This window comes from [Lactobacillus] timonensis (assembly GCF_900240275.1).
GTDB classification, from domain to species: domain Bacteria; phylum Bacillota; class Bacilli; order Lactobacillales; family Lactobacillaceae; genus Limosilactobacillus; species Limosilactobacillus timonensis.
This window is the reverse complement of the sequence record NZ_LT964761.1, coordinates 173,015-288,357: the sequence shown is the minus strand read 5'-3', so window position 1 is coordinate 288,357 and position 115,343 is coordinate 173,015. Positions and strand designations below refer to the sequence as shown.

The following is a 115,343-nucleotide window of genomic DNA, read 5'->3' as shown; positions in this document are numbered from 1 at the left end:
GTCTTCTTCGGTATTGAGTTATTACAGACTTTCACAGTTACAATAGCTCTTGTATCTTACCTTGTAATCGTATTTTTATTTAGCTCAACATTTAAAACTTATTTTTTAATCCAGTCACTTTGGATTATAGCTGCTGCATTTGATATTTCATGGTATTTTATGGGTCTTGAAGACTTTAAAAAGACCGTTTCAAGAAATGCAGTTGTCAAATTGACAACTATTGCGTTAACCTTTGTGATAATTAAAGGGCCTCAAGACCTTGGACGATATATTTTTTTACTGGGTTTTGCACAGCTAGCTGGTAATCTTACGTTGTGGCCTTATCTTCGCGGTTCTGTGAAGTGGGTACCAATGAAAGAATGGAAGCCCTTTAAACATTTATATCCTTCTATATTGTTATTTATTCCGACGATAACTATTCAGATATATGTGGTTGTGAATCGGTTGATGCTTGGTCGAATGTCAACCCAAACAGCACTAGGTCAATTTGATTATTCTGATAAGATTGTGAAGGTTGTATTAGCTGTGGTGACAGCTACTGGTACGGTCATGCTTCCACATATTGCCAATAAATTTGCTGCGGGCGATGTTAAAGGAATTAGAAATAGCTTATACAATATGTTCGATTTTGTATCTGCACTGGCAATCCCAATAATGTTCGGTTTAATGGCCGTTTCATTTAAGATGGCACCATGGTTCCTTGGCCACGAGTATGTTGCAACGGGAAAAATTATTTTTTTAGAATCACCTGCAATTCTATTTATTGCATGGAGTAATGTTGCTGGTAATCAATATTTAGTCCCAATCAACAGAGTGACAGAATATACAATTTCTGTGACCGTTGGGGCTGTTATTAATGTGATTGCCAATTTATTTTTGATTCACTTGTGGGGTGCTAATGGTGCTGCGGTTGCTACCGTTATTTCTGAGTTTGCGGTTACTGCCGTTCAACTGCATTGTATTAGAACGACCATTGCTCGTCGCCGACTGTTTGCTGATACATGGCGATATTTGTTAAGTGGGTTAATAATGTTTTTTGCTGTGTTCCGGTTGAACGAGATCATGAATATGAATTTTGTTAATCTTTGCCTTCAGGTTTTTGTTGGCATTATTGTGTACGGACTTGGCCTCCTTGTGTTTAGGGCGCCAATTGTCAAGATGGCTTTGGAACGGCTAGGTAAAGTCAAGGAATAATGTTACAAGAATTTTCAGAGAGGGATGACATTAGTGAAAAGATTATCCAATCGTGAAGTAAAAAACAAGATAATTGAAATAATGGTTCACTTTGACAATTTTTGCCGAAAACATAATTTGAAATTTTATTTGTGTGCTGGAACCTTGCTTGGTGCTGTTAGGCATAATGGCTTCATTCCATGGGATGATGATGTTGATGTGTGCATGTCGCGACCACAGTATGACAAGCTAATTGGATTAATTAAAAAGGATGATGTGTTTGATGATCATTATCGGATTATCACTTTTGAAAATAATACGTCACACTATCCTTATGTTAAAGTCCTTGATGTTAATACCGTCACTGATCAAAAATACACAAATGAAAAAGGAGAAAATTCGTTGTGGATTGATGTTTTTCCGTTTGATGGGGTGAGTGAGGATCTCGAGGAAAGAAAGCAATTGTTTGCAAAATCTGAGCGTGCTCGAAAGACAATTCTTTTAGCTACGGCTAAACCCTTTGCAGCAAATGGTGGGATCATCAAACATATAGTGAAGCCTTTTGCTGTTTCGGGTGCGAAGATTATCGGAATAGCTAGAGCAAATAAAAAAATAATCCAGATAAGTAAGTCCATCAATTATTATGATGCTAACTTGGTTGGCGACCCTACGTGGGGAGAATTTGATAAAGAGATAATGTCAAAAAGAGAGTTTGAAGTGAGCGTGCCGATTTCGTTTGAAGGTCGTAAATTTTGTACGATGTCATGCTGGCGACAGTATTTATCTTCAACCTATGGTAGTGACTTTATGAAATTGCCACCTAAGGAGAAACGCGTTTCTCATGACGTGATTGCGTGGGAAAAACAGCTTAACTAGTAAAAAATGTTTTTTTGTTACAAACTAATTACTATTTTTTTACGACCTTTTTAACTTTTTAGTTTAGATATTGAAGCATGCATTCAATATCTTTATAATTGAAAAGTAATTGGAAATGTGAAGTTTTGAAGCTTAACCTATGAAACATAATTAATAATTTAAACAAATATCGAAGATTTATAATTAAGGAGAAATTATTTTGTCTGTACCTGGTAATAAATCGACTAACTCGAAGCTAATTGGACGTTTATGGTTGTTCGCAGGCATTTTATCGTCCGGCTTTGTTTTTGGCGGGCATCATAAGGTGCATGCTGATGTTAATGCGAATAATAACGAAGCCGATACAAAAGTAACCTCGAATTCCGACGTTACTACCTCAGCTCAAGCTGCTCAAAATCTTCAGAATGCTAACAATGGAATCAATCTTAGTGTCAGTGACTCTAACAGTACCGCTGTTAATGATTCTAACAATGGTTTAAAGCCTACCAACTCTGAAGCTACAGATACTAACCATAATAACCAGCAAAATGAAACTCCCACTCAGAATTTGAGTGGTTGGCAAAAGAATGATAACTCGTGGCAGTATTACGATCAGAATACACATCAAGCTAAGACCGGATGGTATCAATCTGAAGCTGGTAATTGGTATTACTTTGATTCTTCCAGTAAGAATGCTCTTACTGGTGAGCAACATATTAATGGCCATTGGTATGACTTTGACCCCATCAATGCTTGGGCTAACAAAGGCTGGAATTTTGTTGGCGGTTCATGGTATTACTACGATACGGTCAATGCGTGGGCAGATACTGGTTGGAAAAAGGTTAATAATAAGTGGTATTATTTTGACCCCGCTACTTCAAAAGCTGTTACTGGTCTTCAAAAGATCAATGGTGCCTGGTATGACCTTGATGTCAACAATGCGTGGGCAAAGACTGGTTGGCAATTAGAGAACGGCTCATGGTATTACTTTGATGATACTAATGCTTGGGCATATACTGGCTGGCAAAAAATCAATAATAAGTGGTATTATTTTGATCCATCTACGGCTAAAGCCGCTACCGGCGTTCAGAAGATTAATGGTGCCTGGTATGACCTTGATGTCAATAACGCTTGGGCCAAGACAGGCTGGCAATTAGAGAATGGTTCATGGTATTACTTTGATGATGTTAATGCATGGGCTTATACTGGCTGGTTTAAATCTAAGGCTGGATATTGGCATTACTTTTCATCGTCAACTGGTATTGCCGCTACCGGGCTACAGAGTATTAATGGTGGTTGGTACTACTTTGATAAGGACAGCACCAGTGCTTGGCAAGGGTGGCGACTAATCAATGATTCATGGTATTGCTTTGATCCTCAGAATGCCTATGCGCTAACTGGTTGGCACAAACTTAACGGCAAGTGGTACTACTTTAGTTCTGATACTTCACAAGCAGCTAAGAATTTCCAAACAATTAATGGGCATGAATATTATTTTGATCCGGCTAATTCTTGGGCATTAACTGGTTGGAATTTTATTGATGGATCGTGGTATTACATGGATCCTAATCAGGCTTGGATTGAAAGTGGTTGGCAAAATATTGGTAATAAGACTTACTGTTTAGATCCACAGCAACATGGTAAGATGCTTACTGGCAAACAGTCAATTGGTGGTAGCACTTACTATTTTGACAAGGATGGTCATCAAATTAAGAGCACTTCTGTTACTTCTGACGGCAAGATTATTAATGTCGATAATGATGGTAAGTTGCATACCAATGTCACGGTCACTGACAGTAATGGTAATTCCACATTTGTTGGTGATGATGGGATTATCAATTTGATTTCGACTGGCCTGTTTACCATTAATGGCGAGACCTTTAATTATGATCCGTCAAGTAACAGTTTTACTCATGGATGGATTAAAAAGGGCGACTCTTGGTACTATTTCGATCCCCAGACTGGTACTGCTGTTACTGGCTGGAATAAAATTAATAAGCGTTGGTACTGGATGGACGAGAAAACCACCGCAGCACAAACTGATTGGAATAAGATTAATGGTGCCTGGTACTACATGGATCCAACAAATGCTTGGTGTGTTACTGGCTGGAATTACATTAATGGTGCTTGGTACTACATGGACCCAGTGGGTGCATGGTGTAACACAGGTTGGAATAAGATTAATGGTCAGTGGTACTACTTTGATCCAGCTAACGCATACATGTACACTGGTACTCACACAATTAATGGCAAACGGTATACTTTTAAGTCTAATGGTGTTTGGGAAGATGGCTGGGCTTGGCCGTTTCCCTCAGTTGGTCAAGGACACTTTATGGGTTCCCAATTATTTGGTGTTAACCCTGGTGGTGAATTCCGTTTGAATGGTTTTCATGACGGTTTGGACTTCGGTTCAATCGATCATCCAGGTAGTGCTGTTCATGCTGTTCATGGTGGTACGGTAAAGGCTGTCGGCTACGGACGTGGCATTGATTGGTATGTTTTGGTAGATACTGGAGAATACTTAGTTGTTTACCAAGAAGCATTTTCAAGTAAGAATAAAATTACTGTTCATGTTGGACAGGAAATCAATACTGGTGATATTATCGGCTATCGTGATACATCTCATCTTCACTTGGGGATTACCCGCAATCACAACTACAGCCAAGCTTTAGCAAGTTCTTTCATCAACAACGGGACTTGGCTAAACCCACTTACTATTATCCGAAATGGACTTCAATAATTTTGCAAACCAAAGAGAAATCGCGAATGATTTCTCTTTTTTATTGGCTCTTTGTCAATCGGTACTGATAGCTAATTTGGCTCTTTGTCAATCGGTACTGATAGCTAATTTTGACCAGTTCAAGCAACTAGTTTGCTTGGGCTGGTTTTTCTTGTGATTATGGGTGCCTGAACCATGATGTGCGAATTTTTTAATGCTATTAGTATGCGAATCCGGAACCGGAAAAAGTTGNGTACTGATAGCTAATTTTGACCAGTTCAAGCAACTAGTTTGCTTGGGCTGGTTTTTCTTGTGATTATGGGTGCCTGAACCATGATGTGCGAATTTTTTAATGCTATTAGTATGCGAATCCGGAACCGGAAAAAGTTGCGAAAACCATAAGCCGTCCGTTTGATTACTTTGATTTTGTTATTAGTACCCTCAATGGGACCATTAGTTAACTGGTATTGAAAGCTCCTGATGATTTCTTCCTGGTGTTGCCGTAAAGTCCGCTGGACTTTTTGTAATTGTTTAGGCAGATTAGTGAGTTTGCGTTGTAAGAGTGCCGTTAACTCTGCTGCTTGACCTTGATCCACTGCCTCTATCAAAGTTTGGTAGTAGTCATAAGCTATTTGCAATTCGGGTGACATGGACAAAAGCCGATCAATGACCTCACTATCAGACAACCAGGCGCCACGAAAGTTGCGCCGTGGATAGTGGTGAATATTATCTAAATGAGCGATTTTTTGTAAAAGTAACTTCCAGAAACGCTTTAAAACGCGATACTCGTGGGTGCCATGACCATAACGATTCATTACTTTAATCCGCACCGCTTGAAGTGCCCGATACGCCTGGGCAACGATATGAAAATGATCGGCAATAATTCGGGCATGAGGAAAGAGTTCCTTGATTAAGCTCCGGTAAGGTTGATAAAGGTCGACGACAATCAAACGGACAGCACATCGGGCCCGCCGGGTAAAGTGACGATAAAAGTATTGCTTTAAATAACGCGAGTTCCGGGATTTAATAATATCGATGGTGCGATGATTAGTCGGATTCATTAAGAGCATGCTCATCCCACTATCAGCGAATTGGCCTGACTTGAAGTCATCAAAAGCAATCGTTGCCGGCAGCCAATCTTTCTCAGGAACAAAGGTGTTTTCTAGCGTATCGATGGTTCTGGCAACGGTACTAGCAGACACGTAATAGTTATGGGCTAACTCTTTCTGTGAAATATTACGGTGAAGGTCTTTGATAATGAATTGCTTCACGTTATTAGCAATCCGACAGCCGCGGCTAATGCCTTTAATCGTGGCGATTTTCGTCACGGTTTGCGGACATTTAGTGGACGGCTTACAGATATACTGCTGTTTTTTAATCATGAGAATGGTCTTTACACCAGCGACCGACAGGGCGGTAATGACTACTGGGCGATGACGAAAACCATTCTTCAACATCGGGCGTCCACAAACAGGACAACGACATTCACCAGTCTTGACCAAATGAATGATTTTGGTTTGGTCATCAATAGTCTCAGCCCCTTCTTTATCCAGCTGAAGCCCTGGGTCTTGGATTCCGGTTAAAAAGTTGATATCATTAGTCATGAGGATTAATTTCCTTTCTGGAGGACAATCACCACGATTTAGGCTTTGGGGTGATTGTCCGTTTTTTTTATTGTCATCATAAACGAAAAACGGTACCGATGGAAAATTCCATCAGTACCGAATAGTGTAGAACCTTTTTATTTAAACCTGAAAGGAGCCAATTATGAATCACAAACATTTCGGAAATTTTAAGTATTATCTGTGGAGTTCTTTAGTTCTTGCTTCATTAAGTGGATCATTGGCACTTCATGTGCATACAGTTCAGGCAGATACTCAGGCGGCAGGCATAGATAACAGTATTGCGAATGTAGTTAATTACAACAACAGTGAGGATCAGGCGTCTCTTAAAATCCATAGTACAGGTAGCAGTACAACATCGCAGGTTTCTACTAATCAAAATGTGGTATCTTCTGGCCAAGCTTTCCAAAAGGCTGCCACCAATTCAAATTTGTACCGGGTGTCTTTGGCTGCTACTCAAACGGCACCAGACGGTACCCCTTATATTAGTGTAGGTGATTCACAATATCCTCGTGTAGATGCTATTGATGTTTCGTCTTATCAAGCATCTTTAACACCGGCCAACTATCAAACAATGAAAAACGATGGTGTTAAGACGGTTATTGTTAAAGCTACGGAAGGCGGTTCATATATTAACCCATATGCACAATCACAGGTAAGAAACGCTCAAGCGGCAGGACTTGGAGTAGCTGCATACCACTTTAATGAGTTTGCAAATTCAGCGCAGGCATGGGCTGAAGGAATTTATTTTGCTGATGAGCTTGATCGCCTTGGGCTCAGTAAATCTACTCCGGTGATTGCTGATATGGAATCGAGATACGTACAATATGGGAATGTCGCCAATGATTTGAAATCTTTTTGGGATGCACTTTCCAGCAGAGGGTTTAATAACCATATTGTTTATTGTTCTTTGTCATATGATAGTCAATATGGAGTAAGTGCCACAGTAGGTAAGAAAAAGACCTGGATTGCTCAATATTTATATTATCCATCACGCGTTAATCAAAATATTCGAAGTGACTATGGTGCATGGCAGTTTAATTCTCACGGCAAACTATATGGCTATAATGGTGATTTAGACTTGTCAATTGATTATGACAACATTTTTCAAAGTGATCAAGTTGAACAATATATGCAAAATGGCCACTGGTATATTAAGAAAAATGGTGTTATTCAAACTGGATGGCAACGACTTTATTCCAATGCGAATAATGGGATGAGGTGGTTCTACTACGGTAGTGATGGTGCCAGTGTAAGTGGAAAGCAGTATATTAATGGTAATTACTATTATTTTGACCCAGATTCATGGGCGATGGTGACTGGATGGCACTTAGAAAATAATAAATGGTATTATTATAATCCTGCTTCGACTAATGATAATGGCAAAATGATCCATGGTCAGGATGATTATATTGATGGCTCTTGGTATTACTTTAATGATGATGGTTCCATGTTAACTGGTTGGCACCAGGAAAATGGCAAATGGTACTACTATAACGAGGCCAACAATAATGGGAAGATGTTAACTGGACTTCAATACATCAATGGCTCTTGGTATGATTTTGATTCTACAGGTGCGATGTTGACTGGCTTGCAAATTGATGCTGTTAATCAAGAAATGCACTATTATGATCGCCAGGGACGTATGATTATTAATAGGCAAATTAACATTGATGGTAAAATTCTTCATGCTGACTCTAATGGTGTTCTCACTGTAATGGCTACTAATGACATCACTAATGGCACGGTTGATCTTAACGGTCAAGTTTACTTTATTAATCCTACTGGTAAGTATGCAACTGGTTGGCATAGGATTAATGGATATTGGTATTATTTCGATAAAAATAATGCACAAGCCAAGAAAGGATGGTTTAAGTCTGACGCCGGAAATTGGTACTATTTCCAAAGCAATGGTCAAGCAGCCACAGGGCTACAACATATTAACGGGGCCTGGTATTACTTTGACAAGAAAAATGCCTGGGCCAATACAGGTTGGCAGCTTATTAACAACGCTTGGTACTACTTTGACCCGACGGGTACATGGTCATATCAAGGTTGGGAAAAGATCAATGGTCGTTGGTACTATTTCCAAAGTAATGGTCAAGCAGCCACAGGGCTACAACATATTAACGGGGCCTGGTATTACTTTGACGAGAAAAATGCCTGGGCTAATACAGGGTGGCAGCTTATTAACAACGCTTGGTACTACTTTGATCCGTCAGGTGCATGGTCGTACGGAGGTTGGCAAAAGATTAATGGTAGTTGGTATTACTTTGATGAGAAAAACGCTTGGGCTAGCACTGGTTGGCAGTTTATTAATGATGCTTGGTACTATTTTGACCCAACAAATGCGTGGGCGCTTCGCAACTGGCAGTGGATTAACGGCCATTGGTATTACTTTACTCAAGATGGCCGAGCCGTGACGGGGCGACACTATATTAATGGCGCTTGGTATAACTTCGATACGGCCAATGCTTGGTTGCTTTAGTTATTTACTGAGAGTGTCAAGAATGTTGTGTAAAAAAGGAAACTTCGCCCGCGTGAATTGGCACTTCTAAAACATCGAATCAAGCGTGTCGTGACACTCCTTGAATCCCCGATGTGCTAGATTCTCAAATTTATCGTTGTACTCCATCACTTGCGTCATGATAAAGCGATCGAGGGCCCCTTCGTTTGGGAACTGCTCTTTACGTCGGACCATCTTCTTCAGGCTCTTATTGAACGACTCAATTAGGTTCGTCGAGTAGATGGTCTGACGGATCGCAGTTGGAAAACTGAAGAACGTGAATAGCTCCTCCATTTGGACTAGATTCTTGATTCGACGCTTATAACTGGACTCCCACTTAGCACTGAAAGCCGCCAATCGTTCTTTGGCGGCTTGTAGGTTCTCTGCTTGCCGAATAGCCTTAAAGTCGGTGATAATCTCCCTGCGATCGTTTTTGCGAACGTACCCTAAAAGGTTGCGCTCTGCGTGGACCCAGCACCGTTGAAACTTCGCCTGTGGGTAGTTAGCCTCAATCGCAGATTGAAGTCCAACTAAACCGTCGGCGATGAACAACTGAATATCTTTAATCCCCCGTGCGCGTAATCCCTGGAGTAGTTCAGACCAAGCGGCTCCGTTCTCGGTCGGTGCGATACTGTAGTCAAGAACTTCCTTACCGCCGTCACTTCGAATTCCGATCGCTACGTTAACGGCTTCTCGTTCAACGGTACCACGGCGTAACGGAATGTAAGTAGCATCGAGGAACACACAGACGTACTGTGAGTACTTGAATTTGCGCTCGTGGAACTCTTCAACCAGGTGTTCCGTCCGCTTAGTGATGTTTGAAACCGTGGTTGGTGAGTAGTAGTGGCCGTACATTCTCTCAACCATATCAGCGATTTCACGAGTTGTGACGCCCTTGGAGTACATCTTGATGACCATTTCCTCCAGTCCATCAGTCCGACGCACGTAAGGAGGGAAGAGGGCGTTTTGAAACTTGTTTAACCGGTCCCGTGGGATCGTCAGATTGATTTCACCGTACTCAGTGTCGATCGTGCGGGTGTACGTCCCGTTCCGGTAGTTCACGTCGTCTTTTGATCGGTCAATCCGAGTATGTGGTTCGTAGCCTAGCACCGCAGTCAGTTCATTTTGAAGGAACTGATTAGCGGCCACTTCGATTTGACGACGTAAGACTTCATTCAGGGTAATATCTTTGTCGGAAGATAGCGCTGCGATAATATCTTTGTTAAACTGGTTCATGGGGAAAGTCTCCGTATTCTGATTGGTTTTTAGCGATTTCAATCATACGGGGAAGGCTTTCCCTTTTTCAATACCCTCAAGGTATCAATTTACACAAAATATTTTACACTCCCTTCCCAGTGGGTCTTTAAAGTATAAATTGATTATCAATTATGTGGATAACGAACTGATATGAGAAAACTTGCAAGGATCAGTATGATGATGATGCTAATAGGAAGAGCACCAATAATCGCTACTGATTGGATATTATAAACCGAATTACCAGTGGCAATTAGCGCTAGTGGTAAGATGACGAAAGTAAACGCCCAGAAGGCACGGATTTTGCGATCTGGTTCCGTATTAACGTTAAGAAACTTATAGGAGTAAGAGGAAACTACCATTGTAATACTATCAAAAACAGTAGAATACAATCCCACCATTGCAACCACCAAAAGTAGGAGGGCAATATTTGGAAATGGCAAGGTTTCGAATATTTTAATAATAGATTGAGCGTATGAGGAATTAACTGATACTTGGTGTAATATGTGGATGTGGCCTTGACTTTGTTGTGCAAGACCATAGCCACTTAAAACTATAAAGGCAAGGTAAGTACCAGCTAAGCCCCAACTAAAACCTCCAAATACAACATTCCTAATGGTGCGTCCCTTACTAATTTTTCCAATAAAGAAGGGGGTTGCTGTACACCACACCATCCAATAGCACCAGTAGTAAACAGTCCAGTGCTGTACAAACTTATTACGAATTGCTGGATGAGTGACAGTAGACATTTGACTAAAATGTGTCAGCATTGTCATGAATGATTTAGCACCATGGTTTAAAATAAAACCTTGTTGTCCACCAAAAATGAAGAAGTACAAGATTAATCCAATGAAAAAGTAAGAGCAGGTAGTAGCGAGCTTACTAATACCGTTCATACCAAAAATAATAGTAGTAGTATAAGTAAACATAACTAGTAATAGCATTACGATTGATAGCCATTTACCGTCACTTAAGCCGAAAATATGGCTAACCGCCGCTGACAGTAATGGCATAGACATTGAGAAAGTCGTCGCTGTTCCAGCAATTAAAGCAATAATTGCCAATAGGTTAATTGTTTTGCCTACAAGTGTATTAGTATGGGAGCCTAATAAAGGCCGACAAGCGGTTGAAAATTTTTGTTGGTCTTCTTGGCGCACGTATAACATATAGCCAAAGGCAATAGCTAAGGTGATATAAAATCCCCATGCTAGCGGTCCCCAATGAAATAATGAATATGATAATGCCCATTTTCGGTAGCCACCCGGTGTTGATTGGATTAGTGGGTCGTTGGCATACATGGTCCATTCACATAGTGAATAAAAAATAACGTCGGCTGACATAGTCGATGTGAAAATCATTGTTCCCCATTTCAGGTTAGAATACTGTGGTCGCGAATTATTCCCTAGTCTAATTTTCCCCCATTTACTACAAGCAATTATTAGTGGTGCAACAAAACAGAGGATAGCAATCCAGAGAAAATAGCTAGTAAGGTGATGGTTAATCCAGGTGCGGCAAAGGCTGAGTACTTGTCGTGAATCTTTCGGCCAAGAGAAAAAAACAATTGAAATAATGGTGATAATGGAAATAGGTATAACCATCATTGGCCAATCAAGTTCTTGTTGTAGTTCTCTTTTTTTCATTCTTGGACCTTCTTTAAAAGAAGCGGGCGGTAATGTGCATCGATTTGAGCTAATTGAGTAATACTATCGATTTCTTGAATGGCGTTCGTCTTCATTGGCATGATTCCTAAAGAGTAGTGTGCGGGATAGGAGAACATTGCGACGTCATCCCAATAAATGTCATAGTGATGGTTTATTTCGTATTCTTTTTCTAGATCTGAGCGTAATTGTTGCCCGTCGCGATGATTCCATCGTGATACGCTGTACAAACGCCACCCTAGGTATCCACCATTGCGACGGCAATTAGTGACAATGTGTTCCTCATTCAATGTCAACATCCACTCGTTCGAATACCCTGGGGTCCAAACACAGTTATAACCAGAGCGTTCAAACTCGGGACGAAGAATAGAGTCATCGTTAATCACCTGGTCACCATCAAGAATGATGACGTTGTCTAAAAACTGGCGAGCGTGGTATAAAGATGAAATGTTATTATATCGTTGATAGTCGGGATTCTCAATAAGGTCTAAATTAGGGTATTTTGAGGTTAAGTACATGAACTTGTCTTTCATATAGCCTACAACAACATGAATTTCTTGAATTTGGTTACGGTGAAGTGAGTCAATTACCGATTCGATCATTGGTTGTCCGTGAACTGGAATGAGGGGCTTTGGTGTTTTGTAAGTTAGTGGACGCATCCGGGTACCAAAACCCGCAGCCATGATAATAGCGCGTTTAACTTGGTAAGTCATTATAATTCTTCCTTTTTAGTTAGTGCGTGGGACAGACGACTAAACTCTTTGGCGTAGCGATATTGATTAAGTGAGTATTCTCCAAAATCGATCCCAAGAGTTTGCTTATACTCACACCAGTTGCTCCAAAGAAGAGCTGCTGTGGCAACGTAGCAATAAATTTTAACATGAGTTTGCCGATCACACGGCCCATGAAAGTATTGCTCAATTAATTGATCAATTTGCTGCCGATTATAGCCAGCATAGATGGCAAACATTGCGATGTCGAGATGTGGATCCTGCATTCCAGCGTATTCCCAGTCAATCAATTTTAGAACTTCACGCTGGCCTTTTTTTACAAACAGAAAATTATCAGAATTGGCATCAATATGACATAATGTCCAGTCATGACGATGATTCTCAATGAAGCTTTTTAGACTGAATACGTTTTGTTTTGTTACTTCATAGTCACGATATGCAGATGGTTGACCATCACGTAATTGTTCGTACTTTTCGATTTCTTCATATAGATTAAAGGTATGGTTTACTTGTATATTTTTTTCGTGAAAATGACGTAGTAAATTCATGCAGCGTTGCACATCTTGTGAGTTGGTTGAATCGCACGTTCTTGAGTTTTCCAGGAATTTAGTTAACTTATAACCATTTTGTGGATTGATGTATAGTACTGGTTCAACAAAATTTAATCCTTTGATAACGTTATAAACATTAGCCTCTTCCGAACGATCGATTAAAACAGATGTTCCTGGCCCGGGAATTCGCATGATATATTTACCGCCAGCTGCTTCAAACATGAATGAACGGTTAGTCATCCCTTTTTTCAGCACTTTGATATTGTGAATGTCAGATGAATTAACGTCTAGAGTATGCTCAATAATACGGAATGCAAGATTATTGAGGTGATTGGTATTTGAATCTAGATCGCGAAGGTCTTCAAGGGTGTTCACTTCGGTAAAATCATTATTATGGATAAGTTTAGCCGGAATGATAAAATCGCGTTTCTTAACTAGTGCTTTTTCCCAAAAAGAGTTGTTATTTTCAGGTTGCTGTGACAAGGCAATTAAATTTTGGCTTATCTGACTTGCTTCTGGGTCAGTTAGATAAGCTAGACCCACAGGAACCATTCCCTGATGATCTGAAGATGCTTTTGTGATTTTGAGGTGTTTGGTAACGTTAAATTCCTGTTCTGGTTGGTGCTTTTCTGAAAACATGTACCAAGAATAAAGCTCGTTTCTTGAAAAGGGATTGTTTTTGAAGTGAATGTCACTTGGAATGATATAGGCATTTTTAAGTAAATTTGTTGTTAGTGCTAATGAAGATAGGTTGTTATGGGTAGCGTATTTAGCGTTAACAATTAAATGGACATGATATTGATCGACGAGGAATTCAAACCGCTCCTTTAAGAAGCCAACTACAATAGTGATGTTATGAATCCCTACGTCATGAAGTTGTTTAATTTGACGTTCAATTAAAGTTTCACCATGTACTTTGAGAAGAGCTTTGGGTTGTTCCATATTAATAGGTACCATACGCATCCCGTATCCAGCAGCCAAAATGATGGCGCGCTCCGGGCTTTTGCTGTAAATTAATTTTGATGCCTTAGAAGTAATGTTGCTGTTATTACCAAGGTAACCATTATTGATTAGATCATTCACAGTTTGATTAATTTTTCCGAGTGAAAAACCGCTTAAGGATGCTAATTGGCGTTGGGTAGCTTGGGGATGTTGAATAATTTCTTGGAGAACAAGCAAATGATTAGTGTTCATAAAATGCTCCTGGTCATTATTTTTGAACTGCGTTTGAATAAAAAAACTGCCTTAGCAGTTTTATATATTATGATTCACAGTGAGAATTTAGTCAACAATTCAATGTGAATTTACATTGTCAACAACACAGGTTAAAATTAATAGGATTATACTTAACGATTTGAATAAGGAGAATTAAAGTGGATAAAAAGCAATTAGCCAACGCTGTCAATCGGCGACGTACCTTTGCGATCATTTCACACCCTGATGCCGGAAAGACGACAATTACTGAACAGTTATTGCTATTTGGTGGAGTAGTACATGAGGCAGGAACTGTCAAAGCTCGAAAGACTGGAAATTTTGCTAAGTCTGATTGGATGGAAATTGAAAAAAAGCGGGGTATTTCCGTGACAAGTTCTGTGATGCAATTTGATTTTCAAGGGAAGAGGATCAACATTCTAGACACACCAGGTCACGAGGATTTTTCTGAAGATACCTACCGGACACTGATGGCAGTGGACTCTGCTGTAATGGTTATTGATGCTGCCAAGGGGATTGAACCACAAACAAAAAAACTTTTTCAAATTTGTAAAATGCGGGGAATTCCAATTTTTACTTTTATGAACAAACTTGACCGTGATGGCCGCGATCCGTTGGATCTCTGTAATGAGGTAGAAGAAGTTTTGGGAATTGAAACTTATCCGATAAATTGGCCAATTGGTTCAGGCCGACAGTTTATGGGGATTTATGATCGTTATAACAAACGTGTTGCTTTAACGCATCCCACTGATCCTGAGAATCCTTACATACCTCTTGACAATGATGGTCAAGTTAAGGGGGATAATCCGTTGGCTGGTAACGGCGAATGGGATGATGCCCTCGAAGAAATAGAGCTGGTTGAAGCGGCAGGAAATCCATTTGATAAACAAAAAATTGCTGTGGGTGATCAGACACCTGTTTTCTTTGGATCGGCTTTAACTAATTTTGGAGTACAAACCTTTTTAGAGACTTATTTACAATTTGCCCCTGCACCTCAGGACCATAAGACGGAGGATGGCAGTGATATTAAACCGCTTTATTCTGATTTCTCTGGATTTGTTTTTAAGATTCAGGCAAATATGAATCCTCGTCACCGTGATCGAATTGCTTTTGTGCGAATTTGTTCTGGTGAATTTAATAAAGGTATGGATGTTACTTTAGAACGTACTAAACAAAGTATTCGACTTTCTAATGTTACTGAATTTATGGCTGATACCCGGGAAAATGTTGAAAATGCGGTGGCTGGCGATATTATTGGTTTGTACGATACTGGTAATTTCCAAATTGGCGATTCTATTTATACGGGCAAAAAAGATATAAAGTTCGAAAAATTGCCACAATTCACTCCCGAATTATTTGTCAGGGTCAATGCGAAGAATGTTATGAAGCAAAAATCCTTCCATAAAGGAATTAATCAGCTAGTACAAGAAGGTGCAATTCAGTTATTCCAGGGATACAATTCAAACGACTACATCCTCGGTGCAGTTGGACAACTACAATTTGAAGTTTTCAAATTTCGAATGCAGAATGAATACCACTCTGAGGTGATTATGGAAAATTTGGGCCATAAGACAGCTCGGTGGGTTAATCCTGATGATTTAGATCCGAATATGGCCTCGTCTAGGAATATGTTGGTAAAAGACCGTGACGGTAGTCCAGTTTTCTTATTTGAAAATCAATTTGCTGAAAACTGGTTTAAGCAAAAGTATCCAGACGTACGTTTGATGTCTAAGCTGTGATTGGCAAGTGATTTTCTATAAGTTGGCGATAGCTAGAAATGTCTAGTTATTTATGACTATTCAGTTGATATTTTTTTATAGAATTAACATTACCAATCGTAATGGAGGAACAAACATGAAACATTCTAAACGAAAATGGCTTTATTATTGTACAGGAGCATTATTAATCAGTTTAGCTTTTTCAACTACTGTGCATGCGGATGTACAAGGAGCGCAACAAGATACTTCTAACAATCAACAAATTACTACCATGATGCCTACGGATAATGTTAATCCTGCTATTCAAGACAATAAGCAAGCAAACAATACGGAAAATGGTTTCGTTTCCACTGACCAAGGCACTAAATATTATCAAAATGGCACAGCGGTGACAGGATGGCATTCATTAGATAACAAATGGTATTATTTTAATCCTACAACCCAATATTCAGCGACCGGTTGGTTGAATAATAATAATCGTTGGTATTACTTTAATAATGCTGAATCTGGTGCAAGCACGGGGCAACAAACCATTGGTGATCATTCATATTGGTTTGATGAACAGAATGCTTGGGCCAACACAGGATGGAATTACCTTGGCAATTCTTGGTATTACTTAGATCCAATTAATGGTCAAATGAAGACTGGTTTGCAAACCATTGACAAACAACTTTATTACTTGCAAGAAACGAGCCCAAATCAAGGAGCAATGCAAACTGGCTGGAAAAATATTAACAATCAGTGGTATTACTTTGCTAACTGGGGTGGTGCTCAATCTGGATGGCAATCAGCCAATGGATCTTGGTATTACTTATCGCCAGATACTAAGCAGATGCAAACTGGTTGGTTAACTTACAAGGGTTATCGTTACTACTTGAACCCTAACGGTAATGCTCAGACCGGTTGGGGCAACATTGATGGTCATTGGTACTATTTTGCTAACTGGGGCGGTGCCCAGTCGGGTTGGCAGCAGATTAACGGTGTCTGGTATTATTTAGATCCACAAACTCAGCAAATGCAGAACGGTATAACTCACGTCGATGGTCAAAGCTATTTCATGAATGGGTCTGGTTAAATGCAAACCGGTTGGATTAATGACAATGGCGACTAGTATTTAGCTAATCCATCTGGTGCATTGCAATCAGGTTGGCAATTGCAAAGTAACCAGTGGTTTTACTTTGACCCGCAGACTTATGTTCTACAAAGTGGATTGCAGGAAATTAACGGGCAGCGATACTATTTAAATCCCAATCATGATGGCACATATGGGAAGATGAAGACAGGCTGGTTGTGTATTGATGGTTACTGGTATTACTTCCAGCCAGAAACAGGTGTCGCTGTTCGTGGTTGGCAGACCATAAATAATAAAAAGTATTATTTTGATCCAGTATCGAATCGGATGGCAGAAGGTCATACTGTTATTAGTGGACATAATTACTATTTCAAACCTTATGATGGGGAAATGTATACTGGTATTTTAGTGAATAATAATGGTCAATTGATGTACTTTTCTCCTGAAACCGGGATTCGACAAACCACTTTACAAACAGGTCAACATACTTATCAGTTTGATCCTGCCACTGGTTTTTTAAATACCGTTGGTATGTCATCCGGTTGGTATCCATTTGGTGATCAAGCCGTTAAGTATGACGCTGCTACACGACGATTTGTAATAATGAATCCCAATACATGGATGAAGGATAATGATAAATGGTATTACGTCCAGCAAGACGGCTTTATTCATCAGGGTTGGTACCAAATCGGTGGATCATGGTATTTCTTTGGTGATGACTTTAGCTTGCTTACTGGTTGGTACCAAAGTCATCCTGCTAATAACTGGTACTATCTAACGGAATATGGAGCCAAGACCGGCTGGCAAAAAATTAATGGTAACTGGTATTATTTTGATCCAACAAATGCCTGGGCTGATAAAGGTTGGCAGTTTATTAATGGTGTGTGGTATTATTTTGACACTACTAACTGTTGGTTAGATTATCAGCAAACTTTAACATATAACTGGAACGTAATTATTGGCCAATATAATAAAAATATTGGTATTGCTATTCAACAACTTAATGGTAACGAATACGCGACAACCAACAATTGGAACAAACGTTGGATTATGGCAAGTACCATCAAGGTTGGCGTCTTGGCTGAACTACTTCACAACACTGGTGGCCATCTCAATGCTGATCAGCAATCATTAGCAACAAGGATGATTCGGTACAGCGATAATGATGCCACGACGACTATTCTGAATCGTTATCTTGGCGGTATGTATAATATGAATAAGTTGTATCAAGCACTAGGAATGAGCAATACTTATACCGGATACCGTTATTGGGGATATTCGACAACGACTCCAAGTGACCAGTTAAAACTTTTACGTGAGATTTATTTAGCTCCCCAAACTAACTATCTGAATGATGAATCTCGTAATTACATCAAATCGTTAATGGGAAGTGTTTCTTCGGCACAGAATTGGGGTATTTCGGCTGGAAGTTCACAGTTCTATGTTAAAAACGGTTGGAATACAACTGGTTATTATTGGAATATTGGAAGTATTGGTTATATTCCAGGTGACAGCCCTTATACTATTGCTGTTTACGTAGATGATAATGTTGCTATGTGGGATGGTGTTCAAATCGTTGAACGGCTTGCACGTGTTACTCGGCAGATTATGGGCTAATGATTAAATTCATACATTGAATAATATTAAGATGTTTTTCGCCAATCGTTACGGATAGCTAAATCTGATCAGTTCAAGCAGCTAGTCTTGCTTGGACTGATTGTTGTTTCAGTAACTGTAAAAAGCATTAACGTTAAAAAATATCTTCTTAATCTTTCAAAAATTATAATTTAATAGTATTAATTTGTTTATTTGTATGAAGACTATTGTTCTGAATTATAATGCACCTGCTGATTTTATTGCTATCGACAGCAACAATAATCATTGATATATTTAATTGTATGTTTTTGAAATTGTATTAGTAATAACGTTACTAATAGTATTAAGTAAAATCGATATATTTAACTGAGGAATAATTATGATAAAAAGAAAATTTAGTCGTGTTTTTTTTAATTTATTACTATTATTGATGATTGCTTGTGTGGCTACATATCCAGCCTTTATTGGGCATAACCTTTTTTTGACATATGATGGTAACGTTTTTTTAGGCCGTATTGAACAGATTTATCAATCATTTGTGCATTTTAAGTTGCCAACTCCAATTAGTTATATTGGATTGGACCACAATTTAGGTGCTATGAGTGCTATGTATCCTTGGATGACAAGCACAATCTTTGTTATGCCAATGCTTTTCTTAAAAAATAAAATGCTCGCCATGGTAACGGGTTTTGTTATTTTGAACTTTCTCACTGCATTTAATTTTTATTTGTTAAGCAGGCACTTGACTAATAAAAAAGTTTATCAATATTTGGGAGTAACTATATATGTTTTTAACGGATACCATATTGAAGACCTATATGTTAGAAATGCGATGGGGGAATCGCTAGCTTACGCTTTTATCCCGCTAGTAGTTTTAGGTTGTTTAATGATTTGGGATGTGCATTCTCGCCAAAAAGGTTTATATGTTTTGCCGTTAGGAATAATTGGCGTACTTAACAGTCACATACTATCGTTTGTATTAGTGGTTGGGTGCTTGGCTTTTGCTGAAGTGGTGCGTCTAATTTTGGGAAAAATGTGTTGGAAGGAAGTTATTGTTTTTCTTTGTTCTGCACTCTTATCCATACTAGGATCAATTTATTTCTTGTTTCAATTTTTAAAGATCCAACTATTTAATCGTTATCTGTTTATACCCGCTTCACAGTTGAACTATGTCTCACCCTGGACTGCTTTCCAGGAAATGATTAATAATCATATGCGAGTACTTTATAGTACATGGCATATTGGAATAGTAGCTTTTTGCTTGCTGGGGTTGCTTTTAATTATGAGTATGAATGCCAAAAGGTTATACGCATGGGGATGGCTTAGTTGGATTGCATTAGTTGGATTGCTATTTTCTTTTGGGTTTATTCCTTATCCACATATTTTTGATATATTAATTGTTCAAAAATTTCAATTTACTGGACGGATCTATGTTTTAGTGGTTTTATGTATTTCAGTATCTATAGTAATGTATTGTCAGCATGTTGGAACGAATAAGTGGTTAACCAGTATTCTAATCATTTTGTCGATTAGTATAGGTTGGTCATCTATATTGAATTATAAGAACAATCCGGTGATTCTTAACCATGCTGAAAGCGTTTATGAGCTGACTAATGCAAAATATAACTGGAATTATAATCATGGCGCATCATGGTGTCAAGATTATACGAATGATTATCCTTCAAAGGGAAAAAAGCCGCAAAAGGTAAGTTGGCAAACAAGTACATACAATAGTGCTACTTACAATATTCATATCAGGCATAAAGGTGAATATCTTTTGCCAATGTCGTATTTCAAAAACCAGCAGTACAAACTTATTTTGAATGGCGAGCGGGTTAACTATGGTGTTCGTCATGGTCATTTCTTACTACATTTCAATCAACACCATAATGTATTGCGCATTTCATCTGATACACATTTAATTAACTATGTAATGTTTACGATTTCTGTCATTACTGTCATTGCTTTGTTGTATATCGTTTTGCAAAATGGCATGAGTGTTCATAGATATTATGTTTGATTTTTTTCGACATCTGGCACGAGTCTTTTTTCGTAAAGCTAATGAGGTTCTTTATCAATCGGTGCTGGCAACTAAATTTGATCAGTTCAAGCAGCTAGACGGCTTGGGCTGATTTTTTGCTGTTGTAACGGTGTCGCTTAATTAATGGTTAATAGTGGTATAATTTGAGTTAACTGTTGAAGGAGGGGACAAAATGAAAAGTCAACGGTTTAAATGGTTGTCGATATGTACGGGAGTACTGATGATGGCTTCCCTTGGTTATACGACAACCGTTAGAGCTGATTCTAATGGTCTGACGAATAACAGCCAGAACGATGTTAGTCAGCTTTATCAAAAACAATCAACGGACAGCCAGATGGTCACACTGAATAATGGGCAGGATAATGATCAATCTGACACAACTGTTTCGGACAAACAGCAATCGACATCATCTAATGTTCAAACGAATGACGGCTTAGTAACTACAAATGGTAGCACTAAATATTATCAAGATGGCCAAGCACAAAGTGGTTGGCAAAAGGTTGACAATAAATGGTAGTATTTGGATCCATCAACGCAAGATTCTCATACCGGTTGGTTGTCATACAACAATAATTGGTATTACTTTGCTGATGGTCAATCTGGAGCCAGTGAAGGATTTCAAACTATTAATCAGCGTAACTACTNCGTCCCGGTATACTGCTTCATCGCCGGCCGTGCTATCCACGGTGCCGATGACCCACGCCAGGCCGCTCAGTCATTCAAGGACGAAATCAACCGGATTTGGGGCTAATTAGATCCAATTCGACAATCTCTCTTACAGCAATGGTTGACGAGGTGTTTAGCCCTCGCTGACCATTGCTTTTTTCATGCACAGGAAAGGACGTATTTATGACAACAAACGCATTGGGAATTTACGAAAAGGCCCTGCCGCAGGACCTGTCGTGGCAAGAAAAGTTCCAGCTGGTCCACGACCTCGGGTTTAACTTCCTGGAATTTTCGATCGATGAAAGTGATGAACGCTTGGCGCGGCTGGACTGGACGGCAGAAGAACGGGAGAGTTTCCGCCAGGCCATGTGGGCGACTCACAGCCGGATTAACACAATGATGCTCTCGGGTCACCGCCGCTACCCGTTGGGTTCTAAGGATCCGCAGATCCGTCAAAAGTCGCTGGAAATGATGCAAAAAGCGATTGACTTGGCCGTGGACCTTGGAATCCATAATATCCAAATGGCTGGCTACGACGTCTTTTATGAGACGAAGTCGGACCTGTCCCGGGAACTATACGTGGAAAACCTGGCCAAGTGTGTCCACATGGCTGCCGAAAAGATGGTTATGTTGTCAATCGAAACGATGGACGACCCCTTCATTAACTCGATGACTAAGATTGCCCACTACAAGACCCAGATTCATAGCCCATGGCTTCAGGCTTACCCAGACCTGGGGAACCTGTCGGCCTGGCCGGATAACGATGTGCCAGCCCAGCTGGAAAAGTTCACTGGTAACATCGCCGCCATTCACTTGAAGGATACCAAGGCTGTCACGCCAACCTTTAAGGGGCAGTTCAAGAACGTTCCGTTCGGTGAGGGCTGTGTTGACTTTGACGGCCTGCTCAAGGAGTTAGTCCGGCTGAACTACAACGGTAGTTACACGATTGAAATGTGGGCTGGCGCCAACGGAGACGCGGATCCAACTCGCGAAGTAAAGGCGGCCAAAGCCTATTTTGACGATATCTTTGCCCGCGTCGGCATTCACCAGGAACCAATCGAAAAGTAAGGAGAAGAGAACGATGTTAGAAGAACTGAAAAAAGAAGTATACGATGCCAATATGCAGTTGCCAAAACTCGGCCTGGTAACCTTTACCTGGGGGAATGTCTCCGGGATTGATCGCGAAAAAGGGCTTTACGTAATCAAGCCGTCCGGGGTCCCGTACGACGAACTGACGCCTGACGACATGGTGGTCGTTAACCTGCAGGGGGAAGTGGTGGAAGGCGACCTCAACCCGTCATCTGACACGCCAACCCACACTTACTTGTACAACCACTTCCCCAAGATCGGCGGGATCGTCCACACCCACTCACCGTGGGCGGTGTCCTTTGCCGCTGCCCGGATGGACATCCCGGCTTTGAACACGACGCATGCCGACACCTTCTACACCGACGTACCAGCCGCCGACGCGTTGACCAAGGAAGAAATCGAGGAAGACTACGAAGGCAACACCGGGAAGGTCATCATTCGGTCGTTTAAGGAACGCCATCTGGACTACGAAGCCACTCCGGCAGCATTAGTGATGCAACACGGCCCATTCACCTGGGGTCCGACGCCAGCCAAGGCGGTGTACAACGCGAAGGTGCTGGAAGTCGTCGCTGAAGAAGACTACCACTCCATGATGCTTAACCGCTCTAACATTCACCTGCCACAGTACCTGCTTGATAAGCACTACTACCGCAAGCACGGGAAGAACGCTTACTACGGGCAGAACAACGCCCACAGCAAGGACCACGCTAAGCGGGAAAACTAAATAACATATTCACGATATCAGAGACTGGGTTTTCCAGTCTTTTTTCATTTATATGAATAACTAAACATTACCAAAATATCAGTAAAAAAGAAGAAGCCATGAGTGGAAGACAATTGCACTTTGGGTATACCAATTTACAAAAGTGACGAAACTAATGAATAGTCACCTTTATGAAGTATGAAAGCAAGCGCTTACATAATATACTGAAAATGTATTAGGGGAGTGATACCAATGTCAAGGAGCGACGTCGGTGATGACAAAATAATCAAACAAATGGTTATCTACATCGCAACACACAAAACGGTTCATTATCCAGAATTAATGAAGTTCTTGAATATATCTCGTCGAGCCACCGTTCGGTATCTAGATGAGATTGAGAGATTATTAGAAGATAAGAAGATTAGGTTAGTTAGAAAACGTAATGTTGGTATTTACTTTGAAGGAGATTTGGATGCACTTTTCGCAAAAATAGATGGTGATAACGCCATTATGCCAAATCAGGTTAGCAGAGAGAATATGCTGCTTCTTGAACTATTGATGAATGACAAACCGGTAACTTTACAGTACCTAGCCGAAAAATTCTTTATTAGTCGGAGTACTTTGGACCGGGACATCATCACCATTAAAGAAGAGTTACTGGACACTCGACTTGCTTTTGTTGGCGATCGACGTGGCATCCAAATTAGTGGTAAGGAGGCAGACAAGCGCAATTTTGCCAGCAAGATTATTTCCAAGTATTGGAAAGAGGAAATCAAAGGTAAATCGCGAGTTATTTCGATTCCCCCCGAGTTGCGGCAAATTGTTAACAAACAAACTATTGAAGATATTCAGAGCGTGCTTAAAGACTTTCACCAGAAAACGAAAATTTCATTTACGGAATTTCAGTATCAATCGATCTTGATTCATATTGCAATTATGGTTGATCGCATTCGTCAAAATAAGATTCTTGTTACTACTACCCAAAAACATCGTATCCAGGAATCAACAAAAATTCTTTGTCGGCTATTACAAGATAAGTTTCAGATAGATATACCAGCATCTGAGAAAAACTATCTAAACATTCATATCCTGGCGGCACAAAAAGGAATGATTTCTAAAGATACGTTTTCCAAGAATTCCAAAAGTGAAACGAGTGAATTGTTTGATTTTCTGAAATTAAACCTAATTGAGTACGACGACAAACTATTGGAAGAATTAGCTCTGCACTTAGGCCCAGCAATTCATCGCTCGAAGATGCATTTGGGTATATATAACCCATATACGGAACAAATAAAAAAACTATATCCGGTGGCATTTAGTAGAGCAGCTGAGCTGGGAGAACAGCTATTTCAGCATTACCATGTGACCTTTAATGATCATGAGCTCGCATACGTAGCATTGCATTTTCAAGCCTACATTGAGCGGAGCCAAAATAATAGTGAGAATAAACGTCCTCGTATTGTCGTTGTTTGTAGTACTGGTGTGGGCACGGCAAGTATTTTGACACAACGGATTAGAAGTATGTTTGGCCAACGAATTAAGATCAGCAGGGTGATTTCAGTTAATGAATTGTTCAAATCAGCTGTTGATGAAGACATCATTGTTTCAACGATTCCAATAAAGTATCCCGGAAAAAACGTGATTCAAATGAGTCCTATTAGCAGTAAGAACGACCTTAGTTTACTAAAAAAGGAAGTGAACTCTTTCCAGCAGAAAAAGTCACGAAAAATGTTCCTTCAACTGATATCTCCACAAACAAGTTTTGCTGGTATTAACGAAACAATGGATGGTGTTATTGAGCTTCTTGGTAAGAACTTGGTCCACTTGCAAAAAGCAGTTCCTGGAGTAGTTCAATCTATTAAGAAGCGTGAAAAAATATCGTCAACTGCCTTGAGTGGCTTATCCATTGCTATACCACACCCGCAACCAAAGTATATTAAGCACTCGTCAATTTCTATTTATTCGTCACCCAGGTCAATTCGCTGGGGTAAATCGGCGGTTAACTTAGTCTTCCTGTTTGCATACAGCGAAGCAGATATCAAACAATTACCGTTCGACGAAATTTACCATGAATTTAACTTAATTATTTCATCGTCAACTACCAAAGATGAGATCATTAACGCCTCTTCAGGTGAAGAAGTCGTTAATGCGATTCAAAAGTTATTCGCATAATAAGGAGAGAATAAAGATGAAGGTTTATATGATCGGTTTAGGCAAAATGGGTTTTAATCTTGCGGAAAATATGACTGACAATGGTCATACCGTTATCGGTTATGACGTCAGTGATGCTGCACGGCAAAAGGCTCAGGAAGCAGGATTACAGTTAATTGATAATCTTGAGGATTTAGAAAAGGATAATTCACAAAAAACCATTTGGGTGATGCTGCCTGCTGGCAAGATTACCAATAGTGTTCTTAAACAATTAGAAGGTATTGCCGACAAGGGCGATGTAGTTATTGATGGTGGTAACTCTGATTATCACGACTCACTTGATCGTGCCAAGGAATTTAGTGAATTAGGCATTCACTTTATGGATATTGGTACTTCTGGTGGTACTTACGGTGCACGTCATGGTGCTAGCTTTATGGTCGGTGGCGACAAGGAAGGCTATGTTGTGATATGCGACATGCTGGAATCAATTGCTGCTCAAGATGGTTTAATTTACTGCGGCAAGTCAGGATCTGGGCACTACTTGAAGGTTATTCACAATGCCATTCTCCATTCTGAAATGGAAGTACTTGGTGAAGGGTTTGAACTTCTACACGCTAGTCCATTTGACTACAATCTGAAGGATGTCGCTTATAACTGGAATAAGTCAGCAGTTATTCGCGGTTGGTTGATGGAGCTGATGTACCAAGCATTTAGCAAGAATATTGCTTTATCAGATGTTGAAACTTCAATTCACTCTAGTTCGGCAGCCATTGACGCTATTAAGTCAGCCTGTGACTTGAACGTTCCGGTACCAATGTTTGATATCACATTGACTATGCGTCAACGGACTCAAGGGCAAGATACGTTCACTGCCCGGGTTATCAATTCACTTCGTAAGGAGGTCGGCGGTTATCGCCCAAAGAATGCCTAAATTTTTATACTGGTACCAACAAAAACAGCAAAAAAGAATGACGGTTTATCAGTGGAACCCAATAGTTAGTTATTTACGACTGCTGTTCATTATTGCTGGAGTGGTTCTCTGTGTGGAAAACCAAATTATTGCGGCGATCATTGACTTCTTACTTTTTGCTGCATTGTACTTCACCTATATTAAGGTTAACCATGACCTGATTCTCAAGATGAGTAATAAAAATAACTTAGTACGGGTAACGGGTCATAAGTACTCGTTTACCAACCCAATGACAATTTATGTAAGAAAGTAGGTGAGTGGTGGTAATGGATATTGAGAATGTAACTGACATTATTGATCAAAACATCATCCTTGATTCAACGGCTTCTACTAAAAAAGAAGCTTTACAGACAATGTGTATGATGTTGGAAACAAATGGGTATGTTAGTGATCGGCAACAGTTTTATCAGGACGTTCTTGCTCGGGAAAAAATTGGCCCGACCGGGATGGAAAATGGTATCGCAATTCCGCACGGGGAGTCGTCAGCAGCCAAACATGCGACGATTGCTGTGTTGAAAACGAAGAACCCGCTTGAGTGGGAAAGTTTAGACCACAAACCGATTCACCTTATCTTTTTGATGGTGGTTCCAACGGAAAACCGTGATGTTGAACACTTAAAGATGTTGTCGCACTTATCTGCGGCTTTGACACATAAGGATATACAGCAGAAACTCTTAGATGAAAATGATCCGCAAAAATTTAAGAGGATTCTTGCTGAAGCTGGGGGTATTTAAAATGAAATTTGTTGGAGTAACTTCTTGTACTGTTGGGATTGCACATACTTATATGGCGAGAGAAAAGCTTGTTTCTGCTGCCAAGGAGTTAGGGATGGAAGGACATGTTGAAACTCAGGGTAGTGCTGGGACAGAAAATACGTTGACCGATGATCAAATCAAGAATGCCGATGCAGTAATTATCGCTTCAGACGTTGCCATCGCCGGTCAGGAACGTTTTGCCGGTAAACCAGTAATTAACGTTGGGACTGACTTGGCTATTCAGAAGCCGAAGAGTCTACTGAAGACGGTGGAAAAGAAGCTGCAAGCCGCTAATAAGCTGTAATTTGGTTATTTGCAATTATAGGGAAGTGAAATTATGTATCGAGATATTTTTCGGATCAAAAATCTGAAAAAGCACTTTCTCAGTGGTCTTTCCTTCATGATTCCAGTCATTATTATGTCTGGGTTCTGTACGGCGATCGGCCGAATCATTGGTCATACCACTGTGAAGGGAACTATTGGGTACTACTTGTTAAATGCCGGTAATGGTGGTTTTTCGATTATGATTGCCATTTTGGCTGCCGGGATTGGTTATTCTATCGCAGGTAAGGCTGCAATTGCACCCGGAATTATGGGTGGTTGGTTGTCTGTTCAAGTCAATGCATCATTCCTTGGTGGTATTTTTGCCGGTTTGTTGGCAGGGATTGTCACTCTGTGGTTGGTTCATTTGCCACTACCAAAGACTGTTAAGTCTATCGTTCCACTGGTTATTGTTCCATTGGTTGGTGGGATCCTGGAAGTATTAATGATTGAGTATATTGTGGGCCCGCCTCTGGCAGCTATTACGGCGTCCGCTGTGAAGTTCTTCATGGGGATGAACCACGCTTCGAAGTTCTTACTCGGTTTCATGCTTGGGGGTATGACCGGGTTCGATATGGGTGGTCCAGTTAATAAGATCTCCTTTGCCATTGTTACTGCATTCGCGACATCAGGTGTTTGGGGACCTGCAGCAGGGAAAAACGTTGCTGCTATGTGTCCACCACTCGGTGTAGCGCTCTCCGTTCTGGTATTTGGTCGAAATAAGTACGATGAAGCGGATCGGCAAAATGCATGGGCTGCTATTGTCATGTCGATGTGTCAGGTTACTGAAGGGACGTTGCCTTTCGCCTTTAAGGATCCCTTGCGGGTGGTTCCGTGTGTAGTTTTAGGCTCCGGGACAGCCGATGGATTAATGCTTTCCTGGGGCGTAACCGTTCCATTGCTGTCTGGTGGTATCTTCACGATTCCGGTTGCTAATAAGCCGTTATTGTACTTAGGAGGGTTGTTAATTGGGGCGCTAATCACTGCGATTACGTTGTCAATTATTAAGCCAAAACTTAAGAAGAACGCTAACCAGGAAGAAGAAGTAAATGACGACCTGGATATCAATATTGATATGTAAAAGGTAAACAATTATCAGGGTCTGTCATTTTGGCAGGCCCTTGATTGTAGAAAAGGAAGAAAGATGGCTATTAAGTTAATAGCAATTGATATTGACGGAACACTTATTAACTCAGATGAAGAATTAACAATTCGTGTTGCCAAGACAGTAAAAGAAGCTAGTTCACGTGGCATTAAAGTGGTGCTAACCACTGGCCGGCCGTACTCGGGAATTGAGTTTTTGGAAGAGCAGCTGGGATTGGACCATTCCGATGAACAATATGCTATTTGCTATGCTGGTGGTCTGATTATGACTACTAATGAAACGGTTATTTCGACAACAGAAATCCCATATGAAGATTACTTAAAGTTGGAATTTTTAAGTCGGTTTTATCACTTGGATTCACAAGTTGAAAGTCTAGACAAGATATACACAACACATTCACTTATCATTCCAGAAGTCGTTCAAATTGCACACCGGGTTCATCAACCAATTTACTACCAACCAGTAGATGCGATGAAAGACGTTCCAGTGATGAAATATAGTTTGATTGGTTCACACCAAACATTGCAAAAAATGATGATTAACTTAAATGGTGGTGGGCTTTCAAGCTTCTTTGCTGATGGTCTTTACTATACTTTCACTGGTGAACGCTTTGTTGAAGTAAGTCGAGCAGGAATCTCTAAAGGTTTTGGCTTAGCTACTCTTAGTCAGCAACTAGGCATTTCTAGTGATGAAATGATGTGTATTGGCGACCAGGGGAACGATAAAACCATGATGCAATACGTTAAGTATAGTGTTGCAATGGGCAATGCTAGTAATGAAATTAAGGCGGTGGCAAAGTATCAAACCGCTGACAATGATCATGACGGTGTTGCTAAGGCAATTGAGAGATTTGTATTAAATAAGTAAGTTCGAAAAGAAAGATGGAGGATTGACAATGGCACAGCATGCTAAAAAGGAAGCCACAGACAAAGTTCAGGCCGCCCAAAAGATGGTGGATGAATTAATGGACAAGAGTGAAGTGGCGTTACAAAAGCTTCATAGTTACGACCAAAAGCAGATTGACAAGATTTGTCAGGCATTAGCGTTAGCTGGTGAAGAACACCACATGGATCTGGCAATGGAAGCTGTTGAAGAGACAGGTCGTGGTGTTGCCGAAGATAAGGCAATTAAAAACATTTATGCAAGTGAGTATATTTGGAATAATATTCGTCACGATAAGACGGTCGGAGTCATTAAAGATGATGATGAAAACCAAACGGTCACAATGGCAGAACCACTTGGCATTATTGCCGGGATTGTTCCGGTAACGAACCCGACCGCGACGGTGATTTTTAAATCGATTATCGCCTTGAAGACTCGCAATACGATTGTTTTCTCGATGCACCCCCAGGCACAAAAAGTTTCTGCTCACACAGCTGCCATTCTAGAGGAAGCTGCTGAAAAAGCTGGTGCTCCGAAGAACGTTATCCAATGGATTCCAAAAGTTTCCCTAGAAGCGACAACTGCACTGATGAAACATGAAAAGACTGCTACGATTCTTGCGACTGGCGGTCCAGGAATGGTAAAGGCTGCTTACAGTTCAGGTAATCCGGCGTTAGGTGTTGGCCCTGGCAATGGTCCTGCTTATATTGAAAAGACGGCAAATATTCCACGATCTATTTACGATATTGTTTTATCTAAGACCTTTGATAATGGGCTGATCTGTGCGTCAGAAAATTCGATTGTCGTTGATGACCAAATCTATGACCAAGTCAAGGCTGAGCTGAAGAAATGGAACTGCTATTTCCTGAGTCCATCTGAGATTAAGACCTTCACCAAGGGTTTTATTGATCCTAAACGGGGAACCGTAGCAGGTCCAATTGCCGGTAAATCAGCTAGTGAGATTGCTACACTATGTGGTCTGAAAGGTGTTGCTGCTAATACTAAAGTCATTATTGCTGAAATTGATGGTGTTGGTCCTAAGTACCCATTGTCAGCGGAAAAGCTATCGCCAGTATTGACAATGTACCGTGCACATTCACATGAAGAAGCCTTTAAGATCTGTGACGACTTACTTCATTATGGTGGTGAGGGACACACTGCAGCTATTCATACGTCTAATCAAGAACTGATTCGTAAGTATGGTGATGAGATGCCAGCCTCCCGGATTATTGCTAATTCACCATCAAGTCTTGGTGGAATTGGAAATATCTACAACAACATGACGCCATCATTAACCTTGGGGACTGGTTCTTATGGTAAGAACTCCGTTTCACACAACATTAGTGACTGGGACTTATTGAACTACAAGGTTATTGCACAACGGCGAGAAAATCGTCAGTGGGTAAAGATTCCCCCAAAAGTATACTTTCAGCGGAACTCGCTGAAAGAGCTGCAAGATTTACCAAATATTAACCGTGTGTTCATTGTGACAGATGAGGATATGGTGAAGTTTGGCTATGCTCAACGGGTTCTAGACCAGCTACACTTACGGCGTAACGAAGTGAAATTCCAGCTGTTTGACCAAGTACAGCGTGAGCCAACAACAGATATTGTTGATGAGGGTGTCAAACAGATGCGTGAGTTTAAGCCAGATACCATCATCGCACTCGGTGGTGGATCACCAATGGACGCGGCCAAGGGGATGTGGATGTTTTATGAACACCCAGATACAACTTGGGATGGTGTCAAGCAGAAGTACCTAGATATTCGGAAGCGTGCTTATAAGATTGCCCGACCGACAAAGGTACAGTACATCGGAATTCCTACTACTTCAGGGACCGGTTCTGAGACAACCTGTTTTGCAGTGATTGCCGATTCAAAGACTCACGTCAAGTATCCATTAGCCGATTATGCATTGACGCCAACTGTTGCCATTGTTGATTCGCAGTTTGTCGAAACGATTCCAGCAAAGACCACTGCTTACACTGGGCTCGATGTGTTATGTCATGCCCTTGAATCATATGTTTCGGTGATGGCTACGGAATATACGCGGGGATGGTCGATTACTGCGGCTAAGGGTGTTGTTGATAACTTAGTGGCATCTGTGCATGGCGACCGTGAAGCACGCCGACAAATGCATAACTACGCAACAATTGCGGGGATGGCATTTGGCCAGGCATTCCTTGGAATTAACCACTCCGTTGCTCACAAAATCGGTGGGGCTTTTAACTTGCCACACGGCTTGTGTATTGCAATTGCCATGTCGCATATTATTCGCTTCAATGCTCAGTTGCCAGAGAAACTAGCTATGTGGCCGCACTACACTACTTATCGGGCAAAGCATGATTACGCAACGATTGCCAAGTTCATGGGACTCCATGGCAATAATGACGATGAACTAGTTGAAGCACTAGTTCAACGGATTATCAAGTTAGCTCACGATTGTGGTGTGACATTGAGCTTGAAGGCCAATGGGGTCGATAAGGATGATTTTGATCGCCAAGTAGATGAATTGGCTGTTTTGGCCTACGAAGACCAATGTACAACTACCAACCCCGTTGAGCCGCTGGTTAGTCAGTTAAAGACCATTCTTCAAGATTGCTACACTGGCAAAAATGTAAAAAAGTAAATAAGTATCCGCACTAAAAATCCGGATGATAAGTTTTCCTAAGTTTAAGGAGTAAACAAGTCTATCTAAATATCATTAAACAAACAAGCCTGTATCATTTCGCATACAGGCTTGTTTTATTTAATACAGGAGTGTATTATCGAGTTGTGGAAGTTGAAGCGATTTCAACAAATGATATTTACAGGGGGTATTTCAATTGGCTAGACCAGTAATTATTAGTACTGATCCCGGAATTGACGATGCAGTTGCTATTTCAATTTTACTTTTTAGTAAAAAGGTAGACGTGAAATTAATCGCAGCTGCCGCTGGAAATGTGGGGATAGATCAGACCTTAATTAATGTTTTGAAGTTGGAACAGTTCTTAGGTCAAAGTATCCCAGTTGTGAAGGGTGTCAGTCGAGCAATTATTAAAGAACCAGTCCATGCGTACAATGTTCATGGAAAGAGTGGGCTGGATGGCTATGAATTTCCAGAACCAGATCATTCACTGGTAATTAACCAAACTGCTCCAGAAGCAATTCATGAAGTTGTTTCTCATTCTAACGAAAAGGTAACGCTGGTGGGGATTGCACCATTGACGGATTATGCGATGTTTATCCGTCTTTATCCTGAAGACCTTCAAAATGTGGAAGAGTTGGTAATGATGGGTGGCTGTATTGGTCGAGGTAATTACGGTGTTCTGTCTGAATTTAATATCGCTGGTGATCCAGAAGCAGCAAAAATTGTTTTTGAAAGTGGCTTAAAAATCCGGGTAGCTCCGCTGGAGTTAGGGATGCAAGCACGAATTAAGCCTAATATTAGTAAGAAGATCAAGACATATGGCCGCGTTGGGGACATGTTTTATAGTTTGTTTTCCAAATATCGTGGCGGGAGTTTCAAGACTGGGTTAAAAATTTATGACGCCTTAGCAGCCGGCATTTTATTAAATCCAGACATGTTCACGTTTGAAAAGACTCATGTTGAGATTGTTAACCAGGAAGGCTTTACATACGGAGCTTCTTTAATGGACTTTAAAAACCGACTTCACTTATCTGAGAATGCTTTGATTGGTAAGTCAGTTGATGTTGATCAATTTGTTAAGTGGTTTGTGGAGGCTATTAAGCAAGCCTGTTAGAAAGGATTAGATATCATGAGTCAAGTAATTGCTATTATTCTTACGATAGCTTCAGTAGCGATATTGTGTTACATGCTCTCCAAGAAACTAGATATCAAGATTATTTTATTTGCGCTAGGCTTAGTTTTACTATACTGTGGTGTCTTCATGGGTAATAAAATTAAGGTCTTACAACCAGTGGATGCCCTATTTTGAAACCTATCCAGGTTATGGTTGACCAGTTTACTACGACATTAGCGGGTCCGGGTTTTGTTATTCTGTTGCTAGCTGGATATAGTGCCTATATGAGTTATATTGGTGCCAATGATGTAACGGTTAGTGGCCTTACTTCATCTATGAAGAACATTAAGTCAGTTTATATCTTAGTTCCAGTTGTCTTTTTAATGGGCAATATTTTGTCTCTAGTTGTTCCGAGTGCTTCAAACTTAGCTATTATCTTATTAGCGACGCTTTATCCAGTTCTTCGCTCGACAGGGATGAGTCGACTGACCTCGGCGGCTTTAATTGCGACTTCGGCTACTATTGTCCCGACTCCATTGGGATCCGATAATGTTGCTATCGCTGCGGCGTTACACATGTCAACTACAGAATATGTTTTTAAGTATCATGCGATTATATCAATTCCCACTCTTTTGCTGATGGCAGTAATTCAATATTTTTGGCAGAAACATGAAGATAAGATCAATCAGCACGAATTAAGCTATGAAGAAGAATTGCAACAATATGGCCTCAAAGAAGCAAATGATGAAACAAATACTATTAGTGGGAGCAAAGGTTTACGCTTTATTTATGGGATTCTTCCATTATTACCGATTATTATCTTGATTATTGACTTCATTGTCGGGATTAGTCATGGTAAGCCGGCAACAATGAGTGTGCAAGCTGTTACTATTATTAGTTGGATTATTGCAATTTTTGTTGAATTGTTCCATAAGCACCAAGCTAAACAGACATTAAAAGATACGAACATTTTCATCAAAGGAATGGGTAGTGCGATGGGGATTGTTGTCCTGCTGGTTGCTGCTCAAACTTTTGTTCAAGGTCTGAATGCAATTGGAATTATGCGTATGATTCAGACCACTATGATGCATATTAAAGGTGCAGGGATCTTACTGCCGTTGATTATGGTTATTTTTACTGTCATTATTGTTCTGTTAAGTGGTAGTGGGGTTGCATTGACGTTTGCGTTAATTCCGTTGATTGTGCCATTAGCAAAGTCTGCTGGTATTGCACCACAACAATTATCCGTCCCAATTCAATTGGCTGGTAACCTCTTACGTGCTGTATCACCAGTTGCAGCGGTTGTTCTGATTGTTTCTGGGTCAACTCATTTGGAACCCGTTCAGATAATAAAGCGGACTTCAGTTCCAATGATTGGTGGTTTAATCATTATGTTGATTTTATCTTTCTGGTTGCTCTAAAATAAAGTAATAATCATAACAGAAAGATCGGTGGCATCGATGTCTATTGCTCCAAAATATGTTCAAATCTATAATCAAATCTTAAATAGAATTGAACACGCTGAGTACAGTCATAAAATTCCGTCGGAAAAGCAATTAGCTCAAGATTTCAACTGCAGTCGGGTAACTATTCGTTCTGCTTTGGCGTTACTCAAGGAAGACCAAGTTATCTATAGCATTAAAGGTGAAGGAAACTTTATTAAGCATGCGAATTCGCTTGATTCTACCGGGGTAGAAGTTAATTGTTCACTTTTTCAAAGTAGTTGTAACGTATCTATTGATGACATGGTGTTTGAAATAAGTCATAGTAAGGCAACTGCATACTCACAGAAACTTTTTGATAATACTGATGACTACAGATCATTTAATATTTGGTTTGAGTCGAATCATCAAATTGTTGGTAATGAATTTTCGATGGTAACGATGTCAGCTATAAATCATAACGTAGATATCCATGACCAAAAGGAAGTCAAGAGGTTTATTAACCACGACATTTATAAGCAGGCGGCCCATATTCAAATTAATATGCAGCAATCGCAGAGAAAGGCTAATACTTTTCATCAAGAATTTTTCACTGATAATGAACCCATGATTATGATTGAAGAAAACTTGAATGACAAGAATGGTCAGACATTCGCACAAAATAAATATTATTTACCTCTTAAGTTTCTGAATGTTAGACTTAACAAGTATTGGACAAAGTAGATATATAATAGGTAAACTGGTAGCACTGATGGAATCACATTAGTGCTGCTTTTTATGTGGAAGAGTAGATAAGAATCCATACAAAAATCCGGATGTGGAACCATGATAGTAAAAAAGTGAGGAAATCAGATGCTGTATCCATATGCAACCTTTCTGGGCCATTTAATTATTACTTTTTCTCAAGTTCTGAAGGATTCTAATCAGAAAGGTGGGGAAAAGGTATTCGTTCATTTGGAACAGCCAGATGATGAGATGGTATTCAAAGAGGCGAGGTACTATCTTCCCGATCATAAACTGATATACAACGAGGGCTTTTTACCCGATGAACAAAAGAGAAACGAAAAAATATTAAAGAACAATGCAGAGCTGATTATGAAATGTGCCAAAAAGGGCGGGTCAAATTTTAAGCCCTAAGTAGTCAGTACACATGAGCATGTCATATAATCAGAATTAATGATATGAAATTAGGATCGTTTATCGTGAAAAAATCCCATTGGTTAATTACATATAATATTTGGATTGCTTTTCTAGCAGTGGTTTCAATTATCCTGTTGGTGCTGGACTATGCGCATCAAATAAATATTGCCATGGCTCCTTATAGTATTTTAGACAATGTCATATTAGCTTTGTTGGCAGTAGATTATTTTGGCCGTTTCTTTCTAGCAAAGGACAAAAAAACATTCTTCAAGGCCAACATTTTTGATTTACTAGCAATTATTCCAGTTAATAATCTGTTTTACTTTTTCCGGCTTGCCCGTATTGGCAGGGTCTTTAGACTCCTCAAGTTATTAAGAATTTTCCGGCTGGTTGGTCTTACTGGCAAGCTGAATAAGTTCCTTAAAACCAACGGGCTGATCTATTATCTCTACATCAGTCTGACAGTTATTCTGATTGCTTCTTCACTTTATTGTATTTCAGAAAAAGTCACTTTCAGCACTGCCTTGTGGTGGTCGATTACTACAGCGACTACGGTTGGCTATGGGGATGTTTCACCGACGACGAGGTTAGGAAAAGTTGCGGCCTTACTCCTAATGTTATTGGGGATTGGATTTATCGGCATGCTGACTAGCAGCTTAACGGGTTTCTTTAATACGTCAGCTGATGAAGACCTTCAACAAGAAATCGCTGATTTGAAACGACAAAATCAACAACTAGAAGATCATTTGGCTAGGATTGAGCAGTATGTCAAACATGGAAAGTAATCCCATAAAACTAACGATTGTGGATCCAATAAAAAAGCAGCGCCAACGAAAATTACTCGTTAGTGCTGCTTTTTCTTTAACTGATATTACAGGAATGATTTATATGGTAGTTCAATTGGGTGAGTGTAACGGTCTTCAAAACCACGTTGATGATAGTACTTCATCTTTTCCCTATCATCTGGGTAGGTGAAGTGACCACCTGGCAACCATGAGAATGGATAGAATTTGTAACCAAAGCGTTCACGACGGTAACGCCATAACATCTCAATTTCTTCAGGATCACCAAGCATGTTTGTCCAAACGTCCCAGTGCATGGGGATGACTACTTTAGCATTAAGATCCTCCGCAGTTCGTAACACATCAATAGATGTCATTTTGTCCTGAATACCAACTGGGTTATCACCATATGCACAAATAGCAACATCGACGTCAAAGTCTTGACCATGCTTAGCGAAGTAAGCGGAGTAGTGTGAATCGGCGGCATCATAAACTGTACCAGTATCAGTCTTCATAACGTAGTTGACAGCTCGTTTGTCCATGTCATCAGGAAATTCGTCCATTGGCGGCTGGACATTCTTATTTGGATCACTGATGAGAGCAGACCGATCAAAAGAATCTGTAACGTCAATTTCGACATCTTTAATTTGAATAGAATCTCCCGGTTTAACTACTTTGCACCGTTCTGCCGGAACTCCCCATGCAATCCACTGATCGACGACGTATTGTGGACCAATAAAGGGAATTGGTTCTTTGACTCCCTTTAATAGTGCTGCCGCAACATTTTCGTCAATGTGATCGTGGTGGAAGTGGGTGCAAAGGTATGCGTCGAGGTAGTGGATCTTAAATGGATCAATGACCATTGGTTGGGCACGTAAATTTGGTTGGATAGTTCGTCCACCAGTTAAACGTGACCATTGGTGACGTGGTGACATATCTGGCTTGTCATGAGTCTGCTTGCCAGTCCCACACCAGAGATCCATAACGATATTAGTTTGGTGGTCTGTTTTCAGCCAAAGTCCCATGTTAACTAACCACCAGAGACGGAATTTCCCTTGGGGGATGGTAGAGCGATCAATTTCTTCGTTTAACCAGGTTCCCCATTCTGGAAACACTTCATCTTTCCAGGTTTGTTCTGTAATGTCTTGGACTTTTTTATCTGACATAACTCAAACCTCCTGATTATTGTCCTTGAATTTCCTTAATTTTGGGAACCAGGTGCTTTTCGATATCAGCCTTATCCACAAAGTTAGTTAAAACAATGGTCTTTGGTTTGATGTCCTCTGGCAGATTATCAAACAGCTCACGAGTCGTCACGTAGATCTCGGCCGTTTTGCCACTGACAGAACCAAGGTCAACAGTATCAACGTCGACGTCATCAAATCCGTTGTCACTAACAATACTGTCAATGTTCATCTTACCGATAACACTTGAACCAACACCTAAACCACAAATTGCAACAATTTTCATGATAAATCTTTCTTTCTTCGAAAAAACAAATTACAGCAATGCTAAGATACCAAGACGAATCCACTTCAACAGGTACATCAATGGCATCCAGACAAGGGCATAGTCAATGTTTGACCACGTTAATCCACTTCCGTAGCAGACACCTGTCAATGGGTAGAAGAGAATGACGGCTGCTGATGAAATCATCCCGGTAATAAATCCGGCAGCAACGGCACCACGCCAGCCACCTGCTTTGTTACCGAAGATTCCCATGACGTTACCGTCAAAATACATAATGATTGGTGATGGGAAAACAATAACAGGTGAGTGGAAAATGATGGTTAGGAATGTAACGAGAATGCAACCAACTGTGGATCCAAGGAATCCGAACATCCCACCCATTGGTGAGTAAGGGAAGATTGTTGGGGCATCCAGAGCTGGAATAGCGCCAGGCAGGAACTTATCAGAAATCCCTTTAAAGGCTGGCACAATGGAGCCGATGAACATCCGAACACCCTGAAGCAGGATGACGATCCCGGCAGTGAATTGGAACCCTTCGAGAATTAACCATAGAATCCAATTAGTCGCATCAGCGCCGCCGCCGATTAGGTTTTCAATTCCTGAGCGGCCAACTGCTAAACCAATACCAATAAAAATGATTGGCATCAAGAAGAATAGCATGATGGTGTTATCACGGAACATCGTGGCCCATTTTGGCAACTTCAAGTGGTCCGCATCTTGTGATGGATCTTTACTACCAAAGACTTTCCCGATTCCAGTTGCGAGCAATGAACCAACTTGGTCCATAAAGCCTAGTGTTGAGACGTCGTGCATCCAATCGTGGGATAGCTTTCTTGGGATAGCTGGTGAATAAGTGTAATAAATTGCGTTGAGGATAGTAGCGATGATAATCGTCCAGAATCCATTTGTATGTAAAACGGTTGGAATGGTAACGTTCATAAATGCGGCATGGTACAGCGCCAAGTGGGCCGTTAAGTATGTGTTCTTAAAAATTTCTTTATGAGTTAAACGAACCAGAACTAAGTGAAGTAAAAATGCCAGCAAGAACGTAATAACGGTGTTTTTGGCAATAGTATTAAACTTAGCAACAACGCCAAAGACAGCATCGTTAGTTGGTAAAACACCACGGACGTGTAACGTAGTATTTAACTTGTTGACGACGGGAGAAAGAGCATTAATTAATACTCCTGCACCAGCAGTCAAAACTGTTAAACCAATGATAGTTTTAACGGTTCCGTCAATAACTTGTGGAAACTTCTTTCTTTGAAGGAGTAACCCAATTAGAGCAACCAAACCGAGAAAGATAGTTTCATTACTTAAAACCTGGTAGACAATGAAGTTCAGTGCTTTCATGAACATGAGTTATTTCACTTCCCCTTATTGATTGCATCTGCAATTTGTTCAGCTTCATTCTGTGATGCAGAACGTAACCATTGCAGATTCTTTTTATTGTTCAAGAAGGTAACAATCTTTTTCATTAATCCCAAATGATCATGGTCATTAATTGAAGCTAAAATGATCACTAAATCGACGGGATCGTTATCTTTATTACCAAACTTGACCGGTTGGTCTAAAGTTGCTATGGCAATGCTCGATTGCTTAACAGCAGCAGATGGACGAGCATGGCCAAGTGCTAACCCTGGTGCAATAACAATATATGGTCCTAATTTTTTAACCGATTCAATCATATTGGTGATGTAATCGGTTGTGATTTTATCTGCGTCTAATAGTGGTTGAGCAGCAACTGTTAAAGCTTCCTGCCAATTATTGGCGTGAACATTCATCTGAATATCAGATGGAGCGATATTCTTAACCCCCATATGTATACCTCCCGTAAATGATTTACATAAAATTTAGTTTGGCCTGATTAAATTTTACATCATCACTATACAATTAAGCGGTTCCATTTTCAAGTGTTTTTTACGTTAATTTCGTTTTTATATGTAAATGAATTACTTTCGAAGCAAACAAATATGCTATAGTAAGATGTAAATCATTTTCATGATTATGAAAATAATATAAACACAAGGAGTAAGTGTTATGTACGCGTCCGTGATCGCCAGAATTAAAACAATGTATGAAAATTTCGGATCTAGTTCGAAAAAACTGGCTGATTTTATCTTACAAAATGGTGTAAACTGTTCTGCAATGACAATTCAAGAGTTTTCAAAGGCTGCAGGAGTGTCTACTGCGACATTATCACGCTTTGCTAGTCAGCTAGGTTATCAAAATTTTTCCCAATTCCGATGGGATCTGGCTAATAATTCAGGCCGGACTCCCTTGCAAAAAGAGCGGCAGATCAGTAAAGATGATAGTCCCAAAATGATTGCCCAGAAACTACTGAGCTCTAACTTGGAAACTCTTAATGAAACCTTTGCTTTAATGACTAATGAGCAACTCAATGAAGCCAAGAAATTGTTAAAGAATTGTCGACGTCTGAGCTTTTTTGGTTTAGGGAGTTCCAATATTGTTGCGCAAGAGTGTTATCACATGTTTTTGCGGACACCAAAAGAAGTCACATATGCCAGTGATTATCACATCAACATCATGAAGGCTTCTCGGATGACTAAAGACGACTTGGCTATTTTAATTTCACACACGGGTAATGATAATGACATTTTGTATATTGCAAAGATTCTCCAGCAGAATCATGTTCCGATGATCACCATTACCAGCTTTGCTAACTCGCCCCTTGATGCTTTCGGGACTGTGGGCTTTTATTCGATTTCAGCGGATAAGCGTTACCGAACTGAAGCATTGCTATCGGTTACGTCACAAATTGCGATTGCCGATACACTATATATGATGACAACGCAAAGTTTTGAAGACGAGATAAATGAGATTAGTCAAAGGATGGACAACAACTTATTGGCAAAACACCAGGGACAATAGCTGAATAGATAGTTATTATTGGGCTTTGTCATAAAACAATAAGGCCGTCAGCGTTTTCTTTCAGAACGTTGGCGGTCTTAATTGTGTTGAATTATATGTTAGTGTTAGTTGGCTAGTATCAATCGGCAGTGAGCTATTAAATGAATTTAAGCTAGTATAATTTTTGTTTAGCTAATAATCTTGTGATTGAGTTCCATTGTTTTGAATAAGTAGCTTTCATCTTCAGGATAGTTTTTTAAGTGTTCATCTATCCTCACACTTATCCAAGCACGCAAATTATTAAATGGGTCTTCATAAACACAAAAGGCAGGCGTTTTCGCGCCTGCCTAGTCGGTCTTCAGCTGACCATTTCACTTGATTGTTTTTATTGTTACAGGTAATGGTGGGGATGTCAACAAACTACATAACTTATGTATTTAATGGAAGTGTCAAGATGCTATATAGTTCAAAGCGTGTCTTTGATTGGGAAAAATTTACGTTTTAAAGTAATAACCTCCATTCCGCAAACACAGAATGAAGGTTATTCCCCGTAATAGGTCCCGTAGGGCATCTATTGCTCTCGTATAATCAAATTCTACTACTGTTTTGGATTTAATGCTAACGTCTGAGGGGTGCAAAAGAATAAATTACTTTTAGGGTTTTATGTTTGTCATACTATACACCTTGTTGCTATTTGCAAAAAACAGCGATTTTTTGCAAATAGAAAAGATCTTGCGATTTAGAATCTATTAGCACCAACTGTATATTCGAGAATACAAATTATATCTACTCTTTTGAACTCTGGTTCGTTTGCCATAATAGATGGTCCTATAGACATTAATTGTTTTAATCTAAAGCATCGTACCAGCTGTGTTACACAAGGTATAGTAGTAATTCTGTGCCGGAAACTCGTTAAACATTGGAAATTCGTATAAATCCATAATGTACAGCTCCTTAATCATTTGTAAAAATGCTAATTGCTGTTCAATGGATTAAATACTTTTTTCTCGTAATAGGCATCTATCGCTCTTCAATGTCTTCATTTTACTATTGTTAGCTGTAATGTTACCTACTTGATTAATCTGCGTAATCGAATAGTGTGAATGTAATGAGCTGAAAACTTATGCAGTTGCGCAGTGAGAACATTGTTTGTATACTTTTATGTAAGCGCTAACAAATGGCTGCTTGCAAAATTAACGCTGTCACCCTCATTATTATGAGGAATACTGTTTAGATATTAGCTTTTTTGCGACTAGCTAATTCGATAACCATCACTAAAATGTATTAAGTTTGCTAAAATTAACTAGCGTCTAATATAATCTATATTAATAAGGACAACAAATTTTGTTGTAGATAAATGCTGCTTATAATTTTAATTAGTTGATATTTCAACTAAAAATAAACAATAACAATAATAAATATCAGCAATTAGCTTCTAAGCGTTTTTTATCCAGAATGAACGAAAGTAATTAGTAGAGAAACATGATAAGGAGTTAAGTTAAGTGACAATCTTTTCTCGAAAAGTAGAAGACCTGTGGGCTAAGAAAGATGTTCGTGATGGTCAGGAACTATGGTTACCATTAGTCACCCACTTGACCGATACGATGAATGTGATTAATTGGTTGTATCAACATTGGCTTAATAAAGCACAGCGACAGTTGATTCGTCAAGATTTATCGGAAGATGATGTTGAACGGTTAGTCAAATTTGTCGGCTTTTTTCACGATTTTGGCAAAGCCACACCTGCGTTTCAGACCAAAAAATCGTATCTTCATGATGATGACCTGGATAATAACATCATGGAACGCTTGCTAAGGGATGGTTTTACCGGCTTGCAAGACTTTGATGTTGCATCTCCGGATCGTCATAAATCACCCCATGCAATGGCTGGAGAAGCCTTGCTGGAACAACAAGGATTGAGCGCTACTGTCGGTGCAATTATTGGTGGGCACCATGGTAAACCGTGTCACGAATTGTTTTCATATGAGGAGCAAGCAAGTTACTTCAGTAACTATTATCAAGTAGATAAAAATGGTGATGTACAAATCATAAACCAATGGAATGATGTTTATAATGAACTTATTGCTATGGGATTCTCCTTAATTAATAATGATTCTGCCAAGTGGAACGATCTTAGGGATGTTCCATCGATTAATCAACAACAGGCTATCATTCTAGAAGGTTTGTTGATTATGTCTGATTGGCTAGCTTCAAGTGAGTATTGGAATGATGATGAAACTCAACCACTTTTTCCGCTTATTTCAATTGAGCACAACTTCACTGATATTGATGAAAAACGACGTTTTCATTCTGCGTTGTTAATTTGGTTAAAGGAAGATGAGTGGACACCGCAACCAGTCTCAGATGTAAAAAAACTTTTTGAAAAACGTTGGAGATTTTTGCCGCATACTGTCCAGAAACGGATGGTAGGTGCAATGAATGATATTCATAATCCTGGGATGATTATTATCGAAAGTGGTTGTGGTACTGGCAAGACGGAAATTGCCTTGGCTGCAACAGAGGTAATAGCTGAGAAAACTGACCATAATGGTTTTTTTATGGGACTTCCTACACAGGCAACTACCAAGGCAATGTATAAGCGGGTAGCCGATTGGTTGAACTCAATTGCTGACGAGCAAAAGGTTAAACTAGGGCTTAACGTTATGTATAGCAATGCTGAGCAAAAGATGCCGCGCGCAGAGAATGTTGAAGAGCGTAGTGCGGTCGTAGTGAACAGTTGGTTTTCGGGAAAGAAAGCAATTTTAACAGAGTTTACTGTTGCTACAATTGACCACTTACTTATGATGAGTCTTAAACAGAAGCACCTTTTCTTACGTCACCTGGCAATGAGTGGCAAGGTAGTTGTAATTGATGAAGTACATTCTTACGATGTTTATATGTCTTCATATTTGAGCAGGACGTTGGAATGGTTAGGAATATACAAGGTTCCGGTAATTGCGCTATCAGCCACGCTACCTGCAGAAAAACGGGCGGAGTTGCTTGGTAGTTATATAATTGGTCGTTACGGAATATATCCAGAAGAGATGGATGAGTCTGATGCTGCATATCCATTAATGACGTATACAGATGGACCAGCAATTCATCGATTAAGTGATTTTCCGAAACAAAGTTCACAAAGGTTTCAAGTTATTAGACTTGGTGATGATGACCAGCTAGTAGTTCGAGTTAAAAAGACAATTGCTGGTGGAGGAATTGCTGGGATCATTGTTAATACTGTTCGCCGTGCCCAACAAATCTCAAAAGAATTTGATGGTATACCAGTTTTACTGCTTCATTCAGAGTTTCTGACTTCAGATAGGGCAGAGCGTGAAGATAAGCTGATCAAGATGATTGGTAAAGGCGGCAAACGCCCTAAACAACTGATTGTGGTTGGCACCCAAGTGTTGAGTCAGTCGTTGGACATAGATTTTGATGTGCTTTTTACTGATATTGCACCGGTTGATCTATTGATCCAAAGGATTGGTCGCCTTCATCGTCACAAGATTCCGCGGCCAGCTAATCTAATGGCACCCCAGGTCTATCTTATGGGGGCATCCCATTTTGCTGATTATGGTGGAGCTAATGAAGCTATTTACGAAAAATACTACTTAATGAAGACTGATTATTTTTTGGGACAACAACTGGTAATTCCGGATGATGTATCTCCCCTAGTCCAAAGAGTTTATAGCGAGAATACGGACGCGGAAGTTAAAGGATTGAGTGCCGCAAAACGGTTGTTGAAGAGTCATATGGAACAAGAGGAAGTTAAGGCCCAACGTTACCAGATTGAAGAACCTATGCCTAACGATTCATTACATGGGTGGTTGGACAATGATCGTGATGGAGCTGATACAAATGAAGCAATAGCTCAGGCGTCAGTTCGAGATATTAAAGAAACAGTAGAAGTTATTCTCGTTCAGCAAACTGATGAAGGAGCTTTCATGTTAAACAAGAACGAGAGAATAAGAATTGATGATCTTCAAGATGAAAGAGTAGCCAAGAAGGTAAGCGAAGAAACTATTCGATTACCATACAAGTTAACCCCCAATATTGCTAAAGCTATTGATGAATTAGAGAAAAGAACAGCAAAAAAATTTCCTTATTGGCAAGATAGCGTGTGGCTCCATGATGCAATTGCGTTACCATTGGATGAACAAAAGTCTACTAGGTGGACAGTGGGATCTAATAACTACACTATTCATTATTCACACGATTTAGGCTTAACTTATGAAGAGGAGGAGTGTCATGACTAATAAGACTTTTAACTTGATTACTCAACCGTGGATCCAGGTAATAGATCGACATGGATACCAACAGACTGTGTCGTTAAAAGACCTGTTTGAACATGCTCAAGAGTATCGTCAATTAGCTGGCGATATGCGTTCTCAAGATTTGACTATTCTTCGTTTTTTAATCGCAATTTTAACAACAGTTTATTCGCGCTTTGACGCAAAAGGTCAATCTTATCCTTGGATTAAAATTGATTTAAAAACGATGCAGCTGGCGGGGAAGCCAAATAAAAAGTTAGTCCTTTCAATGTATAAACGAAATAAGGTTACTTTGCTGCACACCTGGTCGTCACTTTATCAACAAGGACACTTTTCATCGATCGTGGTGGACTATCTCAAGCACTATCGTAATCGCTTTGACTTACTGGACGATCGGTATCCGTTCTACCAATTCTCGAAGGGTAATTATGATGCTTTAAAATTAATCCTAAGAGGCAAGAAAGTTGGTCATGATAAGGGAAAGCTGGCAATTAAACAAATAAATAGAACTATTTCAGAAAGTAATAATAGCCGTTTTGTTTTTTCGCCACGGACAGAGCTCAATAAGAATAAACTGGATCTGGCATCACTAACTCGTTGGTTAATTATGTATCAGAATTTTACAGGTGTAACTGATAAAATCAAGCTTAAAAAAGCAAGTACTCTTCCAGTTTCTGGGGGATGGCTTTATAGTGTACGTCCAGTTTTCATTGAAGGAAGAAATCTATTTGAAACTCTGATGCTTAACCTAGATCTGAATGTATCCAATACGCTTAGCTTGATCCAACGACCAGTATGGGAATGGGCCCCGCAGGAATACGTTGATCAGCGGGCAGCTCGAATCATGCCCGATAATTTAGCTGAGCTATATACTCTCTGGTCTCGAATTCTTCATATTGAATGGGATGGTGATCAGCCAACAATTTTCACGGCAGGATTACCAAAAGCTGACAGTGAAGGTTCTTTTATTGAACCGATGACGACGTGGAAATATGACAAAAAGGACAAAGTATGGAAACCAGCTACCTTTTGGATTGGTTCGCTGAGTCGAACAATGTGGCGAAACTTTGGCGAGTACGTTTCAACACATAAGGACGACGAACATGAACCAGGCATAGTGAACTGGTTACAATTGTTGAAAAATCAGGGATTGATTGCTAACGATTTTCCAATTCGATTGACAACTGTTGGACTAATTAAGGATGGTAATGCCAATTCACAAATGCCTGCAGTAGAAGTATATGACCAGATGGAATTAAATGTAGATGTGCTCTTTGATAAAGATCCGGAAGCTCGGTCATTCTGGCCAATGCGGATTGAGGGGATAATTAAAGAATCGAACAGGGTTGGTAATTATTACCAACAGTTGGTTAAAAGTGCTGGTGAGCTGCGAGGATTAGATAATCCGAATGATTATGCTAAGAAGTTAGCTGATCAATTCTATGAAAGTTTGAACGAGCCGTTTTATCGTTGGTTAGCAAGTTTAACTAGCCAGGACGACCGGGATCAGAAGTGTGATGAGTGGCGAAATACTCTCCGACGCTTGGCCCATGAGGCCGGCCGACGATTACTTGATCAGGCTTCTCCGCAGGAATTTCGTGGCAAAGCGTTTGATAATAAGCTAGAAACAATTTTTAGTTACTATAATCGCTATACGGTTCAGTTATCCTCGGTGCTAGGAAAGAAGAACGAGAGTGGGGTAGCAAATGAGCAATGAAGTTAAAAACAAAACAACTAATATTATTAACAAGCTATGGAATTATGGTAAGCCTAACAAGGCGGCCTTAGCGGGGTTGCGGAGTTCACAGTCAATCAATAGTCGCCAGGCGGTAGTAGTTTGGCCATTGCTATTGGAAGAAATGGATCGCCATGATTTAAGCAATGATGGGAAACCAAATCCAGAAGAAATTGCAATTTTTACCGCTTTGCGCTGTTTTGCTATTTACCAGCGAGGGATAGACAATCGTTTATTGGTCTCTTCATCATATGACAGTGAGCTCATGAATGTCCTGTCTCATTTACGGCAGGATGAACAACTTCAGTCAGCACTTGACCGGCGGATTCAGACGGTCCTTATTACTAGCAACATTGATTCTGTAATCAATTCACTAACCCGCTTAGTATCCATTTTGAAGGCAAAAGGAAATGGAACACCAGTTGACTTTGCAAAACTGGCTCAGGATTTATATGATTTCCAGTTCCGATACGGCACCATGAGCGGTGCCCGACGAATTGCCTTACGCTGGGGACGACAATATTATTGGAATAACACAAAGCATAATGAATCAAAGGAGAAATAACTATGTTTTTAGATATTAATGTCTTACAATCAGTTCCTTCATCAAATATTAACCGGGATGACACTGGGGCACCGAAGACCGCTATTTATGGTGGGGTGTTGCGTTCACGTGTTTCATCTCAAGCTTGGAAACGAGCTGTCCGGAAGGCATTTGCCCATGATAACGAACAGTATGAGAATGAGATGGGAAATGATTGGTTAGCTGGTATTCGGACAAAGGATATTCCAATTATGCTTGCTCAAGAAATTGTCAAGCAAGACGATTCTTTGTCAATTGACCAAGCACAAAAAATCGCTGATAAATTACTTAAGAATATTTTCGGTGCCAAGGGAATTACAAAAGAACATCGAACTAAGACGCTCTTTATGATCAGTCGGGGGGAATTAGAAAAACTTGCCCAATTTGCCATAAGTGATGAGAATAACGAAAAAAATAAAAAGCTAATTCAGTCAGCCATTAAGGATATACTCGGACAAGACAACTCGTTGGACATGGCGCTGTTTGGCCGGATGGTCGCCGACGATCCGTCGCTGAACGTCGATGCTGCTTGCCAGGTAGCTCACGCAATTTCGACCCACGAAGTCACTCCCGAATTTGACTACTACACAGCAGTTGATGATGAGCAGGCAGACGATACGGCGGGAGCAGCAATGCTGGGTACGATTGATTACAACTCGTCAACACTTTTCCGTTACGCTAATGTGAATGTTGAAGACTTGGTTCACAACCTGGGGTCAGCTGATGCGGCCATTGAGGGGATCAAATTGTTCATCAAGGACTTCATGATGTCTATGCCAACGGGGAAGCAAAATACTTTTGCTAACAAGACAGTCCCACAGTACGTAATGGTCACTCTCCGTGACGATACACCGGTAAACCTCGTTTCTGCCTTTGAAAAACCGGTCATCTCTAACGATGGTTATCTACAAGCATCAATTTGTCGTTTAGAAGAAGAATACTCCAAGACATTAAAGTTTGTTGACCAGCCATTGGCAACGTTTGTTGTTACAACTGGAAAAGCGAAAATTGGTGAACAACAAGATAATCGTCACGACCTGGTGGACAAGGTAGCCGTCGTTATTCAAAAGAGGGTCGAAAATGAAAACACTAACGCTTAAACTGACAGCACCGCTGCAGTCATATGGTAATGAAGCGACGTTTGATCGGCGTACCAGCTATCACTGTCCGTCCAAAAGCGCCGTTCTGGGGATGATCGCTGCAGCGTTAGGTTATCGTCGCGATGATCCACGAATTCCAGAGCTAAACCAGCTGGCTTTTGCTGTACGGGTCGACCAACCAGGACAACCACTCACCGATTTTCAAATTGTTGAGTACCAGAAGAGTAAGACGAAGTTTGCACGGAAACTAACTTACCGTGACTATTTACAGGATGCAGTTTTCATGGTTGCCCTTGGGGGAGACGATGATGAAATTGACCGGATTGAATGGGCGTTGCACCATCCGAAGTTTCAACTTTATCTTGGTCGCCGCGCTAATCCGCCGGCAGGTGTACTGAATACGCAATTATTTGATCAGCAAACGCCAGTTGAAGTGTTAAAACGTTTGAGCTGGCAGGCGTCCCAATGGTACCAGCGTCAGCACCGATGGGAAAACGAATATTCAGTGGAATTATTTGCAGACGCAACACTATTGCCTAACAAACCAAATACGCTGGTTAAAGACGCAATTGGTAGTTTTAGCCAAGAACACCGTTTTAGTAAGTATCGGGCAGTGGTTAAAGTTCGCGTTGAATTAACAAATCCAAAGTATGTCGAGGCGAAGGATACTGGCCATAATATCTACGACTTTCTTGGAAAGGAGGACTGACATTGTATTTATCAAGAGTAGAAATTGATACGCACAACCGGCAAAAAATGAAGAGTTTAAGCCATTTGGGCGCTTATCATAACTGGGTTGAGCAGAGTTTTCCTCAGGAAATCAACCAGGGGCAACGGTTACGACACCTTTGGCGGATTGACTTTCTGGGTGACAAAGAGTACCTACTGTTACTGAGTAATGATAAGCCCGACCTGAATCAGCTAGCAAAATATGGCGTTACTGGTACAGCTGGCACTAAGAGCTATGATCATTTTCTTCAGCAGTTAGCTGTGGGGATGGTGATGCAGTTTCGACTGACGGCCAACCCTAGTTATCGGGATAAAGAAAGTGGCCGGATTTACCCTCATGTGACAGTGGCCCAACAAAAGCAATGGCTGGCAGAACGCGCGGAACGATGTGGTTTTCAGTTTGTCACTAATAGAGATGGCGAACCATATTTTGATTTAACAAGCCGTGAATGGCCCCTGCTTTACCATGGCAAGCGGAAGATTAAACTCAGCAGAGCTAGCTTCGAAGGTGCTCTTAAAATCACCGATCTAGATAAGTTCAAAAAAGCATTAACGGAAGGTATCGGACGAGAAAAGGCCTACGGGATGGGGTTGTTAACGGTCATCCCAGAACGGAGATAAACATGACTAAAAAAAGCGGTGCGAAGAAGCCAGAAATTAATGAGCTTGCACGCAGCCGCGATCGAATTAGTTTTTTGTATTTGGAACATGCTCGTTTGAATCGACAAGATAGTGCCATTAAAGTGGTAACGAATGAGGGGATTGTTTGTGTCCCTTCAGCACTAATTAGTGTCTTGATGCTGGGGCCGGGAATTGATGTGACCCACCGGGCCATGGAGCTGATGGGTGACTCTGGAATGGCGGTAGTCTGGGTTGGTGAACATGGTGTGCGGCAGTATGCGCATGGTCGCGCCCTGAACCATTCTTCTAAATTTTTGGTTCAACAGGCTAAGCTGGTCTCTAACCGCCGTTCACGAATTCATGTTGCCCGCAAGATGTACCAGCTACGTTTTCCAACTGAAGATGTTTCAAAACTAACGATGCAACAATTACGAGGAAAAGAGGGTGCTCGGGTTCGCCGTGTTTATTTAACACAATCCAAGCGAACAGGGGTGCCGTGGGATCATCGCCAGTACAAACCTGATGACTTTAATTCTTCCTCGACGATTAACAAAGCATTAACGGTTGCTCACCAGGCGCTTTATGGGTTGAGCTACAGTGTGATTGCTGCTCTTGGGGCGTCACCTGGTCTGGGATTTGTTCACACGGGGCATGACCTCTCCTTTGTCTACGACTTTGCAGATCTCTATAAAGCTGATTATTCTATTCCGCTGGCTTTTGATATGACGGCCGAGTACGGGGATGATTATATCGCTGGACGGACTCGTCGAGGGATGCGTGATGAGTTTAAGAAGGGTAAATTAATCGTCCAAATGGTGCATGATCTGAAATACCTATTGGATGTTCAAGATGTACCGGAAGCGCAAACCCTGTTTCTCTGGGACGATCGGGAAGGTTTGCAAAAGTTTGGTGTTCAGTATCATGATTTTGAAGAAGTGAACTAACATGATAGTAATCACGTTGACTAAGGTGCCACGCTCGTTACGTGGTGACCTTACGAAGTGGTGTCAAGAACTTCAGACTGGTGTTTATGTTGGAAATGTTAATGCCAAGGTTCGTGATGCGCTGTGGCAGCGGGTGAAGGATAACATTGGTCGTGGGGAGGCGACAATGGTATATAACACCAATAACGAATTGGGCTATCAATTTCGGACCACCAGGTCGGATAAGAAGGTTATTGACTATGACGGCATTCCGCTGTTGATGACATTGACGGAAGCACCAATAAAACGAAAACTAGGATTTAGTAAGGCTTATAAGAGGCACCAGGCGGCAGTGTATGGCCGACGCCAAAGGAATCGCCAACAAAAAAACTACCAACAAACAAAGGAGTTCGTGGTAGTTGATGTTGAAACCACAGGGTTGGACTTCGAAAAAGACGAAATCATTTCAATTTGTGCTGTGAAAAATGTTGGCGGTCACCAGGAGGAATTCTATCGGTTAATCCGGATTAAGCAGTCAATACCAGATAAGATTAGCCAGTTAACAGGGATTAGTAATGAATTATTAGCCGAACATGGTGAATCATTGAAGAGTGTTTTGGCGGCTTTAAAGGACTTTATCGGGTCGCTAGCGGTGATTAGCTATAATGCCAGCTTTGATCGGCACTTCTTGCAACAAGCTTGTGATGAGGTTGAGTGTTTGCGGTTGGATAATGACTTTATCGACTTGATGAGGGCTGTTAAACAGCATGACCTCTTTTTGGATAACTACCAATTACCGACGGTTTTACAAAAATATAAGATAGAAAATAAGCGGCCGCACAACGCATTGGCGGACGCTCGAGCCGAGTATCAGTTGGCGATCAAACTCATTAAAATAGGGGCTCTGTCGTTTTGAAAACCGCGCCAGCTTAGGGATCTTTTAGTGTATTCTCCACAGGTGTGGAGGTGATCCCCAACGTCTGGCCCTTGATTTACGTTCAAGAATGTATTCTCCACAGGTGTGGAGGTGATCCCACTTAAATCCTGTTGCAACATCGAACCGGACCAGTATTCTCCACAGGTGTGGAGGTGATCCTGGCCAAGTTACGTATCGTTTTCCAGAGCAGATGGTATTCTCCACAGGTGTGGAGGTGATCCCATTCCATTTGGCTACTTAAAGGATAAGGATACGTATTCTCCACAGGTGTGGAGGTGATCCTAGCCTTGTCCTGTGGGCTGGCCACCGGCTCAAGTATTCTCCACAGGTGTGGAGGTGATCCCTGCGGGTACTGGTCATCACCGAGCTTCAGGTGGTATTCTCCACAGGTGTGGAGGTGATCCTTGCGTGCACTTCGTTGTCCGGGTGGTCAATGGGTATTCTCCACAGGTGTGGAGGTGATCCTAAACGACTGGCGCTCGGGTATACTACTTGAGTGTATTCTCCACAGGTGTGGAGGTGATCCTTGTGATCACAACGTCAGTATCATGGCAGGTATGTATTCTCCACAGGTGTGGAGGTGATCCCATTAAATAGTACGCTGAGCCGTTTGGTACACGGTATTCTCCACAGGTGTGGAGGTGATCCTTGACCAAGTCATTGACCTCATGAATAAATTGGGTATTCTCCACAGGTGTGGAGGTGATCCCGGATTTACCGACTAACTAACAGTACGGCGTTTGTATTCTCCACAGGTGTGGAGGTGATCCTGTTGACATCGTTCAGATGGCCGTTCAATTGAAGTATTCTCCACAGGTGTGGAGGTGATCCTATCACATAGTCCCATCAAGGTATTACGGACACGTATTCTCCACAGGTGTGGAGGTGATCCTGTGACTACGATCGATCCCTAGCGTCGATACATGTATTCTCCACAGGTGTGGAGGTGATCCCGGCTTCGGTGTCGGCAACGCTGGTGAAACCCCGTATTCTCCACAGGTGTGGAGGTGATCCTGGTGTCAACGCTGGACAAACGCCAGCGCAAGTGTATTCTCCACAGGTGTGGAGGTGATCCTGGTCGACTTGATCAGAAATATGTTAGTGACAAGTATTCTCCACAGGTGTGGAGGTGATCCCCATTGATGACACAACACCTGGTGATAGCCTGCGTATTCTCCACAGGTGTGGAGGTGATCCTACGACTAGTGGTGCCTGGATTATCTATGCTGAGTATTCTCCACAGGTGTGGAGGTGATCCCGGTGGCTGGATCGTTATAGGTATGAAAGATGTGTATTCTCCACAGGTGTGGAGGTGATCCCTATGTATAGATAAAAAATCAAGAAAGGAGTGAGTATTCTCCACAGGTGTGGAGGTGATCCTAGCCTTAAGGTCTTCTTTAGTAGCATAGTCAGGTATTCTCCACAGGTGTGGAGGTGATCCTATGTTTGTATTCGTGAAAGGTTGGTTCAGGCTGTATTCTCCACAGGTGTGGAGGTGATCCTCAGCTCCCTGATAATCGTCCGGGCTGCCTTCTGTATTCTCCACAGGTGTGGAGGTGATCCCAGCTGCAGAAGATGGGTCAACTGACTAAGCGGGTATTCTCCACAGGTGTGGAGGTGATCCTGCTATGATCTGTCCTCATTTCGATTCCGTCCTGTATTCTCCACAGGTGTGGAGGTGATCCCGATAATTGAAACTGGTAGGAATTAATGTAATCGTATTCTCCACAGGTGTGGAGGTGATCCTCAAGACGTGGCCACTCGGGAATATGTCGCTAAGTATTCTCCACAGGTGTGGAGGTGATCCCTTTTTCACGATCATAGTCACGATGCAGCAATGGTATTCTCCACAGGTGTGGAGGTGATCCTTTCAGACAATTGTCCAGCGACTGGCTACCAGTAGTATTCTCCACAGGTGTGGAGGTGATCCTGTCCCAAAGGGCACAACATTTGAAACTGCTGTGTATTCTCCACAGGTGTGGAGGTGATCCCGGCTTTAGGAGTGCGGCAGACACTTTCGTGATGTATTCTCCACAGGTGTGGAGGTGATCCTAAATATGTTTGCCGACTCTTTTAGTTGCTACAGTATTCTCCACAGGTGTGGAGGTGATCCCAACTCGCTGGCTGAAAAAATCTTTGATCGTGAGTATTCTCCACAGGTGTGGAGGTGATCCCTATTCCTGTTGTACAAATCCTTGATTATTAAGGTATTCTCCACAGGTGTGGAGGTGATCCTGCCTTGACCCCTTGCAGTTGGACTGCCAGTGAGTATTCTCCACAGGTGTGGAGGTGATCCCTTGCTTTCCGCCAAACACGTTGTTTAAAACGAGTATTCTCCACAGGTGTGGAGGTGATCCTCTGGCCCGCAGGTAGCGATGAACCTGATGTTAGTATTCTCCACAGGTGTGGAGGTGATCCTGTGACGGTGCGGTACCATATTGGCGTCCGTACGTATTCTCCACAGGTGTGGAGGTGATCCTAGTTGTTCCGACATTCTGCACAGTGTCTACCAGTATTCTCCACAGGTGTGGAGGTGATCCTGGCTTCACGCTCTTCATCAGAAACGTCTGGGTGTATTCTCCACAGGTGTGGAGGTGATCCTTCCTATGCCAAGCAGTATCCAATGTGAGAGGAGGTATTCTCCACAGGTGTGGAGGTGATCCCGACTAAGCGAGTTGGCAAACATATTTATTATCGTATTCTCCACAGGTGTGGAGGTGATCCTTTAAAGACGGCCCACGGTGCTCCTAGCTGGGAGTATTCTCCACAGGTGTGGAGGTGATCCCTAATGAAAAGTCTGATGAAGAAAAGGCTAATGACAAATTAGTTACTAACGAAAAGTCTGATGAGTATTCCCCATGTAGATGGGGGTGATCCTATTTATGGCCACAAAGAACATAACTGCTACGGGTATTCCCCATGTAGATGGGGGGTGATCCTACCGGCTATTGTTGACGTACGTTGACGAAAACGTATTCCCCATGTAGATGGATGCGATCCGCTTACACAACTAACTATTATTTTTGCGACGGACAGGTAGAGATGATCATAACTCATCCTGCATATGCAAAAAGCCGGTCTAACTGATCGGCTTAAGCAATATTCATTTAAAGATAGACAATACAGCTCCGAGTATTATGGCTAATAATTTAATAACGAGGGCAAATAGGACAACGACTAATATGGCGACCAATAAATGAAAAACGTTCATAACTTCATAGATTACAAAGGTTGCCATGCTTAAAAACAACAGGGTACATACTGGGAAAAAACACTTGCTTTTGTAAAACATTTGCCATTTTAATTTCATTATAAATTGCCTCTCTTCGTTATTATTATAGTGGATCTGTATTGCTGACAGCCTTATTAAAGGCATATAGTTATACTATGTGGAACAATTTTTGGTAGTAATTAATTCAAAGGATTAATGGCGTAACGACAATCAAAGCCCACCGGAGATATCCAGCGGGCTCTTATTGATGATCATTTCAAGGTTTATTTGTGTCGGACATCTACCGATTTTCGCTGTTCCTTGGTGAGAGCAACTAAAATAATACCGATAATGATGACGGTAATGGTAAAGCTAACCCCATAGTGAAACCCAGCAACAAATTGGACTGGCGAGCTTCCGGTGACGGAACGTTGGCCCATTCCTAACAGGCTCGTTGCAATGGCGGTACAAATAGCACCAAAGATTTGCGGGACGGTGTTTAAAATGGTTGAACCATCCCCCGAATCAGTTGGTGCCAGTGAATTAAGTGCGCCACTTTGAACCGGGGACATCGCTAACGGACCACCAATCATTAAGATAACGTTAGCTGCAATAACATATGCAATTGATGAATGAACCGTTGTGAAGAAAAGCATCACGGCCCCGACTAATGCAATGATAAATCTGCAGATAGCAGGCTTCTTAAAACCGGCATAATCGTATATCCTTCCGGCAATTGCTGAGGTGATAGCGTTAATAACCCCTCCGGGCAGCATGACGATACCGGTCAAGGCTACCGGAAGCATTAAGCTATTTTGGATATACATTGGCAACAGGTACATTGCGGAAAGCATCATTCCAAAGTCCAGCATGACGATTACAACACAAATTGCGAAGTTTTTATTTTTTAAGGTTTGTAATTTAAGAATAGGGACTGGCAATTTGACCTGCCGAACAGTGTATGCAGCCAGAATAATGATACCGATAATCAAAAAGGTCAGGACTTGCCATGATAACCAGCCAAACGTGCTGGCAAAGCTGACACCAACAACGAGACAGGAACAGCCAATCACCGATTCCATAATTGACAGTTTATCTACTCGGGGGCGAGTTACCTTTTCAACGTTCACTAAGAACTTCAGGGTGCAGAAAAGGGCAATCGCCAAGAATGGAATAAATAACCAAAAGATCCAATTCCAAGACAGCTTTCCGAGGATAAAGCCAGTCAAAGTGGGACCAATGGCGGGGGCAAACATAATTACCAACCCGTTAACCCCGATCGCGGTCCCAATCTTTTGTGGTGGGAAGACTTGCATCGTGACGGCAAACATTAGTGGAAGAATCAGTCCCGTCCCGATCCCTTGAATCATCCGCCTGGTTAGTAGAAGTGGAAAATTGGGTGCGAGAGCGGAAATGGCAGCACCGACCATAAAGTCAATGAGTGCAAAACTGATGATTTGCCGCGTGGTGAACCATTTGGAGATAATGCTTGATAACGGCAAAATAATACCAATGACCAGCATATATCCGGTAACAAGCCATTGGACTGTTGCAGTAGTAGTGGCAAAACTTTTGACCAGCGTTGGTAGGGCAATGTTAAGTGAAGTTTCACTAAACATCCCCACGAATGCCCCTAACAGCATTCCGGAAATGACAAAGTAGGGGGTGTTTGATTTTCTGATCCATGAACTAAATAACCTCTTTTCCATATAAATGAAGACACAAAAAGGGAGTACCTATCTGGTTAGCGATAGGTACCCCCTGCTCCCCGTGTTAATATTGAACGAATCAATACTAGACGACTTTTTAAATATCTTAATTGTGTGCGAAAAGTATTTTTCAATATTTTAGCCCATAATGCTAGTTTTATTATTTGATATTCAATGAGTGATTATCAAAGTAACGAGAGTATGTTTTCTCCGATTAGATCATATGACCTAAAAATCATCTTGAAATAATAATTTCTCGTTGTGGACTAACCGCAACTGTCACAATGAAATCCTTACCAAGGATGTGCCCTCCAGGTCGAAACTTTTGGTGCACGAATCTTTTGTTATAATAGTCAACGTTTGTTTTTTAGATGCTGGTCGACAGATGACCGGCGGACAAGGCGGCCGTGGAGACATGGCCGACCTAAAAGATAAGGGAGATAGATGTATGACAAACCAAAAGATTCATTTTCGCACGCCAGTGGGGTATTTTAAGTGGCTGTTTAACCAGTTGAAGGGGTGGCCCATCCAGAATTACATGCTCTGGTTCTTTGCCTTTGGCTTCCAGCTAGCTTTACTAATTGAAAACAAGATCACGACCGTAACGGCGATCACCTTCATCGGGACGTTGCTGGGGACACTTTGTGTGTTGGCAATTAACGCTACGAAAGCCATTAACGGCTGGCTCGGTTTGATTTCGGCGGCTTGTTTCATCTATGCGGGCTGGTCAGCCAAGAACTACTTATCAATTTTTGAACAGCTGGCCTACATCGCGACGCTTGACCTGCCAGTGATTTTGGCGGTCAACTCCTGGAATGATGATACCAAGAACCACCTTCGCAAGTTTGGTGGTAAGGAATGGCTGGTGGCGATCGTTGGGACGCTGCTGGTTTACGTTGTTTCTGGCTACCTGATTGGTCATTTAACAAACGACCCGCGGCCATGGATTGACGCGATTAGTTTCTCCATCAGTTTAACGGCTGGTGTGATGTGCTTCATGCGCTACAACAACCAGTTTTACTGGTGGCTGGCTTCCGGGATCTTCCAGCTGATCCTTTGGGGTGTTACCTACGCCCAGGGAGATGCCACGTTGGCGATGGCGGTTAACAGCCTGATTTACGTGGCTAACGACATTCTGGCCTTCACTGTTTCACCGTGGTTTAACCGCGGGCGTCGTCATGATGGTTTGCAAGAAATTTAAGTTATTTGGTCCAAGCGCGAGCGGCTTGGACCATTTTTTATGGTGATATGCCTTATCGAGAGGACACATTGATTATGAACACGAGCGCGGATCCAGTGCTCGTGTTTTTGTTTTCATTTCTTTTGTGGGCACATTTTGAAAATGATAAACAACCACCGAATGAAAGCGTTCGCATCAAAGAGTTAGTCAAATAATATCGATACACCAAACCAACATCATTGAAAATTGGTATATATAGTCCATGAAAATGGTTTGCGAAATTATATTATCATATTTAGATTAAGTAAAATGTGATAAAACTTTTTACTGACTATTAAAACAATACATAATATATTTGTTTAATAATAACAACAATTTGCTCATTGACGGTTACCGCTAAATGGTCTTAAACTTAATGTATACCAATGAAAACGATTTCGACATTTTCACAAGGTGTGAGAGGAGAAATATTTATGGATAGACAACAAGCAAATGTTCTCTGGTTTGACGAGCTTCACCGCAAGGATGTGAACCTCGTTGGGGGTAAGTCGTCGTCACTGGGTGAGATGACTTCCTCAATGGACGTTCCGGTACCTTATGGCTTTGCGACAACTGCCCGGGCTTATCGTGAATTTATGGACAAGAGCGGGGTGAAGGATCAGGTTGAAGCACTGCTCGCCGGGATCAAGGATTATGAAGATTCCGATGAACTGCACACTACCTGCGCCAAGATTCGCCAGACAATTGTCGATGCTGAAATGCCAGACGACATCGAACGCGACATCAAGATGGCCTATGCCCAACTAGCAGATAAGATGGGGCAGAAGGACCCCTTTGTAGCTATTCGTTCTAGTGCTACTGCCGAAGACTTGCCAGATGCATCATTTGCTGGTCAGCAGGAATCATACTTGAATATTCGTGGCGCCGACGACGTGGTTAACCGCGTTCAGGAATGCTATGCCTCTTTATTTACCGACCGGGCAACCTACTACCGTCACAAGCAGAACTTCCCGACTGATAAGGTGGCGCTGTCAGCTGCCATTCAAATGATGGTCTTTTCCAAGGCTTCCGGGATCATGTTCTCGGTTAACGTTGCCAACGGAAATGATAAGCAGATCGTTCTCGATACAATCTATGGTTTAGGTGAGTACATTGTTTTAGGCAAAGTCACGCCTGACCACTTTGTGATTGATAAGAAGACCCTCCAGATCGTTGACCGCAACATTGTTAACAAGCCAATTATGTTGGAGCGGCAACCAGATGGCGGGACGGTCGAAAAACCAGTCCCGGCAGATCTGGCTGACAAGCAAGTCTTGACCGACGACCAGGTTAGGGAACTGGCCGGCTACGCTAAGAAGATCGAACAACACTATGGTTGCTACATGGACATGGAATTTGCTCTGGATAAGAATACTAACAAGTTATGGATCGTTCAGGCTCGTCCAGAAACGGTCTGGTCACGGAAAAACAAGCAGAACAAATCGGAAGAAGGGGCAGAAGCATTGGGTAACGCAACAAAAGTAGAAGTAATGGTTCGTGGGTTGCCGGCTAGTCCAGGTTTTGGTGCCGGGAAGGTTCACGTCATTGCCAGCCCGAAGGATATTGACGAATTTAAGAAGGGCGAAGTACTGGTAACTGTCCAGACGTCACCAGACTGGGTTCCAGCAATGAAGAAGGCGGCCGCTATCATCACCAATAACGGGGGGATGACCTGTCACGCCGCCATCGTTTCCCGGGAAATGCAGATCCCATGTATTGTCGGCACCAAGAGTAAGGGCAAGGCAGCCATGGATATCTTCAAGACCGGCGATGAAGTAACGGTTGACGCCAAGAACGGGGTTGTTTACAAGGGCAACGTTGAGTCGATTGTTAAACCAATTAAGCAGGCTACTGCGGCTGATGGTGCGGTGGTTGCCGCCGAGCAGTTTGCTCCAACTGGCACGAAGGTATTGATGAACCTTGGTGACCCTGAATTAGCTGACAAGTACGCTAGTTTGCCGGCTGACGGGATCGGACTGATGCGGGAAGAATTCTTGTGGACCACTTATATTCACGAACACCCGCTTTACCTGATCGAAACTGGGCACCCCGAAAAGGTGGTTAACGAGCTGGCTGACGGGATTAGTACTGTTTGCCGGGCGATGAGTCCGCGGCCGGTTGTCCTGCGTTTCTCTGACTTTAAGTCGAGTGAATATCGTAACCTTAAGGGCGGGGACAAGTATGAACCACACGAACCATCAGACCTATTAGGCTGGCGTGGCGCTTCCCGTTACTACGACCCGAAGTACATCGAAGCCTTTAAGCTGGAATTAAAGGCGGTTAAGAAGGTTCGGAACGAATTTGGTTTGAAGAACCTGAACGTTATGATTCCATTCGTACGGCGGGGCAGCGAAGCACAACGGATTACCGAGATCATGCACGAAGAAGGGCTGTACCGCAGTGATGACTTTTAGGTTATGATGATGGCGGAAATTCCGTCGGATATTATTTGCGCCGACAAGTTCAACCAGTTCGTTGACGGTTACTCCATCGGGAGCAATGACTTGGCAATGCTGATCCTCGGTTGTGACCGGAACAACGACACGGTTGCTTCACTGTTTGATGAACGGGACCTGGCAGTCAAACGTGCTATCCGTCACTTAATCAAGGCGGCACATAAGGATGGCCGGACGGTTTCCATTTGTGGGCAGGCACCGTCGACTCACCCAGAATTTGCCCAGTTCTTAATTCAAAGCGGGATCGATGCCATCTCCGTTAACCCTGACATGGTTAAACAAACGAAGCGGAACGTTGCGCACTTTGAACAACGGATCCTTTTGGACAAGGCAACTGGCCGTGGCCTGAAGGATACTGAAGACTACAGCTGGTAATACCCTGAATAGTTAAAGAAAGCTCTGATTAGCAATTTTGCTAGTCAGAGCTTTTCTTATTTCAAGATGTTTAGTTGATGAAGCCAGTCCAATAGTAACGGCAACCAGAGTGCCATGTGTGAATCCTTCCGCTGACGGTTAACGACGGCAGTGTAGGTGTTAGCAAGTGCCATGCCGTGACCACCCGTAGAAAATTGGTGTAATTCAAAAGGAACGTGCTGATTGTCGAGAGCCTGAACATACGGCAAAATATGTTCCGTAAAGGGAGTGAGCGGATCCTTATTAGACCCCCAAATAAAGGTCGGCGGGGTTGCAGAGCTGACAAGTTGACTAACATCTTCAGTCGTGACGCCCATATGTTGGTCTAGAGCAGTAGTAATCACCGGGTAACCGAGAATAGCAAAGCGGGCGTGGGTTGTTGGCAAATTGCTGTAAGCCGCCGCTAATTGTCCACCCGCAGAAAAACCAATGATCCCTAATTTATCAACGGCGAGGTCTAATTCTGGAGCGTGCTGAACAAGATAGTCAAAGGCCTGCCTTACAGCCTGTTTAGCGTCTTGGTAGTTTTTATGTTCCACCACTGGGTAACGAACAACAAATGTTTGCATGGCATGACTGGCAAAGGTAATGGCGACCCGCTCTGAATCACGTTCGCTAACACGGTTATAACTACCACCTGGGAGAATCACTAAGCCAGGCAGTGGCCGGTCGCTGTTACTGTGGTAAATATCTAATGATGAGAACGGTTGATGGAGTGGGACGTTAGTAATTTCCATTAAAGCTGACCTCTTTTCTTTTTTATTATTGTTACTTTTTCCCGGTCAATAAACAAGGGATCTGAATAATTTTTGTTTGGCACTTGTTTCCGTGGATAAATTTGTCACCTTTAAATGTGATTTTTTTAGAGAAACGAGCTAGTGATTATTTTTGAAAGTGAAGTAACTAATTATCGACAGCTAATACTTGTGTTTGAGAAACCGATTGCAATATATTACCATGGTAAGTGAGAGGTATTATTTTAAGCTTATTATTAGAAAAGAGGGGCTATTGTGAAAGTTAAACATTTTCTCCGACGGGTCGCAGCTGCCTTGCTGATGACCCTATTACTTGCCCTGATACCTGCGCCAGTGGCTGCTAGTCAGCAGTCGATCAGTCGACAACAACGGGATGAGATTGCCCAGGAACTGAAAGGCCGGAGTGCCAATGCGACCGTCCTTATCGGTGACTCAGCTAATCACCCGACGGTGATCAGCAACCATGTGGACACTAAAGATGGGAAGGCCAAGCCAATCAGTGTCCACCGGCTTTTTCCGATTGCTTCCTTAGAAAAAGGGATTACCGGGGTGGCCCTCCAGCAGCAATTTAATAAGGGAGCCTTGTTACCAAAGACGAAGTTATCCAAGTTCCTTCCCCAGGTTGATAATAGTGACCGTATTACCGTTTTCCACTTACTGACGCACACTAGTGGGTTGGCGGATGCGCATAACATTGCTCCCGCCCCGATTAAGACCACTGCCGGCAACGTCCGTTTTACGGAACACAATTACCGGGTCGTTAACCGTGATCCTGGTGTTTGGTTTTATGCAAACGTGAACTATGGTTTGATCGCGATCATGATTAGCAAGGTCACTCACCAGAGCTATCACCAGTACGTGGAAGACCATATTATTAAGGCCAACCACATTAGCGGGATGAAGTTTTTCGAACAGTTAAAGAGCAACAAGGATGTAACGCCGGTCCTGGTCAAGGAAAACTTTATCCTCGACCCCCACGAAAGCAATAGCTGGCGGTATTTACAACGGGAAATGTCAGCCGAGTATGGTGCGGGGCAGATCATGACGACGCCGATGGGCTATTGGCAGTTTATTCACCGTGCCATCTTGAACCGGCCGAGCATCCGCAACCAGTACCGTAAGGCGACGCACGAGGTTAAGACAGAGCCAGCTTACTATAACGGCTTTTACCTGAAACCTGACGAACTGCACGCCAATGGCTTCACTGATGGCTATACGTGTACGGTTTATACCAACTTGGCCAACCGCCACACCTTTGTCGTCTTTAGTAATAACATCAGCTTGCAGAAGTGTCGGGACCTGGCTGCCAATATTAACCGGATTTACAACCGCTAATGAGGAATTACCTGTTCAGCAAAAACTGAGCAGGTGTTTTTCTTTTTCTCATCTTGGTTTCTCTCAACCTTTTTGGTACATTTAAGGGGTGTCTTTTAAGGAGGAAGAGAGAATGTCGATTATTAAAACGAAGAGCTTTTGGCTGGCCACCTGTATGACGCTGGCTTGTTCAGTGGCGGGGGTCTTATTGGCTAAACTACCGTACGTTAACCTGATTGGCGCCTTAGTGCTGGCCCTATTGCTCGGGATTGCCATGCAGGTGTTTCCGCAACAGCTTCGCCAAACCGCGCAGCCGGGGATGGCATTTATTTCCAACAAGTTTTTGCGGTTAGGGATTATCCTGCTAGGGTTCCGGTTGAACCTTGTAACGCTTGCCAGGGCGGGGGTCAAGACTATCCTCGTCGCGATGGTTGGTGTTGCCGGGACGATCTGCCTGACTTACTGGTTAAGTAAGAAGTTTGGTGCCGAGGACGAATTAGCGACCTTGACTGCTTGTGGTTGCGGGATTTGCGGAGCCGCTGCGGTCATGGGGGTCTCACCACAAATCGAGACAAATGATGAAGAACGCAAGCGGGAAAACGAAGTCCTGGCGGTCGCTGTGGTCTGCGTGATGGGAACCGTCTTTACTTTGCTGGAAATTGGCTTGAAGCCTTTACTAGGTTTGTCGGCACCGCAGTTTGGGATCGTGGCCGGTGGCTCCTTGCATGAAATTGCTCACGCGGTAGCGGCCGGTGGTGCCTTTGGCGAAAGTAGCCTGGATAATGCGTTGATTATGAAGTTATCACGGGTTCTGTTGTTGGCCCCGGTGGCGTTGATTATTGGCTACTGGTACCAGCGCAAGTTTGTGCAAAAAAGCATCGCTCAACACCAATCAGCACCGAAAAAACTGCCGATTCCATGGTTTTTGGCTGGTTTCATCTTGACGAGCGTCTTGGGAACTTTCCTCCCATTATCTTCAGTCGTCTTAGACAGCTGCGTCCAAGCTGCCTACATCTTTTTGGGGATGGCGATGGCGGCGCTCGGTATTTCCGTGAACTTCCGTGTTATTTTCCAACGCGGTGGAGCAGTTTTCGGGGCAGCAACGATTAGTTCCGCCTGCTTGTTAACCTACATGGTTATTATGGCGAAGTGGCTCTTCTAAGTTGGTAAGCTGAATGATTTACATCATAGCCTGTTAATGGGTTGCCAGATGGTAATCTGTTAACAGTTTTTTTCATGAAGTAAATAGCAAAAAAGAACCAAGCAATTTAAGCCAGATTCTTTACCACTAATATGATTTGCTAAAGGGTAATAAAAACTCAGCTCCTAGCAGTAACGCTAGTGCTGATTAGCTAATTTCCCATGGATCAGGAATTATATGTTTATTCATTAAATATTGGCGAAGATGAAGATAACGATGAAACACTGGAGAAAGACAGAAGGGATTATGTTCCTCTGGTGTAATAACTTGTACAGTGAGCTCGATTGAGGGTAATTCATGTTGCAAAAGTTGAATGTCCCAGTACACGTAGAAAGTTGCTCGCTCACTATAGCTGCTAATCAAGGCTGTATCATGCAGTAGAGCTTGGATGTCAGTTAACAATTGCCGTGCCTTGATAAGTCAGCTAAAGCATGATCCTGCATTATCCGCTCGGCCAAAGCAGTTAGCCGTTTACTCTGGTACCAAATAATCTTGGCTGTGACCTTTTTAAACTGATCCTGAGTAAATAGTTCCATAAATACCATCCTTTCATGGTAAATAAATTTGGATACTAAAAAGGATTGGGTCACTGAAGATCCAATCCTTCTTATTCCATCAACTCATTAAATGCCCGTGGGCATTTGAAGTGCCTCATAATTGTTAGACAAAATGATCTAACGATTGTGAGGTACTTTTTTGACTAAATATTCACCAATATTGAAAGCTGAGATTGTCCAAAAATATCTCGATGGTCAATCTTCCGTAGAATTAAGTCGCCACTACAATATCCCTGCTTCGCAAATTAGGAAGTGGGTTCAAGGATTTAAATTATCTGGAGTTAGTGCCTTTAAACCACGACGGACTAAACGCTCCTTTACCGCTGAATTCAAATTGGCCGTGATAGACTATTATCATACTCATGAAATGTCGATGATTGAGGTTGCGGCTAAGTTTGGCGTGAATGCGTGTCAGATCTCCACCTGGCGCAAGACTTTTGGCCAGGAGGGGTTGGCTGGTCTCCAACATCGACGGCAAAAGATGGGCGCTAAATCAACTAAAAAACAGCTACGTCATCTTCAGGATCAAAGTGAACTTGAGCGACTCCGTGAGGAGGTTAGTCAACTCAAGAAAGAGAACCATGATCTCAAACTGGAGCGAGACGTCACAAAAAAATCCATCGCCCTGTTCGGTCGCTTAAAGCCCGTCAAAAAACGGAAATAATCGATCAGATCAGGGCTGATCAAAGGGCAATCCCCAAGCGAGACCGTTATTCCATTAATGAGCTTCTGCAGGTGTTGAACCTTCCGCGTGCTACTTACCGTAAACGAATTGCTAATCACCAGTATAAGGACGAATACGTTAAGCAATTGATCCAAAAACTTGCCGATCAAGGAAAGGTTCGTGATCAATTTACCTATGGTTACCGGCGCATAAGCGCCCTGTTGGAAGCTGAAGGGATTCACCTCGCTGATGCGACCATCATTAAGCTGATGAAGGAGTTGAAAGTCCAGGTTAACTTATATAACCGGCGCCACAATAGCAGTTATTCTTCGTATGCTGGTACCGTTGGCAAGGTTGCCCCAAATTGTCTCGACCAAAGTTTTAACGCGGAAGAACCGTACCAGGTCCTCCAACTGACGTGACTCAAGTTCGCTTAGTAGACCAACACTGGGCCTATATTTCCGCAATTACCGATGAAGCGACCAAAGAGACCCTGGCTTTCCAGATGAGCTGTCATCCGGACCGGGAGTTGATTACCGCCACGCTCGACGAACTATTAACCAAACTACCGGCTCATGCAAAGCCCATCATTCACTCTGACCAAGGCTGGCATTATCAGCTCCTTTACTACGTCCAAAAGCTCAAGGATCACCAGTTTGTCCAAAGCATGTCCCGCCAAGGAAACTGCTTGGATAACGCCCCGATTGAGAGCCTCTTTCATATTTACAAGACAAAATTATTGCATGGCTATCCACCATGCCACTCATTGCAAGAACTAAAGACCCTCTCTCAAGATTACCTTCACTTCTATAACTACCACCGAATCTCATTAAAAACAAAAGGCATGAGCCCGGTTGAATACCGGACGCATACCTTATCAGCCTAAATATCTGAATTTTGTCTAACTTTTTTATTGCACTTCAGGGTATTTAACCACCTTAACGGGAGCGTTAAGATCTTACTTGGCAAAGACTGCAGTTTGGTTATCATTTTGGGCTTTGGTGACGAGATAGCCATTCTTAGCACCACAGTTGTAACCAATAAAGTGACTCTTGTAAATGTCAAAGGAAGCAGGTTCCTTTAAGGTCATAGTGTATTTAATCTGCTCATTGGTAAACATATCTTTCGTCAACTTGTAGCAAACCTTGTCCGTAAAGATCCTGGATGCAACTTGAGCATATTCAGCACTAGCTTTATCCTCCGGGGCACTTCCATCGTCATTGTAATTTTCCTGTGCTTTGACGATCTTTTCAGCAGCCTGGCCAAGTTGACGCATAATAGCTGGATCGTGACCTGCCAAGTCAATAAAGTTATACTTTAGCTGATATTCGTCGAAATTTTGGGTGTATTGGACAGTTGCCTTTTGACTGACAATATCATTACCAGAATCATCGGTCTTTGATTTAACCTTGACCTTCATTGGCTTTGGCGCTGCGTAACTGGTGTTGTCAATACGCCGATATAGTGCCTTATAGAACCGATCCAGAATGACGTTGTTTTCGCTTGCTTTATCAGTAGACATTGGGATAGCCTTGGGCGTCTGATCAGCAATTTGAGTACCCTTTGGTAACTTAGTACTACCATCGATACTGGTGAGTAACTTACCATCGTTATTAAAGGCCACCATGTAAGGGTTATCATCGTCATCATAATCCCCTGTATCAAGCACTGTACCTACCAGCTTTTGTTGACTGTCGTTATTGGCCGATGCTAAGAATTTGAAATCAGGTAGGGATGTCACTGATAATCCAGCAAAGTCGTTATTAAAACCAGTATAGTCATCTGCGGGATATTGATGATCAACTTTTCCCTTATGGTTTAACTTTGCTTCCTTTAATGAAGCATCAAAATATTTTCGATCCTGTTGCTTAGCATAGGCGATTGCCTGATGATCGCTCATCTTCGAAAGCTTCCCCAGGTTTGTATCGTCATCATAGGTGCGGTAAGTACGAGCTTTGCCGTTTTTTAACACAATGATGTAATAAACATCTGATTTTTTCGCTTTACCAGTTGACATGAACCAGACATGGGTTCCTGATCCCTTGGCCTGTTTGACAAACGAAACGTTCTTCGCCGCGGCGATAGTGCCACCATTTTGACGAACGTGACCGAAAATCAGTAGGACTACAATGACGGCAACGATGCCGATAATCCATTTCCATTTAGCTGATAAATTCTTTAAATCCACCTGCTAACTCCTCCTATTGATATAATTTAGAATAATAAATAATTGCGTCTTTTATAGTATCGGCAGATTGTAAAATTTAAGTTGAACATTTAAGTGGACAGAAAAACCCATCAAGGTCTTTAATGGTGTTACCACACAATCCATTAGAAAGAAGGGCCTTGATGAGCACCACTATTTTATCATTCCAGAACCGTGTNTCGGCAGATTGTAAAATTTAAGTTGAACATTTAAGTGGACAGAAAAACCCATCAAGGTCTTTAATGGTGTTACCACACAATCCATTAGAAAGAAGGGCCTTGATGAGCACCACTATTTTATCATTCCAGAACCGTGTTGTCATTGAAACGCTTCATAATGAAGGACGTTCCTTGCGATACATCGCTAACTACTTAGGCTTTAGTAAGACCACCATCTTTAACGAACTTCACCGGCTAAATAGTGGGTATCAAGCTGAACTAGCGCAAACTGACTTTGAACGCAAGGTTAGTCAACGGGGGCGGAAGTCTTCGCTTACTAAAAGCCTTAAGCACTTGATTGAGGAAAAGATTCAAGTCCAGAAGTGGTCCCCTGAACAAGTTGCCCATGTAGTTGGTATTGCCTACAAGACGGTCTATAACTGGATTGATCAAGGATGGCTTGATGTACAGTTACCCGATTTGCCTGATCATGGAATTCGTCGTCATCGTGCTAAAGAAAAGCGTGGTACGTTCAGTCACGGCCGCTCCATTGAGGAGCGTCCTCATAAAGTCGAAACTCGCCCAGAATTCGGCCACTTTGAAGCTGATACCGTACTTTCTGGCAAACGTAAAGGTCAAGCTGTGGCGACTTTTGTGGAGCGTAAGAGTCGCCTGACAATTGTTAAACGGCTCCATGGTCGCGACAGTCAGTCCATGACTCAAGCCGTACTTGAACTAGCTAGTCAACTTCAAGACAAGCTCAAGACGCTTACCGTGGATCATGGGAAAGAGTTCGCTAACTATCAGGCAATTGAACAGCTAACGGGTACTCAGGTTTACTTTGCCCATGCCTATTCACCGCACGAACGCGGTAGTAATGAGAACCGTAATCGAGTTTTGCGACGGTTTATTCCCAAGGGACAAGCCATTGAAGAGCTGAGCGATCGCCAGCTGGTTCAAATCAATTGGTATCTGAATTCCCGACCACTTAAATGTCTTAACTGGCACACACCAATCGAGATCTTCTTGCTTAATCTACGTCACTAAATTCGTTCAAGTTATTTCTTGCAATCTGCCGTATCACAAATTCATACTGAAAAAAGCAATGGTTGGTGGAACAAGGTAAAAAAATTGCCGAGCTAAGGATAGTAGTTTTTGTTTCTCGACAGCAACATAACGAACAGTATTGCCTATTAATTGAGAAAATTTTGAGAAAGAAAATATTTAGTAATCAGTTCTGTATAATTCGATTTGTAAAAAAATCCTCCATAGCGTTCCGTTAAACGACTATGAAGGATATTTAAAAATAATGAATGGAGATGAGGGGAGTCGAACCCCTGTCCGAATATCTCGCCATCTCGACCTCTACGTTCATAGGTCAACTACTTAAAATTCATCAGCCAAAACGCCGCTAACCAAGGCAACCATGACTAACTAGCTTGATGATCTCTTCTAACAGCTTCAAGCGTGAGCGATTAGCGTAAGTCCACTACTTATAAAACCCGTGACCGCATCATGGACGAACCCGGACGGATCTACGCGTGCTACTTGTTAGGCAGCAACAGCGTAAGAGTAATTATTGTTGTTTGCAGTTATAATTAGAAAACTGAGCGTTTTAACAAGCGCCACCTTCAAACGCAGTCGGGACTCGAACAATACCCGTCGAATCCATAAACATCCCCATAACTACGCTTCCAGAATAACAGTTTTTTTCATTGTGAACAACTAAAATGCTTATTGCCTTCAGTAAACAAATCATCTATACCATTTTTGCAGAACAAGTGCGTATAATAGTTAATAGGAAAACTAACATTTAAGGAGTGCCGTTGAAATGAAAGTCTTAATGATTGAAGATAATCGATCAGTTTGTGAAATGATGTCAATGTTCTTTAAAAAAGAAAAATGGCACGTCGACTTCGCCTATGACGGACAGGAAGCACTGAATATGTTCAAGGCCAACCCCAATGGCTGGGACATTATCACTCTCGACCTTAATTTACCAAAAGTAGATGGCATGCAGGTGGCAGCCAAGATTCGAGAGCAATCACCAACGGTTCCGTTGATTATCCTAACGGCGCGCGACAGCGAAAGCGATCAGGTGCTCGGCCTCGAAATTGGGGCGGACGAATACGTCACCAAGCCGTTTTCACCGTTAACACTGGTGGCGCGGATGAAGGCCTTGCACCGGCGAGCTCAAATGGGCGCACCAACGACGACCAATAATTCGACTTCGACCTTCGACATCACAACGGACCACTTTAAGATGAATACCAAAACCCGTGAGGTCTACTTAGATGGCCAGCCAATTAGTGATCTGACCCCCAAGGAATTCGACCTGCTGAAGACCCTGGCTTCGAAGCCACGGCAGGTATTTACCCGCGCCCAGTTACTCCAGTTGGTCTGGGATTATGAATACCTGGGTGACGAGCGGACGGTGGATGCTCACATTAAAAAGCTGCGGCAAAAGATTGAAGTGGCGGGACCCCAGGTTATTCAGACTGTTTGGGGTGTCGGCTACAAGTTTGATGATTCCGGGGTCAGCAGCAAATGAAACTGATCTACCAGCAAATGCTGAGTTTCTTCCTGGTGATTTGCACGTTGATGGTTATTTTAACTGCTACTTACATTCAAGTGACCAACACGAGCCTTTATCACCAGGCCTGGGACCAGCTGACAACTGATTCTGACACTTTGATGATGGACGCGGTTCAATACGACTTCAACGATCAGGAACTGAACGGCTTAAAAATGCAGACGTTGAATGCCAATGCCCAGTTATTGTCCCGACAAAACGTTCACTTTGCGATCTACACTCCCCAGAAGAAGGTCACCTTTTCTTCCAACGGCTTTCGACCGTCATTAACCAAGGACGACTGGGCAACTGTGAAAAGCGGGAAGACCATCCATAAGCGACTTGATGCGGCGCCATTCCGCCATGATAACATCAGCCGCGAAATGACGGAAGTTATTCGCCCTTACATTTACCAGCATAAATTAGTGGCGGTCGTGGCAACGGGGACCTTTGTTTCAACGATCAACCAGAATCGCCAGCAGATCCTGGTCAACATGCTCAAATGTATTGCCTTGGCCGCAGCGGTGACGTTGGTAATGTCATATATCCTGTCCAAACAGATGACTAAGCGGATTAAAAAAATGCAGAAGGCGGCTACTCAAATTGCCCGCGGCAACTATGATGTCCACCTGCAGACGCCGAGTTCAGATGAACTAGACGACCTGGGGCGGGACTTTAATAAGATGGCTGATTCGCTGCAAGCTTCGCAGGAAGAAATTGCCCGTCAACAGGAGCGACAACAAAAGTTTATGGCTGACGCGGCTCACGAAATGCGGACACCGTTAACAACCATTAACGGGCTATTGGAGGGACTGGCCTACGACGCGATCCCGGAAGAGGATAAAAAGCACAGTATCCAGCTGATGCAGGCCGATACTCAGCGGCTGATCCGGCTAGTTAATAACACGCTGGATTCTGAGAAGTTACGGAAAAACCAGTTGACCCTCCGGCGGACGATCTTTAACGGTACCGAGGAGTTAAACAACCTGGCTGACCAGCTCAAGGATAAGGCGGCTGCTAGCGGTGACGTCATCAAGGTGGACGCACCCAAGCTAGTCCGTGTTTACGCCGACTACGACCGCTTTGTCCAGATCATGTTTAACATTATCCAAAACGCCATTCAGTTTACTGACCAGGGAACGGTGACCCTCGCTGCTAGTCGTGAGCCTCACGGGGCAAAGTTTAGCGTGACGGATACCGGGATCGGCATGACTAAGGAGCAGGTTGCAAACATTTGGGACCGTTTCTATAAGGCTGACCGTTCGCGGATGAACACCCAGTATGGCGAGTCCGGAATTGGTTTATCAATTGTCAAGCAATTGGTGGACCTCCACGGTGGCAAGATTACGGTTGATAGTAAGCATGGTGACGGTTCTAAATTTACCGTCTATTTCCCTGACCGGGAGTATGCGCCCGCAAATAATGCAGGGGATAAACAAGATTAAAATAACTTTAAAGAAACCGCTCAAGGCTTGTGCTCGGCAAGTCATGGGCGGTTTTTCGTGGGCTATTTTTGGGGCGAAGGCTTGCTTTTTAGCCAAGAATTGTTATACTTTAACTGTAGTCAAGAATGGTTCTAAGAAAGGATGGAATAGTATGAATTACATTAACCACGAAATTGATGACTTTACGCTGCCAGCTTACCAGGATGGCGAGATTAAAGAAATCAGCAAAAAGGACTTGCTGGGTCATTGGAGTATTATCTTCTTCTACCCAGAAGACTTCACTTTCGTTTGTCCAACCGAACTAGAGGCACTGCAAGACAATTATGCTCAATTTAAGCAGGAAGACGCCGAAATTTATTCTTGCTCAGAAGATACTGAATACGTTCACCAGGCATGGGCAGAAGCATCAGAAAAGATTGCGAAGATCAAGTACCCAATGCTGGCTGACCGGGCAGGCAAGCTGGCTCGCCAGTTTGATGTTTTGGATGAACCATCAGGTGATACTTTCCGGGCTGTCTTTATCATTGATCCTGACGGCAAGGTTCAATCTTACACGATTAACAACATGAGTGTTGGCCGCAGCGCGGACGAAATTCTGCGGACACTACAGGCTGCAAAGTTTGTTCGTGAACATGGTGACCAAGTGTGCCCAGCTAACTGGAAGCCGGGTGAAGAAACAATTAAGCCAAGCCTCGACCTTGTCGGCAAGCTTTAATCGCGGGTGATCGTGATGAGCGATAAACATATTTACGACCTCGTGGTGATTGGTGCTGGTCCAGCTGGGTTGACGGCCGGGCTGTACGCCGGTCGGGCCACGATGGATACGCTGATTCTTGAGGGCGAGAACGTCGGCGGACAAGTAACAACCACTTCGATCGTTGCTAATTATCCGGCAGTGGCGGACGTTGACGGTACCCAGCTGATGAACCAGTGGCAGGAACAGGTGGCGGCATTGGGCGTGAAAATTGCCCATGACCAGGCAACCCAGTTTGATTTCACTGGAGACGTCAAGAAAGTTACTAGCCAGTCGGGAAAGGAATACTACGGCCGGGCAGTGATTATCGCTACGGGAGCTTCTCCGCGAAAAGTCGGCTTTGCCGGAGAAGACGAATTCCGGGGACGGGGCGTTGCCTACTGTTCGACTTGTGATGGTGAGCTCTTTGCTGGCCTGCAAGTCTTCGTTGTCGGTGGGGGTTATGCCGCTGCCGAAGAAGCAGACTACCTGACTCGTTTTGCCAAGCACGTCACGGTTCTGGTACGAGCTGACAAGTTTCACTGTCCACCGCTAGTTGCGGCTAAGGCGTTGAATAACCCGAAAGTCTCAGTGCAATACCATACTGAGGTCAAGGCCGTTGACGGGGATGACTATCTGACAACCGCCACCCTCGTTAATAACCAGACTGGCGAGCAGACGGTGTACCACGTCGATGATGGCGACCGGACTTTTGGCATTTTCGTTTATGCCGGTACTAAGCCGGCGACTAGGCCGTTTGCCGGTGTCCTGGACATGGATGATCGTGGTTACCTGAAGACAGATGCTGATGGAGCCACGAATGTTGCCGGGGTCTACGCTGCTGGTGACGTGATCGTCAAGGATCTGCGGCAAATTGTTACCGCGGCAGCTGACGGGGCGACGGCAGCGACAGCGGCCGAAAAGTACATCACAGCCCAAAAACAACGGTTGGGTATCCCCATTCACCGTGAAGTAAAGAAGTCAGCTCAACCAGTCGGGCAGACTTCACAGGTGTCAGCCGACCAACAACCAGCTAAGCAGCATAGTGGCAAGTGGCTGACGGCAGACATTGTCGCCCAGTTGAAAGCGGTCTTTAGTCGCCTGACCAAGCCGGTTACCTTGCAACTGCTGGAAAACCATACCCAGCACAGCCAGGAATTAGACGGTTTCGTGAATGAAGTCGCGCAATACAGCGACCTGTTAACGGTAGAACGTCACGAAATTACAAGTGATGATGTGCTGCTACCACAGCTGCGCTTGTTTGTTGACGGGGAAGATACTGGCCTCCATTACGCCGGGATCCCGAGTGGCCACGAAATGAGTTCGCTAGTGCTGGGAATTTACAACGTTGGTGGTCCTGGTCAGGACGTTCCAGCTGAATTGCGGGAGCGAATTGCCAAACTACCACATGTCGAGATTAAGATTGGCGTTTCACTGACCTGTCACTTCTGTCCGGATGTTGTGGCGGCTTGTCAGCGGATGGCCTCACTCAATCCTCATGTTTCGGCCACGATGATCGACCTCGGCGAGTTCCCGGAACTGCGGGAGCAACGAAAGATAATGAGCGTTCCGGCAACGATCATGAATGACGGTCCGGTGATCTTTGGTAGTCAGACCATGGAACAACTGGTCACTGCTGCTGAACAAGCTGGACAAAATTAATCTGCTTTAAAGCAAGCGGACGCTATGTTAGCGCCCGCTTTTGCTTTGCCCTGGTGGTGGCTGACTATTGCATATCGATAACGTTTACATTATTATTGAGGAGAATGTTTTTTAGACAATTAACGGAAAGGATCCGGTAAAGATGGGTAAGGTTTCGTTTGATAGCAGTGCACTGAAGAAGTTTGTGCACGATAATGAGTTGGGTGAGATGCAGGCAATGGTCACTGCCGCTGACAGTGAGTTACGCAATGGAACGGGAGCAGGCGCTGACTTCCGTGACTGGCTGCACCTGCCGACCCAGTATGATAAGGAAGAGTTTGCACGGATTAAGAAGGCAGCCAAGAAAATCCAGTCAGACTCTGATGTCCTGGTTGTCATCGGGATTGGTGGTTCCTACCTGGGTGCCAAGATGGCGGTGGACTTCCTGCACAACACTTTCTATGAAGCACAATCAGCTGAGGACCGCAAGTACCCGCTGGTTGTTTTTGCAGGGAACTCTCTGAGTTCGACTTACGTCCACGACCTGATTCAGCTGATTGGGGATAAGGACTTCTCAATTAACATTGTTTCCAAGTCGGGGACTACTACTGAACCATCCATTGCTTTCCGTATCTTCAAGCAGCTGTTAATTAAGAAGTACGGCGAAGCGGAGGCAAATAAGCGGATCTATGCCACCACTGACAAGGCCCGGGGAGCACTGAAGACCGAAGCGGATGCCCATGGTTACGAGAGCTTTGTAATTCCTGATGGTGTTGGCGGCCGCTACTCCGTTCTCTGCCCAGTTGGCCTCCTGCCAATCGCCGCTTCTGGTGCCGACATTGACCAACTCATGGCTGGTGCGGCTGATGCCGAACGCGAACTGTTTTCTGACGATTTAAGCAAGAACCCGGCCTACCAATACGCCGCTTACCGCAATATCTTGTACCGGAAGGGCTACACTACCGAACTGCTAGAAAACTACGAACCAAACATGCGGATGTTAGCCGAATGGTGGAAGCAGTTGGCTGGTGAATCCGAAGGTAAGGATCAGAAGGGAATTTACCCATCCAGCGCCAACTTTACGACTGACCTGCACTCACTGGGGCAGTACATTCAAGAAGGACGGCGGAACCTGATGGAAACCGTTGTTAAACTGGATTCGCCAAACTTTGACGTTGACATCCCGAGTGCCGAAGACAACCTCGATGGGTTGAAGTACCTGGAAGGCAAGACGATGGATTTTGCCAACACCAAGGCCTACCAGGCAGTCGTTGCTGCCCACAACGACGGTGGGGTGCCGGTCATGACGGTTCACATCCCAGATGAAACCGCACATACCCTCGGTTATTTGATTTACTTCTTTGAAGTGGCCATTGCCGTTTCTGGCTACCTGGATGGTATTAACCCGTTCAACCAGCCAGGGGTGGAAGCTTACAAGGTCAACATGTTTGGCCTGCTGGGCAAGCCTGGTTACGAAGAAATCGGTGACAAGTTGCGCAAGTCCATGGCGGACAACCAATAATAAGGCAACAATGACCAAAAGGGGCCGTGGTTTACTGCCACGTCCCTTTTCTATGTAATGGAGGAAAATTAATCATGCATGGTTTTATTGGTGAACTGGTGGGGACGTTTATCCTCATTGTAATTGGCTGTGGTGTTGGAGCGGGGCTCAATTTGAAGAAGACCTTTAGTAGCGGACAAAAAGATTGGTTTTACATTTCCTTTGCCTGGGGTGTTGCGGTAACGATGGGGGTCTACGTAGCTGGCTCACTAGGCTCGCAAGGTCACCTGAACCCGGCGGTGACGATTGCCTTTGCGGTTGCTGGTACCTTTCCCCACGCTCAAGTGGGGCCTTACCTGGCCGGGCAATTTCTGGGAGCCTTTCTCGGTGCAGTGGTAGTGATTATCCAATTTTGGTCGCACTTTAAGGCCACCACGAGACCGGAAAATAACAACGTCAGCATTTTTGCAACGATGCCGGGAATTAACTACGGGCTGTTTAACTTCATTAGTGAATTAATTGCAACCTTTGTTTTCATCCTGGTATTAGTCAACCTCGGTAATTTCACGACCGGACTAAAGCCGGTCGTGGTGGGCCTGGTGATCTTTGCAATTGGTGCTGGGCTGGGGACCACCACTGGTTTTGCGTTGAATCCGGCGCGGGACTGGGGACCACGGTTGGCCTACACGTTAATTCCGGTTCCTAACAAGTCGGGTGCTGGCTGGTGGTACAGCTGGGTACCAATGTTTGGTCCCATCTGCGGTGGTTTATTAGCAGTAGGTTTACAAGCGATGGTGAAATAAATGGCAAATCAGCTAAAAGCAGAACAATTAAGAAAACAACGTGATAAAATAACCAAACAGATTGCTATCTGGTTAGTCTTAACGATCGTTATGGGAATCCTCACGTGTTTCCACCTCTTACCGTTTATTAAGTGGGTAACGATTTTTTGTGCGATCTATACGATGGTAATGATCGGCACCTGGTTAGGATTAACCCGAGCAATTAAGAAGAACCTCAATCACTGAGGACGGAAGGAATGGTGAGTGTGACGCAGCGACAACGCCGGCAGCGGCGCTTTTGGACATTGATCGGGATTATCTCCTGTACTTTTTGGGGGATTTCCGGGCTTTGTGCTAAGGGATTATTTAACATTAGCCCGAAGATAACACCAATGTGGGTTTCGCAGGTACGAATGGTTACCGCTGGCATTATTTTAATCATTATGGCGGCGCTGACTCACAAGGATCCACTCCGTGTTTGGCGGACCAAGCGTGATGCCATTACCATTACCGCCTATGGGGTCTTAGGATTATTGCCGGTTCAATATTGCTACTTTCGGGTAGTGCAGGAGGGGAACGCCTCAATTGCGACCATCCTCCAGTTTATCGGTCCGTTCTTTATCGTTGCTTACGTTGCACTTTTCCGTCATCAAAGACCACGGCGGATTGAAATGATTGCGGCGGTCGTCGCTTTTGCTGGGGTGTTCATCCTGGCGACTCACGGCCGTTTTAACCACCTGGCATTAACGCCGGGCATCCTCTTTTGGGGGCTGTGTTCGGCGGTCGGGGTAGCGACTAATACGTTAATTCCACAGCGAATGGTTCGTGGTGGTTTCTCCTCGCTGATTATTACCGGGTGGGGGTTATTGATGTCAGGAGTGGCGTTGCTGTTAGTTCATCCTACCCAGCCGTCATTACCGCGGAATCCGATGATCTGGTGGCTGATGGCAGCGGTAATTGTCGTTGGGACGCTGATTCCCTTTCAGCTCTTTACCAATGCCCTGCGTTACATTCCACCTTCGACTGCTGGTTTTCTGGATGCCTTTGAACCACTATCAGCAACAATCGGGTCGGTACTGATTTTTAACCTTCATTTGACTGGTGCGGATTGGTTAGGTTCAGTAATGATTATCATTGCCGTTTTAGCGTTAAGCTACCAGCCGAAAGAAAAACGCGTTTCACATAATTAAAAAAGCAAACCTCACTGCTAGTCGAACATCAGTTCGTGTTTGATGATATAATGGCGGTGAGGGGGTTTTTATGAAGCATCACAGTGATCCAGCGGCAGCAGCACAATTGATTATCCAACGAATCTATGACCACTTTGACCATCATTTTAATGTCCAGTACCAGATACTGGTTGTTAATGACGTCTTTAATCAGCAATATAACTGGTTTTTAGAATGGCAGCGTCCCGGCCACCGGGCGCGATCGGTGCCGCTCCATAGTTTGCCTGCCACCTCGTCGTTGTTTTTCCAAGTAGTTAACTTAGTTAAACAAGGCGTGGGGATGACCATCACATACCGCGGTTTTGACAGGAAGCAATTGCCTAAATGTTGAGATTTTTCTAACATGTTTTGAACGACAATTGACTAATGTGGGTGACTCTGCTAGATTAGGAAGAGTTGATTTGATTATCATTGAGCATATTAGCTAAGAAAATAACTACAGAGGGTTTGAAAAATGGCTAAACATGAAACGCGGGAAGAATACCGCGAACGTCTCCAACGAGACATTGATGAAAGCGTAGCCAGAAAACAACACCGTCACGACCGGCAAATGAGCGGCAAATCGCAGCTTAACCCACACCGGCCTGGCAAGTGGCTGAAGCGCTTTGTTTTGGTGCTGATCTTGCTGTTAATCTGTGCAGGTGGCTATGAGTACCACAAGATTCATAGCACTGCTCAGGGAGTATTTAAGCAGGGTAGCGGAAAGGTTGATCCGAAACTCAAGGCCGGCAAGCCAGTTTCTGTCTTGCTGATGGGGACCGACGTTGGAGCCTTGAACCGGGGCAATAAGGGTGGTAACACCGATACTCTGGAGTTGATGACGGTCAACCCGAAGAAGCAGACCATTACCATGACTAGTATTCCGCGTGATACCCTTGTCCGGGTCAATACTGACGATGGACCTGACTACGTAAAGATTAACGCGGCTTATTCGATTGGTGGACCAAAACAAACCTGCAAGCAGGTGTCAGAATTGCTAAACGTGCCGATTGACTACTATGCGGTTATTAACATGGGTGTGCTGAAAAAGGTCGTCAATGCAGTTGGCGGTGTTGAGGTTGATAACCCATTCGCCTTTGATTATGAAGGACACCACTTCCCAAAAGGCAAGCAGCACTTAAACGGCGAGTATGCTCTGAAGTATTCGCGGATGCGGTATGATGACCCCAATAACGATTACGGCCGGCAAAAGCGGCAACAGCAAGTGATGATTAGCGTCATTCACGAGCTGAAGTCTTCGGGATCCGTTGGTGCGGTCAACAAGATCCTCGATGCCGTCAAGGATGGAGTCAAGACTAACGTACCAATTGATAACGTGGCAACGCTCTACGCTAATTATCATTTAGCGATGAACCACGTCAAGACTTACCACTTTCACGGCAGGGATGCCACGATTGATGGTGTATCATTCCAGATTGCTTCGCCCAAGGAAATTAACCGTGTCTCCAAGCTGATTCGCCACGCGCTTGGCCTGAAGTTTAAGAAGGTTCACAACTATGAAACCTGGATGTGGAACCTGCAGACGACCTACGATGGGGTTACCAACGTTAACTTTGAACTACCCCATGGCGCCGAGTACAACGTGGCTGGCAGCGGTGGTTCAAGCAAAAAGACATCAAGCCACCATTCTAGTTCATCATTCACCGACTCATCAACTTACTTGGGTGGGTCAACAAGTGATGGTTCGCCAACTAGCGGTAGTGCCGGGACAACTAGCAGCGGGCTGAGTCATTCGTCAACGACTACTACCCAGGCGCCAACAACTTCTCCGGAAGGGCCGACGACGGCGGGTAGTGCGGAATAAAAATAGTAAAGTCTCCAGCGATCCGAACAGCGGACGTCGGAGACTTTTTCATTTGGCAGTGGTCGTTGGTTTGGTGTTGACAAGCCAGGTCAGGATCAAGTAGGATAAGTGTTGATATTAAAAGATAGTGCGCAGGATAAAGCGGCTTATTAAACAGAGAGACGGTTAGGTGCTGAAAGACCGTTCATGAGCTGGTAAATCACACCTGCAAATTGACCAAGTGTGCAAGCACTCGGTCCGGAGCGAATCCGTTATCACCGGGGTTGAAAAACCTACTGAGGCGGCTGCCGCGAGGCTGTCGTGAACAGGGGTGGCACAGAGATTAATCATCTCCCTCTCGTCATATGACGGAGGGAGTTTTTTCTTTTGAAAGGGGTATTATCGATGTCAAAAACTAATAAGTTCCAACGACCAAAGGGCACTGCAGATATCCTGCCGGGTGAAATTGAAACCTGGCAGAAAATTGAGGAAACGGCGCGCGACGTTTTCCGGGTGTACGGGTATGAAGGTATCCGCACACCGATGTTTGAGAACCTGGAATTATTTGACCGCAGCGCGGGTGAAACGTCGGATATTGTTGAGAAGCAGATGTACGACTTTGACGATAAGGGTGGTCGTCACATCGCTTTGCGGCCAGAAGGAACCGCCGGAGTTGCCCGGGCCTACGTGGAAAACCGCCTCTATGGTCCAGAATACACAAAACCGTATAAGGTTTACTACATGGGACCAATGTTCCGTTACGAGCGTCCGCAATCTGGTCGGCAACGGCAATTTACCCAGATTGGTTGCGAAGCACTCAACAATGAATCACCGCAAGTTGACGTTGAAACAATCGCAATGGCGATGGAATTCTTCAAACGCCTAGGAGTAGCGGATAAGCTTAAGGTCACCCTCAATTGTTTAGGGGACAAGGAAACCCGCGATGCCTACCGGACACAACTAATTGACTACCTGAAGCCGTTTTACGACCAGTTGTCGGATGATTCTAAGCGTCGTTTGTACCGTAACCCGCTACGGGTTCTTGATAGCAAGGACGCCACTGACAAGAAGATTGTCGCCAACGCACCTTCAATTCTGGACTGTCTCAGTGACTACTCGCAAAAGTACTTTGACACCGTTAAGCAACAACTGGATGCTTTGGGCATTAAGTATGAAATTGACCCCGATATGGTTCGGGGACTGGACTACTACAATCAGACGATCTTTGAAATTATGTCTGATTCACCAGTCTTTGGCGGTGACTGGGTGACTGTCTGCGGTGGTGGTCGCTATAACGGGCTAATTGCCCAGGTTGGCGGTCCCGACAACGGGGGAATCGGTTTTGGGATTGGTGTGGAACGTCTTTTACTGTTGCTTCAAGAAGAGAACCCTGACTTTGCACCACAACCCGGTTTGGACCTCTTCTTCACTGCTCCTGATGAAGATGGCAGCAACTACGCCTTTAAGCTGATGATTAGGCTGCGCAGTAAGGATGTGGCCGTCGATAAGGACTACGAAGGCCGTAAGTTGGGAACGCAAATTAAGGAAGCGGCCCGCCGCAATGCTAAGTACTTCACCGTTATCGGCGATCGGGAAATTGAATCCGGTCAGCTGACATTGAAGCACACTCAGACTGGGGAACAGGTAGAGGTAGCAGTTGACGACCTCTTAGCAAACCCGCAAAATTACTTAAAATAAGGATCAGAAAAAGGGTCACGCGCTTAAACGGGTGACCCTTAATCTTTTGAAAGAGAGTTATTCGTTGGACTTATTGACAGCATCGATAACGGCATGGCGGAAGCCATCCTTTTCCAGCGCGGCGACACCACGGATAGTCGTTCCACCAGGGGAGGTAACCTGGTCACGGAGGAGAGCAGGGGCTTCCTTGGTCGCTGTGGCCAGGGCACCAGAACCCTTGACCATGCTGGCAACCAGTTCGTAGGCAGTTTGCCGGCCCATTCCGTGGAGGACGGCGGCGTCACTCATCGCGTCCATGAAGACGTCGACAAAGGCTGGTCCACAACCGCCAATAACACCAACGATGCCCAGTTGATTTTCCGGCACCTCAATGATGTCACCGAGTGGGGAGAGTACGTCCTTAATTGTCTGTTGCTGAGCGGTGCTGGCTTGGTCGGGCATGGCCAGGCCAATGGCACCGGCGTTGACAGCCACCGGAGTGTTAGGAATCATGGTGGCAATGGTCTGCGTGGTCAACACTTTACGGAGGTCAGCTTGACTCACACCAGCTGCCGCTGAGATAATTATCGTTGCTGGCGAGAGGTTGGCTAGTGTGCGAGCCACGTCGACGGTTACTGGGGCTGGCGTGGTCAAAATAACCACGTCTGGGTGAGTAGCGACTACTTGCTTTGTCTGGTGGACGAGTTGTACTCCCAACCTGTCTGTTAGTTGGCTGACGCGCTGATTCTCAGGGTTCATTGTTACCAGGTCAAACTTGCCGTAACGGCAGTAGCCTTTGAGGATGGCACCACCCATGGCACCAACGCCGATAATTGCAATTTTCATGTGTAAATTCCTTTCGTCTTATAGTAAGTCAATGTACATGGCGTTAACGTAACCGCGGTGGGAAACGTGATACCACTTGACACCGTTATCGTCATCTAATTCGGCACTGATAGTGAAGGATACACCATCAGCGGCATGGTCGACAACCTTGCCGTACGGAGCGTCATAGATGGGCAACGAACCTCCAGTGACGTAGTTGACGGTTCCTGTTGCATTAATCTTGTTTTCTGCCAGTGTTGTTGTTGCTGGTTCTGGATGCAAGTTAAGCTCTGGAAATGGTTGATCGACGAGTTCCAGTTGAGAGTCATCAAATTTGGCCCACTGGTCTGCGGCAACTTCGTACCATACCTGGTGGTCAAAGGTGGTGACGCGCTGAAACGATTTGATGATAATACCCGGCGCGATAGGTTGGCCGACTGGCATTCCACCAACCATGTCATACACGGGCGTTGATTCCTTGATCTGCAAAAAGATGTCAACGTCTTCAACTGTTTCCCAGTTTTCATGGCGGTACATCAACTTAATCGTGTGGAGTTTCATGTCGAAAGACCCGCGCAGCTCTCCTTCATTCTTGATGAAACGGTAGCCAGGAATCTCCAGCTTATCAACATTGTAGTCATCATCGATAAATCCCTGCAGCAACTGTGGCACGCGAAGATTTTCGTGTGAGTCGATGTCCATGTAGTAGACCCAAATGGGGGTCCCAGTTTTAAACGAGCGATTCATAATTTTTCACTCCAATTATTTCAAAGTTTAACACCTTAATTATACCGCTTTGCTACTGCTTTAGCGCCAGCTTTCAACAAGCATTAGACAAACTTAAAGGGCCCAGCATAATCTGCTAGGCCCTTCGTTGTTTTAGGCAAAATTACTTGTTATCATCAGCTGGTTCATTCTCATCTTGTTCCCCATGATCACTAATAGCAACTGGAGAAGCCGCTACCGTAATGTTGCCATCGTCGTCAAGGTGGGCAACTAATTCGTGGACGCCGGCGTGGTCTAAGACGTAGTCAGCGATGCGGTCTTCAATTTGTTCCTGAATCGTTCGACGTAGCGGGCGAGCACCCATCTGCGGATTGTAACCCAGGTCAACCAGCTTATCCTTCACGTCATCATCAACGGAAATGTGTAATTGACGATCCTTCAGCATTTCGTTAACGTCTGAGAGAATCAGGTTGACGATCTGCTTGAGTTCCGGCTTGGTCAAGTGGTTGAATTCAACAATATCATCGAAACGATTCAGGAATTCAGGCTTGAAGTAGTTAGTCAGCTTGGTGATCAAGCTAGAACGGCTACTGTTACCTGGTCCGAAACCAATGGCCCCGGCTTCGGAATCACCCGTCCCGGCGTTAGAAGTCATGATGATGATGGTGTCCTTGAAGGAAACGGTCCGGCCTTGTGAGTCGGTGAGCCGCCCGTCATCAAGGATTTGCAAGAACATGTGCATGACATCCGGATGCGCCTTTTCCACTTCGTCAAGGAGGATCAGGGAGTACGGGTGACGACGAACTTGTTCGGTTAACTGACCAGGTTCATCGTAACCGATGTACCCGGGAGCAGCACCGATCAGCTTGGAAGTCGATTCTTTTTCCATGTATTCACTCATGTCAAAGCGGATCATTGCATCGGTTGATCCGAAGAGTAACTTGGCCAGTTGCTTAGCCGTTTCCGTTTTCCCGACACCCGTTGGGCCAACAAAGAGGAAGGAACCAATCGGCCGACCAGACTTGTTGAGCCCGATCCGGTTCCGCCGGATGGCCCGGGCAATCTTGTCGACAGCCTGATCTTGACCGATAACCCGTTCTTCGAGTGTCTTGTCAAGGTCGCGCAGCTGGTTTTGTTCCTGCTTTTCCAGGTCGCCAACGGGAATGCCGGTCTTATCTTCAACAATTGCCTGCATATCTTCTTTCGTGACCGTTGCGGCGTCTTCAGTCTGGTTTTCTTCGGCTGCCTTTTTAGCCTTGGTTAACTGGGTCACTTGGTCGCGGTAGTAAGCCGCCTTTTCGTAGTCCTGACTTTCCACTGCTTGTTGCTTATGCGCTTCAGCAGTGTGAATGTCATTTTCGATGACGTTCGGGTCGGACGTCTTCAGCGTCAAGTTCTTCCGTGAACCCGCTTCATCCAGTAGGTCAATGGCCTTGTCTGGCAAGAAACGATCCTGAATGTAGCGGTCGGACAACTTAGCTGCCGCTTGGATGGCGTCGTCAGTGTACTTAACGTGGTGGAAGTCTTGGTAGCGATCCTTAATACCATTTAAGATCTTGATGGTTTCGTCAACACTTGGTTCGTCGACTTGGACTGGTTGGAACCGGCGGGCGAGGGCGGCATCCTTTTCGATCTTGCGGTATTCATTCAGCGTCGTTGCACCAATCAGCTGAAAATCACCGCGGGCCAGTGCTGGCTTCAAAACGTTGCCGGCATCCATACCACCTTCGGCATTTCCGGCACCCATGATTTCATGGATTTCGTCAATGAAGAGAATGATGTTCTTATTCTTTTGAACTTCCTTCATCAATTGTTGCATCCGCTGTTCAAACTGACCACGAATACCGGTCCCCTGAACCAGGGAGACAACATCTAAGCGGATGATTTGCTTGTTACGTAACTTGTCTGGCACTTGACCCGAGACGATTGACTCCGCCAGTCCTTCGACGACCGCTGTCTTGCCGACACCAGCTTCACCGATCAGTACGGGGTTGTTTTTAGTCCGGCGGTTAAGAATTTCAACGACCCGCTTAATTTCCGTGTCACGGCCAATCACTGGGTCAATCTTACCTTGCTTGGCCATGTTAGTGAGGTTGATTCCGTATTGTCCGAGCAAGCCCTTGCCATTGCGACGGCCATTGCCACCACGACCACGGTTGTTGCCGTTGCCGCCGTTGAAGTTGGCTTGGCCACCATTAGCGTTTTGCCCGGCCATGTTGTTCATGGCGTTCATAAAGTCTTCCATGTTTCCAAAGCCGAATGGGTTATCCATATTATTACCCCCGTTTCCGTTCATCATGTTAGTCATATTAGTTTGCATGTTTTGTAATTTTTGGTAGCAACTTTGGCAAAGGTTAACCTGCATTCGTTGACCGTTGTATTCCATCTGAAGGTGGATAGTTGCTGGATTTTCATGACAGATTTGACAAATCATTCAGTACGAGACCTCCTCGTATAAGGCTGGTCAAATGGTTAAAATAGTTTGACCTTTCTTGACTAATAACTTAATTATACTTACTTTTTCCCAGAAGACAAGGGATTATACCTAAATTTTAGCACTCTTGATAATTGATTGCTAAACGCTGCCTTTCAGCTGGCCCCAGTGAGGGAATCGGTTATAATAAAAACAAATCAAATAGTGGGGTGACAACTTCGATGAGTGAAAATTTTCAACAGCAACTGGACGACCTTATTAATAAGAAGATCGATGAGTTTACGGTGACGCCAGAAACATTTCAAGACTTTCAGTCGGTTTTTCATGATTACGAGTACCGGACACAGGTTGTTGGTAAAGCTGAACGTGGTGGAACCATCAAATATCGTTTGAAGGAAAGTTAATAAACAGCTTGCAAGCGGTTGCTATTTGTCTTGTAATTAGGGTTCGTCCTTGATACAATATTGACATGAGAGATGCCGAAGATTGGCTCGGCTACTTTTAAAATAACAAGGAGAATGATATTCATGGAAAAACGCGAATACACTGTTGTTGCTGAAACTGGGATCCATGCTCGTCCAGCAACTATTCTGGTTCAAACTGCTTCAAAGTTTACTTCAGACATTAACCTTGCTTACAATGGCAAGAGTGTTAACCTGAAGTCCATCATGGGTGTAATGTCACTGGGTGTTGGTCAAAACGCTGATGTTACCATCACTGCTGAAGGTGACGACGAAAAGGATGCCATCGCAGCCATTGACGACACGATGCACAAGGAAGGGCTGGCTGACTAATAAATGGTTCAATCACTCAATGGTTTGGCCGCCAGTGGTGGAATTGCTATTGGTCAGGCTTACTTGTTGGGCGATACCAGTCTTCCCGTTTTAAATCATTACAGCGATAATGTGAATCATGAGGTCTCACGGCTTCATGATTCTTTTACTATCAGCGGGAAAAAGCTGGCTGTCCTGCAGAAGCGGGCACGGCAAACGTTAGACAACCGGGCTGCGACAGTCATTGACTCAGAGGTCAAGATGATGAGTGATCCCCGCTTGCTGACCAGTATTGAATGGCTGATTCGTAATGATAAAGTGACGGCGGAATGGGCAATCACCCAGCGGTTAAAACAGGAGAAGAAGCGGGCCGCTAAGCAGGATCCAGATTATTTAAAACGACGCTTAATGGCACTGGATGACGTTGAAAAACAACTGGTTAACTACCTACAGGGAATGACCATTGAACGACAAGTTCCTGCAGGGGCAATTTTGGTGATCAAAACGGCCACGCCAGTGTTAATGGCGGCCGTTGGGGAACGGCTCAAGGGGCTTGCAACACAAACTGGTGGGCCGACATCACACGTTGCACTGATGAGTCAGTCAATGCAGATCCCCAGCGTAGTAGGGGTTGATGACCTGATGAAGACGGTTAGCCAGGGGGACTTGCTGATTGTCGATGGTCTTCACGGCAAGGTGATTATCAACCCGGACCGGAAAGTAATTGATGACTATCAGCAAATGGCTGGTGATTTTGTTCGCGAACAGCAGCGGTTTGGACAGTTAACCCAGCGTGAAACTGTCAGCCTTGATGGTCACCACTTTATTGTCGCGGCTAATTTGACGCTACCGAGTAATGCGACGGCTGCCCTTGCTGCAGGCGCCGAGGGGGTTGGACTGCTGCGAACCGAGTACCTCTTTTTAGGCCATGGTAAGGACTTTCCTAGTGAAGAAGAGCAGTTTCAGGACTACAAAGAAGTGTTGACGGCGATGCCTGACCGACGCGTGACGATTCGGACGCTTGACGTTGGTGGCGATAAACTGTTGGAACCCAACGGTGATGGCGAAGCGAACCCGTTCCTGGGAGTTCGGGGAATTCGGGTTAGTTTAAGCCATCAGCAATTATTTATTACCCAGTTACGGGCTTTGTTGCGGGCGTCAGTTTACGGGCGGTTGGCAATTATGTTTCCGATGGTAGCTACTCTTAACGAATTTAATCAGGCGCGTTCGTTGCTGGATCAAACCCGGCAGGAATTGCAAGACAATGGGGTTAAGGTAGCAAGCAACATCGAAGTCGGGACGATGGTAGAAGTTCCATCAGCAATCATCATGGCCGATCAGTTGGCCCGTCAAGCAGACTTCTTCAGTATCGGTTCCAACGACCTCGTTCAATACATCTTTGCTGCCGACCGCGGCAACGAGATGGTCGCCTACTTAAATCAGGAGCTGCATCCCGCTGTCTTACGGGCAATTAAACAAGCAGTTGACGCGGCGCATGCTGAGGGTAAGTCGGTCAGTCTTTGTGGTGAAATGGCAGGTAAGAAGTTGGCCATTCCGCTAATTATGGCGATGGGGATGGATGAATTATCTGTTCCGAGCCCGCAGGTGGCCAGTGTCCGTAATCTCATTGGCCAACTCAAGATTAGGCAATTACAGCCACTCCTTCATCAAGCGCTGGCTGCTCATAGTGCTGCTGACGTTAAGCAGTTGGTGCAGAACAGTCTAGCAAAAATGATTCAGCTGTAGTGGGCAATGAAAATTGCACCGTTCTAGTTGGTCTTGTATAATGGTCGTTGTTTTAGGTGCGAGCGACGCAGTGATGAATAAGTTACAAAAGGGGCTTTCACGGTGAATATCGGCTTGTTTACAGACACATACTTCCCGCAGGTTAGCGGAGTAGCAACGTCCATTAAGACGTTACGTGACGAGCTGATTGCGCAGGGACACCATGTGTATATCTTTACAACGACGGACCCACTCGCAAAGCACGATGACGTGGAAAATGGTATTTATCGGTTTAAGAGCATCCCCTTTGTTTCCTTTACTGAACGGCGGATTGCCCTGACTGGCTGGGTGCGCGTCTTACGGTTAGCAAAGAAGTTAAAGTTGGACATTGTCCACAACCAAACTGAATTTTCTCTGGGGTTAATGGGTAAAGAAGTGGCTCATACCCTTGGGATACCGTGCATCCATACCTACCACACCATGTATAATGACTACCTTCACTATGTTGCTAACGGTAAGATTTTGAAGCCAAGTGACGTGGCAAAGCTGGTACGGTTTTACATGAAAAGTATTACCGGGGTGATCGCCCCCAGCGAACGGGTTCTGGACACGCTCTTAGACTACGGGGTGACAGCTCCCATTCGGGTAATCCCGACGGGGGTTAACCTGCGCGTTTACAGTCAGAAAAAGTCGACAGACCAGTTATTGGATCTACGTCATAAGTGGGGTTACAAGGCAGACACCCCAGTTTTGCTGTCACTATCTCGTTTGGCCTACGAAAAAAATATTCACGCCGTGATTGAAGCAATGCCAGACATTTTGGCTAAGCGACCGGATGCGCGGCTGTTAATTGTCGGTGACGGTCCGGCCCGGTCAACTCTGGAACGTCAGGTGAAGGAAATGGACCTTCAGCAGGTCGTCCAATTTACGGGGGTCGTTCCTAATGAAGATGTCCATAGCTACTACCAAATGGCAGATGTCTTGGTTTCGGCTTCAGACACCGAAACACAGGGGTTGACCTACATTGAGGCGCTTGCCTCAGACCTGCCGATTGTCGTCATGCGTAGCCCCTACACAGATGAGCTGATTGATAGTCCGGTGATTGGTCGTAGTTTTCAGAAGCGCGCTGACCTGGTATCCGGAGTTCTCTACTATTTGAATCATAAGCTGACAGTCGCTGAAACACAGCAACGTCAGGCTAAACTGAACTCTATTTCTGCGGAGGTCTTTGTCAAACGAGTAGTCGAGTTTTACCACGAATGTCAGTATATTCGAGCTAATCAGCTTGCATCAAAGTCGCATGGTTTGTTTCATAGGAGTAAAAACGAGCGATGATTACTATTAACATGTTCTCTTCTGCAGATAAGGTGGCTGGCCAGGGAGTGGGCAGTGCTTACTTAGAGTTAATTAAGATGCTTGAGGACCGTTTTAGCGACGAGTTCAAGATTAATATCAACCGCTATACAAAGAGTCAGATCAGTCATTACCACACGATTGACCTGTCTTTTTACTTTTCCACCTTTTCCAAGAAACGGGGACGCAAGATTGGCTATGTTCACTTTTTGCCAGAGACTCTGGAAGGAAGTTTAAAGATACCACAACCGTTTAAGGGGATCTTTTACCGCTATGTCATCGCCTTTTATAAGCGGATGGACGAACTAGTCGTCGTGAACCCCACTTTTATTGACAAGTTGGTAGCCTATGGCATCCCACGTAAAAAGGTTACTTACATTCCTAATTTCGTTGACAGTCGAGAATTCCACCCGTTGACGGCGGAGAAGAAACAGGCTCTCCGGCAGCAATTAGGCATTTCACCGAGAAAGTTTGTCGTCCTCGGTAGTGGTCAGATTCAGGAACGTAAGGGCGTATTTGACTTCATTCGCCTGGCCAAACAAAACCCGCAGGTCCAGTTTATCTGGGCGGGTGGGTTTTCCTTTGGGATGATTACCGACGGTTACCAGCAGTTAAAGAAAGTGGTGGACAACCCGCCAGCAAACTTGCTATTTCCAGGAATTGTCAGCCGTCAACGGATTAACGAACTCAATAACGTAGCTGATTTATTCTTATTGCCTTCTTATAACGAACTATTTCCAATGTCTGTGCTGGAGGCATTTAGCAGCGGCACACCAGTTATGCTTCGTGACCTTGACTTATATCATTCCATTATTTTGGGAGACTACATCCCGGCAGCCAATGTTAACCAGATGCAGGAAAAATTGACTAAGCTAGTACAGGAACCAGCCCAGTTAGCTAGTTGGCAGGAGAAGGCACGTCAGGCCTCACAACGTTATTCGAAGGAAAACTTGGCTGCGCGCTGGCACAAATTTTACATCGAACAAGCGGCAAAGGAGTAAGTGGATGAGTAGGAAAAACTGGCTTGTTTTGATTCTAATGGTGATGGCTGGTTGCGGTATATTTGCCTATTCAATGCGTGATCAGAATCTTCACTTGATTATGGCAGAATTGAAACGGATGAACTGGGGATGGTTCCTTGTTGCTGTGGCATGTATCTGCTTATATATGGGCCTAGAAGGTGTTGTGGATAAACTGTTCCTGGCTAACCGTTATCCTGACTTCACCTGGAGAGATGCGCTACGTTTACCACCAATTGAGCAACTTTTTAACGGGATTACGCCTTTTTCCACTGGTGGGCAGCCAGCCCAACTAGTCGCTCTCCTGCAATCGGGCGTAGAAGGGGGAATGGCCAGCTCAGTTTTGCTGATGAAATTTGTGGTCTTTCAGTCAATGATTGTCATCAGTTTTTTGATTAGCTTACTGATTGGTTTCCACTACATCGCTGAGAAACTACAAGCGTTATCGTTGTTGGTCATCCTTGGCTTTGTCGTCCACTTATCAGTAATTGTTGCCCTCCTGTTAGTGATGTACAGGTACGGGTTTACTAAACGGGCTGTTAATTTACTTATTGAACCAGCGTCGTGGTTTATGAACTCAGTAAGCTACCAACGAATGAGGCAAAAACTAAACGAAAAAATCGACACTTTTTATCGGGAAAGCATCAAGATGAAAAGTGAGTACGGAAAGCTGACGCAGGTATCAGTGGTTACAATTGCACAGTTGTTTTTTTACTATGCTATCCCATATTTCATCATGCTTGCTCTCGGTATTCATGGCATCAACTTTATGATGGTAATGAGTCTACACGTCCTGATTTTTATGATCATTTCGCTCTTCCCGATTCCGGGAGGCACGGGAGGGGCGGAGTATAGCTTTGCTGTGCTTTTCAGCGGTTTCATGCACTCAAGCAGCAAATTAGTGCTAGCTATGATTCTTTGGCGGATTCTGACATACCACTTTTGCATGTTTGCTGGCATGTTTTGTGTTGTTTTAAAGCCTGACCGTGTTAAACAGCAAAATTAGGGTGATTATTATGGAAACTAACTTATCCCAGATTATAAAACGGTTGGCGGCAATGGTGGATGACAAACATCCAGGGATTCAGTCACGAATGTTTAATCTGTACGGTATTCCCTTGTGTGAAGTTCAATATTATCCGAAAAACGGCCGGTTTATCGTTGAGATGTTCCGTCCTGAACAACACTTTGAATTTGATAAGTTGGACTTAGCTGCGATAGAAGTCTACCAGTGTTTGGAAGATTTTCGAGAAAGTTTTTAAAAAAGAGATTGACGATTTTTATTGTGGCTGGTATAGTAATTTATGCTGTTTCAAGGAGCTAATAAAGCTTTGAAATTGAGGGTTGACAGCCCGAAGTTTTCTGGTAAACTGAAATAGTTGTTGGCGGTTCCAATTACTGATTTGATTGCAAAAAATCAAAAATTAGTTCTTGACGTCAGCTAAATAACTTGATACAATATAAAAGTTGTTGATATGAACTCTTATGTCAGCAAGGTAGACCTTTGAAAACTGAACAAAGTTTCGACGAACACAAATGTGCAGGGTCCTTGATCTTATGATCGAGGCAAAACATTTGCGAAGTCAATTCGCTTAACTAATAATTTGAGAGCTATTTCAAAAGCTCATATCTAATATGAGAGTTTGATCCTGGCTCAGGATGAACGCCGGCGGTGTGCCTAATACATGCAAGTCGAACGCACTGGCCCAACTGAGATGACGTGCTTGCACTGATTTGACGATGGATTACCAGTGAGTGGCGGACGGGTGAGTAACACGTAGGCAACCTGCCCAAGAGCGGGGGATAACATTTGGAAACAAGTGCTAATACCGCATAAGATTGATGACCACATGGTCATCAATTTAAAGATGGTTTCGGCTATCACTCTTGGATGGGCCTGCGGTGCATTAGCTAGTTGGTAAGGTAACGGCTTACCAAGGCAGTGATGCATAGCCGAGTTGAGAGACTGATCGGCCACAATGGGACTGAGACACGGCCCATACTCCTACGGGAGGCAGCAGTAGGGAATCTTCCACAATGGGCGCAAGCCTGATGGAGCGACACCGCGTGAGTGAAGAAGGGTTTCGGCTCGTAAAGCTCTGTTGTTGAAGAAGAACGTGCGTGAGAGTAACTGTTCACGCAGTGACGGTATTCAACCAGAAAGTCACGGCTAACTACGTGCCAGCAGCCGCGGTAATACGTAGGTGGCAAGCGTTATCCGGATTTATTGGGCGTAAAGCGAGCGCAGGCGGTTTTCTAAGTCTGATGTGAAAGCCTTCGGCTTAACCGAAGAAGGGCATCGGAAACTGGATGACTTGAGTGCAGAAGAGGGCAGTGGAACTCCATGTGTAGCGGTGGAATGCGTAGATATATGGAAGAACACCAGTGGCGAAGGCGGCTGCCTAGTCTGCAACTGACGCTGAGGCTCGAAAGCATGGGTAGCGAACAGGATTAGATACCCTGGTAGTCCATGCCGTAAACGATGAGTGCTAGGTGTTGGAGGGTTTCCGCCCTTCAGTGCCGCAGCTAACGCAATAAGCACTCCGCCTGGGGAGTACGACCGCAAGGTTGAAACTCAAAGGAATTGACGGGGGCCCGCACAAGCGGTGGAGCATGTGGTTTAATTCGAAGCTACGCGAAGAACCTTACCAGGTCTTGACATCTTGCGCTAACCTAAGAGATTAGGCGTTCCCTTCGGGGACGCAATGACAGGTGGTGCATGGTCGTCGTCAGCTCGTGTCGTGAGATGTTGGGTTAAGTCCCGCAACGAGCGCAACCCTTGTTACTAGTTGCCAGCATTCAGTTGGGCACTCTAGTGAGACTGCCGGTGACAAACCGGAGGAAGGTGGGGACGACGTCAGATCATCATGCCCCTTATGACCTGGGCTACACACGTGCTACAATGGACGGTACAACGAGCAGCGAACTCGCGAGGGCAAGCAAATCTCTTAAAACCGTTCTCAGTTCGGACTGTAGGCTGCAACTCGCCTACACGAAGTCGGAATCGCTAGTAATCGCGGATCAGCATGCCGCGGTGAATACGTTCCCGGGCCTTGTACACACCGCCCGTCACACCATGGAAGTTTGCAATGCCCAAAGTCGGTGGGCTAACCTTCGGGAAGCAGCCGCCTAAGGCAGGGCAGATGACTGGGGTGAAGTCGTAACAAGGTAGCCGTAGGAGAACCTGCGGCTGGATCACCTCCTTTCTAAGGAATTAATCGGAAACCTGCACAGCGTTGATAACTTTGTTCAGTTTTGAGGGGTTTACCTCTCAATGACCGCTTATTTGGGCCTATAGCTCAGCTGGTTTAGAGCGCACGCCTGATAAGCGTGAGGTCGATGGTTCAAGTCCATTTAGGCCCATTGAGTATGGGGAATTAGCTCAGCTGGGAGAGCACCTGCTTTGCAAGCAGGAGGTCAGCGGTTCGATCCCGCTATTCTCCATTGCCAACCTGATGGTTGGCGACATACTTGTACTTTGAAAACTAAACAAGATCTAAATTTTCTTTATTCACAAATAAACCGAGAACACCGCGTTATTTGAGTTGTTTAACGAAAAAATCGCATTACTCAATTAACTGTGGTGAACAACGGAAGTTGTTCACCAAGGTTAAGTTATGAAGGGCGCATGGTGAATGCCTTGGTACTAGGAGCCGATGAAGGACGGGACTAACACCGATATGCTTCGGGGAGTGGTAAGTACACTTTGATCCGGAGATTTCCGAATGGGGAAACCCAATCAACTTAGTCGTTGATTACTTGACCAGTGAATCTATAGCTGGCAAGGGGAAGACGCAGTGAACTGAAACATCTAAGTAGCTGCAGGAAGAGAAAGAAATTCGATTCCCTCAGTAGCGGCGAGCGAACGGGGAAGAGCCCAAACCAACGAGCTTGCTTGTTGGGGTTGTAGGACTGAACATTTGAGTGAGCAAAGTTCGACGTAGTCGAAGCAGTTGGGAAACTGCGCCAGAGCGGGTGAGAGCCCCATAGGCGAAACGTCAAACTCTCAGTTCAGGATCCTGAGTACGGCGGAACACGTGTAACTCCGTCGGAAACCGCGAGGACCATCTCGCAAGGCTAAATACTACCTAGTGACCGATAGTGAACCAGTACCGTGAGGGAAAGGTGAAAAGCACCCCGGGAGGGGAGTGAAATAGTTCCTGAAACCATGTGCCTACAAGCTGTCGGAGCCCGTTAATGGGTGACGGCGTGCCTCTCGCAGAATGAACCGGCGAGTTATGATCACGTGCAAGGTTAAGGCGGAAAAGCCGGAGCCGCAGCGAAAGCGAGTCTGAAATAGGCGTACGAAGTACGTGGTTATATACCCGAAACCAGGTGATCTAACCATGACCAGGTTGAAGGTGCGGTAAAACGCACTGGAGGACCGAACCCGTATCTGTTGCAAAAGGTTGGGATGAGTTGTGGTTAGCGGTGAAATTCCAAACGAACTTGGAGATAGCTGGTTCTCTCCGAAATCTCTTTAGGGGGAGCCTTGGACAAAGAATCTTGGAGGTAGAGCTACTGTTTGGACTAGGGGCCCGTCATGGGTTACTGACTTCAGATAAACTCCGAATGCCAATGATTCATATCCAGGAGTCACACGATGAGCGATAAGGTCCACCGTGGAAAGGGGAACAGCCCAGATCACCAGTTAAGGTCCCAAAATATATGCTAAGTGGAAAAGGATGTGGAGTTGCATAGACAACTAGGATGTTGGCTCAGAAGCAGCCACCATTTAAAGAGTGCGTAATAGCTCACTAGTCGAGTGATCCTGCGCCGAAAATGTACCGGGGCTAAGCATATTACCGAAACTGTGGATGTGCACTACGTGCACGTGATAGGAGAGCGTTCTAAGGGCGGCGAAGTCAGACCGTGAGGACTGGTGGAGCGCTTAGAAGTGAGAATGCCGGTATGAGTAACGAAAGACAGGTGAGAATCCTGTCCACCGAATGACTGAGGTTTCCTGGGGAAGGTTCGTCCTCCCAGGGTTAGTCGGGACCTAAGCTGAGGCCGAAAGGCGTAGGCGATGGATAACAGGTTGAGATTCCTGTACCAGTTGATTGCGTTCGAGCGAAGGAGGGACGCAGGAGGCTAAGCAATCCGGACGGATGGAAAGGTCCGGCCAAGCAGCAAGTTAGGAGTTGAGTCAAATGCTTAACTTCGGGTTAACAAGCTGTGATGGGGAGTGAAATTAAGTAACGAAGTTGCCAACGTCACACTGCCGAGAAAAGCTTCTAGCAAGTAATCAACTGCCCGTACCGCAAACCGACACAGGTAGTCGAGGAGAGTATCCTAAGGTGAGCGAGTGAACTCTCGTTAAGGAACTCGGCAAAATGACCCCGTAACTTCGGGAGAAGGGGTGCTGACCGGAAGGTCAGCCGCAGTGAAGAGGCCCAGACGACTGTTTATTAAAAACACAGGTTTCTGCAAAATCGTAAGATGAAGTATAGGGGCTGACGCCTGCCCGGTGCTGGAAGGTTAAAAGGAAGAGTTAGCTTCGGCGAAGCTCTGAATTGAAGCCCCAGTAAACGGCGGCCGTAACTATAACGGTCCTAAGGTAGCGAAATTCCTTGTCGGGTAAGTTCCGACCCGCACGAAAGGCGTAACGATCTGGGCGCTGTCTCAACGAGAGACTCGGTGAAATTGAAATGCCTGTGAAGATGCAGGCTACCCGCGACAGGACGGAAAGACCCCATGGAGCTTTCCTGTAGCTTGATATTGAGTGTTTGTACTGCTTGTACAGGATAGGCAGGAGCCGTAGAAGTCGGAACGCTAGTTTCGACGGAGGCGTTGGTGGGATACTACCCTTGCAATATGACCACTCTAACCCGCCTCACTGAACGTGACGGGAGACAGTGTCAGGTGGGCAGTTTGACTGGGGCGGTCGCCTCCTAAAAGGTAACAGAGGCGCCCAAAGGTTCGCTCAGAATGGTTGGAAATCATTCGCAGAGTGTAAAGGCACAAGCGAGCTTGACTGCGAGACAGACAGGTCGAGCAGGGACGAAAGTCGGGCTTAGTGATCCGGTGGTTCCGCATGGAAGGGCCATCGCTCAACGGATAAAAGCTACCCTGGGGATAACAGGCTTATCTCCCCCAAGAGTTCACATCGACGGGGAGGTTTGGCACCTCGATGTCGGCTCATCGCATCCTGGGGCTGTAGTCGGTCCCAAGGGTTGGGCTGTTCGCCCATTAAAGCGGTACGCGAGCTGGGTTAAGAACGTCGTGAGACAGTTCGGTCCCTATCCGTCGTGGGCGCAGGAAATTTGAGAGGAGCTGTCCTTAGTACGAGAGGACCGGGATGGACATACCGCTGGTGTACCAGTTGTTCCGCCAGGAGCACCGCTGGGTAGCTATGTATGGATGAGATAAACGCTGAAAGCATCTAAGTGTGAAACTCGCCTCAAGATGAGATTTCCCATTCCATTAGGAAGTAAGACCCCTTAGAGATGATGAGGTAGATAGGGTGGAAGTAGAAGCGCCGTGAGGCGTGGAGCGGACCACTACTAATCGGTCGAGGACTTAACCAAGTGAGAAGCGGTTAGGTTCTGGTTGAAAGTGAAAAAGAAGAAAAAGATCTTGCTTAGTTTTGAGAGCGCAAGTTCTCAAGAGTGTGGTGGCAATAGCATGAAGGATACACCTGTTCCCATGCCGAACACAGTAGTTAAGCTTCAGCGCGCCAAAAGTAGTTGGGGGATCGCTCCCTGCGAGGATAGGGCGTCGCCACGCTCACACAAGCTTTGGCCACCTGGCTGTGCCAGGGCTTGGATCTTGGAGAGTTGTCCGAGCTGGCCGAAGGAGCATCATTGGAAATGATGTAAACGGGTTAAAGCCTGTTTCAAGGGTTCGAATCCCTTACTCTCCGTTATGACCCGTTGGTCAAGTGGTTTAAGACACTGCCCTTTCACGGCAGTAACATGGGTTCGAATCCCGTACGGGTCACTTATTTATGGAGGATTAGCTCAGTTGGGAGAGCGTCTGCCTTACAAGCAGAGGGTCACAGGTTCGAGCCCTGTATCCTCCATTTGCATTATATGCAATTAAACAATTGAATAATAATTGTTGATGGCTCGGTAGCTCAGTTGGTAGAGCAACGGATTGAAGCTCCGTGTGTCGGCGGTTCGATTCCGTCCCGCGCCATTTATGGAGGGGTAGCGAAGTCTGGCTAAACGCGGCGGACTGTAAATCCGCTCCTTCGGGTTCGGTGGTTCGAATCCACTCCCCTCCATTTTATAGGGATATAGTTAAACGGTATAACTACGGTCTCCAAAACCGTCATTGTGGGTTCGATTCCTACTATCCCTGCTCAACTGAATTTATTGGCGGTAATGGTGAAGCTTGGTTAACACATCGGTTTGTGGATCCGACATGCGTGGGTTCGAATCCCACTTACCGCCCTTCTAGTTTAATATGATGGCGGTAATGGTGAAGCTTGGTTAACACATCGGTTTGTGGATCCGACACGCGTGGGTTCGAATCCCACTTACCGCCCTTTGATAAGGGTGAGAGCGTTGCTTCCACTCATTTCTTTAATGGTGGTATAGCCAAGTGGTAAGGCAGAGGTCTGCAAAACCTTCATCATCGGTTCAAATCCGATTACCACCTTTATCATAATTAATTATGCCTCTGTGGCGGAATTGGCAGACGCGCTGGACTCAAAATCCAGTTCCCGTTGAGGGAGTATGGGTTCGACCCCCATCGGAGGCATTATCGAGGAAATCTGAGAAGATTTCCTTTTTTTGTTTTTTCTTCACACCTCTGACAAGTGTTGATATACCGGCGTTTATAGCGATTTTAAAAAAAACAAATAAAAAGTAAGCAGAACTGAAAAAAACTATAAAATTTAAAAGTTGGCACACATTTGGCATACATTATAGGATATTCAGTGCCCCAATGATTGACTTGTCTGCTGATTCTTTGTATTCATTAAGTAAGCATAAAACTCCAAAGTAGTTATCATGTTTGAGTGATAAAGAATTTCAGAAGTATCAATACCATCTGCTAACAATATGACTATTTAAACATTCTGAAGGCTATGACAATGAATATCCAATTATTTGATGTTCCTTGGTATGAAATGGTGCTCATTAATCTAATTAGTACTAGTATGCAGCTGCACTCGTTTTTTAAGTTGTTCACATTTTTTCGTTTTAACCCAAGAAAAAATGTTGAGAAAAAGCCAGTCCATTTTAACAGTATTAAGTTGTTTGCATAGTGACAATGTTCATATGAAACGATGTTTGGAATTGTAAAAATAATTTTCAAAAAAGCCTTTTCAACCATCACAAATTTTGATATTATCAATTTCAAGGAACTTATTCCTATTGAAGGGGTAGTTAACATGATTTTAAGGTGTCATGTTGATTATCTCTTTTTATTTTCGTATAACCTGTAGGCACCAATGATTAAACAGCAATACAAAAAACATGTCCTCGTAGTTTAGCGCCTCTGATCAGTGGTAAAGATCACTGTTAGTCAAAAATTATACAATCAAAAGCTTATATATACACTAAAACAAATAAATATACATAAAATGCGCAAAAGATCTTGCATTTAATGCATTAATTGTGTATTATCATAATCGTATTCAAAAACAGGAGGTTCCAAAGGGGACAGGGAGGAAGAAAAATGAAACTAAAGAAAAAACTCTTCGCCGGTTTAGCAGTAATTGCATTACTTGCTGGCGGCTTAGCCGGGTGTGGTAAGCAGTCGGCAGATAATAGTGTTAAGAAGATTGAAGATAAGGGAACTCTGACGATTGGGACATCAGCTGACTTTGCACCATTTGAATTCCCCGTGATGCAAAATGGCAAGAAGGTCATTAAGGGTTATGATATTATGGTTGCCCAAAAGATTGCTGACAGCATGGGAGTAAAGCTTAAGGTTGAAAATATTGAATTTCCGTCGCTGATTAGTGAATTGCAAAACCACAAAGTCGACCTGGTCCTGGCAGGGATGACCAAGACCAAGAAACGTGAAAAGGCGGTTGACTTCTCCAAGCCTTACTACACTGAATCTGAAAAGATCCTGGTAAAAAAGGCTGACGCTAATAAGTATAACAACCGTGCAGATACTAAGGGTGCCAACTTCGGTGCTCAACAGTCGTCTACGCAGGAAACGCTTGGTAAGAGTGAGACGGATGCGCACATTGTGACCGAAAGCTTGACTACCGGGTTAACAACAGACCTGAAAGCCGGCAAGCTGGACGGTGTGATTCTTGCGACAACGGTTGCTGAGCAATACGTTAAGAAGTACCCGAACGAATACGCAATGGCTAAGTACAATATGCCAGTACCAAAGTCGCTCAAGTACCTCAACATTGCTATTCCAAAGAACGAACCAGCGCTGAAGAAGAAGGTTAATAAAGAAATTACCCACCTTCAGAAAACTGGTCAGTTAGACAAGATGTTTAAGAAGGCTCAACAAGAGCAAGAAAAGTACGGTAAATAATAGTAGAAAAGGTGATTAATATGTTTGATTTTCTCGGTCACTATTGGCCAATGTTTCTACAAGGGACGCTGCAAACATTGCTGATTTCCATTATTGGGGTAATTATCGGTTTCCTGGTTGGTTTATTGATGACGCTGATGCGGATGTCCAGTGTTAAGCCAGTTTCATGGATTGCCCGGATTTATGTTTCGATTGTCCGGGGGACGCCTTCCATGATTCAAGTCATGCTAGTTTACTACTTTCTGTCGAAAACATTGCCACTTCCGGATGTTCAAGTACTCGGATCAGGGCTTGATCGGATTATTCCTGGGGCGTTGGCCCTGGGGCTTAACTCAGGAGCGTACACTTCGGAAATCTTCCGGTCAGGGATTATCTCAATTCCAGCAGGGCAAACAGAAGCTGGTCTTTCTCTGGGAATGAGTCAGCGGCAGACAATGTTCTCCATTATCCTCCCACAGGCTTTGCGGAATACGTTGCCGGCAATGGGCAACGAGTTCATTACCCTGATTAAGGAATCATCTGTCCTGTTCTATATTGGTGTCCAAGAAGTGACGGCCGAAGCACTTGGTGTTGGGGGAACGTTGTACAACTTTATTCCACCTCTGTTAGTGGCTGCTGCAATCTATTTCGTAATTACCCAGGCCCTGTCACTCCTGCTTAACTACATGGAAAACAAAATGAGCAAGAAGTACACAGTGGCTGGTTAAAAGAGCAGTCTCTCCGTTAACATATTAATCATTGGTCAACGACAACGTCACCGGCGTTGTCGTTTTTGGTGTTTTATAATAGTAACGCTTTGTGTTAAAACCGGCGTGATAAAGATAGTTTTCGGCTATATGACTGGTAGTGAAACATAAGATCCTGCATAATCCCAGGGCATATCAACACCACAAACCTCACTATAATAACGTTTTGCCAATACATCTGAGTAAAGCAACATGTATAAAAAAAGTTCATTTCTCCTTATCAGATGACAATTGATAAAAACACGGAATGTGCATTGCACGAGGATGCTGTTTGGAAATAGCGGGATGACGAGATTGACTAAGAGAGTAGTAATAAAGTGACCTAATCAAATGATAAAAAACACCACGAAAATGAATCTCCTTCTTTATCCCAAGATATTGTGGATACAAAAGTGTATAAACACTACATCTTGTGCTGGGCTACTAACCAGGCTAAGATATTAGCTGTTAGATCAAGATATAGTAATATATTGAATTTATTTAAATAGGTAGAGAGGTAATGATGATGAAGGTACAGACGAGCATTCAAACGGGCCTTGACGACCTGAAAGGGTTAAAGGTTGAAAAACGGGGCGGAACCGTTACTGCTTTCTACCCATATAAAATCGAAATGGTACTCAATAACCTGCACGCAGATGCTGAAACACAGCAAGAGGTTTTACAGTTCCTTAATGAGCGTCTTTCTAAGGAGACGCAAACCTCAGCTGCAGAAATTGCGGATTTGATGGTTAATGGGCTGCGGCAAGCAGGTCATGATGACTTAGCAACCAGTTTCTTAGACCACCGCAAGATGGAGGAACAGCAGTTTGCTGAAGCAACGGATGCTACTCGGAAGGTTAAGCAGTTGTTTGGCCGCAATGACCGGGTGGTCCACGAAAATGCTAACAAGGACTCAAAGGTTTTCAACACCCAACGCGACTTGGAAGCTGGGATGGTAAGTCGGGCAATCGGACTTAAGATGCTGCCAGATATTGTGGCAAAGGCTCACCTTCGTGGTGACATTCATTGGCACGACCTGGATTACTCACCGGTGACACCGGAAACTAATTGTTGCTTGATTGACTTTGATGAGATGTTTAAGCACGGTTTTAAGATTGGTAATGCCTGGGTATCTTCACCACATTCCATTCAGACGGCGACTGCCCAGATGTCACAGATTATTGCTAACGTCGCTTCACTGCAATATGGTGGTTGTACTGGTAACCGGATTGATCAAGTCCTGGAACCATATGCTAAGCTGAATTATCAAAAGCACTTGAAAGACGCTGAAGAGTGGATCGTGCCTGAAAAACGGGAGGCCTTTGCCAAAGCGAAGACAAAGAAGGATATCTATGATGCCATGCAGGCATTGGAATATGAAATTAATACCCTTTATTCGAGCCAGGGCCAAACGCCTTTCACGACGATTAATTTTGGTTTAGGAACAAGCTGGATTTGCCGCGAAATTCAAAAGTCGATTCTCAAGATCCGGATTAAGGGACTTGGTCGCGAGCACCGTACCGCGATTTTCCCAAAGCTGGTCTTTACCCTGAAACGCGGTCTGAACCTGAACCCCACTGACCCGAACTACGATGTTAAGCAGTTAGCGTTGGAATGCTCAACCAAGCGGATGTATCCTGACCTGTTAATGTATGACAAGATCAAAGATATCACTGGCAGCTTTAAGGCGCCAATGGGCTGTCGTTCCTTCCTTCAGGGTTGGACTGACCCTGAAACAGGAAAGGAAGTTAACTCTGGCCGGATGAATCTGGGGGTAGTGACGGTCAACCTGCCGCGGATTGCGTTGGAAGCAAAGGGTAATAAGCAGCTGTTCTGGGAAATTTTCAATGAAAAGATGAACATCTGCAAAATTGCCTTAGATTACCGCATCGCGCGGACCAAGCAGGCCAAGCCAGAAAACGCGCCACTCCTTTACATGTATGGTGCCTTTGGTAAGCGTTTGAAGAAGGGCGACAGTGTTGATGAAGTCTTCAAGAACTCGCGGGCAACGGTGTCATTAGGTTATATTGGACTCTACGAGGTTTGCACCACTTTTTATGGTCCGCAATGGGAGCATAATAAGGAAGCTCATGATTTCGCCAAGTCAATTACGCACGCTATGCACAACAAGTGTGCTGAGTGGGAAAAGGAAGAGGGTTACCACTTTAGCCTTTATTCCACGCCAGCTGAATCATTGACTGATACCTTTGCTCAGGACGATATTAAAAAGTTCGGCCGGATTGAAAACATTACGGACAAGGAATACTACACCAATAGTTTCCACTACGATGTTCGTAAACACCCAACTCCGTTTGAAAAGCTGGAATTTGAAGAGGCCTTTCCGTATGATGCTGCTGGTGGTTTTATCCACTACTGTGAATATCCAAACCTTCGGCAAAATCCGAAGGCACTAGAGGCGGTATGGGACTGGGCTTATGACCATGTTGGTTACCTGGGAACCAATACCAGCATTGATCAGTGCTTTAAGTGTGGCTACAAGGGCGAGTTTGAAGCAACTGCCCGTGGCTTTAAATGCCCACAGTGCGGTAACAGCGACCCAGCAACCTGTGACGTTGTTAAGCGGACTTGTGGCTACCTCGGCAACCCACAGCAACGGCCAATGGTTCATGGCCGCCATGAAGAAATCATTCACCGGGTCAAGCACATGGATTCCCAAATGATTGCTAACGTTGCTCGTTTCGAACGCGACAAACAGGCTGATGACGTTCGAATTCAGCACCACAGTCACGCAAACTAAAGGGGGAAGATCGATGGCTGATAAACAGCGAACAGTACGGCTCCCAAAGAACCCGAAGCCGAAGGAATGGCTGGCAAAAGATCATTCCCTTGGTTATATTGCAGACTACAAACCATTTAACTTTGTGGACGGGGAGGGGGTCCGTTGCAGTATTTACGTTAGTGGTTGCCTTTTTAACTGTCCTGGCTGCTATAACAAGGCCGCACAGAACTTTCATTATGGGCAGCCCTACACCCAGGAATTAGAGGACCAAATCATTGAAGATCTCAGTCATGATTATGTTCAAGGACTGACGTTACTTGGCGGTGAACCGTTCTTAAATACCCCTGTTTTGCTGAAACTGTGTAAACGGGTGCGTAAGGAATTTGGTCATCAAAAGGATATTTGGTCATGGTCTGGCTACACCTGGGAAGAGTTGCTAAAGGACTCGGATGACAAAAAAGAACTGTTGAGTTTGGTGGATATCCTTGTTGACGGTCGGTTCTTGCTGGCCAAAAAGGACCTGACCCTTCAGTTCCGGGGAAGTTCCAACCAGCGGATTATTGATGTTCAAAAGTCATTTAAGGCTGGCAAGGTTGTTATCTGGGATAAACTGCAACATTAATAAAGAAGAGGACAGCGAAATGAATGAATTAGTTTCACGTGTCCAAGCAGCCTGCGCTAATCAACCCGGCTGGCTCAGAAAAAAGCGTCAGTTAGCGGCAACGCTGCTGGCGCATTTTTCGACTAACCCGGAAGAACGGGCACTAGCGGCTGCCTGGCAAAAGAGTTTGGATACGCACTTGGTGGCGGAAAAGGAACCCGCATCTGGTAATCAGTTAATTGATTTGCCATTACTGGATGCAGTGAAACAGTATCCAGCCATGTGTCAAGAAAATCTGATGGAAAAAGGAATTTCATGGCAGGCAAGTCAACTGAACGCCTTACACCTTGCCTTATTGAATGGTGGACGTTTCCTCTATTTACCAAACAACCAGCAAATTAACTCTCCGGTGGTCTTAACCGGTGATTTGATGGCGGCTAATTACCATACTTTGATCATTGTGGGAAGTAACTGCCAGTTGACAATTAAGGACCAGCGTAACTGGAAGGCGAATATTCCATTGTTTAGCGGGGTTGAATTATTAGTGGGGACTGATTCTACAGTTTCCTATATATATAACGGCAGTCTTTCTAGTACGACGTTGACTCGTTTTGGTATGCATGTTTATCAGGCACGTGGCGCTCAAGTGCGAATAATGGCGGTACCGCAAGCAAAACAGCAACTGACCGTTGACTTGCAAAGCAACCTAGACGGAGAGGGCAGTGTAACGACGCTGACGGCACTCCACCCGGCAGATAGCGGGATGGCACGGTTCATTGTTGGCGTCAATGAGCACCGCCGTGCTACCCCTTACCAGCCTCAACAACAGGAGTTTGCGGCAGGAGTAGGTGGTAAATTAGTGGCAAGTAAAACTTTTGTCGGTGATGATGAATTATAATAAATCGCGAAGGGAGCGTGACAAACCGTGAAACAGAAATCAGAATGATTTCGTTTTTGAACGGTTCTAACGCGGAAGTCATTTATGACTTCGTAGTCACGCCCCAGCGAGCAACAATAGGCCTCTAGCGTTCGGTTTTACCGGAACGTTAGAGGCCATTGTTGTACCGCCTGTTACCTTTTAGTATGAATAAGAGGGATTATGTCACAACCCCTTTTCTTTTTAGCCGTGTTTCAATGTAACAAAAGTTGTTACATAAGGCCAAAAAACAAAGAAAAAGGTACTCTTATAGGATTTAGGAAAAAATTTTAACTTTTTCTCCGTTTTTTTAACGTTAACTTTATTGAAAACTGGTTATTTTTTAGGCCCGCCAAAAACTCTGCTGTGATGCGGCTCACGCCATTTTCATTTTTGCCGGTCTACCCACAGTACGTCAGACTTGTGACGAAATATTACAAAAAAAGCTCTTGGTGACAAGTGTTAGTAAAACGGTTGTAATTTGTGATCTGTATTATAGTAACCGTTGCAAGAGAACAAAAGAAAAAGAATCAAACAAGTAAAGGATGAATTGATTAATATGAAGTTTACTAAGAAAGCAATCAAACTGACTGCAGCGATCGCTGGTGCTATGGCACTTGGAACTGCCGCAACTGTTACGACTGCCAACGCGGACACTATTTACACTGTTCAGGCTGGCGACACGCTTTCCGGTATTTCTTACAAGTATGCTCACAACCTGAACATGGTTGACTCTTTGGCTGCTAACAACAAGATCGCCAACAAGAACTTAATCTACGTTGGCCAAAAGCTGGTTATCAAGGATGATGGTGAAATCAAGCCAGCAACTGCACAGCAAGTCGCAACCCTGCCAGCTGCAAATCAAACCACTAACAATAACTCTCAAGCACAGCAAAGTGCTCAGGCAGCTAATACTAGTGCACCGGTACAACAAAGTGCACCGGCTACTGCTTCAGCAACCACGACTAGCAACTACGCTTCATACACTTCCAACGTTGCTGGTAACGATGCAGCCGCTAAGGCGTGGATTGCTGCCCGCGAATCTGGCGGTAATTACGGTGCCCGCAACGGTCAGTACGTTGGTAAGTACCAACTGTCTGCTTCATACCTGAACGGGGACTACTCCGCTGCCAACCAGGAACGGGTTGCTGACCAATACGTCGCAAGTCGTTACGGTTCATGGTCAGGTGCCAAAGCATTCTGGCAGTCACACGGCTGGTACTAATTCACTAGCTTTTTAGGTTCTACACTATTCGGTACTGATGGAATTTTCCATCGGTACCGTTTTTCGTTTATGATGACAATAAAAAAAACGGACAATCACCCCAAAGCCTAAATCGTGGTGATTGTCCTCCAGAAAGGAAATTAATCCTCATGACTAATGATATCAACTTTTTAACCGGAATCCAAGACCCAGGGCTTCAGCTGGATAAAGAAGGGGCTGAGACTATTGATGACCAAACCAAAATCATTCATTTGGTCAAGACTGGTGAATGTCGTTGTCCTGTTTGTGGACGCCCGATGTTGAAGAATGGTTTTCGTCATCGCCCAGTAGTCATTACCGCCCTGTCGGTCGCTGGTGTAAAGACCATTCTCATGATTAAAAAACAGCAGTATATCTGTAAGCCGTCCACTAAATGTCCGCAAACCGTGACGAAAATCGCCACGATTAAAGGCATTAGCCGCGGCTGTCGGATTGCTAATAACGTGAAGCAATTCATTATCAAAGACCGTACAATACCCCTTAGGGTTGACACTTTAAATAATAAAAGTGTCATCTCTAGGGGGTGTTTTGAATAGGAACATATTCAACGACGGAAAAATTAAGGTTACTCAGTAATTACCAAGATTCAGACTACTCACTCGGGGTATACGCGGATTATCACCAGGTGCGGACCTCTAGCCTTAACAGATGGATTAAACAATTTTTAACGGCTGGTTTGGCTGGATTGATTCGCCCTGAACACAATCACAGGTACACACTTCAAACCAAGCGATTAGCCGTTAAAGCTTACCTTTCAGGTACCCTGTCAGGCCAAGCAATTCTCAATAGATATCAAATTCGTAGTCTTTCCCAACTACATCAATGGATTGTCCGGTACAATAGTGGACAATTAAGTGTTGCTTACGCAACAAGAAAGCGAGCTAGGAAAGTGGGCCGAAAAGTTACTTTTGAGGAGAAACGGCAAATTACTCAATGGACAATTGATCACGAGTATAACTATCAAGCCGCGGCAGAAAAATTTAATGTCAGCTATCAACGGGTCTATTCATGGGTACGAAAGTACCAAAGAACTCACGATTGGGAATCCCTTCAGGATAACCGGGGTCGCCATAAAGGCAAAACACCAACCAATGAAGTGGAAAGATTACGACAAGAAGTAAGGCAGCTGAAAGCTAAAGCGAAGGAACGGGAGGTACAGATTGCCTTCGCAAAAAAATTGGTCGAAATACACAATCGGGAGGTGGAACGGCCGGACGATATCAAGCGATTCAGGAAATGAGCCAAAGTGGGTATAAGGTATCTGATCTAGTTAAAGCAGCCGGGGTAAGTCGGCAGGCTTACTACAAGTGGCTTACCCATGAACCGACGGTTCATGATATTCAAGATCAAGAAATTCTAAAGCTCGTTAAACAGTTAGAAGCACAACATAAACACTGCGTTGGTTATGACAAGATGACCCGTTTAATAAAGCGGGAAAGATTATCATACACAGTTAACAAGAAGCGCGTCATGCGCATTATGAAGGAACACAGTATTAAAGCGGACTATCGTCAGCCTAAGAGAAAACGTGTGCAGGAGCAGGAAACTTATGAAGCACAGAATACCCTGAACCGCCAGTTTGAACAAGCTGCCGCAAATCAGGTGTGGGTGACGGACACGACGGAAATTGCCTACAACATTCGTAAGTACAAAGTCCGTCTACACGTTGTTCTGGATCTATACGGTCAATACCCACTTAGTTGGATTATTACGCCTACAGAAACGAGTACTGGGGCTATTAAAGTATTTCAAATGGCCAAGCAGAAAGCCGGAGGTCTGGCACCGCTAATCCACACTGATCGCGGAGCAGCATATACTTCCAAAGCATTCAACCACTACTTGGCTAGTAATAACAGCCAACATAGTTACTCAGCCCCAGGAACACCAGCTGATAATGCGGTGATGGAGCACTGGTGGGCTGATTTTAAATCTATCTGGTTAGCACACTCACCACAACCACAAACGTTTGAAGACTTAGAACAGCTGGTGACAGAAGGTATCGATTACTTTACGCATTCCTTTATTTCAGGCAAAAGAAATGACCTTACCGCAGCAGAATATCGCTTCGGCAAGGCCAACTAGTTTTTATTATTTAATGTGTCAACTTGACAGGGTACAGTACCGTCGGTTGACCATGGCTTTTTCTTTGAGTCAGTAATGAAAAAATGTTCATATGAAGTAAAAAAGTTGGGCTGGTCTTGAGAAAGCTACGAAAAAATTACGGATCTGGCAAACTGTGGCGCAGTAAGTGTCTAACAAGGTTAGTTAAGAATAGTCAAGAGATTTTTAGCACTCTACCCCTAATAGTGCTAAAAATGACTTGCTCCCTTGCACAATTAGGTTAGGATATAAGTGTAAACACATTGAGCGGAAAGGAAGCATTAATATGGCTAATGATATTGAACGTCGGAAGAACTTTTTTGATGATATGATGAACGTTCGTAATTGGACGAACCCGAGCTTCTTTGACGAAACACCAGACTATATGAAGACTGATATCGCAGAAACAGAAAAGGAATACCGGGTCAAGGTTGATATGCCTGGATTCAATAAGAAGGATATTCACATCAGTTACAATAACAATGTTTTGACGATTACTGGTCACCGCGATACCTTTGCGGATGAGTCAGATAAGGAAGGTAACGTTTTGCACAGTGAACGTAGTTATGGTCAACTGAGTCGGCAGTACCGTTTGCCTGATGTCGACATTGATAAGGTTAATGCTAAGTACACGGACGGTGTCTTGATCTTGACTTTGCCAAAGCTGACCTTAAATGGTGACGGGGGCAACCGGATTGAGATTGACTAATTAATCGTCAAGTAATAAACAAGACCAGCACTTGAGTTTGTGCTGGTCTTCTTTCGTGTTCTTCAACAGATTATAATGACCGTTGTGGAGGGATTAGAATGAAGAAAATTGATGCACACTTGCACCTTGTCCGCAGTCTCGCAGGTTTAAATGGTCAGGGACGACTAACGCCGCTGGGTAATGGTCGGGCAATTTGGGATAGCGGCCAGGTGATTAAGCTCATCCCCGATGGGTGGGGAGATGATCAGTTCTTAGCTGAATCCGCTCTCAAGGTTATGGATGAAAATGGAATTGACAAGGCAGTGTTGCTTCAGGGAAGTTTGAATGGTTACCAGAATTATTATTCTTGGCAGGTGGCAAAACATTATCCCCACCGCTTTATGACTTCCTTTTCCGTCGATCCGTTCATGGACCACGCCATGACGATTGTGAAACGATATGTTGGCCAGCTTGGTGTCCGGGTGATGAAGTTTGAAATCTCGCAAGGTGGTGGCCTTCATGGCTACCATCAGGCATTTCGTCTTGACCTGACTCCTGAGTGTGGACAGATCTTTCATTACTTATCAGACTTTCCCGGGAGCGTAGTGGTGGTCGACTATGGCAGTTCTGACCAGGTCAGCTACCAACCGGAGGCAATTACCAATTTGGCTCGGACCTATTCGCAATTAGACTTTGTTGTCTGCCACCTTTCTTTTCCCAACTGTGATCATTTGGACCGTCTGGCTAATGCCTTTCAGCAGTGGAAAGGGTTGCCAAATGTTTACACTGACCTTTCCGCCATCCAAGATATTGAAGGTGAACAGGGTGATGAGCGTTTTACTTTTCCGCGGTGTCAGAAGGATGTCAAGCTGGCACTGCAGATTTTGGGTAGCCAGCACCTCATCTGGGGGACTGATTCGCCATGGTCGGCAACTTTTAACTCTTATCACCACTTGACTACTTGGCTGCAACAGTGTAACTGGCTAACTTCTGATGAGTTGGCCGACATCATGTTCAAGAATGCGGAACGGGTCTATTTCAAAAAGAAGAATGTTGCCGTACTGACGGAGGCAACGGATCCGGTGCAGAATAAGTTTGGTGACTGATTAAGTAATAAAAAAACAGCTGCTAGTTTTTCGCTAGCAGCTGATTTTAGTTATTAGCTGGTTTTGGTGATTGCTTACTAGTAGTCCCATTCGGGTGTTCCGCAATGCCGCGTGGAAAATCCTTGTCGATTTGCTTGAGGATTGGTAACAGGTAGTTGATATAGACTTGGTAGGCCTGAATGGGGTCGCCGTTTTTGACGTTTTTGGCCATTAGCGCTAGCGCAATTTCGTGGGCACGTTGTTCATTTGAAATCATATTTTCACCTCCAGATAAGTTTAACAGATTTCTTTGGGAGTGATCGAAATGATCTTCCCTTTGGCTGATCTTTGTGATCATTCCGACAAAGGATTTCTAGTTGTGGTAAAATGAGAATTCAATAAGGAGAAAATGACAAAGGATATGGTGTTATGAACGAGACCAATCAGCAACCAGAAAAAATGGAGCGGGGGCTGAAAAATCGCCACGTTCAGCTAATTGCCATCGGTGGAACTATCGGGACCGGGCTCTTCTTGGGAGCAGGGAAATCCATTCACGTGGCGGGACCGTCAATTGTGTTGGCTTACTTAGTCACTGGGCTGATGTGTTTTTTGCTGATGCGAGCGATGGGGGAACTGTTACTTTCTAACCTTGGCTACCGTTCGTTTATTGAACCCATCCGCGAATATTTGGGTGAACGGATCAGTTTTGTGGCCGGGTGGGTGTATTGGCTATGCTGGATCACGATTGCAATGGCAGAAATTACGGCGATCGGCCTCTATATTCAGTTATGGTTGCCACATTGTCCGCAGTGGGTACCAGGGTTAATTACTTTAATTATCCTGGTTTGTGTCAACTTGATCACGGTCTCCGCGTTTGGGGAGGTCGAGTTCTGGTTTGCGATGATTAAGATTGTCGCCATTGTGTCCTTAATTGCCATTGGCATTGTTTTGATGTTTATGCAGTTTAAGTCGCCAGCTGGTTATGTTACCAGTCCGAAAAACCTTGTGGCCTTTGGTGGTTTCTTCCCCCGCGGTTTCAAGGGCTTCTTGATGTCGTTTCAAATGGTGGTCTTCGCCTTTGCCGGCATTGAAATGGTGGGGATGACGGCGGCCGAAACGGAAAATCCACGCCAGGTACTGCCAAAGGCGATCAACAGTATTCCGTTGCGGATCCTCTTGTTTTATATTGGTTCCCTGTTGGTTATTATGTGTATTTACCCCTGGATAAAACTCTCACCGAGCGCCAGCCCTTTTGTGACCGTGTTTGATGATATTGGCATCCGCGGTGCTGCCAGCATCATTAACTTCGTGGTGATTACGGCGGCGGCTTCATCATGTAACAGTTCGTTGTACACCACTGGGCGGATGCTGGCAGAATTAACGGCCGATTCACGGCGCCCGATGGTCCGCAAGATTAGCCAACTTTCCACTCACAACGTTCCCGCGACGGCGATCATCTTTTCCGCAGCCATTATTGCGCTGTCGTCGCTACTAAATTACTTTCTGCCAAGTAACGTCTTTACTTTAGTTTCCAGTGTGGCAACAACAAGCTTTCTCTTCATTTGGGGCTTGTTGATCTGTACCCACTTGAAATACCGGCGGTTGAACCCGCAATCGGTGGGAATGCCAGCGGCACCATATACTGACTGGCTGGTGTTGATCTTTCTCGGCGCAGTGGCAGTCATCCTCTGCTTGAGCCCTGATACTTTCTGGCCCCTACTGGTTTCCGTAGCCGTGATTGCATTGCTGACACTGGTGTCACTTTCCAAAAAGAATCTTTAAATGAAAAAGACTGGTCAAAAATAACCAGTTTTTTTATCTTTTTAACCCGAGTTTATATTGGCAGTCGGGGCACAAACCATGCACCTCGATATCACTTTGAGTAATCAAGTAGCCGCTGCTTTTCCTGGCAATATCTTGTAATTGGCGGTTGAGGTTAGCAAAATCTTCAGCGAAGACGTCGGTGATCTTACCGCAGTTATCGCAAACGACGTGGAAGTGCGGCCGACCGAAGTAGTCGTAGTGCGCACTCCCGTCACCAGTTTTGAGCTCAATCACCAGTTTGTAATCCACCAGTACTTTGAGTGTGTTATAAATAGTGGCCAGGCTAATGTTATCAACCTCGTTTTTGAGGTCATCATAAATCATTTCAACCGTTGGGTGGGTATGGTGACTGATTAAGTAGCGGAGGATTATTTTTCGCTGGGGTGTTAACCGGACATGGTTTTCCCGTAGTCTAGCAATTGCCAATTGATATTCATTCTCAGCCATTACAATACCTCCCTTATAATTATTATAAACTAAGTTAATTGTAGCACGATTCGTTAATAATGCAATTCCCAAGGCTTGACCCTCTAGGGAGGAGCGTTTATAATCAAGTCGCAAAAAAGAGTCCAGATAAGAAAGAATAGAGGTTGATTTGATGTCTACAAGTATTGACCAAAATGGCCGCCAGTATAGCCGTTTTTGGTTTATTCTCACACTGCTGCTTGGTACCTTTACTATGTCCATCAGCCAGTCGTCGCTATCGACTGCTTACCCCACACTGATGCAAGCCTTCCATATCCCAGCGTCCACTGTCCAGTGGCTGACAACGGGATTTATGCTTGTCATGTGTGTTAGCATGCCAATTAGTCCCTGGTTGTTGAATAATATCAGTTTTCGGACGCTGTATTTAGCGGATTTAGTGCTCTTTGATGTCGGTTCGTTAATGATCGTCATGACACCCGCTAGCTGGGGAATTAATGGTTTTTGGTTCATGATGGTCGGCCGGGTGATGGAGGCCTTTGCAGTTGGTGTCCTCTTCCCGTCATACCAGTCCGTCCTATTGACCATCACCCCTGAGAAAGACCGGGGGTTGACGATGGGGATTGCCGGACTGGTGATGGGATCAGCTTTAGCGGTCGGCCCGATTGTTTCTGGAATTGTCCTCAAGTTCTTTACCTGGAAGAGTCTTTTCATCTTCTTCATGATTATTATTACGGTGATCTTTGCAATTGGTGCACTGGGAGCCATTCGTGACGTGATGGAACGCCACCAAACCGAGCTGGACTGGTTATCTGTTATCCTGTCATTAGGCTTGATTGGTATCATGTACGTTATCAACAAAGTAGGCAAGCAACAAGTTGACTGGGGCTCGACCACAGTAATCTTAGTGGTGAGTGCCCTGATGCTGGCGTGGTTTGTGATTCGTCAGTTTCATCTCAAGACGCCGCTGCTGGAATTACGAGTATTAAAAACCTTTAACTATGACCTTGCAATTATGCTGACGGCGCTTTCTTATGTTGCCTTGATCGTCACCACGATTATCTTTCCTCTTTATTACCAGGGTGTCCTGAAACTGTCGCCATTTGCCTCAGGAATGTCGTTGGTCCCTGGAGCAGTCTTGCTTAGTCTTCTTAACCCGGTCACCGGGTGGCTGGCTGACCGACTTGGCTACAAGCCAACGATGTTATTGGGGATGATTATGATTATCTGCGGCTGGGTTGGCGCAACAGTCCTTGTTAGTTCACAAAACCTCGTTGTGATGATTATCTGTGCGATGGTAATTGAAGGTGGTAACGCCTTTGTAATGATGCCAGCGGTCACAATGGGTGCAAATTCATTACCAGATGAACTGGTATCACACGGGACAGCCGTGATCACAACCATTCGCCAAGTATTCGGCTCCACTGGCCTTGCTGTCGCAACAATTGTCCTGACTACCGCGGCGAAAAATGCTCAGCAGCGTGGACTGTCGTCACTGTCCGCTAACCTGCATGGCTACCACTTGGTTTTCATTATGATGGTGGTCGTGGCAATCGTTGGCTTGGTGATGGCACTATTGCTTCGTGATGAGTCCCAGAGGAAATAGTGACGACAGTACGCCCTGCATGGGCAGAACAAAATGATGAGATGAGAGACTACTACGACTCTTACTGGGGCATTCCGCTATACGGTGATCAGCAGTTATTTGAATTGTTTTCACTGGAAGTCTTTCAAGCGGGTCTTAGTTGGAATGGTGTTTGGCAAAAAAGGGCGGCGTTTCGTCGTGCCTTCGCCAATTTCCAGATAGGTCGGGTGGCAGCGATGGATCACGATGATTTTTTAAGGTTGATGAGCAATCGTTCCATTATCCGCAACAGGCGAAAAATAATGGCCACTATCCATAATGCTCAGGTAGTCCAAAAGATTAAAATGCAACGAGGGACTAGTTTTACGGAATATTGTTGGGACCTGGTGAACAATGTTCCACAACCATCACCAGTGGCATTAGGAGAAGACTTACCGTCGAAAACGGCCCTCTCGACGAGGGTTAGCCAGCAGTTACGTCAAGATGGGTTTAGTGGGGTCGGTCCTGTGACCGCGATGAGCTTCTTGTGTGCTGCCGGAATGATTAGTGTTCGCCACCAAGAAAATGAAAAAAAGTGTTGACATCATTTTCAAGATTGGGTATCATAGCATCAATCAAATATTAAAGTTTGCTGAGAACAGATGAGTAATCTTTCACAAACCGTTAACAGAGAGCACGGCTGATGAAAAAGTGCACGGGAGAGAAAGGTGAAGATGGTCTGGGAGCAGGCAGTGTGGCGAGCAGTCGCAAGCCACGCATGGGAGAGCCCATTATCGCTCAACGGTTTGCAGTAGTTGCGAACTGGCTGAGGCTGTTTTTCGAAAGGAAGACAGTGAAGATGGGTGGTAACACGTCAATTAACGTCCCTGTTGTTTCAATAGATGAAACAGCAGGGTTTTTCTTTGGAAAATAAACGAAAGAGGTTTGGATGATGATTGATTTTAAGGACGTCAGTGTGACATTCCATGACAGCGGCAAAGAAGTGCGAGCTGTTAAGGACGTTAACCTGACAATTGAAGATCAAGACATTTATGGCATTGTCGGATATTCTGGTGCTGGCAAAAGTACCCTTGTACGGACCATTAACCTCCTGCAAAAGCCGACTGACGGTCAGGTGTTGGTAAACGGAACGGATTTCACTACGCTCTCGGAAAAAGAGCTTCGCGAACACCGCCGCAAAATTGGGATGATTTTCCAGCACTTTAACCTGTTGGAAAGCCTGACAATTTTTGATAATGTGGCCTTCCCACTTCGTCACACTGGCAAATCTAAGCGGGAAATTAAAGAAAAGGTCAACCAGTTGCTTGAATTGGTAGGTTTAGGCGATAAGGCGAAGGGCTATCCAAGCCAGTTGTCCGGGGGACAAAAACAACGGGTAGCAATTGCCAGAGCCCTGGCCAATGATCCGCAAATCCTGCTTAGTGATGAAGCAACGAGTGCCTTGGATCCGAAGACCACCTTACAAATTTTACGGTTGTTGAAAAAGTTAAATAAGCAGCTGGGGTTGACGATCGTCTTGATTACCCACCAGATGGAAGCTGTCAAGGCGGTTTGCAACAAGGTGGCGGTGATGGAATACGGTCGGGTGATTGAAAAAGGCTCGGCAGTCCAGATCTTTAGCGAACCGCAAGAGAAATTAACTCAAGAATTCATCCGGGTGGCTAGCCACGTTGATGAGGCGTTGACAACCTTGCGGCAAAGCGATCATTTCCACCTGGGTGCTGACGAACAATTATTGCAGTTAACTTATAACGGGACTAACACTGATCAGCCGCTGATCGCCTCGTTGTTCAGTAACTTTGGCGTGATTGCTAACATTCTTTACGGCAATGTTGATCTGATTCAGGATGTGCCACTTGGCAACTTGATCATTAGCCTCCGTGGTGATGAGGATAAGCGCCAGTCCAGCATTGATTACCTGAAGAAACAGGGAGTTCACGTCATTGAATTGTCGTTAGCAAATAGTAGCCACTAGCTGAAAGGAGAGTGATAGCATGGCAAGTTTTATCGCAAAGTATTTACCCAACGTTGCGGCAGACCCGCAAAGCTTCGTGACGGCGACGGGACAGACCCTGTACATGACGCTATGGACGTCGTTAGTCGCTGGAATCATTGGCCTCTTGGTCGGTGTCTTACTGGTAGTGACCCGGCCGGGTGGACTTTACCAAA

92 protein-coding genes, 12 tRNA genes, 3 rRNA genes, 1 other RNA gene, 2 pseudogenes and 1 CRISPR repeat array (2 of these 111 running past the window's edge) are annotated in these 115,343 nt (G+C 44.0%); of the genes and pseudogenes, 91 read left to right on the top strand and 19 right to left on the bottom strand.

All coding sequences use genetic code 11. The features are described 5' to 3' along the window. The 3 genes from C1710_RS01440 to C1710_RS01430 form a co-directional block, all read left to right on the top strand. A protein-coding gene (locus C1710_RS01440; RefSeq protein WP_102279258.1) for an oligosaccharide flippase family protein crosses the window boundary here: on the top strand, positions 1-1,194 show its 3' portion. 234 nt of this gene lie to the left of the window's left edge; only the last 1,194 of its 1,428 coding nucleotides appear in the window; its start codon lies off the left edge, out of view; its stop codon occupies positions 1,192-1,194. 33 nt (positions 1,195-1,227) lie between these two features. Beyond that, the gene (locus C1710_RS01435) at positions 1,228-2,049 is read left to right on the top strand and encodes a LicD family protein (protein WP_180961269.1); all 822 of its coding nucleotides are present in this window, start codon (positions 1,228-1,230) and stop codon (positions 2,047-2,049) included. Between the two features lie 253 nt (positions 2,050-2,302). Next, positions 2,303-4,768, top strand: coding sequence for a peptidoglycan DD-metalloendopeptidase family protein (locus C1710_RS01430; RefSeq protein WP_146002358.1), 2,466 nt, complete (start codon positions 2,303-2,305; stop codon positions 4,766-4,768). 257 nt (positions 4,769-5,025) lie between these two features. Here C1710_RS01430 and C1710_RS01425 read toward each other — a convergent pair whose 3' ends face one another. Further along, positions 5,026-6,351, bottom strand: a complete 1,326-nt coding sequence (locus C1710_RS01425) for an ISL3 family transposase (protein WP_102279250.1) — start codon at positions 6,349-6,351, stop codon at positions 5,026-5,028. A 163-nt stretch (positions 6,352-6,514) separates the two neighbouring features. Between C1710_RS01425 and C1710_RS01420 the strand changes: the two genes are divergently transcribed. After that, positions 6,515-8,857, top strand: coding sequence for a GH25 family lysozyme (locus tag C1710_RS01420; protein WP_102279247.1), 2,343 nt, complete (start codon positions 6,515-6,517; stop codon positions 8,855-8,857). 66 nt (positions 8,858-8,923) lie between these two features. Here C1710_RS01420 and C1710_RS01415 read toward each other — a convergent pair whose 3' ends face one another. The 4 genes from C1710_RS01415 to C1710_RS01400 all read right to left on the bottom strand — a co-directional run bounded on the left by C1710_RS01415 (position 8,924) and on the right by C1710_RS01400 (position 14,263). Continuing rightward, positions 8,924-10,111: an IS256 family transposase gene (locus C1710_RS01415; protein ID WP_102279244.1), complete on the bottom strand. Its 1,188-nt coding sequence runs from the start codon at positions 10,109-10,111 to the stop codon at positions 8,924-8,926. Positions 10,112-10,257: 146 nt separating this feature from the next. After that, a complete protein-coding gene (locus C1710_RS01410; protein WP_102279241.1) occupies positions 10,258-11,769 on the bottom strand; it encodes a BCCT family transporter in 1,512 nt (503 codons plus the stop codon). Continuing rightward, complete coding sequence (locus C1710_RS01405) at positions 11,766-12,500, bottom strand: NTP transferase domain-containing protein (protein ID WP_102279238.1); 735 nt, start codon at positions 12,498-12,500, stop codon at positions 11,766-11,768. The genes C1710_RS01410 and C1710_RS01405 overlap by 4 nt, the downstream gene beginning before the upstream one ends. Further along, positions 12,500-14,263 carry a phosphotransferase gene (locus C1710_RS01400; protein WP_102279236.1) on the bottom strand — a complete coding sequence of 588 codons (1,764 nt, stop codon included), beginning with the start codon at positions 14,261-14,263 and terminating at the stop codon, positions 12,500-12,502. The genes C1710_RS01405 and C1710_RS01400 overlap by 1 nt, the downstream gene beginning before the upstream one ends. Positions 14,264-14,442: 179 nt before the next feature. On the opposite strand from C1710_RS01400, the gene C1710_RS01395 reads away from it, so the two are divergent. The 20 genes and pseudogenes from C1710_RS01395 (at position 14,443) to C1710_RS01295 (ending at position 36,460) form a co-directional block, all read left to right on the top strand. Beyond that, a complete protein-coding gene (locus C1710_RS01395; protein ID WP_102279233.1) occupies positions 14,443-16,020 on the top strand; it encodes a peptide chain release factor 3 in 1,578 nt (525 codons plus the stop codon). A 115-nt stretch (positions 16,021-16,135) separates the two neighbouring features. Continuing rightward, the gene (locus C1710_RS01390; RefSeq protein ID WP_180961268.1) at positions 16,136-17,074 is read left to right on the top strand and encodes a hypothetical protein; all 939 of its coding nucleotides are present in this window, start codon (positions 16,136-16,138) and stop codon (positions 17,072-17,074) included. A gap of 78 nt (positions 17,075-17,152) precedes the next feature. Then, positions 17,153-18,688: a serine hydrolase gene (locus C1710_RS01385; RefSeq protein ID WP_180961267.1), complete on the top strand. Its 1,536-nt coding sequence runs from the start codon at positions 17,153-17,155 to the stop codon at positions 18,686-18,688. A gap of 358 nt (positions 18,689-19,046) precedes the next feature. Next, on the top strand, positions 19,047-20,687 hold the full coding sequence (locus C1710_RS01380) for a V-type ATP synthase subunit I domain-containing protein (protein WP_102279225.1): 1,641 nt from the start codon (positions 19,047-19,049) through the stop codon (positions 20,685-20,687). A gap of 193 nt (positions 20,688-20,880) precedes the next feature. Continuing rightward, the gene (locus C1710_RS01375; RefSeq protein WP_102279223.1) at positions 20,881-21,225 is read left to right on the top strand and encodes a hypothetical protein; all 345 of its coding nucleotides are present in this window, start codon (positions 20,881-20,883) and stop codon (positions 21,223-21,225) included. A gap of 332 nt (positions 21,226-21,557) precedes the next feature. Beyond that, complete coding sequence (locus C1710_RS01365; protein ID WP_102279221.1) at positions 21,558-22,442, top strand: L-ribulose-5-phosphate 3-epimerase; 885 nt, start codon at positions 21,558-21,560, stop codon at positions 22,440-22,442. A gap of 13 nt (positions 22,443-22,455) precedes the next feature. After that, complete coding sequence (locus C1710_RS01360; RefSeq protein ID WP_102279218.1) at positions 22,456-23,187, top strand: L-ribulose-5-phosphate 4-epimerase; 732 nt, start codon at positions 22,456-22,458, stop codon at positions 23,185-23,187. A 231-nt stretch (positions 23,188-23,418) separates the two neighbouring features. Then, positions 23,419-25,338 (top strand): BglG family transcription antiterminator, encoded by a 1,920-nt coding sequence (locus tag C1710_RS01355; protein ID WP_102279216.1) that lies wholly within the window; start codon positions 23,419-23,421, stop codon positions 25,336-25,338. Between the two features lie 16 nt (positions 25,339-25,354). Then, on the top strand, positions 25,355-26,248 hold the full coding sequence (gene gnd, locus C1710_RS01350) for a phosphogluconate dehydrogenase (NAD(+)-dependent, decarboxylating) (protein WP_102279214.1): 894 nt from the start codon (positions 25,355-25,357) through the stop codon (positions 26,246-26,248). Further along, complete coding sequence (locus C1710_RS01345; RefSeq protein WP_102279212.1) at positions 26,241-26,540, top strand: hypothetical protein; 300 nt, start codon at positions 26,241-26,243, stop codon at positions 26,538-26,540. Before gnd ends, C1710_RS01345 begins: the two co-directional genes overlap by 8 nt. Before the next feature lie 13 nt (positions 26,541-26,553). After that, a complete protein-coding gene (locus C1710_RS01340; RefSeq protein ID WP_102279210.1) occupies positions 26,554-27,021 on the top strand; it encodes a PTS sugar transporter subunit IIA in 468 nt (155 codons plus the stop codon). A 1-nt stretch (position 27,022) separates the two neighbouring features. Further along, positions 27,023-27,346 carry a PTS fructose transporter subunit IIB gene (locus C1710_RS01335; protein WP_102279209.1) on the top strand — a complete coding sequence of 108 codons (324 nt, stop codon included), beginning with the start codon at positions 27,023-27,025 and terminating at the stop codon, positions 27,344-27,346. 33 nt (positions 27,347-27,379) lie between these two features. Further along, positions 27,380-28,444: a PTS fructose transporter subunit IIC gene (locus C1710_RS01330; protein WP_102279206.1), complete on the top strand. Its 1,065-nt coding sequence runs from the start codon at positions 27,380-27,382 to the stop codon at positions 28,442-28,444. 63 nt (positions 28,445-28,507) lie between these two features. Then, on the top strand, positions 28,508-29,335 hold the full coding sequence (locus tag C1710_RS01325; protein ID WP_102279204.1) for a Cof-type HAD-IIB family hydrolase: 828 nt from the start codon (positions 28,508-28,510) through the stop codon (positions 29,333-29,335). A gap of 28 nt (positions 29,336-29,363) precedes the next feature. Beyond that, complete coding sequence (gene adhE / locus C1710_RS01320; protein WP_102279201.1) at positions 29,364-31,979, top strand: bifunctional acetaldehyde-CoA/alcohol dehydrogenase; 2,616 nt, start codon at positions 29,364-29,366, stop codon at positions 31,977-31,979. Positions 31,980-32,175: 196 nt separating this feature from the next. Beyond that, positions 32,176-33,093, top strand: a complete 918-nt coding sequence (locus C1710_RS01315; protein ID WP_102279199.1) for a nucleoside hydrolase — start codon at positions 32,176-32,178, stop codon at positions 33,091-33,093. A gap of 15 nt (positions 33,094-33,108) precedes the next feature. Then, positions 33,109-34,514 (top strand): annotated as a pseudogene (dcuC, locus tag C1710_RS01310) (C4-dicarboxylate transporter DcuC). 39 nt (positions 34,515-34,553) lie between these two features. Beyond that, a complete protein-coding gene (locus C1710_RS01305; RefSeq protein ID WP_102279196.1) occupies positions 34,554-35,258 on the top strand; it encodes a GntR family transcriptional regulator in 705 nt (234 codons plus the stop codon). 129 nt (positions 35,259-35,387) lie between these two features. After that, the gene (locus C1710_RS01300; RefSeq protein ID WP_102279194.1) at positions 35,388-35,672 is read left to right on the top strand and encodes a hypothetical protein; all 285 of its coding nucleotides are present in this window, start codon (positions 35,388-35,390) and stop codon (positions 35,670-35,672) included. Between the two features lie 44 nt (positions 35,673-35,716). Continuing rightward, positions 35,717-36,460, top strand: a complete 744-nt coding sequence (locus C1710_RS01295) for an ion transporter (RefSeq protein WP_102279192.1) — start codon at positions 35,717-35,719, stop codon at positions 36,458-36,460. Between the two features lie 86 nt (positions 36,461-36,546). Here C1710_RS01295 and ulaG read toward each other — a convergent pair whose 3' ends face one another. From ulaG to C1710_RS01275, 4 genes are read right to left on the bottom strand one after another with little or no spacing between them, the layout of a single operon-like run. Beyond that, on the bottom strand, positions 36,547-37,623 hold the full coding sequence (ulaG, locus tag C1710_RS01290) for an L-ascorbate 6-phosphate lactonase (RefSeq protein ID WP_102279190.1): 1,077 nt from the start codon (positions 37,621-37,623) through the stop codon (positions 36,547-36,549). Between the two features lie 16 nt (positions 37,624-37,639). After that, on the bottom strand, positions 37,640-37,927 hold the full coding sequence (locus C1710_RS01285; protein WP_102279187.1) for a PTS sugar transporter subunit IIB: 288 nt from the start codon (positions 37,925-37,927) through the stop codon (positions 37,640-37,642). A gap of 30 nt (positions 37,928-37,957) precedes the next feature. Then, the gene (locus tag C1710_RS01280) at positions 37,958-39,286 is read right to left on the bottom strand and encodes a PTS ascorbate transporter subunit IIC (protein WP_235857943.1); all 1,329 of its coding nucleotides are present in this window, start codon (positions 39,284-39,286) and stop codon (positions 37,958-37,960) included. 8 nt (positions 39,287-39,294) lie between these two features. Continuing rightward, entirely contained in the window at positions 39,295-39,747 is a 453-nt protein-coding gene (locus C1710_RS01275) for a PTS sugar transporter subunit IIA (protein WP_102279184.1), read from the bottom strand. A 220-nt stretch (positions 39,748-39,967) separates the two neighbouring features. Between C1710_RS01275 and C1710_RS01270 the strand changes: the two genes are divergently transcribed. From C1710_RS01270 to cas2e, 9 genes are all read left to right on the top strand, one after another. Beyond that, positions 39,968-40,819, top strand: a complete 852-nt coding sequence (locus C1710_RS01270; RefSeq protein WP_102279181.1) for a MurR/RpiR family transcriptional regulator — start codon at positions 39,968-39,970, stop codon at positions 40,817-40,819. Between the two features lie 1,481 nt (positions 40,820-42,300). Then, a complete protein-coding gene (locus C1710_RS01265; RefSeq protein ID WP_102279178.1) occupies positions 42,301-45,051 on the top strand; it encodes a CRISPR-associated helicase/endonuclease Cas3 in 2,751 nt (916 codons plus the stop codon). Continuing rightward, positions 45,044-46,783: a type I-E CRISPR-associated protein Cse1/CasA gene (locus C1710_RS01260; protein WP_235857942.1), complete on the top strand. Its 1,740-nt coding sequence runs from the start codon at positions 45,044-45,046 to the stop codon at positions 46,781-46,783. Before C1710_RS01265 ends, C1710_RS01260 begins: the two co-directional genes overlap by 8 nt. Continuing rightward, positions 46,773-47,366 carry a type I-E CRISPR-associated protein Cse2/CasB gene (gene casB, locus C1710_RS01255; RefSeq protein WP_102279172.1) on the top strand — a complete coding sequence of 198 codons (594 nt, stop codon included), beginning with the start codon at positions 46,773-46,775 and terminating at the stop codon, positions 47,364-47,366. Before C1710_RS01260 ends, casB begins: the two co-directional genes overlap by 11 nt. Before the next feature lie 2 nt (positions 47,367-47,368). Then, positions 47,369-48,484 carry a type I-E CRISPR-associated protein Cas7/Cse4/CasC gene (gene cas7e / locus C1710_RS01250; protein WP_102279169.1) on the top strand — a complete coding sequence of 372 codons (1,116 nt, stop codon included), beginning with the start codon at positions 47,369-47,371 and terminating at the stop codon, positions 48,482-48,484. Then, the gene (cas5e, locus tag C1710_RS01245; protein WP_102279167.1) at positions 48,465-49,193 is read left to right on the top strand and encodes a type I-E CRISPR-associated protein Cas5/CasD; all 729 of its coding nucleotides are present in this window, start codon (positions 48,465-48,467) and stop codon (positions 49,191-49,193) included. Before cas7e ends, cas5e begins: the two co-directional genes overlap by 20 nt. Before the next feature lie 2 nt (positions 49,194-49,195). Next, positions 49,196-49,834: a type I-E CRISPR-associated protein Cas6/Cse3/CasE gene (gene cas6e / locus C1710_RS01240; protein WP_102279165.1), complete on the top strand. Its 639-nt coding sequence runs from the start codon at positions 49,196-49,198 to the stop codon at positions 49,832-49,834. A gap of 2 nt (positions 49,835-49,836) precedes the next feature. Further along, positions 49,837-50,778, top strand: coding sequence for a type I-E CRISPR-associated endonuclease Cas1e (gene cas1e, locus C1710_RS01235; RefSeq protein ID WP_102279163.1), 942 nt, complete (start codon positions 49,837-49,839; stop codon positions 50,776-50,778). 1 nt (position 50,779) lies between these two features. Continuing rightward, complete coding sequence (cas2e, locus tag C1710_RS01230) at positions 50,780-51,673, top strand: type I-E CRISPR-associated endoribonuclease Cas2e (RefSeq protein ID WP_102279160.1); 894 nt, start codon at positions 50,780-50,782, stop codon at positions 51,671-51,673. A gap of 29 nt (positions 51,674-51,702) precedes the next feature. Beyond that, positions 51,703-54,479: direct repeats of the CRISPR family, unit length 28 nt; unit sequence GTATTCTCCACAGGTGTGGAGGTGATCC. A 710-nt stretch (positions 54,480-55,189) separates the two neighbouring features. Here the strand turns inward: cas2e and C1710_RS01220 are convergent. Further along, positions 55,190-56,614, bottom strand: coding sequence for a DHA2 family efflux MFS transporter permease subunit (locus C1710_RS01220; protein ID WP_102279154.1), 1,425 nt, complete (start codon positions 56,612-56,614; stop codon positions 55,190-55,192). A gap of 448 nt (positions 56,615-57,062) precedes the next feature. Here C1710_RS01220 and pnuC point away from each other — a divergent pair, with 448 nt between their 5' ends. Together pnuC and ppsA are read left to right on the top strand one after the other, a co-directional pair. Continuing rightward, positions 57,063-57,815 (top strand): nicotinamide riboside transporter PnuC, encoded by a 753-nt coding sequence (pnuC, locus tag C1710_RS01215; protein ID WP_102279152.1) that lies wholly within the window; start codon positions 57,063-57,065, stop codon positions 57,813-57,815. A 452-nt stretch (positions 57,816-58,267) separates the two neighbouring features. Next, positions 58,268-60,664 (top strand): annotated as a pseudogene (gene ppsA / locus C1710_RS01210) (phosphoenolpyruvate synthase). Between the two features lie 56 nt (positions 60,665-60,720). On the opposite strand, the gene C1710_RS01205 reads toward ppsA, so the two are convergent. After that, a complete protein-coding gene (locus C1710_RS01205) occupies positions 60,721-61,440 on the bottom strand; it encodes an alpha/beta hydrolase (protein ID WP_102279149.1) in 720 nt (239 codons plus the stop codon). A gap of 273 nt (positions 61,441-61,713) precedes the next feature. Here C1710_RS01205 and C1710_RS01200 point away from each other — a divergent pair, with 273 nt between their 5' ends. Together C1710_RS01200 and C1710_RS01195 are read left to right on the top strand one after the other, a co-directional pair. Continuing rightward, complete coding sequence (locus C1710_RS01200; protein WP_102279146.1) at positions 61,714-62,793, top strand: serine hydrolase domain-containing protein; 1,080 nt, start codon at positions 61,714-61,716, stop codon at positions 62,791-62,793. A 112-nt stretch (positions 62,794-62,905) separates the two neighbouring features. Beyond that, the gene (locus C1710_RS01195) at positions 62,906-63,934 is read left to right on the top strand and encodes a YeiH family protein (protein WP_102279143.1); all 1,029 of its coding nucleotides are present in this window, start codon (positions 62,906-62,908) and stop codon (positions 63,932-63,934) included. A 434-nt stretch (positions 63,935-64,368) separates the two neighbouring features. On the opposite strand, the gene C1710_RS08230 is transcribed toward C1710_RS01195, so the two are convergent. Then, positions 64,369-64,509 carry a hypothetical protein gene (locus tag C1710_RS08230; RefSeq protein WP_180961266.1) on the bottom strand — a complete coding sequence of 47 codons (141 nt, stop codon included), beginning with the start codon at positions 64,507-64,509 and terminating at the stop codon, positions 64,369-64,371. 160 nt (positions 64,510-64,669) lie between these two features. Here C1710_RS08230 and C1710_RS01190 point away from each other — a divergent pair, with 160 nt between their 5' ends. The 3 genes from C1710_RS01190 to C1710_RS08290 all read left to right on the top strand — a co-directional run bounded on the left by C1710_RS01190 (position 64,670) and on the right by C1710_RS08290 (position 66,080). Continuing rightward, a complete protein-coding gene (locus tag C1710_RS01190; RefSeq protein WP_102279140.1) occupies positions 64,670-65,194 on the top strand; it encodes a helix-turn-helix domain-containing protein in 525 nt (174 codons plus the stop codon). A gap of 71 nt (positions 65,195-65,265) precedes the next feature. After that, positions 65,266-65,616, top strand: coding sequence for an IS3 family transposase (locus C1710_RS08295; protein WP_235857941.1), 351 nt, complete (start codon positions 65,266-65,268; stop codon positions 65,614-65,616). Next, positions 65,613-66,080, top strand: a complete 468-nt coding sequence (locus tag C1710_RS08290) for an IS3 family transposase (protein ID WP_235857940.1) — start codon at positions 65,613-65,615, stop codon at positions 66,078-66,080. The genes C1710_RS08295 and C1710_RS08290 overlap by 4 nt, the downstream gene beginning before the upstream one ends. 72 nt (positions 66,081-66,152) lie before the next feature. Here C1710_RS08290 and C1710_RS01180 read toward each other — a convergent pair whose 3' ends face one another. Next, positions 66,153-67,382, bottom strand: a complete 1,230-nt coding sequence (locus C1710_RS01180) for a hypothetical protein (RefSeq protein WP_102279137.1) — start codon at positions 67,380-67,382, stop codon at positions 66,153-66,155. A 299-nt stretch (positions 67,383-67,681) separates the two neighbouring features. Between C1710_RS01180 and C1710_RS01175 the strand changes: the two genes are divergently transcribed. Then, positions 67,682-68,605: an IS30 family transposase gene (locus C1710_RS01175; RefSeq protein WP_102279134.1), complete on the top strand. Its 924-nt coding sequence runs from the start codon at positions 67,682-67,684 to the stop codon at positions 68,603-68,605. A 264-nt stretch (positions 68,606-68,869) separates the two neighbouring features. Here C1710_RS01175 and ssrA read toward each other — a convergent pair. Beyond that, positions 68,870-69,240, bottom strand: a transfer-messenger RNA (tmRNA) gene (gene ssrA / locus C1710_RS01170). 149 nt (positions 69,241-69,389) lie between these two features. Here ssrA and C1710_RS01165 point away from each other — a divergent pair. From C1710_RS01165 to hisS, 11 genes are all read left to right on the top strand, one after another. After that, positions 69,390-70,109 carry a response regulator transcription factor gene (locus C1710_RS01165; protein WP_102279131.1) on the top strand — a complete coding sequence of 240 codons (720 nt, stop codon included), beginning with the start codon at positions 69,390-69,392 and terminating at the stop codon, positions 70,107-70,109. Continuing rightward, positions 70,106-71,575, top strand: a complete 1,470-nt coding sequence (locus C1710_RS01160; protein WP_102279128.1) for a sensor histidine kinase — start codon at positions 70,106-70,108, stop codon at positions 71,573-71,575. Before C1710_RS01165 ends, C1710_RS01160 begins: the two co-directional genes overlap by 4 nt. A gap of 151 nt (positions 71,576-71,726) precedes the next feature. Beyond that, complete coding sequence (locus C1710_RS01155) at positions 71,727-72,290, top strand: peroxiredoxin (protein ID WP_102279125.1); 564 nt, start codon at positions 71,727-71,729, stop codon at positions 72,288-72,290. 15 nt (positions 72,291-72,305) lie between these two features. Beyond that, entirely contained in the window at positions 72,306-73,970 is a 1,665-nt protein-coding gene (locus C1710_RS01150; RefSeq protein WP_102279123.1) for an FAD-dependent oxidoreductase, read from the top strand. A gap of 142 nt (positions 73,971-74,112) precedes the next feature. After that, a complete protein-coding gene (locus C1710_RS01145) occupies positions 74,113-75,471 on the top strand; it encodes a glucose-6-phosphate isomerase (protein ID WP_102279121.1) in 1,359 nt (452 codons plus the stop codon). 74 nt (positions 75,472-75,545) lie between these two features. After that, positions 75,546-76,253, top strand: coding sequence for an MIP/aquaporin family protein (locus tag C1710_RS01140; protein ID WP_102279118.1), 708 nt, complete (start codon positions 75,546-75,548; stop codon positions 76,251-76,253). After that, entirely contained in the window at positions 76,254-76,478 is a 225-nt protein-coding gene (locus tag C1710_RS01135) for a hypothetical protein (RefSeq protein WP_102279116.1), read from the top strand. An 11-nt stretch (positions 76,479-76,489) separates the two neighbouring features. Next, positions 76,490-77,422 carry a DMT family transporter gene (locus C1710_RS01130; RefSeq protein ID WP_102279114.1) on the top strand — a complete coding sequence of 311 codons (933 nt, stop codon included), beginning with the start codon at positions 76,490-76,492 and terminating at the stop codon, positions 77,420-77,422. A gap of 70 nt (positions 77,423-77,492) precedes the next feature. Next, the gene (locus tag C1710_RS01125; RefSeq protein WP_102279112.1) at positions 77,493-77,792 is read left to right on the top strand and encodes a hypothetical protein; all 300 of its coding nucleotides are present in this window, start codon (positions 77,493-77,495) and stop codon (positions 77,790-77,792) included. A 123-nt stretch (positions 77,793-77,915) separates the two neighbouring features. Continuing rightward, complete coding sequence (locus C1710_RS01120; protein WP_102279110.1) at positions 77,916-79,265, top strand: LCP family protein; 1,350 nt, start codon at positions 77,916-77,918, stop codon at positions 79,263-79,265. A gap of 384 nt (positions 79,266-79,649) precedes the next feature. After that, positions 79,650-80,942 carry a histidine--tRNA ligase gene (gene hisS, locus C1710_RS01115; protein ID WP_102279108.1) on the top strand — a complete coding sequence of 431 codons (1,293 nt, stop codon included), beginning with the start codon at positions 79,650-79,652 and terminating at the stop codon, positions 80,940-80,942. Positions 80,943-80,999: 57 nt separating this feature from the next. Here the strand turns inward: hisS and proC are convergent, their stop codons facing one another. The 3 genes from proC to C1710_RS01100 all read right to left on the bottom strand — a co-directional run bounded on the left by proC (position 81,000) and on the right by C1710_RS01100 (position 84,906). Beyond that, complete coding sequence (gene proC / locus C1710_RS01110) at positions 81,000-81,767, bottom strand: pyrroline-5-carboxylate reductase (RefSeq protein ID WP_102279106.1); 768 nt, start codon at positions 81,765-81,767, stop codon at positions 81,000-81,002. An 18-nt stretch (positions 81,768-81,785) separates the two neighbouring features. Beyond that, on the bottom strand, positions 81,786-82,493 hold the full coding sequence (locus tag C1710_RS01105; protein ID WP_102279104.1) for a MucBP domain-containing protein: 708 nt from the start codon (positions 82,491-82,493) through the stop codon (positions 81,786-81,788). A 142-nt stretch (positions 82,494-82,635) separates the two neighbouring features. Continuing rightward, positions 82,636-84,906, bottom strand: a complete 2,271-nt coding sequence (locus C1710_RS01100) for an ATP-dependent Clp protease ATP-binding subunit (protein WP_102279102.1) — start codon at positions 84,904-84,906, stop codon at positions 82,636-82,638. A gap of 221 nt (positions 84,907-85,127) precedes the next feature. Between C1710_RS01100 and C1710_RS01095 the strand changes: the two genes are divergently transcribed. The 33 genes from C1710_RS01095 to C1710_RS00930 all read left to right on the top strand — a co-directional run bounded on the left by C1710_RS01095 (position 85,128) and on the right by C1710_RS00930 (position 109,363). After that, positions 85,128-85,310: a hypothetical protein gene (locus C1710_RS01095; protein ID WP_102281700.1), complete on the top strand. Its 183-nt coding sequence runs from the start codon at positions 85,128-85,130 to the stop codon at positions 85,308-85,310. A gap of 123 nt (positions 85,311-85,433) precedes the next feature. Beyond that, a complete protein-coding gene (locus C1710_RS01090; RefSeq protein ID WP_102279100.1) occupies positions 85,434-85,700 on the top strand; it encodes a phosphocarrier protein HPr in 267 nt (88 codons plus the stop codon). A gap of 3 nt (positions 85,701-85,703) precedes the next feature. After that, positions 85,704-87,425 (top strand): phosphoenolpyruvate--protein phosphotransferase, encoded by a 1,722-nt coding sequence (ptsP, locus tag C1710_RS01085; RefSeq protein ID WP_102279098.1) that lies wholly within the window; start codon positions 85,704-85,706, stop codon positions 87,423-87,425. Between the two features lie 102 nt (positions 87,426-87,527). Beyond that, positions 87,528-88,739 (top strand): glycosyltransferase family 4 protein, encoded by a 1,212-nt coding sequence (locus C1710_RS01080; RefSeq protein ID WP_102279096.1) that lies wholly within the window; start codon positions 87,528-87,530, stop codon positions 88,737-88,739. After that, positions 88,736-89,758 (top strand): glycosyltransferase family 4 protein, encoded by a 1,023-nt coding sequence (locus C1710_RS01075; protein ID WP_102279093.1) that lies wholly within the window; start codon positions 88,736-88,738, stop codon positions 89,756-89,758. Before C1710_RS01080 ends, C1710_RS01075 begins: the two co-directional genes overlap by 4 nt. Before the next feature lie 4 nt (positions 89,759-89,762). Then, positions 89,763-90,782, top strand: a complete 1,020-nt coding sequence (locus C1710_RS01070) for a lysylphosphatidylglycerol synthase transmembrane domain-containing protein (RefSeq protein ID WP_102279090.1) — start codon at positions 89,763-89,765, stop codon at positions 90,780-90,782. 10 nt (positions 90,783-90,792) lie between these two features. Next, positions 90,793-91,038: a DUF1797 family protein gene (locus C1710_RS01065; RefSeq protein WP_235857939.1), complete on the top strand. Its 246-nt coding sequence runs from the start codon at positions 90,793-90,795 to the stop codon at positions 91,036-91,038. 369 nt (positions 91,039-91,407) lie between these two features. After that, positions 91,408-92,982 (top strand): 16S ribosomal RNA (locus C1710_RS01060). A gap of 82 nt (positions 92,983-93,064) precedes the next feature. Beyond that, positions 93,065-93,139 (top strand) — tRNA-Ile (locus tag C1710_RS01055). 8 nt (positions 93,140-93,147) lie between these two features. Continuing rightward, a tRNA-Ala gene (locus C1710_RS01050) sits at positions 93,148-93,220 on the top strand. Positions 93,221-93,384: 164 nt separating this feature from the next. Then, positions 93,385-96,303 (top strand): 23S ribosomal RNA (locus C1710_RS01045). Between the two features lie 82 nt (positions 96,304-96,385). After that, positions 96,386-96,502 (top strand): 5S ribosomal RNA (rrf, locus tag C1710_RS01040). Together the 16S, 23S and 5S rRNA genes with 12 tRNA genes alongside form the textbook arrangement of a ribosomal RNA operon. Positions 96,503-96,546: 44 nt before the next feature. Beyond that, positions 96,547-96,638: transfer RNA gene (locus tag C1710_RS01035), tRNA-Ser, on the top strand. Between the two features lie 4 nt (positions 96,639-96,642). Beyond that, positions 96,643-96,715, top strand: a tRNA-Glu gene (locus C1710_RS01030). 9 nt (positions 96,716-96,724) lie between these two features. Next, a tRNA-Val gene (locus C1710_RS01025) sits at positions 96,725-96,797 on the top strand. A gap of 43 nt (positions 96,798-96,840) precedes the next feature. Next, a tRNA-Phe gene (locus C1710_RS01020) sits at positions 96,841-96,913 on the top strand. 5 nt (positions 96,914-96,918) lie between these two features. After that, positions 96,919-97,001: transfer RNA gene (locus tag C1710_RS01015), tRNA-Tyr, on the top strand. 6 nt (positions 97,002-97,007) lie between these two features. Continuing rightward, positions 97,008-97,078, top strand: a tRNA-Trp gene (locus C1710_RS01010). A gap of 17 nt (positions 97,079-97,095) precedes the next feature. After that, positions 97,096-97,170: transfer RNA gene (locus tag C1710_RS01005), tRNA-His, on the top strand. Positions 97,171-97,189: 19 nt separating this feature from the next. Further along, positions 97,190-97,264: transfer RNA gene (locus C1710_RS01000), tRNA-His, on the top strand. Positions 97,265-97,307: 43 nt separating this feature from the next. Next, positions 97,308-97,378: transfer RNA gene (locus C1710_RS00995), tRNA-Cys, on the top strand. 17 nt (positions 97,379-97,395) lie between these two features. Further along, positions 97,396-97,480: transfer RNA gene (locus C1710_RS00990), tRNA-Leu, on the top strand. A gap of 921 nt (positions 97,481-98,401) precedes the next feature. Beyond that, a complete protein-coding gene (locus tag C1710_RS00980) occupies positions 98,402-99,223 on the top strand; it encodes a transporter substrate-binding domain-containing protein (RefSeq protein ID WP_102279085.1) in 822 nt (273 codons plus the stop codon). 20 nt (positions 99,224-99,243) lie between these two features. Continuing rightward, positions 99,244-99,930: an amino acid ABC transporter permease gene (locus C1710_RS00975; RefSeq protein WP_102279084.1), complete on the top strand. Its 687-nt coding sequence runs from the start codon at positions 99,244-99,246 to the stop codon at positions 99,928-99,930. Positions 99,931-100,474: 544 nt separating this feature from the next. After that, positions 100,475-102,706, top strand: a complete 2,232-nt coding sequence (nrdD, locus tag C1710_RS00970) for an anaerobic ribonucleoside-triphosphate reductase (protein ID WP_102281694.1) — start codon at positions 100,475-100,477, stop codon at positions 102,704-102,706. A gap of 13 nt (positions 102,707-102,719) precedes the next feature. Continuing rightward, the gene (gene nrdG, locus C1710_RS00965) at positions 102,720-103,310 is read left to right on the top strand and encodes an anaerobic ribonucleoside-triphosphate reductase activating protein (protein WP_102279082.1); all 591 of its coding nucleotides are present in this window, start codon (positions 102,720-102,722) and stop codon (positions 103,308-103,310) included. Between the two features lie 19 nt (positions 103,311-103,329). Beyond that, complete coding sequence (locus C1710_RS00960) at positions 103,330-104,187, top strand: SufD family Fe-S cluster assembly protein (protein ID WP_102279080.1); 858 nt, start codon at positions 103,330-103,332, stop codon at positions 104,185-104,187. A 577-nt stretch (positions 104,188-104,764) separates the two neighbouring features. Next, a complete protein-coding gene (apf, locus tag C1710_RS00955) occupies positions 104,765-105,430 on the top strand; it encodes an aggregation-promoting factor (protein ID WP_102279078.1) in 666 nt (221 codons plus the stop codon). Positions 105,431-105,579: 149 nt separating this feature from the next. Next, complete coding sequence (locus tag C1710_RS00950) at positions 105,580-106,005, top strand: transposase family protein (RefSeq protein WP_102279075.1); 426 nt, start codon at positions 105,580-105,582, stop codon at positions 106,003-106,005. Between the two features lie 89 nt (positions 106,006-106,094). Then, positions 106,095-106,709: a helix-turn-helix domain-containing protein gene (locus tag C1710_RS00945; RefSeq protein WP_102279073.1), complete on the top strand. Its 615-nt coding sequence runs from the start codon at positions 106,095-106,097 to the stop codon at positions 106,707-106,709. Then, positions 106,706-107,551 (top strand): IS3 family transposase, encoded by an 846-nt coding sequence (locus C1710_RS00940; RefSeq protein ID WP_102279070.1) that lies wholly within the window; start codon positions 106,706-106,708, stop codon positions 107,549-107,551. Before C1710_RS00945 ends, C1710_RS00940 begins: the two co-directional genes overlap by 4 nt. A 304-nt stretch (positions 107,552-107,855) precedes the next feature. After that, positions 107,856-108,278: an Hsp20/alpha crystallin family protein gene (locus tag C1710_RS00935; RefSeq protein WP_102279067.1), complete on the top strand. Its 423-nt coding sequence runs from the start codon at positions 107,856-107,858 to the stop codon at positions 108,276-108,278. A 98-nt stretch (positions 108,279-108,376) separates the two neighbouring features. After that, positions 108,377-109,363 (top strand): amidohydrolase family protein, encoded by a 987-nt coding sequence (locus tag C1710_RS00930; RefSeq protein ID WP_102279065.1) that lies wholly within the window; start codon positions 108,377-108,379, stop codon positions 109,361-109,363. Positions 109,364-109,409: 46 nt separating this feature from the next. Here the strand turns inward: C1710_RS00930 and C1710_RS00925 are convergent, their stop codons facing one another. Beyond that, the gene (locus tag C1710_RS00925) at positions 109,410-109,619 is read right to left on the bottom strand and encodes a hypothetical protein (protein WP_102279063.1); all 210 of its coding nucleotides are present in this window, start codon (positions 109,617-109,619) and stop codon (positions 109,410-109,412) included. A 152-nt stretch (positions 109,620-109,771) separates the two neighbouring features. Between C1710_RS00925 and C1710_RS00920 the strand changes: the two genes are divergently transcribed. After that, entirely contained in the window at positions 109,772-111,124 is a 1,353-nt protein-coding gene (locus tag C1710_RS00920; RefSeq protein WP_235857938.1) for an amino acid permease, read from the top strand. Positions 111,125-111,157: 33 nt separating this feature from the next. Here the strand turns inward: C1710_RS00920 and C1710_RS00915 are convergent, their stop codons facing one another. After that, positions 111,158-111,613, bottom strand: coding sequence for a Fur family transcriptional regulator (locus tag C1710_RS00915; RefSeq protein WP_102279061.1), 456 nt, complete (start codon positions 111,611-111,613; stop codon positions 111,158-111,160). 151 nt (positions 111,614-111,764) lie between these two features. Here C1710_RS00915 and C1710_RS00910 point away from each other — a divergent pair, with 151 nt between their 5' ends. The 5 genes from C1710_RS00910 to C1710_RS00890 all read left to right on the top strand — a co-directional run. Next, complete coding sequence (locus C1710_RS00910) at positions 111,765-113,195, top strand: MFS transporter (RefSeq protein ID WP_102279058.1); 1,431 nt, start codon at positions 111,765-111,767, stop codon at positions 113,193-113,195. Then, complete coding sequence (locus C1710_RS00905; RefSeq protein WP_102279056.1) at positions 113,195-113,755, top strand: DNA-3-methyladenine glycosylase I; 561 nt, start codon at positions 113,195-113,197, stop codon at positions 113,753-113,755. The genes C1710_RS00910 and C1710_RS00905 overlap by 1 nt, the downstream gene beginning before the upstream one ends. A gap of 101 nt (positions 113,756-113,856) precedes the next feature. Then, complete coding sequence (locus C1710_RS00900) at positions 113,857-114,087, top strand: hypothetical protein (protein ID WP_102279054.1); 231 nt, start codon at positions 113,857-113,859, stop codon at positions 114,085-114,087. Positions 114,088-114,105: 18 nt separating this feature from the next. Then, a complete protein-coding gene (locus C1710_RS00895; RefSeq protein WP_102279052.1) occupies positions 114,106-115,149 on the top strand; it encodes a methionine ABC transporter ATP-binding protein in 1,044 nt (347 codons plus the stop codon). 19 nt (positions 115,150-115,168) lie between these two features. Further along, positions 115,169-115,343 carry the 5' end (the start) of a methionine ABC transporter permease gene (locus tag C1710_RS00890; RefSeq protein WP_102279050.1) on the top strand. The gene runs 506 nt beyond the window's last position, so only the first 175 of its 681 coding nucleotides appear in the window; its start codon is at positions 115,169-115,171; the stop codon falls past the right edge of the window.

What these genes read in the sequence shown, in the direction of transcription:
- C1710_RS01425 (WP_102279250.1), bottom strand. Translation starts at nt 6,351, where the DNA reads ATGACTAATGATATCAACTTTTTAACCGGAATCCAAGACCCAGGGCTT.
- C1710_RS01420 (WP_102279247.1), top strand. Translation starts at nt 6,515, where the DNA reads ATGAATCACAAACATTTCGGAAATTTTAAGTATTATCTGTGGAGTTCT.
- C1710_RS01415 (WP_102279244.1), bottom strand. Translation starts at nt 10,111, where the DNA reads ATGAACCAGTTTAACAAAGATATTATCGCAGCGCTATCTTCCGACAAA.
- C1710_RS01410 (WP_102279241.1), bottom strand. Translation starts at nt 11,769, where the DNA reads ATGAAAAAAAGAGAACTACAACAAGAACTTGATTGGCCAATGATGGTT.
- C1710_RS01405 (WP_102279238.1), bottom strand. Translation starts at nt 12,500, where the DNA reads ATGACTTACCAAGTTAAACGCGCTATTATCATGGCTGCGGGTTTTGGT.
- C1710_RS01400 (WP_102279236.1), bottom strand. Translation starts at nt 14,263, where the DNA reads ATGAACACTAATCATTTGCTTGTTCTCCAAGAAATTATTCAACATCCC.
- C1710_RS01390 (WP_180961268.1), top strand. Translation starts at nt 16,136, where the DNA reads ATGAAACATTCTAAACGAAAATGGCTTTATTATTGTACAGGAGCATTA.
- C1710_RS01380 (WP_102279225.1), top strand. Translation starts at nt 19,047, where the DNA reads ATGATAAAAAGAAAATTTAGTCGTGTTTTTTTTAATTTATTACTATTA.
- C1710_RS01375 (WP_102279223.1), top strand. Translation starts at nt 20,881, where the DNA reads ATGAAAAGTCAACGGTTTAAATGGTTGTCGATATGTACGGGAGTACTG.
- C1710_RS01365 (WP_102279221.1), top strand. Translation starts at nt 21,558, where the DNA reads ATGACAACAAACGCATTGGGAATTTACGAAAAGGCCCTGCCGCAGGAC.
- C1710_RS01360 (WP_102279218.1), top strand. Translation starts at nt 22,456, where the DNA reads ATGTTAGAAGAACTGAAAAAAGAAGTATACGATGCCAATATGCAGTTG.
- C1710_RS01355 (WP_102279216.1), top strand. Translation starts at nt 23,419, where the DNA reads ATGTCAAGGAGCGACGTCGGTGATGACAAAATAATCAAACAAATGGTT.
- gnd (WP_102279214.1), top strand. Translation starts at nt 25,355, where the DNA reads ATGAAGGTTTATATGATCGGTTTAGGCAAAATGGGTTTTAATCTTGCG.
- C1710_RS01345 (WP_102279212.1), top strand. Translation starts at nt 26,241, where the DNA reads ATGCCTAAATTTTTATACTGGTACCAACAAAAACAGCAAAAAAGAATG.
- C1710_RS01340 (WP_102279210.1), top strand. Translation starts at nt 26,554, where the DNA reads ATGGATATTGAGAATGTAACTGACATTATTGATCAAAACATCATCCTT.
- C1710_RS01335 (WP_102279209.1), top strand. Translation starts at nt 27,023, where the DNA reads ATGAAATTTGTTGGAGTAACTTCTTGTACTGTTGGGATTGCACATACT.
- C1710_RS01330 (WP_102279206.1), top strand. Translation starts at nt 27,380, where the DNA reads ATGTATCGAGATATTTTTCGGATCAAAAATCTGAAAAAGCACTTTCTC.
- C1710_RS01325 (WP_102279204.1), top strand. Translation starts at nt 28,508, where the DNA reads ATGGCTATTAAGTTAATAGCAATTGATATTGACGGAACACTTATTAAC.
- adhE (WP_102279201.1), top strand. Translation starts at nt 29,364, where the DNA reads ATGGCACAGCATGCTAAAAAGGAAGCCACAGACAAAGTTCAGGCCGCC.
- C1710_RS01305 (WP_102279196.1), top strand. Translation starts at nt 34,554, where the DNA reads ATGTCTATTGCTCCAAAATATGTTCAAATCTATAATCAAATCTTAAAT.
- C1710_RS01300 (WP_102279194.1), top strand. Translation starts at nt 35,388, where the DNA reads ATGCTGTATCCATATGCAACCTTTCTGGGCCATTTAATTATTACTTTT.
- C1710_RS01295 (WP_102279192.1), top strand. Translation starts at nt 35,717, where the DNA reads ATGAAATTAGGATCGTTTATCGTGAAAAAATCCCATTGGTTAATTACA.
- ulaG (WP_102279190.1), bottom strand. Translation starts at nt 37,623, where the DNA reads ATGTCAGATAAAAAAGTCCAAGACATTACAGAACAAACCTGGAAAGAT.
- C1710_RS01285 (WP_102279187.1), bottom strand. Translation starts at nt 37,927, where the DNA reads ATGAAAATTGTTGCAATTTGTGGTTTAGGTGTTGGTTCAAGTGTTATC.
- C1710_RS01280 (WP_235857943.1), bottom strand. Translation starts at nt 39,286, where the DNA reads ATGTTCATGAAAGCACTGAACTTCATTGTCTACCAGGTTTTAAGTAAT.
- C1710_RS01275 (WP_102279184.1), bottom strand. Translation starts at nt 39,747, where the DNA reads ATGGGGGTTAAGAATATCGCTCCATCTGATATTCAGATGAATGTTCAC.
- C1710_RS01270 (WP_102279181.1), top strand. Translation starts at nt 39,968, where the DNA reads ATGTACGCGTCCGTGATCGCCAGAATTAAAACAATGTATGAAAATTTC.
- C1710_RS01260 (WP_235857942.1), top strand. Translation starts at nt 45,044, where the DNA reads ATGACTAATAAGACTTTTAACTTGATTACTCAACCGTGGATCCAGGTA.
- casB (WP_102279172.1), top strand. Translation starts at nt 46,773, where the DNA reads ATGAGCAATGAAGTTAAAAACAAAACAACTAATATTATTAACAAGCTA.
- cas7e (WP_102279169.1), top strand. Translation starts at nt 47,369, where the DNA reads ATGTTTTTAGATATTAATGTCTTACAATCAGTTCCTTCATCAAATATT.
- cas5e (WP_102279167.1), top strand. Translation starts at nt 48,465, where the DNA reads ATGAAAACACTAACGCTTAAACTGACAGCACCGCTGCAGTCATATGGT.
- cas1e (WP_102279163.1), top strand. Translation starts at nt 49,837, where the DNA reads ATGACTAAAAAAAGCGGTGCGAAGAAGCCAGAAATTAATGAGCTTGCA.
- cas2e (WP_102279160.1), top strand. Translation starts at nt 50,780, where the DNA reads ATGATAGTAATCACGTTGACTAAGGTGCCACGCTCGTTACGTGGTGAC.
- C1710_RS01220 (WP_102279154.1), bottom strand. Translation starts at nt 56,614, where the DNA reads ATGGAAAAGAGGTTATTTAGTTCATGGATCAGAAAATCAAACACCCCC.
- pnuC (WP_102279152.1), top strand. Translation starts at nt 57,063, where the DNA reads ATGACAAACCAAAAGATTCATTTTCGCACGCCAGTGGGGTATTTTAAG.
- C1710_RS01205 (WP_102279149.1), bottom strand. Translation starts at nt 61,440, where the DNA reads ATGGAAATTACTAACGTCCCACTCCATCAACCGTTCTCATCATTAGAT.
- C1710_RS01195 (WP_102279143.1), top strand. Translation starts at nt 62,906, where the DNA reads ATGTCGATTATTAAAACGAAGAGCTTTTGGCTGGCCACCTGTATGACG.
- C1710_RS08230 (WP_180961266.1), bottom strand. Translation starts at nt 64,509, where the DNA reads ATGGAACTATTTACTCAGGATCAGTTTAAAAAGGTCACAGCCAAGATT.
- C1710_RS01175 (WP_102279134.1), top strand. Translation starts at nt 67,682, where the DNA reads ATGAGCACCACTATTTTATCATTCCAGAACCGTGTTGTCATTGAAACG.
- C1710_RS01165 (WP_102279131.1), top strand. Translation starts at nt 69,390, where the DNA reads ATGAAAGTCTTAATGATTGAAGATAATCGATCAGTTTGTGAAATGATG.
- C1710_RS01160 (WP_102279128.1), top strand. Translation starts at nt 70,106, where the DNA reads ATGAAACTGATCTACCAGCAAATGCTGAGTTTCTTCCTGGTGATTTGC.
- C1710_RS01155 (WP_102279125.1), top strand. Translation starts at nt 71,727, where the DNA reads ATGAATTACATTAACCACGAAATTGATGACTTTACGCTGCCAGCTTAC.
- C1710_RS01150 (WP_102279123.1), top strand. Translation starts at nt 72,306, where the DNA reads ATGAGCGATAAACATATTTACGACCTCGTGGTGATTGGTGCTGGTCCA.
- C1710_RS01145 (WP_102279121.1), top strand. Translation starts at nt 74,113, where the DNA reads ATGGGTAAGGTTTCGTTTGATAGCAGTGCACTGAAGAAGTTTGTGCAC.
- C1710_RS01140 (WP_102279118.1), top strand. Translation starts at nt 75,546, where the DNA reads ATGCATGGTTTTATTGGTGAACTGGTGGGGACGTTTATCCTCATTGTA.
- C1710_RS01135 (WP_102279116.1), top strand. Translation starts at nt 76,254, where the DNA reads ATGGCAAATCAGCTAAAAGCAGAACAATTAAGAAAACAACGTGATAAA.
- C1710_RS01130 (WP_102279114.1), top strand. Translation starts at nt 76,490, where the DNA reads ATGGTGAGTGTGACGCAGCGACAACGCCGGCAGCGGCGCTTTTGGACA.
- C1710_RS01125 (WP_102279112.1), top strand. Translation starts at nt 77,493, where the DNA reads ATGAAGCATCACAGTGATCCAGCGGCAGCAGCACAATTGATTATCCAA.
- C1710_RS01120 (WP_102279110.1), top strand. Translation starts at nt 77,916, where the DNA reads ATGGCTAAACATGAAACGCGGGAAGAATACCGCGAACGTCTCCAACGA.
- hisS (WP_102279108.1), top strand. Translation starts at nt 79,650, where the DNA reads ATGTCAAAAACTAATAAGTTCCAACGACCAAAGGGCACTGCAGATATC.
- proC (WP_102279106.1), bottom strand. Translation starts at nt 81,767, where the DNA reads ATGAAAATTGCAATTATCGGCGTTGGTGCCATGGGTGGTGCCATCCTC.
- C1710_RS01105 (WP_102279104.1), bottom strand. Translation starts at nt 82,493, where the DNA reads ATGAATCGCTCGTTTAAAACTGGGACCCCCATTTGGGTCTACTACATG.
- C1710_RS01100 (WP_102279102.1), bottom strand. Translation starts at nt 84,906, where the DNA reads ATGATTTGTCAAATCTGTCATGAAAATCCAGCAACTATCCACCTTCAG.
- C1710_RS01095 (WP_102281700.1), top strand. Translation starts at nt 85,128, where the DNA reads ATGAGTGAAAATTTTCAACAGCAACTGGACGACCTTATTAATAAGAAG.
- C1710_RS01090 (WP_102279100.1), top strand. Translation starts at nt 85,434, where the DNA reads ATGGAAAAACGCGAATACACTGTTGTTGCTGAAACTGGGATCCATGCT.
- ptsP (WP_102279098.1), top strand. Translation starts at nt 85,704, where the DNA reads ATGGTTCAATCACTCAATGGTTTGGCCGCCAGTGGTGGAATTGCTATT.
- C1710_RS01075 (WP_102279093.1), top strand. Translation starts at nt 88,736, where the DNA reads ATGATTACTATTAACATGTTCTCTTCTGCAGATAAGGTGGCTGGCCAG.
- C1710_RS01070 (WP_102279090.1), top strand. Translation starts at nt 89,763, where the DNA reads ATGAGTAGGAAAAACTGGCTTGTTTTGATTCTAATGGTGATGGCTGGT.
- C1710_RS01065 (WP_235857939.1), top strand. Translation starts at nt 90,793, where the DNA reads ATGGAAACTAACTTATCCCAGATTATAAAACGGTTGGCGGCAATGGTG.
- C1710_RS00980 (WP_102279085.1), top strand. Translation starts at nt 98,402, where the DNA reads ATGAAACTAAAGAAAAAACTCTTCGCCGGTTTAGCAGTAATTGCATTA.
- C1710_RS00975 (WP_102279084.1), top strand. Translation starts at nt 99,244, where the DNA reads ATGTTTGATTTTCTCGGTCACTATTGGCCAATGTTTCTACAAGGGACG.
- nrdD (WP_102281694.1), top strand. Translation starts at nt 100,475, where the DNA reads ATGAAGGTACAGACGAGCATTCAAACGGGCCTTGACGACCTGAAAGGG.
- nrdG (WP_102279082.1), top strand. Translation starts at nt 102,720, where the DNA reads ATGGCTGATAAACAGCGAACAGTACGGCTCCCAAAGAACCCGAAGCCG.
- C1710_RS00960 (WP_102279080.1), top strand. Translation starts at nt 103,330, where the DNA reads ATGAATGAATTAGTTTCACGTGTCCAAGCAGCCTGCGCTAATCAACCC.
- apf (WP_102279078.1), top strand. Translation starts at nt 104,765, where the DNA reads ATGAAGTTTACTAAGAAAGCAATCAAACTGACTGCAGCGATCGCTGGT.
- C1710_RS00950 (WP_102279075.1), top strand. Translation starts at nt 105,580, where the DNA reads ATGACTAATGATATCAACTTTTTAACCGGAATCCAAGACCCAGGGCTT.
- C1710_RS00940 (WP_102279070.1), top strand. Translation starts at nt 106,706, where the DNA reads ATGAGCCAAAGTGGGTATAAGGTATCTGATCTAGTTAAAGCAGCCGGG.
- C1710_RS00935 (WP_102279067.1), top strand. Translation starts at nt 107,856, where the DNA reads ATGGCTAATGATATTGAACGTCGGAAGAACTTTTTTGATGATATGATG.
- C1710_RS00930 (WP_102279065.1), top strand. Translation starts at nt 108,377, where the DNA reads ATGAAGAAAATTGATGCACACTTGCACCTTGTCCGCAGTCTCGCAGGT.
- C1710_RS00925 (WP_102279063.1), bottom strand. Translation starts at nt 109,619, where the DNA reads ATGATTTCAAATGAACAACGTGCCCACGAAATTGCGCTAGCGCTAATG.
- C1710_RS00920 (WP_235857938.1), top strand. Translation starts at nt 109,772, where the DNA reads ATGAACGAGACCAATCAGCAACCAGAAAAAATGGAGCGGGGGCTGAAA.
- C1710_RS00915 (WP_102279061.1), bottom strand. Translation starts at nt 111,613, where the DNA reads ATGGCTGAGAATGAATATCAATTGGCAATTGCTAGACTACGGGAAAAC.
- C1710_RS00910 (WP_102279058.1), top strand. Translation starts at nt 111,765, where the DNA reads ATGTCTACAAGTATTGACCAAAATGGCCGCCAGTATAGCCGTTTTTGG.
- C1710_RS00900 (WP_102279054.1), top strand. Translation starts at nt 113,857, where the DNA reads ATGAAAAAGTGCACGGGAGAGAAAGGTGAAGATGGTCTGGGAGCAGGC.
- C1710_RS00895 (WP_102279052.1), top strand. Translation starts at nt 114,106, where the DNA reads ATGATTGATTTTAAGGACGTCAGTGTGACATTCCATGACAGCGGCAAA.